Source organism: Streptomyces sp. NBC_01214, from assembly GCF_026340975.1.
In the GTDB taxonomy this organism is placed as follows: Bacteria; Actinomycetota; Actinomycetes; order Streptomycetales; family Streptomycetaceae; genus Streptomyces.
Genome location: NZ_JAPEOS010000002.1, coordinates 366,832 through 478,989, shown reverse-complemented (window position 1 = coordinate 478,989; position 112,158 = coordinate 366,832). Strand labels below are relative to the sequence as shown.

Here is a 112,158-nt window from a genome sequence, read left to right as displayed (position 1 = left end):
ACCCTCGAAGGGCCCGGCCTGGCCGCCGTCACGGGCTCGGACACCGCCTCCGTCGCCTAGCCGACGAGCGACCAACAGTCGAACTAATTTCGAACTCAAGGCCAAGGGTCCGCATTTCGGCGACCGAAAGACGGCCGAATGCCCGGTTCCGGAGATCTGGGGACCCGGCGAAGATTGTCGTGGCGAGTAACCGCCGGGTACAGTCACGCCACTGCTCTCCTCCGGTGAACCTTGAGTTCCCGGCCACCCAGGCCCCCACTGCCGAGGCGAAAGAGAAGTTGGTGAACGACCGCCCCACGTCGGGCCAGTACCCGGATGCCGGGTACGACGGCCTTTCCACCACCGCTTTCGCTGGTGACTCGGCCTACGTTTCCTATGAAACGCAGGGCCAGGGGGTCAACTACGCCGCCTACGGCTCCTACGACACCGGCGCGTACGGCACCACCGCATGGGCCTCGCAGGACGGTTACCTGTCCACGATCCCGACCCAGGGCGCACCCGAGGACACCACCGGGAGCTGGGACGCTAGCGCCTGGAACGCGCAGAGTGCGGACTACTCCGGCTACGCGCAGTACCAGCAGCCCTCCTTCGGCTACGACACCACCGGCGAGCAGACCGGACACTGGGCGATGCCGGGCTACGGCACCACCGGCACCGAGACCGGTGCCTACGACGCCACCGCATGGAACACCGTCGCCGAGACCCCGGCCCAGCCCGAGGCCGTCTACGCGTACGAGTACCAGCCCGCGCCGGAGCCCGAGCCCGCGCAGCAGGAGTACGCGTACGAGGCGACCACCGTCGGCTACGCCTACGAGGCCACCCAGGCCGTCGTCGTCGACTCCGGACACCAGAGCGGTTTCGAAACCGGCTTCGAAACCGGGACGGACACGTACAGCGAGACCGCCGTCTTCGAGGTGCTCTCGGACGAAACGCCGCAGGTCCCCGAGGTGCCCGAGGCACCCGAGGTGCCCGCGGTCCACGACCTCCCCACCCAGGCCATGCCCGTGACCTCGGCTCCGCGCTCCGCGCGCCGGACCGCTGCCAAGGGCAACGGCAAGGCCGGCGCCGCCACCAAGGCGAGCAGCAGTAGCAAGAACGGCAGCGGCACCGGCGGCAACAGCCGTCGCCGCAACCCGGCGAAGCGTTCCGCCTTGCTGACCGTGGCCGTCCCCTCCGCCTGCGTGATGGGCGTCGCGGGTGTCGCGGCCGCCTCCGTCGGCGGCCTCACCGGCACGGACCGGCCCGCCGAGGAACCCACCACGATGGCCGCGCCCGACCCGGCCTCGGTGAAACCCGTCGCGGCGAACACCAAGCTCGACACCCAGATGGTCGCGCTCAGCGCCGACGCGGGCGACTTCGCGGACCGCGCGAGCCGCACGCAGGAGCGCATCGACCTGCGCGAGCGCCAGGAAGAAGAAAAGAAGAAGAAGGCGGAGGAGGCCGCGGCCAAGGAAGCCGCCCGCCCCAAGTTCGCCATCCCGGTCCAGCAGCACGGCCTGAGCGCCAACTTCGGCCAGGCCGGAGGCATGTGGATGTCGGTGCACACCGGCATCGACTTCCCGGTCTCCTACGGGACGCCGGTCATGTCGGCCACCGACGGCACCGTGCGCACCCAGTACAACAGCGCCTACGGGAACATGGCGATAGTGACCGCGCCCGACGGCACCGAGACCTGGTACTGCCACCTCAGCTCCACCAAGATCCGTGGCGGCAAGGTCAAGGCCGGCGATGTCATCGCCTATTCCGGCAACTCCGGCAACTCCACCGGCCCGCACCTCCACTTCGAGGTCCGGCCCGGCGGCGGATCCGCGATCGACCCCCTGTCGTGGCTGCGCAGCCACGGCCTGGACCCGACGTAACCGCCCGACCTAACCGGCCGGCGGCAACCGGCCCGGTCTGATCTCCCGGCGGCGTGATCGCCGCGCGGCCGCCCTCCTCCTACAGCTTCTGCACCGGCGCGTAGCGCAGCAGCAGCCGCTTGGGCTTGTCGTCCCCGAAGTCGATGGTGGCCTGCGCGTCCGCGCCCGCTCCCTTGACCTCCATGACGGTGCCGAGCCCGAACTGGTCGTGCGTGACGCGGTCCCCGACCACCAGGGCGATGACCGGCTTGTCGGCGGCCCGCCGCGTCGCGAATCCGGACGGGCCCGACTTCGTACGCGACGAGGACAGGAACGCCTCCGGCGAGGTGCCGAAGGTCGCCTTCCCCGAACCGGACGACGACGACCCGTACCCCGAACTCCGCATCGGACCGGCGGGCTTCTGGGTCGCACCCGTCCGCTTCCACTGGAGGTACTCCGCCGGGATCTCCTCGAGGAACCGCGACGGCGGGTTGTACGAGGGCGTGCCCCACGCGCTGCGCATGCTGGAGCGGGTCAGGTACAGCCGCTCGCGCGCCCGCGTGATGCCGACGTACGCGAGGCGGCGCTCCTCCTCCAGTTCCTTGGTCTGGCCCAGCGCCCGCATGTGCGGGAAGACCCCGTCCTCCATGCCGGTCAGGAAGACCACCGGGAATTCGAGGCCCTTGGCGGTGTGCAGGGTCATCAGCGTGATGACGCCCGTGCCCTCGGTGTCCTCGTCCGGGATCTGGTCGGAGTCGGCGACGAGCGCGACCTGTTCCAGGAACTCGGCCAGGGTGCCGGACCCGGGAGCCGGGGCGCCGGTCTCGGCGGCCTCGGCAGCCGCTGCCTCCCGCGCCTGCTCGAACTCCAGCGCCACGGCCGCGAGCTCCTGGAGGTTCTCGATGCGCGTCTCGTCCTGCGGGTCGGTCGACGCCTGGAGTTCGGCGAGGTAGCCCGTCCGCTCCAGTACCGCTTCCAGGACCACCGCCGGGCCCGCGCCCGAGTCGACGATCGTGCGCAGCTCCTCCATCAGCACGTTGAACCGCTTCACGGCGTTGGTGGAGCGCGCGGCCATGCCGAAGGCCTCGTCCACGCGGCGCAGCGCCTGCGGGAAAGTGATCTTCTCGCGCATCGCGAGGGCGTCGATCATCGCCTCGGCGCGCTCGCCGATGCCGCGCTTGGGCACGTTCAGGATGCGCCGCAGCGGGACGTTGTCCTCCGGGTTCGCCAGGACGCGCAGGTACGCGAGGACGTCGCGGACCTCCTTGCGCTCGTAGAAGCGGACGCCGCCGACGACCTTGTAGGGCAGTCCGACCCGAATGAAGATCTCCTCGAACACGCGGGACTGCGCGTTGGTCCGGTAGAAGATCGCGACGTCGCCCGCCTTGGCGTCGCCCGCGTCCGTCAACCGGTCGATCTCGTCGGCGACGAACTGGGCCTCGTCGTGCTCGGTGTCCGCCACGTAGCCGGTGATGACGGCGCCGGTGCCGGCCTGGGTCCACAGGTTCTTGGCGCGGCGGTTCTCGTTGCGCTCGATGACCGCGTTGGCCGCGGAGAGGATCGTCTGCGTGGAGCGGTAGTTCTGCTCCAGCAGGATCGTCGTCGCGTCCTTGTAGTCCTCTTCGAACTGGAGGATGTTGCGGATGGTCGCACCGCGGAAGGCGTAGATCGACTGGTCGGCGTCACCCACCACGCACAGCTCGGCCGGGGGCAGGTCCGGGTAGCCGGTGCCGACCAGCTCGCGCACCAGCGTGTACTGGGCGTGGTTGGTGTCCTGGTACTCGTCGACGAGGACGTGCCGGAAGCGGCGCCGGTAGTGCTCGGCGACGTCCGGGAACGCCTGGAGCAGGTGGACCGTGGTCATGATGATGTCGTCGAAGTCGAGGGCGTTGGCCTCGCGCAGCCGCCCCTGGTACATCGCGTACGCCTGGGCCAGGGTCTTCTCGAAGCCGTCGGCGGCCTGATCGGCGAAGGCTTCCTCGTCGATCAGCTCGTTCTTCAGGTTCGAGACCTTGGCGTTGAAGGCCTTCGGCGGGAACTTCTTCGGGTCCAGGTCCAGGTCGCGGCAGACGAGCGCCATCAGGCGCTTCGAGTCGGCCGCGTCGTAGATCGAGAACGAGGACGTGAAGCCGAGCCGCTTGGACTCGCGGCGCAGGATGCGCACGCACGCGCTGTGGAAGGTGGAGACCCACATGGCATTCGCGCGCGGGCCGACCAGGCCCTCGACGCGCTCCTTCATCTCGCCGGCGGCCTTGTTGGTGAAGGTGATCGCCAGGATCTGGCCGGGGTGGACGTTCCGCGCGGACAGCAGGTGTCCGATGCGGTGGGTCAGCACCCGGGTCTTGCCGGAGCCGGCGCCGGCCACGATGAGCAGCGGGGAGCCCGCGTGCACCACGGCCGCGCACTGCTGCTCGTTGAGCCCGTCCAGGAGCGTCGCCGGGTCGATGACGGGCCTGGGGGCGCCGTCCCGGTAGTACGCGTCCCCGGTCATGGGTACGTCGAACCGCCCCCCGAAGAGATCGTCCGCGCCCGCTTCGGGGGCGGCGTGGTCCTCGGGCGGCGGCGGGACCTCGTCGGAGGGGGTGAGGTCCGCCAGGAAACTGTCGTCAAAGAGGCTGCTCATCGCATTCCGAGTCTAGGGGGCGGGACCGACAGGCCAGCACGAGTTCGAGCAGACCGGGGAAACGGAGCTCCAGGTCCTCGCGGCGCAGCGCGAGGAAGAGCTTGCGGCCCTGCGGGCGCTGGCAGATCACGCCGCTCTCGCGCAGCGTCTTGAGGTGGTGCGTGACGCTGGAGCGGGGCAGGTCGGGGACGACCTCGCCGCAGAACGCCTCCTCGCCGGAGGAGAGCTTGCGGACGATCTCCAGTCGGACGGGGTGTCCGAGCGCCGCCAGGACCTCGACCAGCTCGATGCGGTCGGCGGCGGGATGGGTCGGCTCGGCAGCGGCAGCAGGCATGACCCCACTGTACGCAGTTCTCGTACGGACATTGCCAATCCATTCGAAGATCTCGTACAGTCCACTCACTCAACCGTACGAAATCTTCGAACGGTCAATCTCGCGAGGACGGACCCGCCGTGCCCCAGCCCGCCACCACCCAGCCGACCACCACCCCGCTCGCCACCACCCCGCCCGCCACCACCCCGCTCGACGACGCCGCCCTGGCCGCCTCCCTCGACGGGGGCTTCACCAGCCACCACGCCAAGGTCAACGGCACCCGACTGCACTACGTGGAGGGCGGCAGCGGCACACCGCTCGTCCTCCTCGGCGGCTGGCCGCAGACCTGGTGGCAGTGGCACAAGGTGCTGCCGGCCCTGGCCCGCCGGTACCGGGTGATCGCCGTCGACCTGCGCGGCATGGGCGGCTCCGCCAAGCCCGCCGCCGGCTACGACAAGAAGACGATGGCCGCCGACGTCCACGCCCTCCTCGGACACCTCTCGATCGGGTCGGCGCACTTCGCCGGGCACGACATCGGCGCGATGGTCGCCTACGCCCACGCCGCCAACCACCCGGACGCCACCCGCCGGCTCGCCCTCCTCGACGTCTCGCACCCCGAGGAGGCGTGGTCGCAGATGCCCCTGCTGCCCCGCCCCGGGCTCCGCCACCTGTGGTGGTTCGCCTTCAACCAGGTGCCGGACCTGCCCGAACAGCTCCTCGCCGGCCGCTACCGCGTGCTGCTGGACTGGCTGTTCGCGGCCATGACCGCCGACCCCGCCTCCATCGACGAGCGCTCCCGCGCGGTGTACGCCCGCGCGTACGACTCCCCGGACGCGATCCGGGCCGGCAACGCCTGGTACCAGGCCTTCCGTCAGGACATCGACGACCTCGCCGGCTACTCCCCCGTGACCACCCCGCTGCTCGCGCTCGGCGGCGAGCACAGCAACTACGAACGCCTGCTCGCCGCGGTCCCGGCGCTCGGCACCGACACCCGCGTGGTCCGCGTCGACGGCAGCGGCCACTACCTCCCGGAGGAGCGGCCGGAGGTCGTCACGGACGAGCTGACCCGCTTCTTCGGCTGACCGGGCCGCCTCGTACGCTCGACGCCATGGACGTACTCATCAATGTCTTCGTCGGCCTGCACATCATCGGGATCGCCTCGCTCCTCGGCGGCTTCCTGACCCAGATGAAGGCGATGAGCGCGGGCACCGCCCGTTTCACGCCCGCCATGCTGCACGGCGCGCTCACCATGCTGGTCACCGGCGTGCTCCTGGTCGGCTTCAACCAGATGGCCGGGGACCCCGTCAACAACATCAAGGTCGGCGTGAAGCTCGCGATCCTCTTCGTGATCCTCTGCCTCGTCTACGTCAAGCGCGACGAGGAGCACGTGGACAAGGCTCTGTTCGGCGCGGTCGGCGGGCTGACCGTGATCAACATCTTCATCGCCGTTCTCTGGCACTGACCCACACCGGAACGATCCGCTCCGGTCCGCTGCGGCCAGCTCCAGTCATATCGGGCCACTTGCGATCATCTCGTCATCCGCCCGTTACCTCCGGGTCTAGCGTCCTCCTCCAGGCACCGACAGAGGAAGGACGTGAGGCCCTCGTGGCCAGTCATCGAAAGCCCAGGCAGCGCCCGCTCTCCGGCGGCCCGGTACGGACGACCGCCGCCACCATCGCCCTCGCGGGCGCTGCCACCGCCACCGCCTTCGAAGGCAGCGCCCAGGCCGACCCCCGGTCCACCCCCGCCCAGGTCAAATCGGAGGTGGACCGGCTCTACGAGGAGGCCGAGGCGGCGACCGAGCGGTACAACGGGGCGAAGGAACGGGCGGACGAGGCCGAACGCGCGCTGACCGGACTGCGCGAGGAGACCGCCCGCAAGACCGACCAGCTCAACACCGCCCGCAGCGCACTCGGAACGCTCGCCGCCTCCCAGTACCGCAGCGGCTCCCTGGGCACCACCGTCCAGCTCGCGCTGGCCTCCGACCCGCAGGAGTACCTCTCCCAGGCCGCCTTCATCTCCCGCGCCGGGGACCGCAACGCCGCCGGGATCACCACCGTGCGCCGCCGGCTCGACGAGGTCGGCAAGCTCCGCGAGCAGGCCGCCGGGCGGCTCGCCGACCTCCGCTCCCGGCAGGACGAACTCGCCGGGCACAAGGCCGAGATCGAGGAGAAGCTCACCGCCGCCAAGAACCTGCTGGCCCGGCTCACCGCCGAGGAGCGGGCCGCCTACGAAGCCCGGTCGGCCGGCGGACCGGCCGCCGCCCCCGCCGCCGCCTCCGCCTCCGCCCCGTCCAAGGGCGCCGCGCCCCCGCCCCCGTCCGACGGTTCGCGCGCGGCCCGCGCCGTGGCCTTCGCGCACGGAGCGATCGGCAAGCCGTACGTCTGGGGCGCGACGGGCCCGGGCTCCTTCGACTGCTCCGGCCTGACCCAGGCGGCCTGGCGCTCGGCCGGGGTCTCCCTGCCCCGCACCACCTACACCCAGATCAACGCCGGCCGGCGCGTGTCCCGCGACCAGCTGGCCCCGGGCGACCTGGTGTTCTTCTACTCCGGGGTCACCCACGTCGGCCTCTACGTCGGCAACGGCCAGATGATCCACGCCCCGCGCCCCGGATCGACGGTCCGGCTCGCGCCGATCGACTCGATGCCCTGGGCCGGCGCCTCCCGCCCCGCGTAGGTCGGTCGGACGGACCCGCTCATCCCCGGGCGCAGTAGCCGCAGGTGCCGCGCCGGCGGAGGTAGTAGGCGAGGGTGGCTGCGCCCAACGCGGCTCCCCAGACCACCCAGAGCATCGCGGGGTAGTTGGTCCCCCAGCCGAAGGGCTGGTCCCCGCCCCGGATCATCTGGAGGCCGCCGGGTACGAGGACCACGGACACCAGCAGGGCCGGGACGATCGCGGTGGCGAGCGCGACCGGCCTGCCCGCCTTGAACGGCACCCACCGCGGCCAGACCTCGCCCCAGCGCGCGACCAGTCCGTGGGTCAGCACGCCGCCGACGGTCGAGGCGATCGCGAGGCCCAGCCCGATCCCGAGCATGCCCGGGGTGTCCTGCATGTCCTTCAGGAACGCGTCGGTGATGCCCATCGGGTAGCCGAAGAACCAGGCCACCCGGGTCACGTCGTACGGGATGCTCGACAGCACGGCGATCAGTACGGCCCGGCGCCCCCAGCGGGCCGCCGCCTGCGGCGCGGTCCAGGCCGCGGCCCTTCCGCCGCGCCCGCAGTGCGCGCACAGTCCGCGGGTGCGCCGCTGGTACGCCAGTACGGCCAGCGTCCAGAGCACACCGCCCACGAACAGGATCAGCAGGTTGTCCCGGTGCCAGTAGAGGATGTCGCCGATGCCGTCCTGCGGGCCGGGCACCCCGGTGAAGGCGAACACCACCAGGAGCGGCGCGAAGGCGACCACGGCGATCAGCGTGTAGTCCTGCAGGACCACCGTGAGCGCGAGGGCCTGCGCCCAGCCGAAGCCGAGCAGGAACCGTCGGGCGGCGGCGCCGCTCGCCGGGCGGCGTGCCATGAGCACCCCGCAGACCGCCCCTGCGAGGCCGAGCGCCGCGATGACCGGGCTCACGACGGCGGCCGGGCTCGGTTCGAGGACGGATCCGGCCGACCGGTCCTCGTCGACCGGCGCGAACGGGTACGCGGCGCCGCCCAGCGTCCAGTACAGCCCGGCCAGACCGTAGGCGAGGGACCAGGCGGCCGCCGCGTACGGGGTCCAGTGGGGCCAACCCGACCACCACCGGCGCCGCACCGCCGCCCGGACCTGCTCGTTCCCGCTGCTCACCGCATGTGCCATGACCCTGGTCCCCCTTGGATTTCGTCCTGGGACCAGGCTCCCGGGCCGCGGGTACCGGGCACATCGGCCGACCGGCAGAGATCGGCGGCGGGGTCCGCGGGGCCGTCCGCCGATCGGCAGACGCAGGGCCCGGCGCGGGCTACGGGGCCTTGACCACGCCGCTCAGCCAGCCGAAGGTCTGCGGCAGCTGCTTGGACCACGATTCGAGGTTGTGCCCGCCGACGACCTTCTCCGCGTGCACCACGGTCGGGCTCTTGGCGATCGCCTTGAGGTCCGTGCCGGACAGGTAACCGTCCTGCTCGGCCCCCGACATCCACAGCGCCACCGCGGGCGGGGTGGGTGCGGCCTGGAGCCAGTTCTTCAGGTTGTGGGTCTTGCGCAGTTCGGGGTCCTTGGCGACCAGCGACGAGGGCTCCTGCCCCGGGTCGTTGTAGCCGGACAGGGAGACGGCCGCGCTGTAGCGGTCGGGGTGCGCGATCGCGAGCTTGGCGGCGCAGTAGGCGCCGGCCGAATAGCCGGCCACGCCCCAGGTGCGGGCCTCGTCCGAGGCCCGGAAGTTGTCGACGACCATCTTGCGGACGTCGACGCTGAACCAGCTGTCCGCGTTGACCTTGCCGGGGATGTTGGCGCAGCCGGTGTCGCCGTTGCCGAGCAGCATGGCGCGCGGCGAGACCAGGATGAACGGCTGCACCTTGCCGCTCTTCATCAGCGGCTCCAGCACCTCGTGCGCCTTGAGCCCCTGGAACCAGGACTTCCCCGTGCCCGGTATGCCCGGTATGAGCTCGATCACCGGGAACTTCTTGTCCTTGTAGGCCGGGTCGTCGTACTGCGGCGGCAGCCACACCATGACGTCGCCCTTGACCCCGGAGATCTTGCCGTCGAGCTCGGTCTTCTGGACCCGCCCGCCGACCCCCTCCACCGGCTGGAACTGCTGCTTGACCTTCGGCGCCTCTTCGACCTTCTTGCCGCCGAGCCCGTCCGGGCCGAGGTCGGGGGCGGCCGTGACGTACTTGCCGGTGCCGAACAGGTCGCTCCACGAGGCATAGAAGTGTTCGGCGCGATTGACCGCGACGAACACCACGGCGATGGCTGTGACCTGGGCGAACACCACCATCAGCGCGCGCAGGAGCGTGCGCACGGCGGCCGGGCCGCGCACCTTGCTCCACACGGCCAGCGGAAGGACGACGGCGATCGCCGTCAGGGCGATCACCGTCGCGAAGAAGGGTGTACCGGTCAAGCTCATCACGCCACCCTAGAGGGCACCGTGCGCGCTCCCGGTTGCCAGGTCGGCCTGCGGCGTGGGTCACACCGCAGGTCGGACGCAGGTCAGACGTCTGCCCCGGGGCTCAGACCAGGCGGCGGGCCGTCGCCCAGCGGGTCAGCTCGTGCCGGTTGGAGAGCTGGAGCTTGCGCAGGACGGCCGAGACGTGCGACTCGACCGTCTTCACCGAGATGAACAGCTGCTTGGCGATCTCCTTGTACGCGTACCCGCGCGCGATCAGCCGCAGCACCTCGCGCTCGCGCTGCGTGAGCCGGTCCAGGTCCTCGTCGACCGGCGGCGCGTCCGTCGAGGCGAACGCGTCGAGCACGAAGCCCGCCAGCCGCGGCGAGAACACCGCGTCCCCGTCCTGCACGCGGAAGACCGAGTCCACCAGGTCGCTGCCGGTGATGGTCTTGGTGACGTACCCGCGCGCACCGCCCCGGATGACCCCGATGACGTCCTCGGCCGCGTCGGACACCGACAGCGCCAGGAATCTGACGGGGTTCTCGCCCGCCGCCATCAGCGGGGCACAGCGCCGCAGCACTTCGACGCCACCGCCGCCGGGCAGGTGCACGTCGAGCAGGACCACCTCGGGCCGGGTGGCGGTGATGACGGTGACGGCCTGGTCGACGTCGGCCGCCTCGCCGACGACCTCGACGCCCGTCCGGTCGGTCTCGCCGATCTCGGCCTGCACCCCCGTGCGGAACATCCTGTGGTCGTCGACGAGCACCACCCGGACGCGCCTGGTCTCCCCCACGCCTGCGTTCTCCCCGGCCTCGGTCATCCTGTGTTCGCCGCCCTCTCCATCTCCAGCTCGACTTCCGTGCCGCCGTCGGGCGCGGACCGCAGCCGTGCGGTCCCGCCGTTGCGCTGCATCCGGCCGATGATCGATTCTCGTACGCCCATGCGGTCGCCGGGTACCGCGTCGATGTCGAAGCCCGGCCCCCGGTCCCGTACGGACACGAACACCGTCTGCCCCTCCACCTCCGCGTACACCTGTACGGGCCCGCCCTCGCCACCGTACTTGGCGGCGTTGACCATCGCCTCGCGCGCGGCCTGGATCTGTGCCGCCAGCCGCTCGTCGAGCGGGCAGTCACCGACGACCACGACCTCGATCGGGACGCCGTGGTGGTCCTCCACCTCGGCGGCGGTCTTCTTCACCGCCTCCGCGAGGGTGGCCGGCTCCTCCGCCTCGTCCTTGCCGGTGCCCTCGGGCTTGTAGAGCCAGTTCCGCAGCTCGCGCTCCTGGGCCCGCGCGAGCCGGCGCACCTCGGAGACGTCCTCCGCGTTGCGCTGGATCAGGGTGAGGGTGTGCAGCACCGAGTCGTGCACGTGGGCGGCGACCTCGGCGCGCTCCTGGGCGCGGATGCGCATCAGACGTTCCTCGGACAGGTCCTGGGTCATCCGGATCAGCCAGGGTCCGGCGAGCAGGGCCACGCCGACGAGGACGGCGAGGGTGGCGGTGAGGACGTTGCCGAGCTGTGCGGCGGAGCCCCGTACGACGATGAAGACGGTCAGGCCCACCCCCACCAGGGCGACACCGGCGAGGGCCCGCGCGACCTGGAAGAGGCGTCCGCGCCGTTCGGCGGCCGTGGACCAGTGGGCGCGGCGGGCGTTGTCGGCCTGCCGCCACACGAGCACGACCCCGGCCCCGACCAGCAGCGTCGGCCACACGTACCGGCCGGACGCGCCGCCGAGCTGGACCTTGGAGATGAAGATGCCCGCACCGATGAACAGGGCGATCAGTGCGGTGATCTGCCCCCGGTCGGGCTTGCGCAGCCGGCGGGTGCCGTCGGGGAGGTTCTCGAAGAAGGAGCGGTGTCCGGTCCGGCCGCCGACGCCGAGCGGTACGAAGACCCAGAACGCGGCGTACAGCAGCACGCCCAGCCCGTCGCCCCACATGAACAGCAGGAGGAACGCCAGGCGGACCCAGCCCACCGGAAGCCCGAGGTGCCCGGCGAGACCGCGCGCGACACCGCCCAGCATCCGGCCGTCGGCGCTGCGGTAGAGCTTGCGCTGCGGCACCTCGTCGGTGTCCGGTGCGTGCGGGGTTCGGGGAGCGGCGGCTACGGGCATGTCACCAAGGGTCACACGCCCGGCGGGGGCCGGTCATCAGGGCATTCCCCCACTCGTACCGGGGGGATATCAGGGTTGCACCAGGGTAGGGCCCGGTGCCGTCCGCCCCTGCGGCCCGTCACCATGGACCCATGACCGAAGTACACGACGCCCCGCCGGCCGGGCCCGGGGCCCCGCGGGCCGCCGACGCCCGGCCGCTCCTGCGCCGCAGCAAGCGCGACAAGGTCCTCGCGGGCGTGTGCGGCGGCCTCGGTCGGTACTTCGACCTGGACCCGGTGGTCTTCCGCATCGTCCTCGGTGTCCTCGCGGTCACCGGCGGCGTCGGTCTGATCTTCTACGGCTTCGCGTGGCTGCTGCTCCCCCTGGACGGCGAGGAGGACAGCGAGGCGAAGAAGCTGCTGACCGGCCGGGTCGAGGGGGCCACGCTGGCGGCGGTGTTCGCCGCACTGGTGGGCTGCGCGCTGTTCCTGTCGATGCTGGACAACGGCGGGCTGGCGGCCTTCTCGGTGCTGGTCGTCCTGGCACTGGGCGGGGCCTCGTACTGGTCGCAGCGCAGGCGGCACACCGGCGGGCCCGAGGCGCAGGCGCCCGACCCGGCCGGCAGCCCCTCCCGGGCCGCACACTCGCCGGCCCCGCCGGAGACGCAGGCTCCGCCCACCCCCGGCGGCCCGTCCTGGTGGCGGGACCCGCTGGTCAAGGACGGTACGACCGGCCCGGTCGGCGGGACGGGGTACCTGTGGGGGCCCGACGACTCGGCGGACCCGGTGGCGACCGGCCGCACCCCGGCGGCCGCGAAGGCGCCCGCCGCCCCGGCCCGCCCGCGCGGCGGCATCGGCGGCCGGGTCTTCGTGCTGGCGCTGTTCGCCGGCATCGCGGGGACCGCCGCCACCTGGGAGGGCAACCCGCTCGGCGAGGCCCTGCAGACCGGACTCGCCGCCGCACTGGTCGTCCTCGGTCTGGGCCTCGCGGTCAGCTCCCTGCTGGGACGCACCGGCTTCGGCACGGTCGTACTGGCCGTGTGCACCGCGGGCCTGCTCGCGGGCGCGGCCGTACTGCCCCGGGAGATCGGCACGGACTGGCAGGAGGTCGAGTGGCGTCCGGCCGCGGTGGCCGACGTGAAGCCCGTGTACGAGGCGGGCACCGGGCTCGCCACGCTGGACCTGAGCCGCCTGGACGTGCCGAAGGGCACCGAGGTGGCCGTCGAGGCCTCCATCGACGCGGGCCGGCTCAAGGTCGTCCTGCCGAGGGAGGTCACCGCGCTGGCCGACGTCACCATCCGGCGGATGGGCGACATCCAGTTGCCCGGCGACTACGCGGGCCGCATCGAGCGGGCCGGGCCCGGGGAGCAGAACCGTACGGAAACCCTCGCGCCGGCCGCCGGCACCGAGGCCGGCGGGACGATCGAACTGCACCTCGGTGCGGACTTCGGACAGGTGGAGGTGACCCGTGCGGCGTCATGAGTTCCAGCCGGGACGGCTGATCGCGGGACTGGTCCTGGTGGTGGCGGGCGTGCTCTACCTGCTCGACAGCACCGGCGGGGCGGACCTGCCCTGGTTCGCGGTCATCCCGATCACCATGGGCGGGCTCACCCTCGCCGCGCTGGTCGGGCTGGTGACCTATGCCGTACGCCGGGACAAGCGCGACCGGATCACCGAGTCCAGCGACAGGTAGGGCGCCCCGGCGAGGATCAGCGGGGTCCACGCCATCATGTAGATCAGGTCGTTGCCGTAGTAGTACGGGGTCACCGCCCACGACACCGTGAGCCACAGGCTGAGCGCGATCAGCGCCCCTCCGACGGCCGCGACGCGGGTCAGCAGGCCGGCCAGGGCCCCGAGGCCCACCAGGATCTCCCCGATGGCCAGGGCGACGGCGAAGCCGACGGGCGAGTTCAGCGACAGGTCCACGAGGCCGGGGATCGCGGAGGTGTCGCGGATCCCGCGCATCATGTCGCCGATGGAGCCGTCTCCGGAGGCGGAGAGGAACGCAGGGTCGGTCAGTTTGTCGATCCCCGCGTACACGAAGGTCACGCCGAGGAAGAGCCGCAGGGGCAGCAGCGCGTGCCGGGAGGCCAGCTCGCGCAGCCCCACGACGTCGCGCGGGGCGTCGGTTTCAAGAACATCGGTTCGGTTCACGCGACATGTGTACCCCGATCACTCGGCAACATCGATGGTGCAGCGGTTGGATTCCACCCCTGCGGCCGTGACCACCTGAATCTCGACGCGCCCCGGCTCCACCTCCGCCGGGACCGGCACGGTCAGCACGGCGTCGGAAGGATTGGTGAATCCGCCCGCCACCGGGACCAGCGGCACGTGCACGTGCACCGCCCCGACCCGTACGACCAGACGGGCCAGCATCTCCGGCGTCTGCGCCCCGGGCGGCACGAAGCCCACGCCCCGGATCTCGATGTCGTCCCCGGGGCGGACGGCCGCGTCCAGATCCCCGGGCTCGCGTCTGCGCACCACCGACAGCACCAGTGGGCGGCTGCCCTCCGCGTACTTCGCCGCCAGGTACACGGCGGCCGACAGGGCCACCAGCAGGGCCAGCGCCCAGGGCAGCTGTGGCAGCCGGGCCGGGAAGCGCGCCAGCGAGGCCGTCGCGTAGGCGAGCACCGCCGTCGAGACGAGCACGTACTGCGCGTCCGGGAAGCTCCCGCGGCCCGCGTCGTCCGTCAGCAGGTCCACCCCGCGCGGCCGGTCGGCCGGCAGCTTCTGCAGCCGCTGGCCCATGATCCGTACGGAGACCACGCGACGCACCAGCACCGCGACGGCCGAGGTCAGCGAGACCACCGCCAGCAGCGGCAGCGCCCGGTCCAGCGCGAGGCCGGCGTACAGCGCCTGCCGTTCGGGTCCGGGCGCCGAGGCGGCCAGCCGCAGCGCGGGCAGCAGCGTGGCGAAGGCCGTCAGCACCACCCAGGCGGTGGGCACCGCCTTCGAGGTGGACAGCCGGTTGTCCTCGCCGACCAGCGGGGCCAGCAGCCCGCCGCGCACGGACTGGGCGCGGGCCCCGACCGTGAGCAGTCCGGCCAGCACCAGGGCCGCCAGCAGCCCGGCGGTGCGCGCCGTGGACCAGCCGGTGCCGAGCGCGGCGGCGACCTGCACCAGCAGCAGGACCCCGGCGGCGATCCAGACGGCGAGGACGGCCCGCCGCGAGAACAGGTACAACCAGGAGTTCCCGGCCTCCCGGCCCCGGTCGGCGACGGTGCGGGCCGACAGGGTCAGCTCGTCGGAGACCCACTGGCGGGAGGCGCCGAGCGAGTGGGCCACGGCGGCCGGCACGCCCTGCCCGGAGGCGAATTCGTCGCGCTTCTCCAGGAACGCCGCTACCGCGCGACGGTGGCCCTCGCGGGCGCACTCGTCGCAGGCGCAGGCGGTGGTATGGGTACCTCGGGACATCTCTTGGACAGCCACGTACGTGCCGCCTCTCTGAACTACGGTGCAATGCCAGCGAATTGTGCACCACTGCGGCAGTGCTCCGGATTGCGCACGATGTCAGAGCAGGTGATTAACGGTTCATGATGTTGACGCCACCAGCTCCCTGAGCGGCTGGTAGCTCACCCAGGCGGCCAGATCGGACCCGAACCGTTCACGGGTCGAGGTCGCGGCGCGGTGGTCGATGGGCACCGGCTTGCCGGCGGCCCGGGCGATCAGCTGCACCTGCGCGGCCCGTTCCGCCTCGATGAACCACCAGACCGCGGCGTCCACCGAGTCCCCCACCGTCAGCAGCCCCCGGTTGCGCAGGACCAGTGCCTTGTACGGGCCGAGCGCGAGCGCGGTCCGCTCCGGTTCGTCGGCCCCGGAGTACTCGTCGAGGAGCGCGTGGTCCTCGTAGAAGGCGCAGGCCTCCTCGGTGATCGGGGCCAGCAGCTCGCCCAGGGCCGCCAGCGCCCGCCCGTACGGGCCCTGCGCGCGGACCACGGCGGCCACCTCGGGCCGCTTGCGGTGGACCGCCGCGTGCACGGCGAAGGCCAGCTGGTTGACCCGGCGCCCGCCCCGGACCACCCGCCCGTCCCCGTCGACCAGCAGGAGGTCGTCGGCGGTGAGCGCGGTGAAGGCCCGACCGAAGGGGTTCACCCAGTAGCAGTCGTCGAACTCCGGGTCCCGCGCGGTGATCTGCCCCGCCACCCCGTCCTCGTACCCCAGGCGCCCCAGCAGCCGCAGCGCTTCGGCGAGCCGCTCCTTGCGGTGGGCGCGCGCCGCGTCGACGGTGTCGTGCACGGGCGGCATCTCGAAGCCCAGCCGCTCCACGGGCACGGGTACGGGCTGGTCCGGCATGGGCGCTCCTTCGAACGGCTCGGTTCGCCGCGCAAGGTACCGGGGGCCCTGCCAAGTGGCCAGAGGAACGGCGAAGCCGCCGCCCGCGGGTGCGGGGCGGCGGCTTCACGGCGTTCTGGGTGGGACTACTCCCACTCGATGGTGCCCGGGGGCTTGCTCGTGCAGTCGAGGACCACCCGGTTCACCTCCGGCACCTCGTTGGTGATGCGGGTCGAGATCCGGGCGAGCACCTCGTACGGCATGCGCGTCCAGTCCGCGGTCATCGCGTCCTCGGAGGAGACGGGGCGCAGCACGATCGGGTGGCCGTAGGTGCGGCCGTCACCCTGGACGCCGACGCTGCGGACGTCCGCGAGCAGGACGACCGGGCACTGCCAGATCTCGCGGTCGAGGCCGGCCGCGGTCAGCTCGTGGCGGGCGATGGCGTCGGCCTCGCGGAGCAGGTCCAGGCGCTCCTTGGTGACCTCTCCGACGATGCGGATGCCGAGGCCGGGGCCCGGAAAGGGCTGGCGCTGGACGATCTCGTCGGGCAGGCCGAGTTCCTGGCCGACCATCCGGACCTCGTCCTTGAACAGCTGGCGCAGCGGCTCGACGAGCTCGAACTCGATGTCGTCGGGGAGCCCGCCCACGTTGTGGTGGGACTTGATGTTGGCGGTGCCGGTGCCGCCGCCGGACTCGACGACGTCCGGGTACAGGGTGCCCTGCACGAGGAAGGCGACCGCGGGGCCGTCCTCCTGGAGGATCTCCAGCTGGGCCTGCTCGAAGACGCGGATGAACTCACGGCCGATGATCTTGCGCTTGGTCTCCGGGTCGGAAACTCCGGCCAGCGCGTTCAGGAAGCGCTCCTGCGCGTCGACGACCTTCAGCTGCACGCCGGTCGCGGCGACGAAGTCCTTCTCGACCTGCTCGGTCTCGCCCTTGCGCATCAGGCCGTGGTCGACGTAGACGCAGGTCAGCTGCGAGCCGATGGCCTTCTGCACGAGGGCCGCGGCGACGGCGGAGTCCACGCCGCCGGAGAGGCCGCAGATGGCGCGCTTGTCGCCGACCTGCTCGCGGATCGCCGCGATCTGCTCCTCGACGATGTTGCCGGTGGTCCAGGTGGGGGCGAGGCCCGCGCCGCGGTAGAGGAAGTGCTCCAGGATCTGCTGGCCGTGCGTGGAGTGCATCACCTCGGGGTGGTACTGCACGCCGTAGAGCTTCTTCTCGTCGTTCTCGAAGGCCGCGACCGGGACGACGTTCGTCGACGCGGTGACGGTGAAGCCCTCGGGGGCGGCGGAGCAGGCGTCGCCGTGGGACATCCACACCGACTGGTTCTCGGGGGTGCCCTCGAAGAGGGTGGAGCCGGCCTTGGAGACGGCCAGCGGGGTGCGGCCGTACTCGCGGGCGCCGGTGTTGTCGACGGTGCCACCGAGGGTGACCGCCATCAGCTGGAAGCCGTAGCACATGCCGAAGACGGGGACGCCGGCCTCGAAGATCGCACGGTCGAGCTGCGGGGCGCCCTCCTCGTACACGGAGGACGGACCGCCGGAGAGGATGATCGCCTTGGGGTTCTTGGCCAGCATCTCGTCGACCGGCATCGAGCTGGGCACGATCTCGCTGTAGACCCGTGCTTCGCGGACGCGGCGGGCGATGAGCTGGGCGTACTGGGCGCCGAAGTCGACGACGAGAACCGTGTCCGGGGCGCTGTCGTGGGCGGCGGAGGGTGCTTCTGGCACGGGGCGGCCTTCCGGCGGAAGAGGTGGCTGTTTTGTCGATTCTAACGGTGGACGTCACCCCCTCTTCGTCTCACCATCCGAATCCCGGCGCCCCCACTGCCCGACGTGCCCGGCTGATCACCCGCTGTGCGTCCGCCCCGAAGGCGGCGGATTCGCGAAGGGCCTGCCAGACCCGGAGGTGGGTGGCGACGCTGTCGGTGCCGTCCAGCCAGAGCTCCGCGTGCCAGGTCTCCACGACCACCTGCCGGTCGTCGTAGATCCAGAACCCGAGTCCTGGGGGGATCTGTAGGACCGCTTCTAGGGGAACGGTCCCCAGTTCCACGGTGTCGAAGCCGATCGCACCGTGCAGACGGTCGAGCTGCGCGCCGAGTACCGAGGGCGAACAGATCCGAGCATGCAGGACCGCTTCCCACAGCAGGATCCGGTAGCGCTTCGCGGAGTCGTACAGTCCCTCCTGCCGCCAGGACTGGGCGCTGCGGCACACGGGGCGGACCGGCCACCACCTCTTCCGGCGCGTCACGCACGCCTCTGAGCCGTCTCAGCATCCGAACGCGATTGGCCCAGAAGGTGACGGAAGGTAGTATCCGCGCCATGCGCAAGCAGCTGAGCTTCGTCTTTACCTATGGCACCGGTCGGTCCGGTCGCCATGGGTCCTCGTGATGCTCGCTTGAGCCACTGACTTCCCGGAAGCGCCCCGGTCCGACAGGACCGGGGCGCTTCCGCGTTTCCGCTCCTGTCGGCACGACACGACCCACAGGAGAGAACACCATGAGCGTCACCACCACCCCCGAGCAGCTGATCGCCGACTCCCGTACGCGCATCGACGCCCTCGACGACCGGATCATCGGCCTGATCCAGGAGCGGATGGCCGTCTCGACCGTCATCCAGGACGCCCGGATCGCCTCGGGCGGCCGCCGGGTGCACCTGTCCCGCGAGATGGAGGTGCTCTCGCACTGGAGCGATGCGCTCGGGAAGCCCGGCACCACCCTCGCCATGACCCTGCTGGAGCTGTGCCGGGGCCGCGTGTGACCGGTGCCGATCGACCTCCGAGGGCGAATTTCGTTCATGCCATGACGGCATGAGCGCAGGTCGGGGAGGACGGACCCGCCCGGTACACCTTCCGGCTGCGCGTGTCGTCTGGCGCCCGCAGGGCCCTGCTCGGGGAGTGGGACCGGTGCCGGTGGGGGTGGAACCAGTGCGTTGCGGAATCCAGGGCGGCACACAAAGCCAAAGCGAAGTGTGGACCTGCGGGTCTCGACCGGTCCCTACCCGGCTACCGCTGATCGCGGAAGACCCGACGGACCGCCGGTCCGCCGGTCCGCCAGGCAGCGTGAGGTAGAAATCCCTTTCGTTCACGAAAGGGAGGATGTCAACCGTCCGGACCGTGACCCGCCCCCATGGACCTTCGTTGGTGAGGGTGTCCGCGTCAGCCAGCCGCGGAACCGCAACACCACGCGTGGATCCGCTGGAGCGATGAGACGCACGCCCCGTGGAGCGTGCGTCGTGGGACCTCGCTCCTTCGCGTGACCGGACGGCAGGGGACAGCAGCCCGGTCACCCCGTAGAGGACGGCCGGCCCGGGGGACGCCCCGGGCCGGCCGTTCTGCGTCGTCGCGCGTTACGCGTGCCCGCCCGCCTTGCGGCGGAACGCCAGGAACAGCCCGCCACCGACGACCAGGAGCGCCGCGCTGCCGAGCGCGATCACCTGGGCGGAGCTACCGGTGGAGGCGAGGCCGCCGTTCGCCGTGACACCCGTACCGGTGGCCGAGGCGCTCGGCGCAGCGGTCGCGGTGGGCGTCGCGGAGCCGGTCGGAGCCGGCGTGGCCGAGGTGGTGGCGGTCGGGGTCGGGGCCGGTCCGCTGCCCTTCGCGTTGATCACGAAGGCCGCCTTGTTGTTGGCGTGGTTCGGGTCCCAGCGCTGGCCCGTGGTGCCCTCCGGCGTCCACTCGCCGACCGTGATCGAGCCCTCGGCGCCCGCCACGACCTTCTCGATCTTCAGTTGGAACGGGTAGGCGAACGTCTCCTTCTCCCCCACCACATGGCCGGTGGAGCAGAAGTAGCGCGGCGCGCCCAGGGTCTGGTCGCGGTGGGTGCCGTCGGCGTTGACCCCCGTGCAGCCGGCCGGGACCTTCGTGACCTTCGCGCCCGCCGGGATGAAGATGTCGGTACGGGCGACTTCCTTGCCGGAACGCAGGTAGGCGACCCACGCGGGGCCGTCGTTGCGGAAGCCGAAGTCGGCGGTGACCGTCTCGCCGACCCCGCCCTTGAGGGACACGCCCGTGGCCACCAGGTCGGCGGTGTTCCGCGTCGCGAAGTCGAACTTCTGGATGTTGTTCCGGGGCTCGAGGTCAGCCGCCGGCTGGGCGGACCGGGCCGAGGCCTTGGGGGCCTGCTTCGCCGCTGCCAGCTTGTTGCCGGCTGCGGGCCCGCGGTTCTTCGCCGCCTTCTGCTGGTCGCCGGCCGCGGGCGCGCCGTCCTTCGCCGCCTTCGCTGCCTTCGGCTGGTCGCCGGCCGCGTACACCGCGTAGGTCAGGCCGTCGATGAAGGCGTGCGGGGCGGCCTTGAGGGTCAGCGGGCCGTCGACGCCGTAGAGCGCGCCCGGCTCGTACTCGCCTTCCAGCAGGCACTGCACCGTGCTCCAGCCCGCGTTCCGCGGCTGGTCCGCGCGGGTGTCGTCGGAGTAGGAGCAGTTGTCGTACTGCTCGACCAGGTCGATGCCGTGCGTGGTGCGCATTTCGAGGACGACGCCGTTGACGGGGTCGGTGCCCTCGTTGGCGAAGATGATCGACAGGTTCTGCTTGTCGCCCGGCTTCTGCTCCGCCTTCAGCCGGGCTCGCTCCAGCACCAGGTCGGGGCCGCCGACCCGCACCTTGGTGGTGACGGACGTGAAGGTGGCGCCTTCCGCCTTGCCGGTGAGCGTCAGGTCGGCGGTCGCGCCGACCTTGCTGTCCTTGGTCGCGCTGAGGTCCAGGTCCACGACGGTGCTCTCGCCCGTCCACAGCGCCCAGCGCGTGCAGGTCACGGCCGCGGCCGTGAGCTTGCAGTCCGCGCCCTTCTCCTCGGCGAGCTTCACGTCGGCGACGCCCTTGAGGCCGCTCAGGTCGATCGTGAAGGTGCTCTGGCGGTCGAACGTCTTGGTGGAGTCGTTGACGATCCGGAACTTCACCGAGGTCTTCTGCGGCTCACCGCTCTGCCCGGGGTGCGGGCGCAGACCGATCCCGGCCGGTCCGGCCAGGGTGAAGACGGGGTCCGCGGCGTGTGCGGGAACGGCGGCCGGCCCCAGGGCCACGAGGGCGCCGGCAGCCAGCAACGAGATGCGCTTTCTCATGCAGCCGTTGACCGTCGAACATCTGTCGCAGTTGCATGCTTCATCGTGTGATCGACACCACAGCCCGGCATGGCGGATTCCGGTACAACCATCAAGGCTGAACATCTGTCACGTATGTACCACGGTGGGTACCGCGCTCGGAGGGGGAGCGCGGTACCCACCGTTGTCACTGCACCGGTCCCGGTCCCGCATCCCTCACGGGCGGCGTGGCGGAACCTCCGGGACCGCCATGAACGGCAGCCGCAGTACACCGAAGGCCTCCTTCGGTACCGCCGGACGGACCGGCTCCACCGCGTCCAGGCGCGCGTACGCGGCCCCTTGTTCGGGCCGCGGGTCCCGCTCGCCGTTGTTCGGCCAGTAGGACATCGCCCGTTCCGCTTGCGCGGTGATCGTCAGCGACGGGTTCACCCCGAGGTTCGCGGAGACCGCCGAGCCGTCCACCACGGAGATGCCCGGGTGCCCGTAGAGCCGGTGGTACGGGTCCACCACGCCCTCCTCGGGCGAGGCGCCGATCGGGCAGCCGCCCAGGAAGTGCGCGGTCAGCGGGGTCCCCATCAGCTCGCCGATGTTGCTGCCCGGGAAGCCGTTGATCTCCTCGGCCAGCAGGGTCGCGGCCTGCGTGGCCTCCGCGATCTGGACCGGGTTCGGGGCGCCGTGGCCCTGGCGGGCCGTGAGCAGGCCCTTCCCGATCCCGCCGGGCTTGCGGTACGTGGTCAGCGAGTTGTCCAACGACTGCATGACGAGGCCGATGATGGTCCGCTCCGACCAGCGCCGGTTGGACAACGAACGCGCCAGCTGCAGCGGGTGCCGCACGGTCCGGCCGAACCAGGCGCGGACCCGGTGCTTGCTGTGGGGCACCTGGAGGACGGTCATGAACCCCATGGCGTTGGAGCCCCTGCCGTAGCGGACGGGCTCGATGTGGGTGTCGGCGTTGGGGTGCACCGAGGAGGTGATCGCCACGCCCCGGGTGAAGTCGGCCCGGCGGTCGCCCCCGTGCCGCTTGCGGTAGCGGCGGTCGTCGGTCTGCGCGCCGACCAGGCCCTCGGAGTTGGTCCGGGTCAGCTCCCCGAGCCGGTGCGAGAGGCGCGGGAGCTCGCCGCGGTCCTTCATCGTGTGCAGCAGGGTCTGCGTGCCGTAGGTGCCCGCCGCGACGACGACGTACCGGGCGCGCAGCACCTTCGCCCGGCCCCGGCGACGGCCGTCGGTGGGGACGGTGCGGACGCGGTAGCCGCCCTCGGGGTGGTCGGCGAGCGCGGTGACGGTGGTCATCGGGTGGATGACGGCGCCGGCGCGCTCGGCGAGGTGCAGGTAGTTCTCGTTCAGGGTGTTCTTCGCGCCGTGCCGGCAGCCGGTCATGCACTCGCCGCATTCCGTACAGGCCTTGCGGGCGGGGCCGGCGCCGCCGAAGTACGGGTCGGGGACCTCGTCCCCGGGCCGGACCTTCGGCTGCTCCGCTCCCGCCTGACCGTCCTTCCCGTCGCCGAAGAAGACGCCGACCGGGGCCATGTGGAAGGTGTCCGCGACGCCCATCTTCTCCGCGGCCGCCTTGAGGTGGACGTCGGAGGGGGTCATGGTCGGGTTGAGGCGCACCCCGAGCATCCGCTTGGCCTGCTCGTAGTAGGGGGCGAGCTCGCCCCGCCAGTCGGTGATGGAGGCCCACTGCCGGTCCTCGAAGAAGGCGGTGGGCGGCACGTACAGCGTGTTGGCGTAGTTGAGCGAGCCGCCGCCGACACCGGCGCCCGCGAGCACCATCACGTTGCCGAGGAGGTGGATCCGCTGGATCCCGTACAGCCCGAGGGCCGGGGCCCACAGGTAGTTGCGCAGGTCCCAGCTGTTCTTCGGCAGGCTCTCGCGGGTGAAGCGGCGTCCGGCCTCCAGGACGCCGACCCGGTAGCCCTTCTCGGTCAGGCGCAGCGCCGAGACCGATCCGCCGAAACCCGATCCGATGACGATGACGTCGTAGTCGTACGACCCAGACCCAGACGCAGACGCAGACGCAGACCCAGGCTCAGACTCAGACTCAGACTCAGACTCAGACACGGTGCTGCCCCTTAGCGGAGTCGGAGGGCCTTCATGACCTTGAGGCTGCGGGTCATGAACGCCGCGTACTTCTCGTCGTCCATGCCCAGCGAGGGCGCCATCGGGAGCAGCCGCTGGTGGGCGACGGTCTGGGCCTCGGTGTACTTGAGGATGCCCTCGGAGCCGTGGCGGCGGCCGAGGCCGGAGTCCTTCATGCCGCCCATGGGTGCCTGGGCGCTGCCGTAGGCGGGGGCGTAGCCCTCGTTGATGTTGACGGTGCCGGTGCGCAGGCGGGCGGCGACGGCGTGGCCGCGGCGGGAGTCCTTGGTCCAGACGCTGGAGTTCAGGCCGTACGCGGTGGCGTTGGCCTCGGCGATCGCCCGGTCCTCGTCGGTGAAGCGGTAGATCGAGACGACGGGGCCGAAGGTCTCCTCGCCGCACACCGCCATGGGGGCCTCGACGCCGTCGAGGATGGTGGGCTCGTAGAAGAGGGGGCCGATGTCGGGGCGGGCGGTGCCGCCGGCGACGAGGGTGGCGCCCTTGGCCACGGCTTCGTCCACGTGCCGCTGTACGGTCTCCAGCTGGCGCTCGCCGACGAGGGAGCCCATGTCGGCGCCGTATGCGAGGGAGGCGCCGAGCCGCATGGCCTTCGTACGGGCGGCGAACCGCTCGACGAAGGCGTCGGCGATCGAGGCGTGGACGTAGAGCCGCTCGATGGAGATGCAGAGCTGTCCGGCGGAGGAGAAACAGGCGCGGACGGCGCCCGCGGCGGCCTTCTCGATGTCGGCGTCGTGCAGCACGAGCATGGCGTTCTTGCCGCCGAGTTCGAGGGAGACCCCGACGAGGCGGTCGGCCGCGCCCCGGGCGACCTCGCGGCCGGTGCGGGTGGAGCCGGTGAAGGAGACGTAGTCCGCGTGCCGGACCACCTCGGGGCCGACGACGGGGCCCTCCCCGAGGACGATCTGGAAGACCTCGGCGGGCAGGCCGGCCTCGATCAGCAGGTCGCGGGCCCACAGGGCGGTCAGCGCGGTCTCGGTGTCGGGCTTCATGACGAGCGCGTTGCCCGCCACGAAGGCGGGCAGGGCGTCGCCGACCGACAGTTCGAGCGGGTAGTTCCAGGGGGCGATCTGGCCGACGACCCCGCGCGGCTGGCGCAGCTCGGTGACCTTGGTGAGGGTGGGCATGGCCCCGGTGTGGCCCTTGGGGCGCAGGTACCCGGGGGCCTTGCGCCCGTAGTGGCGGGCCGAGACGGCGACCGCCTGGACCTCCTCGTGCGCGTGCAGGCGGGCCTTGCCGGTCTCCAGCTGGATCAGGTCGAGGACTTCGGCCTGCCGGTCGAGAACCAGGTCGTGGAAGCGCAGCAGGACCGCCGCCCGCTTGGCGACGGGGACCGCCGCCCAGGCGGGCTGGGCGGCGCGGGCCCGCTCGAAGGCCTCGGCCACGTCCTCGGGGGTGGCCTCCGGGAGCTCCGCCAGCCGGTCCCCGGTGAAGGGGGTGTGGTTGGCGGTGCGGCCGGATCCGATCACCCCGCGGGTCAGTCGGACGACCAGGTCGGGGGTCACCACGTCGGCGGCGGTGCGGGCACCGGCCGGGGCCGGGGCGACCGGGTTGGTGGGCTCCGGTGCGGTCCGGAGGGGGGCGGCGGGGGCCTGCGAGTCCGTCATGCCGGTGAGCGTATTGCGCCGGACAGCCTTTGGGTACCCGCCGGTAACCGGATTTTGCCTTTTCCGCCAGTGATCGCTGGCAGGATGACGGGATCGGGGCCGATCAGGGCTTCCCGGCGGGTGGCTCCCAGCCGCTGAGCACGAGGTCGAACTGCTGCTCGGTCGTGGCCCAGCTCTCGACCGGGCTCGACATGTAGATGGCGTACTCCGTGCCGTCCGGGGCCACGTACATCTGCTCCTTGGCCCTGCGCGGGCCGGGGTGGTTCTGCTTCTCCGTCCAGGTGAAGTCCCAGAGCGCGGCCCGGGTGCTGTCCCGGAAGGTGTTCTGGTTCAGCCGCACCTTCTTGTAGTCCGTCCGCTTCGCCACCTGCTTCTCCAGATCGAGGAGGTGCGCGTATGGGTCCTGGTAGTCCGGGGTGGAATCGGAGGCGATCCGGATGAAGTGCTTCCCGTCGTCCGGGGTGTAGTCGATCTGGTCGCCGTTCGCCTTGCGCGTCCAGCCCTCCGGAACGAACAGCGTGAAACCGGCGATGGGGTCAACGACCTTGGTCCAGCCCGCCGGCGGGCCCGCCGGGGGCGCCGCCGAGGTGACCACCTTGTCCGGGGCGTCGTCCTGCCCCGTGTCCCCGGTGTACTTGAGCACCCCGAACACACCGCCGCCGCCGAGCAGCGCCGCCACCAGGGCCACGATCACGGCCCGCCCCCGCCAGCCCCGGGCCGGGTCGGCGGTGGTCGTGGTGGTGGCGGTGGCGGTGGCCGCGGGCACCGCAGGCTCCTCCAGCGCGGCCGTCGCCCCGGGTTCCGCCGGCGGAACCGGCACTTCGAACCGTTCCTGCGCCGGGCCCAGTTCCTCCGGGGTCACCGCGCGCGTGGGCACGTACGCCTGCGCGGCCTTCGGCTCGCGGCCCTCCATCGCCTCCAGCAGCATCCGCTCGGCCTCCTCGGCCGAGGGACGCTCCGTCGGGTCCTTGCGCAGCAGGGCCGTGATGATCGGACCCAGCGCCCCGGCCTGGCGCAGCGCCGGCGGCTCGTCGTTGACCACGGCCTGCAGGCTGGAGATGGGCGACGTACGGCGGAACGGCGAACGGGCCTCCACCGCCGTGTAGAGGGTGGCGCCCAACGACCACAGGTCGGAGGACGGGTCGGGGATGCCGCCGGTGACGCGCTCGGGCGCCAGGTAGTCGATGGAGCCGACGATCTCGCCGGTGCGCGTGATGGACGAGTCGCCCTCGATCGCGGCGATCCCGAAGTCCGTGAGCAGCACCCGGCCGTCCTTGGCGAGCAGCACGTTGCCCGGCTTCACGTCACGGTGCAGCACCCCGACCGCGTGCGCGGCGCGCAGCGCGCCCAGCACGTGCAGGCCGATCCGGGCCGCCTCGCGGGGCTCGATCCGCCCGGCCGCCTTGGCCGCGTCCGCAAGGGAAGGACCGTCGATGTACTCCATGACGATCCACGGCCGGTCGTCGTGCTCCAGGACGTCGTGGACGGTGACGACCGCCGGATGCTGGATCCGGGCCGCGGCCCGGGCCTCCTTCTGCGTCCGGGCGTGCATGACGTCCCGGTCGGCCTGGGCGACGTACAGACCCGCCGTCAGTTCCTTGACGGCGACGGTCCTGTGGAGCAGCTCGTCATGCGCGCGCCACACCTTGCCCATGCCGCCCCGGCCGATCGGCTCGACGAGCCGGTACCGGCCCGCCAACACGGCGCCCCCACCTGTCTGCTGTTCCACGAAATCCCGCCGCTCTCTGCACTTCAGGCCAGATTACGGAGCCCGGAGGGGCTGCCGGAACCGCCCGGGCGCCGAAAGACGGCACTGTGACGCAATCGCCGTACTGATCAGTCGTCAGTATCCGTTCAACCGCCCGCCTTGTAACTCGCCGTGGCCTTCTCGAAGACCTCGGTGACCTTGGACTGCTCGTCCTCCGGACCGGTGACCAGGACGACGTGGTAGCTACCGCCGAGCGCCACGACGAAGTTGCGGGCGAAGACGTTGCGGCCGGTCCCGTCGATCCACGTGTACCGCCCCGTCGCGCGCAGTTGCTGGCCCACCTTGGTGGTCTTCACATCGCCGACGGTCGACCAGGTCGACGTCCGGTACGGGGTCAGCTCCGGCTCCTTGTCCTTCTGGTACGCCGCCGGATCCGGATTTCCCTGGACCTTGTCGCGGCCGGGAACGACGGTCAGCACGAACTGCCCGTCGGTGTACCGGACCTGACCGGACTCATTGATTCCGCGCCGCTCCCAGCCGTCGGGCACGGCGAGCTCGAAGTGCTCCGGGTCCTGCTGGGTGGTGTAACCGGCCGGGGCGGGGGCCGGGGCGGCCGGTGATTCGGCGGGCGCCGTCGTCTGCGGAGCGGACTTGGACTCGGGCGTGCCCGAAGGGACCTGGGAGGGGCTCGGCTTCGCCGGCGCCTGCGCGCTACTGCCCCGGGCGTCACCCGCGGGCTCCTGGTCGGCGGCCCGGGGCAGGAACAGCATCGCGTACGCCACCCCGCCGGCGAGGAGGGTCAGGATCCCGACGAGCAGGCTCCGGCCGAGGGCGCGCGGCTTGCGGGGGCCCGCCGGGTTGCGGTGGCGCCCGTGGACCTCGCCGCGGCGGCGCACGACGGGCAGCCGCGCCGGGTCCGGCTCCGGCATCGGAAGCGCCCCGAACCCGGCGTCCGGCTCGGGCGCGGACCGGACGAGCGACCGCAGCCAGCCGCGGAGCTCCTCGAAGTCGGGCCGCTCGGTGGGGTCCTGGCGCAGCAGCGACTCCACGATCGGGCGCAGCGCCCCGCACTCCTCCGCGAAGGCGGGCGGCTCCGCGCAGACCATCTCGACCAGCTCGGTGACGCTGTCCTCCGGGTACGGGGCGTGCCCCTGCACCGCGCGGTAGAGCAGTGCGCCGAGCGCCCAGAGGTCGGTGGCGGGCCCGACGGGGGCCGCGAGCTGCCAGTGCCCGTGCACGGGGCCGGCCTGCTCGGGGGCCCACCGCTCGGTGACGGCCCCGACGACGGCCATCCGGGTCTGCCGCGCGCGCTCGGCGTCCAGGCCGGTCCGCGGCCCGGACCAGCCGTTGCCGGCGGGCCGTGGCCGGTCGGGGGCGACCGGAGCAGGGACCTCGGCCTGCCGGTAGCCCTGGGGCAGGGCGAAGGGGGTGGGCAGGGCGGAGAGCTCGGAGTGTGCCGGCGGTGCCTGCTCCGAATCGGGATCCGGCTGGCGTAAGGGACTTGGCAGGGGCTCGGGTGCGGACTCGGGTGCGGGCAGGGGCTCGGGGGCGGGCTCCGGTTCCGGCTCCCGCTCCGGTTCCGGGGCGGCCGCGGGCAGCTCCGCCCGACGGGGGGTCGCGCCGTGCCAGGGCGCGACGGCGCCGGTCTCCGGGCCGCCGTACGGGTACGAGTACCCCTGCGGGAGGGTCGACCCCTCGGGGCGGCGCTCCGGCGGCGCACCGGCCTCGATCTCGGCCGCAGCCCCGGCCGCAGCCCCGGCCCTGCGCTCCTCGATGACCCGGGCGGCGGCCGCCCGCGCCCCGGCCCGGTAGGCGGCGATGGCCCCGGCCCGCGCGGCGGCCTGCGGGTCGGGGCGGTCCTGCGGACGGCCGGGGGTGATGTGATCGGTGTACCGCGGCCCGGTGTCGTACCCGGGGGCCACGAGCGGCGCGTACGCGACGTCCACCGGGCCGGAGGCGGTCGGAGTCGGATCCGGACCCGGGACCGGATCAGGAGCTGGGGCAGGGGCAGGGGGCGGAGTCGGAGTCGGGACGACGGGGGCGGGTGCGGGAATCGGAACGGAGGGGGTGGCGGTGGCGGTACCCCACCCGGCTCCTCCGTCGCCGGTGTCCTCGGCGCTCGGGACGGGGTCGTACCCGCACAGGGCCTCCTCCGCGGCGCCGGCCGCGAGGCCCGTCAGCACGACGCGCCCGTCCTCGCACACCAACACGGTCCGGACGGTGATGTTCCGGTGCGTCCAGCCGTGCGCGTGCAGCACCCGCAGCGCGGTCAGTACGTCCGACGCCACCTCGGCGGCCCGGTAGGGGCTCAGCGGTTCATCGGCGATCAGCGCGGCCAGCGGCCGGGCCGGGACCAGTTCGCTCACTATCCACAGCGACTCGCCCTCGGCGAACACGTCGAAGACCTGGTCCAGCCGCGGATGGTCCGGGATCGAAGCCGCGGCCTGCGCCGCCTCGATGGCGCGGCGCACGGCCGGCAGATCGGCGGGCGACCGGCGCGCCGCCGGGACGGCCCGCGGCCCGTCCAGCAGCTCCGCGTCCACGACCTCCGGCAACGGCACTTGTCGTACGAGGACTTCCTGTCCGCTGCGCGTGTCAAAGGCGCGGGTCTCTATCAGTTCGTACTCGTCGGACGGCGGCACGGGCAGGCGGTAGCGGCCGGCCAGGATCCGGCCCGCGTACTCCTCCACTTCGCCTCCCCCGAGTGCGGCGGGCTCCCCATGGCCCCTCCGACACGATACGTCGCCGGGGTCGCCCGCGTCCCGAGGTCAGCCGAGCGGCTGGAACGTCTCGAAGGCGACGTTGCGCATCTGCGTGCACTCGGGGCCGTCCCACTGGTCGGCGGCGCAGCTGATCATGATGGCGTAGCCGTGCGTCGCGTCCAGCTTGAAGCCGCGGTTGAGCACACGGACCTTCATGCCCTTCTGCTCCCGCTCGAACTCCCAGTCGGCGACGGTCGGATAGCCCCGGTAGTCCACCACGTCGATGCGGATCTGCCGATACCCCTTGCTGCCGCTGCGGACGCCGGCGACCGAATTGGTCCATGCGAGGCGCGCGTCGTCGCCCGGCGTGCCGGTGTAGTCGACCTGGATCCGCGGGAAGCCGCCGCTTTCACGGGCGTAGATGCCACCGGAGTTGTCGCCGGCTATGCCGATCTGCTTGAAGCCCTCGGGCATCGCCATCGAGAAGTGGAACCCGAACTCCTGGATCATGGCGTATCCCGCCGGGAGCGCACCGCCCGCGCCGCCGGACGTGGCGCCCTGGCCCTGACCCGCGGCCGCGCCCTGCTGCCCCTGGCCCGGCTGACCGCCGGTGGCGGCACCCGTACCGGCGCTGTCGTTACCGGCCGTCTCCCCCGTGTTCCCCGAGGGCTTCGGGGAGGTCTCGCCCGTCCCGCCGCTGCCGCTTCCGCCGCCGCTGCCGCTTCCGCCGCCGCTGCCGCCCGGGTCCTTCGGGGCCGAGGCCGCCGGAGTGGGCTTGCCGTTGCCGCCCTTGCTCTCGTCCTTGGTGTCCTTGTCGTCGCCGCTGAAGGCGTAGGCGATGAGCGAACCGACGACCGCCAGCACCACGACCACGGCCACTGCCGCGAGCACGATGGTGCGGCGCTGCATCACGTCGGTGAGCGGAGCCTTGACGGGGGACGCCTTGGACTTCGGCGGCTCCGCTGCGGAGACGGCCGTGGTGGCAGCCGCGGCCGTCGCCGCCTTGCGGGCGGCCTTCAGCGCGGTGCGGGCGCGTTCGCGCTGCTCACGGTCGCGCCGCTCGCGTTCCTTCTTCGCCGCCCGCTCGGCCGCCTTCTCCGCCTTGTCCGCGGCGGCCTTCTCCACGGCGTCCTTGGCGTCGGCCAGCGATATCTGCCGGGTCTCCTCGGCCGCCGGGGCCGCTACGGGGGCCGGCGCGGGCACGGGCGCCGCGAGGACGGCGTTCAGCATCGCCCGGGTGCGGGCCTCGTCGAGCCGGTGTATCGGGTCCTTGGCGAGCAGGCCGTAGATGACCTCGGCCAGCGGACCGGCGTTCTTCGGCGGGTCCACCGGCTCGGTCATCACCGCCGTGAGGGTGGCGAGCGCGGATCCCTTGTCGTACGGGGGCACTCCCTCGACGGAGGCGTACAGCAGACCGCCGAGCGACCACATGTCGGCGGGCGGGCCGGGCTTGTGGCCACGGGCGCGCTCGGGGGAGATGTAGGAGGGGGCGCCGACGAGCATGCCGGTGGAGGTGACGGAGGGGTCGCCCTCGACCTGCGCGATGCCGAAGTCGGTGAGGACGACACGGCCGTTGCCGGCGATGAGCACGTTCGACGGCTTCACGTCGCGGTGCAGGATGCCCTGGCCGTGCGCGGCGCGCAGCACGTCGAGCACCGCGAGGCCGACCTCGGCTGCGCGGTGCGGGGTGAGGGGGCCGTTCTCCCGTATGAACTCGGCGAGCGAGGAGCCCTCGATGAGCTCCATGACGATCCACGGCCGGCCGTCCTCGTCGACGACGTCGTAGACGGTGACGGCGCCGCCGCTGCGGATCCGGGCAATGGCCTTGGCTTCGCGGAGGGTACGGGTGATGAGGCGTCGCTTCTCGTCCTCGTCGACCCCGGTGCTGAAGCGGAGCTCCTTGACTGCGACGGTCCGGCCCAGGGTCTCGTCCTGGGCCCGCCAGACGGTACCCATCCCGCCCTTGCCGAGCACGGCCCCCAGCCGGTAGCGCCCGGCCAGCAACCGTCCCTCGTCCTGACCGCCCGCGGCAGCCTTGGCTGCGGCGGCCTTGACGGCGGCGGCCATGGCGTCGGCCTTCTCGACGACGGGATTCACTACGGGCTTCGCAGCCGGCTCGGCACCACCGGGCTTCACCCCGGACTTGCTCAGCACGGGCTTCGCCTCAGACGCGGCATCAGCCACCGCCCCGGCATCGGCGGCCGCAGCCTTCTCACCGCCGGGCTTCGCCGCAGCCGACCCCGCAGACTTGCTCAGCACCGGCTTCGCCTCAGACACAGCATCAGCCTGCTCCGCCCCGGCGGCCTTCGCCGCAGGCGCAGCGTCAGCCACCGGCCCGGCATCAGCAGCCGCGGCTCCGGCCGCAGCCTTCTCACCACCCGGCTTCGCCGCAGCCGACCCCGCGGACTTGCTCAGCACCGGCTTCGCCTCAGACGCAGCATCAGCCTGCTCCGTCCCGGCGGCCTTCGCCGCAGGCGCAGCGTCAGCCACCGGCCCGGCATCCGCAGCCGAAGCCGCGGCTCCGGCCGCAGCCTTCTCACCGCCGGGCTTCGCCGCAGGCGACCCCGCGGACTTGCTCAGCACCGGCTTCGCCTCAGACGCAGCATCAGCCTGCTCCGTCCCGGCGGCCTTCGCCGCAGGCGCAGCGTCAGCCACCGGCCCGGCATCCGCAGCCGAAGCCGCGGCTCCGGCCGCAGCCTTCTCACCGCCGGGCTTCGCCGCAGGCGACCCGGCAGGCGAAGCCGCGGCGCCAGCCCCGGACTTCTCACTGCTGGGCTTCGCCGCAGGCGACCCGGCAGGCGACTCGGTGTGCTCCGGCTTCGACATGCGTCCCCTCTGCGATCGTGCCGGTGCTCCGCCTGCCCCAGCGGCTGAGCGACCCGGCGGCCGGGGCCCGCTGTAACCCGCCCCGGCAGAACCCTCATTCTTCCTCACTCCGCAACGGACGGGCGCCCCGGGTCTACGGTTCCCCCCTCCGCATCCCGGAGTTACAACGGAACGATGTCGGGCGCCCCCAGCCGCGCCGCGTCCGCCGTCTGGTCGTCCGGCTGGCGCTGCGATTCCCGCTCCGCCTGGACCCGCTTCTCGTAGTGCTCCACTTCCTTCTCGATCTGCTGCTCGTCCCACCCCAGCACCGGCGCCATCAACTCCGCGCACTCCCGTGCCGACCGCGTCCCCCGGTCGAAGGTCTCGATCGAGATCCGAGTCCGCCGCGTCAGTACGTCGTCGAGGTGCCGGGCCCCCTCGTGCGAGGCCGCGTACACGATCTCCGCCCGCAGGTAGTCGTCCGCCCCGGTCACCGGCTCGCGCAGTCCGGGATCGGCGGCCATCAGGTCCAGCAGTTCCTCCGTCAGCGACCCGAAGCGGTTCAACAGGTGTTCCACCCGCACCACATGAAGCCCCGTCCGGGCCGCGATCCGCGCCCGCCCGTTCCACAGTGCCCGGTACCCCTCCGCCCCCACCAGCGGCACGTCCTCCGTGACGCACTCCGCCACCCGCTGGTCCAGGCCGTGCACGGCCTCGTCGACCGCGTCCTTCGCCATGACCCGGTACGTCGTGTACTTGCCCCCGGCGACCACCACCAGACCCGGTACCGGATGCGCCACGGTGTGCTCGCGCGACAGCTTGCTCGTCGCGTCCGACTCCCCGGCCAGCAACGGCCGCAGGCCCGCGTACACGCCCTGGACGTCGTCGCGCGTGAGCGGCACCGCCAGCACCGAGTTCACGTGCTCCAGCAGGTAGTCGATGTCCGCGCTCGACGCCGCCGGGTGCGCCTTGTCCAGGTCCCAGTCGGTGTCCGTGGTCCCCACGATCCAGTGCCGGCCCCACGGGATGACGAACAGGACGGACTTCTCGGTCCGCAGGATCAGTCCGGTGCTCGAATGGATCCGGTCCTTCGGTACGACCAGATGGATGCCCTTCGAAGCCCGCACGTGGAACTGGCCGCGCTCCCCGATCAGCGCCTGGGTGTCGTCCGTCCACACCCCCGTCGCGTTCACGACCTGCTTCGCGCGGATCTCGTACTCCCCGGCCGACCCCCGCCCGCCTTCCACATCACGCACCCGCGCGCCGACCACCCGTTCGCCCTCGCGCAGGAAGCCGACGACCCTCGCCCGATTGGCGCAGTGCGCCCCGTACGCGGCGGCCGTCCGCACGAGCGTGGCGACGTAGCGCGCGTCGTCCATCTGGGCGTCGTAGTACTGCAGGGCCCCCACCAGCGCGTCCTTGCGGAGCGCCGGCGCCACCCGCAGCGCGCGCCCCCGCGACAGGTGCCGGTGCACGGGCAGGCCGCGCCCGTGGCCGCTGGAGACCGACATCGCGTCGTACAGCGCGACGCCCGAACCGGCGTAGATCCGCTCCCAGCCCCTGCGCTGCAACGGGTACAGGAAGGGCACCGGCTTCACCAGGTGCGGGGCGAGGCGCTCCAGCAGCAGCCCGCGCTCCTTCAGGGCCTCGCGCACGAGGGCGAAGTCGAGCATCTCCAGGTACCGCAGGCCGCCGTGGATCAGCTTGCTGGAGCGGCTGGAGGTGCCCGAGGCCCAGTCCCGCGCCTCCACCAGGCCGGTCGACAGGCCGCGCGTCACGGCGTCGAGCGCGGTGCCGGCACCCACCACGCCCGCGCCCACGACCAGCACGTCCAGTTCCCGTTCGGCCATCCGGGTGAGGGCCTCGGCCCGCTGCGCCGGCCCCAGTGTCGCTGTCCTCACGGCTGCCTCCCGTTGGTGCGGATGAGATCCCGCTCACATGCCCCGTTCCACGATTCTGACCGCCCGCACCCACATCAGCCACCGCCTGTGGACAACACAACGGTGGCGTTCACTCCAGAATGCGACATATCTGTCATATATAAGCCTAGTCTGACATTGCGCCAGCTCCCCTGTCCCCCGGAGAACTTGCGCGGCAAGCCCCCTCATGTCAGGGAAGGGACGGCACCCCCATGCCCGCAGATCTCGCCGTCATCGGACTCGGCCATCTCGGCCTCCCCCTCGCCCAGGCGGCCGTCGCCGCCGGAATCGAGACGGTCGGCTACGACAGCGGTCCGGTCACGGACTCCACCCTCACCGCCGCCGAGGTCCGCCGCATGTCGGCGGCCGGCTTCCGGGTCACCACCAACCCCGCCGAGCTCGGCCGGGTCCGCACGGCCGTCATCTGCGCCCCCACCCAGCTCGGCGCCGATCGCGCACTGGACCTCTCCGCCGTCGGCGAGGCCGGCCGCGCGCTCGCCGCCCGGCTGCGTCCCCACACCACCGTGATCCTCGAATCCGCAGCCCACCCGGGGGTCACCGAGGACTACCTGCGCCCGATCCTCGAAGCCGGCTCCCGGCTGCGGGCGGGCCGCGACTTCCACCTGGCCTACTCCCCCAGCCGCCACGACCCGGGCAACCGCACCCACGGCATCTCCAACACCCCCAAGGTGATCGGCGGCCTCACCCCCGCCTGCACGGAGTCCGCGCACGCGTTCTACGCCCGCCTCACCGAGAAGGTGGTCCGCGCCCGCGGCCTGCGCGAGGCCGAGACCGTACAGCTCCTCGAAACGAACTACCGCCACGTCAACATCGCCCTCATGAACGAGATGGCGGTGCTCTGCCACGACCTCGGCGTCGACCTGTGGGACGTCATCCGCTGCGCCGAGACCAAGCCGTACGGATTCCAGGCCTTCCGCCCCGGCCCGGGGGTCGGCGGCCACGGCGTCCCCCTCGACCCGAACTACCTCCCCCACACCACGCGCACCCCCGGCCACCCGCTGCGCATGGTCGGCCTGGCGCAGGAGATCAACAACCGGATGCCGCAGTACGTCATCCAGCGCTCGGCCACCCTGCTGAACGAGCACGGCAAATCCGCCCGCGGAGCCCGCGTCCTGCTCCTCGGCGTCACCTACAAGCCCGACCTGGCCGACCAGGAGGGTTCCCCGGCCCGCGAGATCGCCAGCCGCCTCCTCGACCTGGGCGCGCTGATCAGCTACCACGACCCGTACATCACGGGCTGGCGGGTCAGGGACCAGCCGGTCCCCCGCGCCGAATCGCTCTACGAGGCCGCCGCGAACGCGGACCTGACCATCCTGCTCCAGCACCACCGCACCTACGACATGCAGGGCCTCGCCGTGAAGGCCCAGCTGCTCCTGGACACCCGCGGCGCCAGCCCGGTGGGCGCGGCTCACCGCCTCTGAGGCCCGGGCGACCCGTCGGGCCGAGCCGGGCGGGCCCGCACCTGTACCCGCACCCGCACCCCGGACACGCCGGAGGGCCGGCACCCCGAGCGGGGTGCCGGCCCTCCGGCGTACGGCGGGGCGATCAGCGGCTGTGCTGCGAGTCCGCGATCGTGACCTCGACCCGCTGGAACTCCTTGAGCTCGCTGTAGCCGGTGGTGGCCATCGAGCGGCGCAGCGCGCCGAAGATGTTCATCGAGCCGTCCGGGGTGTGCGAGGGACCGGTGAGGATCTCCTCGGTGGTGCCCACGGTGCCGAGGTCGACCTTCTTGCCGCGCGGCACGTCCTCGTGGACGGCCTCCATGCCCCAGTGGTTGCCCTTGCCGGGCGCGTCGGTGGCACGGGCCAGCGGGGAGCCCATCATCACGGCGTCCGCGCCACAGGCGACGGCCTTCGGGATGTCGCCGGACCAGCCCACGCCGCCGTCGGCGATGACGTGCACGTAGCGGCCGCCGGACTCGTCCATGTAGTCGCGGCGGGCCGCGGCCACGTCAGCGACGGCGGTCGCCATCGGGACCTGGATGCCGAGCACGTTGCGCGTGGTGTGCGCGGCGCCGCCGCCGAAGCCGACGAGGACACCGGCCGCGCCGGTGCGCATCAGGTGCAGGGCCGCCGTGTAGGTGGCGCAGCCGCCGACGATGACCGGGACGTCGAGCTCGTAGATGAACTGCTTCAGGTTCAGCGGCTCGGCGGCGCCCGACACGTGCTCGGCGGAGACGGTGGTGCCGCGGATCACGAAGATGTCCACGCCCGCCTCGACGACGGCCTTGGAGAACTCGGCCGTGCGCTGCGGGGAGAGCGCGGCGGCGGTGACGACGCCGGAGTCGCGGACCTCCTTGATCCGCTGCCGGATCAGGTCCGCCTGGATCGGCGCGGCGTAGATCTCCTGGAGGCGGCGGGTCGCGGCGGCCTCGTCGAGCTCCGTGATCTCGTCGAGCAGCGGCTGCGGGTCCTCGTACCGGGTCCACAGGCCTTCGAGGTTCAGCACGCCGAGGCCGCCGAGCTCGCCGATGCGGATGGCGGTCTGCGGGGAGACGACCGAGTCCATGGGGGCGGCCAGGAAGGGGAGCTCGAAGCGGTACGCGTCGATCTGCCAGGCGATCGAGACCTCCTTCGGATCCCGGGTACGCCGGCTCGGGACGATGGCGATGTCGTCGAACGCGTACGCCCTGCGGCCGCGCTTGCCGCGCCCGATCTCGATCTCAGTCACGTGTGGTGGCCTTTCCTCTGGGTCTGCCCGTCCAGTATCCCCGAACGCCGGGGGCCCGCGTTCCGGTGACCGCTGTACGGACGGCCGCGCGGGCACGGCGAAGGGGGCGGGCCCGATGGGCCCGCCCCCTCAGCTCATGCCGTTCAGCCCTTGCGGGAGTAGTTCGGCGCTTCGACCGTCATCTGGATGTCGTGCGGGTGGCTCTCCTTGAGGCCCGCCGAGGTGATCCGGACGAACCGGCCGCGGTCCTGCAGCTCGGGGACCGTGCGGCCGCCGACGTAGAACATCGACTGGCGCAGGCCGCCGACGAGCTGGTGCACGACCGCGGAGAGCGGACCGCGGTAGGGGACCTGGCCCTCGATGCCCTCGGGGATGAGCTTGTCGTCGCCGCCCACGCCCTCCTGGAAGTAGCGGTCCTTGGAGAAGGACTTCTGCTCGCCGCGGGACTGCATCGCACCGAGCGAACCCATGCCGCGGTACGACTTGAACTGCTTGCCGTTGATGAAGAGCAGCTCGCCCGGGGACTCCTCGCAGCCCGCGAGCAGCGAGCCGAGCATCACCGTGTCGGCGCCCGCGACCAGGGCCTTGGCGATGTCGCCGGAGTACTGCAGGCCGCCGTCGCCGATGACCGGGACGCCGGCCGCCTTGGCGGCGAGCGAGGCCTCGTAGATCGCGGTGACCTGCGGGACGCCGATGCCGGCGACGACGCGGGTGGTGCAGATGGAGCCGGGGCCGACGCCGACCTTGATGCCGTCGCAGCCGGCGTCGATCAGCGCCTGCGCGCCGTCGCGCGTGGCGACGTTGCCGCCGATGACGTCGACGGTGGAGTTCGACTTGATCTTGGCGACCATGTCGCCGACCAGGCGGGAGTGACCGTGGGCGGTGTCGACGACGATGAAGTCGGCGCCCGCCTCGATCAGGGCCTGGGCGCGCTCGTACGCGTCGCCGGCGACACCGACGGCCGCGCCGACGAGGAGCCGGCCTTCCTTGTCCTTGGCCGCGTTCGGGTACTTCTCGGCCTTGACGAAGTCCTTGACCGTGATGAGGCCCTTGAGGATGCCCGCCTCGTCGACCAGCGGAAGCTTCTCGATCTTGTGGCGGCGCAGCAGCTCCATGGCGTCCACGCCCGAGATGCCGACCTTGCCCGTGACCAGCGGCATCGGGGTCATGACCTCGCGCACCTGGCGGCTGCGGTCCGACTCGAAGGCCATGTCACGGTTGGTGACGATGCCGAGGAGCTTGCCGGCGGTGTCGGTGACCGGGACGCCGGAGATGCGGAACTTCGCGCAGAGCTGGTCGGCCTCGCGCAGGGTCGCGTCCGGGTGCACCGTGATCGGGTCGGTGACCATGCCGGACTCGGAGCGCTTGACCAGGTCGACCTGGTTGGCCTGGTCGGCGATGGAGAGGTTGCGGTGCAGCACGCCGACGCCGCCCTGACGGGCCATGGCGATGGCCATGCGGGACTCGGTGACCTTGTCCATGGCGGCGGACAGCAGCGGGACGTTGACGCGCACGTTGCGCGAGATGAGGGAAGAGGTGTCGATCGCGTCAGGTGACATGTCCGACGCGCCCGGCAGCAGCAGCACGTCGTCGTAGGTCAGTCCGAGCGTGGCGAATTTGTCGGGCACTCCGTCGGCGGTCATGACACCTTCCCAATGGTCTTGCTCAGCGCGGATGTCCATGCTAACGGGATCCCGACGCGTCTCATTCCACGACCAAGGTCAAGCAGAAGTTTCGTCGCTTCCTACGATTGCAGCCCGCGATCGAGGCCCACGCAGAGCTACGCCGAGCGGCCGGAGCGGACCGACGCGGGGCCGGACTGCGCGGTACGGAGCGGAACTGAGCCGTAAGGGCCCGCACGGATCGCGGCGGGCGGCAGGCGGCGAGACCGCACGGCCCGCACGGCCCGCACGGCCGCCTACTGCTCGGCGAGTGCCCGCAGCCGGCTGAGCGCGCGGTGCTGGGCCACGCGCACGGCCCCGGGGGACATTCCGAGCATCTGTCCGGTCTCCTCCGCGGTCAGCCCGACGGCCACCCGCAGGACGAGGAGCTCGCGCTGGTTCTCCGGAAGGTTGGCCAGCAGCTTCTTGGCCCAGGCGGCGTCGCTGCTGAGCAGCGCCCGTTCCTCCGGACCCAGCGAGTCGTCGGGCCGCTCCGGCATCTCGTCGGAGGGCACGGCCGTGCTGCCCGGGTGCCGCATGGCGGCCCGCTGCAGGTCGGCGACCTTGTGCGCGGCGATCGCGAAGACGAAGGCCTCGAAGGGCCGCCCGGTGTCCCGGTAGCGCGGCAGCGCCATCAGAACGGCGACGCAGACCTCCTGCGCCAGGTCCTCCACGAAGTGACGAGCGTCACCCGGCAATCGCGAGAGCCGGGTGCGGCAGTAGCGGATCGCGAGGGGGTGCACGAAGGCGAGCAGGTCGTGCGTGGCCTGCTCGTCGCCCTCCACCGCCCTGCGCACGAGCGCGCTGACGCCCCCGGCACTGCCGCCTTTGGCGGCGCCGGTCGGGCCTGTGGCCGCGGGTGACCCCAGGGCCTCGTCGTCGCGCATCAATCCATGGTGCCTTGGCGCCGGAGCATCCGCGCCGCCGTGGCCCTTGTTGTGCATCGAAGCGTTATGAGCAGGTGCGCCGGAACTCATCATCTGCGCCCTCCCCTCCCGCTCGGCCGAATAGTCCCCGAGAGACTCCACACCCTCAAGGATGCGGCATCGCGCACGAAGCGAGACGTCCCCCGGATTGTGCCCCGCCAACCCCCGGGTGCGCACCGGGTACGGCGGGGACAGGGATGCCCTCGACAAGACGAGCCGTCGAGGGCGGCGCGCCGCCCCGTCCGCGGGTGGCGGACGGGACCTCTCTCGACGATCCGCGGCCTGCGCCGGACCGGGCCGGGCCCGGCCACGACCGGGAGGTCAGCGGACCAGACCCCAGCGGAAGCCGAGTGCCACCGCGTGCGCCCGGTCCGATGCTCCGAGCTTCTTGAACAGCCGGCGGGCGTGCGTCTTGACCGTGTCCTCGGAGAGGAAGAGCTCGCGCCCGATCTCCGCGTTGGACCGGCCGTGGCTCATGCCCTCCAGCACCTGGATCTCGCGCGCGGTGAGCGTGGGCGCGGCGCCCATCTCGGCCGAGCGGAGCCGGCGCGGGGCCAGTCGCCAGGTCGGGTCGGCGAGGGCCTGGGTGACCGTGGCCCGCAGTTCGGCGCGCGAGGCGTCCTTGTGCAGGTATCCACGGGCGCCGGCAGCGACCGCGAGGGCCACGCCGTCCAGGTCCTCGGCGACCGTCAGCATGATGATGCGGGCGCCGGGGTCGGCCGAGAGCAGTCGACGGACCGTCTCCACACCGCCCAGCCCGGGCATCCGTACATCCATCAGAATCAGGTCGGAGCGGTCGGCGCCCCAGCGGCGGAGGACTTCCTCGCCGTTGGCAGCCGTCGTCACACGCTCGACGCCGGGCACGGTGGCAACCGCGCGACGGAGCGCCTCTCGGGCAAGCGGGGAGTCGTCGCAGACGAGGACGGATGTCATGACCGCCCTCCGCAGCTGCTGATGCGCGTCACCTTGAGCCTCCAGGCTGGTACGTATCGTCACCTGTGCGGTCGATGCCCCCGGACACCTGTCCGAGAACTTATTGGTTCAACCGCCTTCGCACTCTCAACGATGGTCACTCGAAAGAGTTACGGGTCGGACGGACACCTTCAGCACTCTACGTGAGGAAGCGATCACGGCGTAGGAGCCACGAGCCGCTTGTCCTCCATCTGGAGCTATGCCCTATTTGGCGGCTTTCCTTCCGTTTGGCACGTGTCTGAGGCTAGATTCCCAATGAGTCATATTTACATCTACTCCGACAGTAGGTGTGGAGACATGGACCGTATCCGCCTCAGTACCGGCACCAAGAGGGACTACCAATGGCAGATTTCTCCCGCCTCCCCGGACCGAACGCCGACCTCTGGGACTGGCAGCTGCTAGCCGCCTGCCGCGGGGTCGACAGCTCTCTCTTCTTCCACCCGGAAGGCGAGCGGGGCGCGGCCAGGAGCGCGCGCGAGGCCTCGGCTAAAGAGGTCTGCATGAGATGCCCGGTGCGTTCGGAATGCGCCGCGCACGCACTCGCCGTCCGAGAGCCCTACGGGGTGTGGGGCGGCCTCACCGAGGACGAGCGCGAGGAACTGATGGGCCGGGCCCGGCATCGCCTGATCCCCGCGTCGAGTGCGATCGGACCGATCGCGCCGGACTGAGGGTCGCCGAAACGTCAGAAGGAACGTTTCCTCGAATCGCCAGCACACCCGGGCGTGTCGCCGCCCGACCCGCGTTTCACCCGTTCGGCCGTACCCGGCCCTGCGACGTGTGCGCCCCCGGCCGCCGCCGGGGGCGGACGCGGGTCAGCGCGCGGCCGCCCGCTCCAGCTCGGCCAGGGTCGCGGCCACGGCCGGCACCCGGGCCAGGTCGGGCAGGGTCAGCGCCACGACCTCGCGCTCGACGGCCGGCTCCACCGCCACCGTGCTCACGCCCTTGGCCCGTACGGACTCCACCGCGAGCTCGGGCAGTACCGCCACGCCCAGCCCCGCCCCCACCAGGCCGACCACCGCCGGGTAGTCGTCGGTGGCGAAGTCGATGCGCGGGGTGAAGCCCGCCCCCTCGCACACGTCCACCAGGTGGCGGCGGCAGCGCGGACAGCCCGCGATCCAAGGTTCGTCCGCCAGCTCCGCCATGCCCACGCGCTCCGCCCCGGCCAGCCGGTGCCCCTCCGGAACCAGTCCGACGAGCCGGTCGGTCAGCAGCGGCCGCACCACGAGGTCGTCCCACTCCGCGGCGGAATGGTCCGCCCCGCCGTAACGGAAGGCCAGCGCCACGTCGCAGTCGCCCTCGCGCAGCATCTCCACCGAACGCGGCGGCTCCGCCTCGACCAGCGAGATCCGGGTCCCGGGGTGCTCGGCGCGCATCGCCGCGAGCGCGGTCGGCACCAGCGTGGAACTGCCGCTGGGGAAGGACACGAGCCGGACCCGGCCCGCGCGCAGCCCCGCGATGGCCGCCACCTCCTCCTCGGCGGCGGTCAGCCCGGCCAGGATCCCCGCGGCATGGCGGACCAGGGCCTCGCCCGCCTGGGTCAGGCGCATCTCGCGACCGGTGCGGATGAGCAGCGGGGTGCCGGCCGACTGCTCCAGCGCCTTCATCTGCTGGGAGACGGCGGGCTGGGTGCAGCCGAGCTCGCGGGCGGCGGCGGAGAAGGACCCGGTCCCGGCGACGGCGCGCAGAACCCGGAGATGGCGTGCTTCGATCACCCTTCGAGCATAAGCCCTACTTTGATTTCCACACCAATATCGCGGTGCCACTTTGGGTCGGCTCCGGTTAGCGTGGTCCCATGGGCTCCATGCAATTGATCTCTGTGAACCTCGGCCGCGCCACGGCCGTCGACTACACCGACGCGGAGGGCGGGATGACGGGCATCGGCAAGCGTCCGGTGCCCGGACCGGTCCGCGTCGTCGCCCCGGGCCCCAAGGCCACCGGCCTCGGCAGCGGCCTGGAGGGTGACGTCGTCTGCGACCGGCGCCACCACGGCGGCGACCACCAGGCCGTCTACGCGTACGCCCGCGAGGACCTGGACCTGTGGGAGCGCGAGCTGGATCGCGAGCTGCCCAGCGGGCTCTTCGGCGAGAACCTCACCACCTCCGGCATCGACCTGAACACCGCACGGATCGGCGAGCGCTGGCAGGTCGGCGCGGACCTCGTCCTCGAAGTGGCCTCGGCCCGCATCCCGTGCCGGACCTTCCAGGGGGCCATGGGCGAGGCGGGCTGGGTCAAGCGGTTCACCCAGGAGGCGCGGCCGGGTGCGTATCTGCGGGTGATCGAGGAGGGTTCGGTCTCCCCCGGCGACCCGATCCGGATCGTGCACCGGCCGGACCACGACGTGACGGTCCAGCTGTGGTTCCGCGCCTTCACCACCGAGCGGGAGCTGCTGCCGCTCACCCTGGCCGCGGGCGAGGCGATGGAGCCGAAGGCCCACGAGCGGGTTCGCCTGTACGTGGAGAAGTACGGGGCGGGGGCCGGGGCGAGGTAGCGCCGTCATTCCGGGAAGCTAGGTTGCGCCTATGACGACTGCGTTGATTACGGGATCCACGGCGGGCATCGGCGCCGCCTTCGCCCGGCGGCTGGCCGCCCAGGGGCACAATCTGGTGCTGGTGGCGCGCGATACGAAGCGGCTGGGCGAGCAGGCCACCGAGCTGCACGACCGGCACGGCATCGAGGCCGAAGTGCTGGCCGCCGACCTCTCCACGGAGGAGGGCATCGCGGCGGTCGAGCAGCGCCTCGGCGACCGTACCCACCCGGTGGACCTGCTGGTCAACAACGCGGGCTTCGGCAACAAGGGCCGCTACCTCGAGGTCTCCATGGCCGACGAGCTGACCATGCTGAAGGTGCACATCGAGGCGGTCCTGCGGCTGACCTCGGCGGCCACGGAATCGATGCGCTCGCGCGGCCGCGGCGGCGTGATCAACGTGGCCTCGGTGGCCGCCTTCGTACCGCGCGGCACGTACGGGGCGAGCAAGGCCTGGGTCGTGCAGTTCACCCAGGGCGCGGCGCGGGACCTGGGCGGCTCCGGGGTGCGGCTGATGGCGCTGTGCCCCGGCTTCGTCCGGACGGAGTTCCACCAGCGGGCCGGCATGGGCACGGACAACATCCCCGGCTGGATGTGGCTGGACGCCGACAAGCTGGTGGCCGCGGCCCTGGCCGACCTGGCCCGCGGGAAGACGGTGTCGATCCCGGACCCGCGGTACAAGGCGCTGATGGGCGTGGTGAAGCTGACGCCGCGCGGACTGCTGGGCGGGGTGTCCTCGCGCACGGGCCGCAAGTACGGCCCCCAGTAGCCCTGGAGGGCGCCCCGCTGAGCCCGACCACAGGCGGCCGATCGGGTGAAATCTCCCTAAACTGGACCTGTCCCATCCAGCGCGGGAGGCGACGCGATGACATTCGTACAAGTGATCGATTACGAGACCAGGCGGTTCGACGAGATGAACGCGCTCATCGACCGCTGGGCGGAGCAGAGCAGCGGCAGGCGCACCGCCACGCACACGATGATCGGCCAGGACCGCGAGGCCCGGAACCACTACGTGGACATGGTGGAGTTCGCTTCGTACGAGGAGGCCATGAAGAACTCCCACCTCCCCGAGACGGACCGGATGTTCCAGGAGATGGTGGCCCTCTGCGAAGGCATGCCGAAGTTCATGAACCTCGACGTGGTCCGCGACGAGCACCTCAACAAGCAGCTCGCCAACCGGGTGTTCGAAGAAGCGGCCATGGCGGGGAACATGAGCGTCCTCGACGAGTGCTTCGCGACGAACTACATCGACCACGACGCCAGCAAGGCGGAGTCCACCGTCATCGGACGCGACTCCATGCGGTCGGACATGGAAACGTGGCGCGCGGCCTTCGACATGACCTTCGAGCCGACGGCCCAGCTGGCCGAGGGCGACATGGTCACGACGGTGTGGAACTGGACCGGCATCCACAAGGGCCCGTTCATGGGAGTCGCGCCGACCGGGAAGACGTACTACATGTCCGGGAGCACCACGTTCCGATGCCTGGAGGGAGAGATCATCGAGGGTTGGTGGCACTACAACCCCGGAGCCCTGCAGCAGCAGATGGGCGGAACGGGTTCCCCGTACGGGACCTGAGGCCCCATCACGGGGAAGGCAACGGCAAGGCAACGGGAAGGCCCCGTTCCGCGACTGCGGAACGGGGCCTTCTCGGCGTGGTGCGCGCGATCAGTGGCTGTGGCCGTGACCGTGGCCGTGACCGGCGTCGCCCTCGTCCTCCGCCGGCTTCTCGACGACCAGGGTCTCGGTCGTGAGCAGCAGGGAGGCGATGGAGGCGGCGTTCTCCAGCGCGGAACGGGTGACCTTCACCGGGTCGATGACGCCGGCCTTGACCAGGTCGCCGTACTCGCCGGTGGCGGCGTTGAAGCCCTGGCCCTTGTCGAGCTCGGCGACCTTCGAGGTGATGACGTAACCCTCGAGACCGGCGTTCTCGGCGATCCAACGCAGCGGCTCGACGGCGGCGCGGCGCACGACCGCGACACCGGTGGCCTCGTCGCCCGACAGGCCGAGGTTGCCCTCCAGGACCTTCACGGCGTGGACGAGCGCGGAGCCACCGCCGGAGACGATGCCCTCCTCGACCGCGGCGCGGGTCGCCGAGATGGCGTCCTCGAGACGGTGCTTCTTCTCCTTGAGCTCCACCTCGGTGGCGGCGCCGACCTTGATGACGCAGACGCCACCGGCGAGCTTCGCCAGGCGCTCCTGCAGCTTCTCGCGGTCCCAGTCCGAGTCGGTCGACTCGATCTCGGCCTTGATCTGGTTGACGCGGCCGAGGACCTCGTCGTGGCTGCCGCCACCGTCGACGATGGTGGTGTCGTCCTTGGAGATGGTCACGCGGCGGGCGGAGCCCAGTACGTCGAGACCGGCCTGGTCGAGCTTGAGGCCGACCTCCTCGGCGATGACGGTGGCACCGGTGAGGGTGGCCATGTCCTGGAGCATCGCCTTGCGACGGTCACCGAAGCCGGGGGCCTTGACGGCCACCGCGTTGAAGGTGCCGCGGATCTTGTTGACGACGAGGGTGGAGAGCGCCTCGCCCTCGACGTCCTCGGCGATGATCAGCAGCGGCTTGGAGGCGCCGGCCTGGATGACCTTCTCCAGCAGCGGCAGCAGGTCCTGGATCGAGGAGATCTTGCCCTGGTTGATCAGGATGTACGGGTCGTCGAGGACGGCCTCCATACGCTCCTGGTCGGAGACCATGTACGGCGAGAGGTAGCCCTTGTCGAAGGCCATGCCCTCGGTGAACTCCAGCTCCAGGCCGAAGGTGTTGGACTCCTCGACGGTGATAACACCGTCCTTGCCGACCTTGTCCATCGCCTCGGCGATGAGCTCGCCGACCTGCTGGTCCTGCGCGGAGAGCGCGGCCACGGCGGCGATGTCGGACTTGTCCTCGATCGGGCGGGCGGTCGCGAGGAGCTCCTCGGACACGGCCTTGACCGCGGCGTCGATGCCCTTCTTCAGGGCGGCCGGGGAAGCACCCGCGGCGACGTTGCGCAGACCCTCGCGGACCAGCGCCTGGGCCAGCACGGTGGCGGTGGTGGTGCCGTCACCCGCGATGTCGTTGGTCTTGGTCGCCACCTCCTTCACGAGCTGCGCGCCCAGGTTCTCGTACGGGTCGTCCAGCTCGACCTCGCGGGCGATGGTGACACCGTCGTTGGTGATGGTGGGGGCGCCGAACTTCTTGTCGATGACGACGTTGCGGCCCTTGGGGCCGATCGTCACCTTGACCGTGTCGGCAAGCTTGTTGACGCCGCGCTCGAGGGCGCGACGGGCGTCCTCGTCGAACTTCAGGATCTTCGCCATGGGAGCGGTTCAGCCCTCTCGAAAACTCGGGTTTAACGAGCTGCGCCCCTCGCCGCCCGGCAATCAGCGGGGTGACCAGGGGCGCAGCTCAAGCAAACTTCTTGAAGCGAATTACTTCTCGACGATCGCGAGCACGTCGCGAGCCGAGAGGACGAGGTACTCCTCGCCGCTGTACTTCACTTCGGTACCGCCGTACTTGCTGTACAGCACGATGTCGCCGACGGTGACGTCCAGCGGGAGACGCTGGCCGTCCTCGAAGCGACCCGGGCCCACCGCGAGGACGACGCCCTCCTGGGGCTTCTCCTTCGCGGTGTCCGGGATGACCAGGCCGGAGGCCGTGGTCTGCTCGGCGTCGAGCGGCTGGACCACAATGCGGTCCTCAAGCGGCTTGATGGCAACCTTGGAGCTGGCGGTCGTCACGATCCGACCTCCCCCTTCGGAGATCCGGGGTTAACTGTCTGAGGTGGCGACCAGGTCGATCCGTCGTCGCGGGTGCCGGATCTGCCTGTCGCTGTGTTGGCACTCACCGGGGGTGAGTGCCAGGTGCGAGACTATTCCGGCGATTAGCACTCGGTCAAGCGGAGTGCCAATTCCCGACCCGGGCGTTGCGCGGACCGCCCCCGTACCGGGTCCCCTGCGGGGGGCTCGGCGGAGCGTTCCCTCGGCCGAGGTGGGGTCTCGCCTCGATCGCCGGCGGGGCTTCAAAGGGTGGGGCGGCGCCCCGCACGAGGATCTCCCCGGCCCACGCCAGACGGCCGCGGCCCTGCCGTACGACCCGGGTCGCGCGCTCGCCCTGCGGGAACCCTCCTCCGCGCCCCCACCCCACCCCACCGATTCAAGCCCGGCCGGCGATTGAGGCGCGGGGCGCATCTTCAGCCCCGCCGACGCCTGAGGCGCGGGCCCGCATTTTCAGCCCCGCCGGCGTTTGAGGCGCGGGTCCGGGCGGAGCCCGGCACGGGATCCGGCCGCGCCGCACACCGCCGAGCAGGCCCACCATCCAGCCTCGCCGGCGATTGAGGCGCGGGTCCGGGCGGAGCCCGGTGGGGGGCCGGGCGCGCGGCACGGATCGAGACGGTGCGGAACTTCCTGGAGGTCCCGATCGATGTCACTTCGCCGCGCTGAATCTGGCTGGTTTCCACCACCTCGCGGACGCGCCCGGCGGGGTACCGGTGTGCCTGAACAGGGCGGTCAAGGACACGTACTCGGGCGCCGACTTCCCGGCGGGCCCGCAGACGCTCGACGGCCGCCAGTCGCTCGCCTTCGTGCGGCAGCGGCACGGCCTGGAGAGCGGGGACCTGGACCGGACCAAGCGCCAGCAGGCCTTTCTCGCGGGTGCGACGAAGAAGCTGGACTCGGCCGCGACCTTCACCGACCCGGCGAAGCTGATGAAACCGATCGACGCCGCCCAACGGGACGTGGTCACGGACGAAGGCTGGGATCTCCTGGAGTTCGTAAAGCAGGCGAAGAACCTGTCCGGCGGGAAGGTGCAATTCACGACACTTCCCATCGAAGGTTTCGGAAGGAACCATGGGGAGGACATCAACGTCGTAGATGATATGAAGATAAAGCGCCTCATTGCCGACCAGATCGGACCCGAAGCTTCCGCTGACGCCGACGCATCGGGCGCCACGTCCTCACCCTCGACCTCCCTTTCACCCTCACCCTCGTCCTCGCCCGACGCGGCACCCCCGCCGCCCTCCCCGTCCGCCCCCAAGGAGGGCGGCGGCATCCCGTGCGTGGACTGAAACCCCTGACGTCGGCGGTCTCCCGCCGCCGCACCGAGGCGCTGCTCCTGGTCTTCGTCATCGCCATCGCCGTCTTCGGCCACGCCGCCGCGGGCCTCGCCATGAACGGCGAGCTACCGCCCAAGTTCGTCGACTTCACCCTGAGCATGACCCTGCTGTCCCTGGTGGGGCATCTGGGCGTACGCCGTTTCGCGGCCTACGCCGACCCGCTGATCTTCCCGCTCGCCATGCTGCTGACCGGCCTCGGACTGGTGCTGCTGCACCGCCTCGACCAGGGCTACATCGAGCGCTACAACTCGGACGCGAACGCCCCCGGCCAGCTGATGTGGACGGTGGTCGGCATCGCCGCCTGCCTGCTGGTGCTGGCGCTGCTGCGTGACCACCGGCTGCTGCAACGGTTCATCTACATCAACATGGCCGTCGCGCTGGTGCTGCTGATCGCGCCCGCCTTCTTCGGCGCGGACACCTACGGCGCGAAGCGCTGGATCAAACTCTTCGGCTTCTCGCTACAGCCCGGCGAGTTCGTGAAGATCATGATCGCGATCTTCTTCGCCGGGTACCTCGTCATCCACCGGGACTCGCTGGCCCTGACGGGCCGCAGGTTCCTGGGCATGCGGCTGCCCCCGATGCGCCAGCTCGGCCCGATCGTCACGGTGTGGATCGTCTCGATGCTGGTGCTGGTCTTCGAACGCGACCTCGGTACCTCGCTGATCTTCTTCGGGGTGTTCGTGGTGATGCTGTACGTCGCCACCGAACGCACCAGCTGGATCGTCTGCGGTGTGCTCATGGCCGCGGCCGGCGCCTTCGTGGTCGGCTCGACGGAGCCGCACGTCAAGGCACGCGTGGCCGCGTGGCTCAACCCGCTGTCGTTCTACTGGGAGAACCGGCCTGCCGGGGTCACCTCGGACCAGTCGGCACAGGCACTGTTCAGCTTCGGCACCGGCGGCATCTCCGGCACGGGCCTCGGCATGGGCCACCCCGAGCTGATCGCGTTCGCCGGGCGCAGCGACTTCATCCTGACCACGGTGGGCGAGGAGCTGGGCCTGGCCGGGGTCATGGCCGTGCTGATCCTCTACGCGCTCCTGGTGCAGCGGGGGCTGCGGATGGCACTCGGCGCGCGCGACCCCTTCGGCAAACTGCTCGCGGTGGGCCTGGCGGCGGCACTGGCCCTACAGGTCTTCGTGGTCGCGGGCGGCGTGACGGGCCTGATCCCCCTGACGGGCAAGGCCCTGCCCTTCCTGGCCAAGGGCGGCTCGTCCCTCCTGGCCAACTGGATCATGATCGCCCTGCTCCTGCGCATCAGCGACAGCGCGGAACGCCAACGCGAGGCGGACACCCACGGCCCGGTGGAAACGACGATCACGCCGGTGGTCCGGGTGTAGGGGCGGGGCGGCCGGCCGTGGCGGGCGGGAGGGAGGGAGGGAGGGAGGGAGCCACTCGGTCGGCATCAGGGATGTGCTGGGGGTTTCCCGTCAGTCCCATCGTCCTTCCGTGTCGGGCCGGTCCCTCAAGGGCGCTCCTCCTTCGTCGTCGCGTCGCTTCGCGATGGCCTCCGGCCACCCTTGACCGACCGCCCCGCCCCGGAGATACGAAGACTGCCGGGAAACCCCCGAAGGAACGGGCCGGGCGTTCCTTTTCAGGGACGCGGAGGCCGGAGATGCCCGGCCCGGTCGGGCGCGAAGAGCCACGACCGAGAGACGGGCCCGTCCAGACCCGGGCCGGGGTCGGTGGGCGCACCACATCGCTACGCGCCCCTCACTCCTCGGCGTCCGACGGCCGTCTTGGGTCGGGCATGGGCCGCCCACGGCCTCGGTCCGGCGCTCGCCCGCGCCCGACGGCCGTCCCGGGCTGATCACGGTCTTCGCGGGGTGGCCTCACTCGGCGGGCTCGACATTGGCGACGGAGGTGGTGAATTCGCACCCGGACGCGCTACGGATGTACGCCAGTTCCACCCAGTGTCGGTGCGGGCATCCGAGACGTTCTCATTGACCACGGCCATCAGCTCACCCTCGACACCAGACGCGATGTCGCGGACACGGCGGCGCAGGAGGCGGTGCGGCACGTATTCGTACCGCTCACTCATCTGGCACTCCTCGCAGTGTGCTGAGGAAGCGCTCCCAGCCGATCAGCGCCCGCCCGAGCAGATCGTCACTGGGCTCGCATATGGCAGCCACCCTCACCGGAAGCGTGTCGCCCGTATCGACGGTGAAGACATCACGGTGCTGCGGCATACAGATCACTCCTCACTCACGAGACCACCCTCAAGTGACCTCTCTAGAGATGTATCCACTACAGCCGACATCACCCCAATCCGTCAATAGATCTCTAGAGATGTCGCGTAAGCGGGCCCGATGCTGGTGCGTGCGGTGCCCCACCTCTGGCCCTAGGGTGTCTAGAGAGGAGAAGGAGTGATCGGTTCCATGACCAGCCAGGGCAGCGCCCGTCAGCCGAAATACCAGCGGATCGCCGATGCGCTCAGGTCGGCGATCCAGGCGGGCGAGTACGGTCCGGGCGACCGGCTGCCGGGTGAGAACGACCTCATGGCCACCTATGAAGTCGCGCGGATGACCGCGCGTCAGGCCCTCGGCGTACTGCAGAACGAAGGACTCGCGGAGGCCCGGAAGGGTGCCGGCGTCTTCGTCCGGGCGTTCAAGCCCCTGCGGCGGCGCGGTATCCAGCGGCTGGCGCAGGAGCAGTGGGGATCGGGGCGGTCCATCTGGTCCGCCGATTCCGAGGATCGAGAGCTGGTCGTCGACCAGATCGAGGTGCGTGCGAACGAAGCGGACGACCGCGTCTGCGACGCGCTCGACGTTCCGGCGGGGACTCAGGTGTGGGTGCGCAGCCGTCGCTTCGTGTTGGACGGCAAGCCCGTGCTGTTCGCGGTGTCGTACCTGCCGGCGGACATCGTCGGGGACTCCGCCATGACCCAGGTCGACACCGGTCCCGGCGGGACGTACGCGCGGCTGTCAGAGCTGGGGCATGAGCCCGTTCGTTTCCGGGAGGAAGTGCGGTCCCGGATGCCGTCGGCCGACGAGGCCGAGCGGCTCGCGCTTTCCATGGGGACGCCCGTCATCCAGGTCGTGCGTACCGCATTCGCCGGGGGTGGGCGGGTCGTCGAGGTCAACGAGATGACGCTGGACTCCGCTTCGTACGTGCTGGAGTACGACTTCGACGCCTAAAAGGGCGGGCAGTCGCTGTAGCCGACCGGCTCGGGGGGCGGGGTCTGGGGGCGCGGGGTCCGCAGGAGCGTGACGGCCTCCTCGACGCGGCCCAGCTCCACCAGAACCGGGCCGAGGGTCCACCGGTGGTCCAGGCGGTCCGTGTCCAGCAGGGCGACCGCTTCTTCCGGGCGTCCGGCGTCGATCAGCAGGTGGGCCAGGCCCTCCAGTGCGTACGGGGTCCTGCCCTCGGGGTGGGCGAGGGCCTGCGCCACCACTTCGTCGAGTCGGCCGCACGCGGCCAGGAGGGGACCGCGCAGCCGGTACAGCTCCCACTCCTCCCGGCCCCGCCGGGCCTTGAGCGCGTCGAGGTGGGCGAGGCCCTCCTCCGCGCGGCCCTCGGCGGCGAACAGCTTGCACAGCTGGTCCACGACCCAGTCCTCGGCACTGTCCAGCGCGCGCACGACGTCGATGGCCTCGGCGCCCCGCCCGTGCCTGGCCAGGAGTTCCGCGAGCAGGTACGACGTGTGCCAGCGGTCCTCGTCCATGTGCTCGCGGTAGGCGTCGACCGCGCCCGCCACGTCGCCGCGCTCCTCCAGCAGCTCCGCGAGCTGCCGGACGGCTTCCGGCGTGCCCGCGTAGGCGCGGAGCTCGTCGATCCGGTCGTGGCGGGCCAGCAGGTCGGCCAGCGGGTCACGGTTGTTGACGACGATGGGTCCGTACGAGCGCAGCACCGCGATCGCTTCGTCCGTGCGCCCCTGCTTCTCGCGCACGGATGCGAGCAGGTTCACCGCGTTGGACGGCTCCCTGTACGGCTGGCCGCATTCCGGACTGCCGCACCGCGGGCACGAGTTCCCGGGGGCCAGGCGGGCCTCCAGCAGCGCAGCGACCTCCTCGCCGCGTCCCAGCCCGACGCCCACCTCGACCAGGGCCTCGGCGATGAGCCAGTCGGTGACGTGCGGCAGGAGCAGTTCGTACGCCTCCTCGCCCTGCCCGTGCCGCGCCAGCAGCAGGGCCAGTTCGGGCAGGGCCGACCGCTCGCCGTTCGGGGCGAAGGGGCGCACGAGGGCGATGGCCTCCTCACCGCGACCCCCGGCGTCCAGCAGCCGCGCGGCTTCGGCGGTCGCCGTCCACCAGCCGGTGTCGACGTAGGGGGCCAGTACCTCCAGGGCCTCGGCCAGCGCGCCCCGGCCGGCCAGCAGGCGTGCCCAGGCGCGGGCGCAGAACCAGTCGCCGTCCTCCGTCAGGGCCAGCCCGCGCACCACTTCGGTGTGCCCGAGGGCGAGGAGCCGGTCGACGAGCTTCGGCGGCACGCACTCGTCGTGCATGGTGGTCCTGCGGTGGAGTACGGCGGCGTCCATGGCCGCACCCTAAAGGGTGATTGCCGGGCCCGCGCGAGCCATGTACCTGCCGGTCCGGGTACGCCCTCTTCGCAACGACGGACGTCGAGCACCGTTGAGGAGATCACCATGTACGCAGCTGTCCGGCGCTACGAAGGCGTGACCGACCCGGCCGAGGCCGGACGCATCGTCGACGAGGGGTTCGTGCCGATCATGCGTCAGGTCCCCGGGTTCGTGGCGTACTTCTGGGTCGATGCCGGGGGCGGGGTGATGGTGTCCACCAGCGTCTTCCGGGACCGTGCGGGCGCCGACGAGTCGGTCGAGAGGGCTGCGCTCTTCGTCCGCGACAACCTGGCCCGGTTCCTGCCCAACCCGCCCCAGGTCACCGCGGGGAAGGTCGTCGCCTCCGCCTAGGTTCCGAAGGACGCGAGGTCACGGACCGACGTACTCGTAGACACCGCCATGGGGGTGCCGCAGCACCGCTCGGTGACCGTTCGGGGTGGGCTGGATGGGCATCACGGTGACGGCTCCCCCCGCTTCGGCTTCCTCGACCGCGGCGTTCAGGTCGGGGACGGCGAGCGTCGCCGCCACGCCCGCGACCCGCTGCACCGCCTCGTCGGGTCCGGCGAACAGGAGGAAGGGGCCGACGCTCGCCAGGGTGACTCCGGCGAAGGCGAACCGCGCCGCCGTGCTTCCGGTCAACTTCTCGTAGAAGGGCACAGCCGCGTCCAGATCTTCGACACGCTGCCGTACGACCACTGAATCGATAGCCATGGTCGTCATCATCACACCTTCGGGACGCCGCCTCCGAGGGGTTTGCAACGGCCCCCGCACCACCGGAACCCCGCCCCGGAGCCGCCCCTACAGGTAGTCCTCCAGGCGGCCGATGCGGTAGCCCTGTTCCTGGATGCGCTGGAGCATGCGCGTCGTCATCTGGGTTTCCGTGGTGCCCTTGAGCTCACTGGGGCCGCGGAAGTGGGCGAGGACGATGTCGCCCGGCTTGAGGGCGGATCCCTCGGCGTACTGGAAGTTGTTGATCTGCATCGAGACCCGCCACAGCACCAGGGACGAGACTCCGCACTCCGAGGCCGCCCGGAGGGTGTCGTCGTTGTAGTTGCCGAAGGGCGGGCGGAAGAGCGGCGGGCGCTTGCCGAAGCGCTTCTCCAGGCGTTCCTGCTGGCCGCATATCTCCTTCTTCTGCGCCTCGAAGGAGAGGGTCCGCAGATTCGGGTGCGTCAGCGTGTGGTTGTTTATCGTGCTCGCCGAGCCGTTGTCGCGGATCTTCTCGAAGTGCCCGTAGTCCGACGAAGCCACGCTGTCCGTGAGGAACATGCTGATCGGCAGCTTGAGGTCGGCCGCCATCTTCAGGAATTCGGGGTCCTTCTCCGCGCCGTCGTCGAAGGTCAGGAAGACGACCTTGTCGTCCGCCGGGACGGGTATTCGGTCTATCACCGGGACCTTGCCCGGGCCCGGCTTCGGGAGCTGCGGCTTCTGGGCCGGCTTGGGCGCGTACTGGAGGGGGGCCGTCAGGCCCCACTTCTTGTACGCCTCGTCGGAGGCGCCCCCCGGCGCCGGGGACGGCGACGCCGTCGACGGCGTGGCGCCACCGGCCTCCGGCGTCGGCTGCGCCGTCTTGCCGGCCAGTCGCTCAGTGGGGGCCGCGCTGTCCCCGCACCCCGTCAGGGACAGCGCGAGCGCGCCGGCCGCCAGCGTTCCGGCTACCAACCGGCGCGCGTGCTTCACAGATAGTCCTCCAGGCGAGCCACGGCGTATCCCTTGTCCGTGACGGTCTTCATGACATGACGGATCATGTCAGGCATCGTGCCCTTCCAGTCCTCCTTGCCGCGGAAGTGCGTGAGGATGATGTCACCGGGGTGCAGGTCGCGGTCCCATTCCCGGTAGTCCATGCGGTTGGTGAACGCCTCCGCGTTCCACAGCGGGACCGCCTTGATGCCGCAGGACTTCGCCGCGCGCAGCGTGTCCTGGTTGTAGTTGCCGTACGGCGGCCGGAAGAGGGTCGGCCGCTTGCCGAACTGCTTCTGGATCGTGTCCTGCTGGCCGCAGATCTCCTCGCGCTGCTGCTCGTACGAGAGGCCCGGCATGTAGCGGTGGTTGAGCGTGTGGTTGTTCAGGGTGACGCCCGCGGCCTGCATCTGCTTGAAGTACGGGTAGTTGTCCCGTACGACGTAGTCGCTGAGGAAGGCCGTGTACGGGATCTTGAGCTCCTGCATCATCTTCAGGAACTCGGGGTCCTTCTCCGAGCCGTCGTCGATGGTCAGGAAGACGACCTTGTCCTCCGTCGGGACCGTGGTGAAGACGTTCGGGTACTCCTCCTGGTCCTCCACCTCGAATCCGTCGCGCGTGTGGATCTCGGGCTTCTGCTTCGGCGCCGGCGGGGCGACGAGCGGGGTCTTGCGCAGCCCCCACTTCTTCGCCGCGACGACGCGCGCCTGCTGGGCCGCCTTGGCCTTCTCGGCGGCGCTCAGCGCGCCCGCGGCTCCCGCCTCCGCGGCCTTCGCCTTCGCGGCCTTGTCCGGCCCGGAGTCCCCGGAGCCGCACGCCGTTCCCAGGGCGGCGACGAGCAGGGCCGCGACGGCCACCCCGAACCGGCCGCGCGGACCCGCCGCGTACCGGTGACCTTGTTGCGACTTATTTCCCTTTTGTCGTACTAGCTGCATAGCAGCGCATCTTGGCACCCGACACACGGACTCCCCGGAAGACACCGCGAACGCGGCCGGACCTTCCTTCGACTGGCCCACAGGGTCCACCGCAGGGCCCGCTCCCCCACCCCCTCCCCATCCTCCTCCGGTCCCGCCCGCGCCGCCCCCGGGCCGGACCGTCGCCGACAATGGACCCGTGACCCCCGAAGACTTCGCCGCCCTGCTCGCCCCCGAGGGCCGGGCCCTCCTCGACTCGCTCCGCGACTACGACCCCTCCCAGGAGCTGGCCGTCGCCACCCGGTTGCGCCGCGAGCACCCCGCCGCCCTGGTCTCCGCCGCGCTCGGGCAGGCGCGGCTGCGGCAGCGCGCCGTGGCGAAGTTCGGCGCCGAGGACGCGTTCCGGATGTACTTCACGCCCGGCGGTGGTGAGATGGCCACCCGCGCGTCCGTGGCCTCGTACCGGGCCGAGCGGCTCGCCGCCCTCGGCGTGCGGAGCCTTGCGGACCTGTGCTGCGGCATCGGCGGCGACGCCCTGGCCCTGGCCCGGCTCGGCATCCGGGTGCTCGCGGTGGACCACGACCCGCTCACGGTCGCCGTCGCGCGGGCCAATGCCGAGGCACTGGGGCTGGCGGACCTGATCGAGGTCCGGGAGGCGGACGTGACGGAGGTCGACACCGCCGGCTACGACGCCGTCTTCATCGACCCGGCCCGGCGCGGGGGGCGCGGCCGGATCTTCGACCCGGAGTCGTACTCGCCGCCGCTGTCGTGGGCGGTGGAGACGGCCCGTGCGGCGAAGTACGCCGCCATCAAGATCGCCCCCGGGATCCCGCACGAGGCCGTGCCCGCAGAGGCCGAGGCCGAGTGGATCTCTGACCAGGGGGACGTCAAGGAGGCCGTGCTCTGGTTCGGGACCGCGCCGGGCAGCGTGCGCGCCACCCTGCTCCCCGGGCCGCGCGGGCTGCACACCGCCGATCCGCTGCCCGATCCGCAGGCCGGGCCGGTCGGGCGCTGGCTCTACGAGCCCGACGGCGCCGTCATCCGGGCCCACCTCGTCGCCGAGGTCGCCGGGCAGCTGGACGGCCGGCTGATCGACCCGACCATCGCCTACATCACCGCCGACGAGCTGCGCGCGACGCCGTACGCGACGGCGTACGAGATCACCGACGTGTTGCCCTTCGGCCTGAAGAAGCTGAAGGCGCTGCTGCGCGAGCGCGGGGTCGGGATCCTGACCGTGAAGAAGCGCGGCTCGGCGATCGAGCCCGAGGAGCTGCGCAAGAAGGTCAAGCCGCAGGGGCCGAACTCCGCGACCGTCTTCCTGACCCGGGTGGCGGGGGCTCCCTCGATGCTCATCGGCGCCCCGGCCGTACCGCCTGCCGTACCGCCTGCGGCGACGCCCGGCCGGTGAGGTGCGGGTCCGGCGCTACGAGCCGGGCCGCGCGGATCAGACGGTCACCGGACCGGCAGTGCGCCTCCGGCGGCGGCCGGGCGGGCCGTACGGGTGCGGTGCTGATCGGGCGGTCACCGGCCCGGCCGGGCGGGGCGTACGGGGCGGGCAGCGACCCGCCGAGCGGGGCCGGGCCGGCCGTACGGGTTCAGCGGTGCCCCCCGCACGGCGGTACGGATCCGGGCCGCCGGAGGCGGTCAGGCTCCGTCGACCTCCACCGACTCGAACCGCCAGCGGTGCACCGCCCGCGTGATCAGGTCGGCCGCGGGTTCGGGCAGCTCGGGGAGGTCGGCCGCCACGCCCTCGGCGGCCTCCCACCAGGTGATCACGAGGACCCGGTCCTGCGGGGCCCGGAACACCTCGCGGCGCACCGGCTCCCGGGCGAGGACCTGGGCGCGGGCCCACTCCAGCAGTTCGTTGCCCCGGTCGTGTGCGGCCCGGGCCTCCCACATCAGCGCGACGGTGCTCACGAGTACAGGTTGTCCTTGCTCAGTTCGTGCACGTGGTCGTGATCGTGGGTGTGGCCGTGGCCGTGGCCGTGTTCGTGCGTGTGCGCGGTACCCGGCACGTGCGGGTCCGTCACCGGCAGCGAGGAGTCCGCCGACAGGTCCCAGTCCGACGCGGGACGGTTCCGCTTGACCATCTCCGCGCCCAGCGCCGCGACCATCGCGCCGTTGTCCGTGCACAGCTTCGGCCGCGGCACGCGCAGCACGATCCCCGCGGCGTCACACCGCTCCTGCGCCAGCGAGCGCAGTCGGGAGTTGGCCGCGACGCCGCCGCCGATCATCAGGTGGTCGACGCCCTCGTCCTTGCACGCCCGGATCGCCTTGCGCGTCAGCACGTCCACCACGGCCTCCTGGAAGGACGCCGCCACATCGCGCACCGGGACGTCCTCGCCCGCGTTCCGCTTCGCCTCGATCCAGCGGGCGACGGCCGTCTTGAGCCCGGAGAAGGAGAAGTCGTACGCGGCGTCGCGCGGCCCGGTCAGCCCGCGCGGGAAGTTGATCGCCTTCGGGTCGCCCTCGCGTGCGAGCCGGTCGATGACCGGACCGCCGGGGAAGCCCAGCTGGAGCACGCGCGCGATCTTGTCGAAGGCCTCGCCCGCCGCGTCGTCGATGGTCGCGCCGAGCGGCCGTACGTCGGAGGTGATGTCCGGGGCCAGCAGCAGCGAGGAGTGCCCGCCGGACACCAGCAGCGCCATCGTCGGCTCCGGCAGCGGCCCGTGCTCCAGCTGGTCCACGCAGATGTGGGAGGCGAGGTGGTTGACCCCGTACAGCGGCTTGCCGAGCGCGTACGCGTAGGCCTTGGCCGCCGAGACGCCCACGAGCAGCGCCCCGGCGAGGCCGGGACCCGCGGTGACGGCGATGCCGTCGAGGTCGCGGGCGCTGACCCCGGCCTCCTTCAGGGCGCGGTCGATGGTGGGGACCATCGCCTCCAGATGGGCCCGCGAGGCCACCTCGGGCACGACGCCGCCGAAGCGGGCGTGCTCGTCGACGCTCGACGCGATCGCGTCCGCGAGCAGGGTGGTGCCGCGGACGACGCCGACGCCGGTCTCGTCGCAGGAGGTCTCGATGCCGAGGACGAGCGGTTCGTCAGCCATTGCTCTCACTGCTCTCAGTTCGTGCTTGTGCGGGGTCGGTCAGTCGCATGACGAGCGCGTCGACGTTGCCGGGCTGGTAGTAGCCGCGCCGGAAGCCGATGGGCTCGAAGCCGAAGCGCTCGTAGAGCTTCTGGGCGCGGGTGTTGTCCACCCGCACCTCCAGCAGCACCTCGGCGCATTCGAACGCGGTGGCGGCGCGCAGCAGGTCGGTCAGGAGCCGGGCGCCGAGCCCGGTCCCCCACTGGTCGCGCGCGGCCGCGATGGTCTGTACGTCGGCCAGGTCGCCGGCGGCCGCCAGTCCGGCGTAGCCCACCAGCCGGCCCGCCGCGTCCTCGGCGACGACGTAGTGGCGCGTGGCCTGCGGGCCGCGGGCGTGGGCGAGTTCGGACCAGAACATCCCGGCGGACCAGGCGTCCTCGGGGAACAGCTCGTGCTCCAGTTCCAGCACGGGCCCGATGTCCCACCAGCGCATCTCGCGCACGGTGTGGGGGGTCGCCGGGGTCACTGCGGGGTGACCACCTTGTAGTTCTTGGGCACCTGGGCGTCGGGCCGGCGCAGGTAGAGGGGGGTCGGAGGCAGGAACTCCAGGCCTGCGGCCAGTCGTTCCGCGGCCAGCGAGGCCAGCGCCGCGGCCGACTGGTGCTCGGGGCCCCGGGCGTCCTGGAAGACCTCGGGGTACAGGAGCGCGCCCTGGCCGACCGCGGGCAGGCCCGCGACCTGCTCGGCGATGTCGGCCGGGCGGTCCACGGCGGGCTCGCCGACGCGCGTGCGCGGGTCTTCGTACCGGGCCCAGTAGACCTCCTTGCGCCGCGCGTCGGTGGCGACGGTGAAGGGGCCCTCGATGCCGGCTGCCCCGGCGGCGTACGCGAGGCCGTCGAGCGTGCACAGGCCGTGCACGGGCACGCCCAGCACGGCGGCGAAGGTGGAGGCGGTGACGAGGCCGACGCGCAGCCCGGTGTAGGGGCCGGGGCCGACACCGACGACGACGCCGGTGACGGCTTCGAGCGTGACCCCGGCCTCGGCGAGGACCTTGTCCACGGAGGGCAGCAGGAGCTCCCCGTGGCGGCGGGCGTCGACCTGGTTCGACTCGGCGACGACGGACTCACCGTCGTGCAGGGCGACGGTGACGGCGGGCGTGGCGGTATCTACGGCGAGCAAGAGCACGCGAACAGCCTACGACTCCGGCGGCCGCACCCCTCGCGGCCGGTCTGGGAGCAGGGCGGCTGCTACCTTTCGACGGGGTACCTGACGTGGTATCGGTCGGCGCGGAAAGGTGGAGCAAGGTGGCACGCAGCAGCTCGGGAATCGTGGCCGGGCTCACCGCCGCGGCAGTGGCCGTCGTCGGCTTCCTCGGCTACCAGGCTTCCGCCACGGCGCCCGCGCGTCCCCCGAAGGCCGCCGTGCAGGAACCGGCCCCCGCCGCGAGCCCGGCCGCCAAGCAGGACCCGGCGAAGCCGGCGGCCGTGCCCGAGGGTTCCGGCACCGGGGTGCGCGTCGTGTACTCGGTGGGCCAGAAGCGGGTGTGGCTGGTCGGCGACCCCGCGCAGCCGCCGAAGTCGTTCGCGGTGATGCCGAGCACGGTGCACCCGAAGCCGGGCAGCTACACGGTCGGGTCGCGCTCGGGTGCGGTCACCGGCTCGGACGGCGTGCCGATCGAGCACGTCGTGCGGTTCGCCACCGCGGAGGGCGTGGCGGTCGGTTTCAGCGCCCGTACGGACGGTGCGATGCCGGAGCCCGACCCGAACAAGAAGACCGGCGGCATCCGCATGAGCCGTGCCGACGGCGACGCGATGTGGGCCTTCGCGACGATCGCGTCGAAGGTCGTCGTCGTCCCCTGACGGATCCGACGGATCTGACGGACTCCCCCACGCTTCACCCGACCGGGTGACGGGGCACCGCTCGCACGGCGACAGGGCCTAGGCCGCTTCGGACTCCGGAGCGGCCTCTTCGCGTGCGGTGTCGGCGGGCCCGGCCGGGGCCGTGGCGTACTCCCGCGCGGGCGGTGTGGAGACGGCGGTGGCGGCCACGCCGGCGGCGAGGAGCGTCCACATGGAGACGGTGGACGGGCGGGGTTCGCGATGTGCTCCTGCTGGTGCCGACATGGCTGCCTCCTGGACCCGGGACACCGTACTTAGGCATACCTAAGAAACTCTCGGTACCATGTCACCACGAGGGCAGCCGACAGCGCAATATCTTGCCGACGAGTTGTCGGTACGTTTACTCCGAGAGGGCGCCGGCGAGGGCGTCCAGCCCGGCCCCTGCGCTCCAGCGCGAACCGACCCCGCGCACCTGGACCTCCCGCACGTCGTCCAGGACCTCCTCGTGACCGACCGCCCGCGCGATCACCACGTGCAGCCGGTCGTCGGAGAGCTCCTCCACCTTGCCGTCGCCCCACTCCACGACCACCACGGACTCGGGCAGCGAGACGTCGAGGTCCAGGTCCTCCATCTCGTCCAGCCCGCCGCCCAGGCGGTACGCGTCCACGTGCACCAGCGCCGGTCCGCCGGTCAGTGAGGGGTGCACCCGGGCGATCACGAAGGTCGGCGAGGTCACGGCCCCGCGCACGCCCAGGCCCTCGCCGAGGCCCCGGGTGAGCGTGGTCTTGCCCGCGCCCAGCTCGCCGGTCAGCAGGACGAGGTCGCCGGGGCGCAGCAGGGCGGCGATCCTGCGGCCCAATTCCTGCATCGCGTCCGGGGAGTCGATGGTGATCCGGGTCTCCGCGCCGGCCGCGGCCTCAGGTGCCGGTGCCTGGCTGCGCTGTGCTTCCAGCGGTACTTCTTCCATGCCCGCCAACGTTAGTCGCTGCGGGGAGGGCCGCCGCCCCGGTGCGCGCCAGCAGCTCGGTGAGCAGCCGCGTCACGGTCTCCGGGCGTTCCAGCATCATCAGGTGCCCGGTGGACTCCAGGACCACGAGGTCGGCGCCGGGGAGCGCCTCCTTGATGGCGACGCTGTGCGCGGGCGGGGTGATCATGTCCTTGTCCCCGGCCATGACCGTGACCGGCAGGTCCGCGAACAGCTGGAGCGCGGAGGTCTTGTCGTGGGTCTGGAAGGCCGGGTAGAACTCGGCGACCACGTCGATGGGCGTGGCCTCGATCAGCCGCTCCGCGAACCGCGCGACGCCCGGATCCACGTCCCGGGAACCGAACGAATACATCTTGATCATTCCGGCGAAGAGGTCCGCGGTGGCCCGCCGGCCCTTCTCCACCAGCTCCACCTGCGAGCCGAGCGCCTTGAGCACGCCCGGCAGGAGCCGGCGCACGGCCCCCATGCCGGCGGCCGGGAGCCCGTACGTCACCTCGTCGAGGCGACCGCTGGAGGTGCCGACCAGGGCCACGCCGACGACGCGGTCGCGGACGATCTCGGGGTACTGCTCGGCGAATCCCATGATGGTCATTCCGCCCATCGAGTGACCCACCAGGATCAGCAGCCCCTCGGGGGCGGTCGCATCGATGACGGCCTTCAGGTCCCGGCCGAGCTGGTCGATGCTCACCGCCTCGCCGTCCGCCTGGGCGAGACCGCGGGCGCTGCGGCCGTGGCTGCGCTGGTCCCAGTAGACCGCCCGGACCACGCCGCGCAGCGCGGCGCGCTGGAAGTGCCAGGAGTCCTGGCCGAGGCAGTAGCCGTGGCAGAAGACCACGGTGGCCTGGGGCTCGGCCTTGCGCCGCAGCCGCCGCCGCTTGCCGTCCTCGGGGAGCTCGTCGACCTCGTAGTAGAGCTCGGTGGCGTCCTCGGCCCGGCAGATTCCCTCGGCGCCGCGCAGGGACCCGTAGTCCCCGGCCGCGTCGAGTGCCAGGCGTGCCTTCATCCGCATGCCGCGCCCCACGGTGATCCGTTCGACCGCGACACCGGCCGCCGCGCCCGCGGCTATCACGCCGATGGCGGCGCCGGCCCAGCCGGCCTTGCGCCAGTTCTCGCTCACGCCGCCGCCCTCACTCCGCTCAGCCGCCCAGGTACACCCGGGGCACACGTGCACCGATACGGGTGACGATCTCATACGCGATCGTGTGCGCTGCCCGTGCCCAGTCCTCGGCGGTCGGTTCACCGCGTTCCGCGTCCCCGAAGATGACGGCCTCGTCACCGGCGCGGGCGTGGTCTCCTTCCAAGTCGACCACGAACTGGTCCATCGCGACGCGCCCGGCGACGTGGCGGATCTTGCCGCCGATGAGCACCGGGCCGAGGCCCGAGGCCTGCCGCGGGAGGCCGTCGGCGTAGCCGGCGGGGACCAGCGCGAGGGTCGTCTCGGCGTCGGTGACGTAGTGGTGGCCGTAGCTCACCCCGTGCCCGGCGGGGACCGTCTTGACCAGCGCCAGGGAGGCCTTGAGGGTCATCGCGGGCCGCAGGCCCAGCTGGGCCGGGGTGCCGAGCTCAGGGGCGGGAGAGACCCCGTAGACGGCCAGCCCGCAGCGCACCAGGTCGAAGTGGGACTCGGGCAGGGTCAAGGTGGCCGGCGAGTTGGCGATGTGCCGGACCTCGGGCTCGACGCCCGCCTTCTCGGCGTACGCGAGCATGTCGCGGAAGGCGGCCAGCTGGAGCTGGATCGAGGGGTGCCCGGGCTCGTCGGCGCAGGCGAAGTGCGACCAGACGCCGGTGACCTTGACGATCCCCTCGGCCTGGGCGGCGACGGCCGCCGCGACCAGCGCCTCCCAGTCGGCGGGCTGGCAGCCGTTGCGGCCGAGGCCGGTGTCGGCCTTGAGCTGGATGCGTGCGGTGCGGCCCGCCGCGCGGGCGGCACCGCACACCTCGTCGAGGGCCCACATTCCGCTGACGGAGACGTCGAGATCGGCCTCGACGGCCTCCCGCCAGGGCCCGCCCGGCGTCCAGAGCCAGCACATGAGGCGCCCCTGGATCCCGGCGGCGCGGAGCGCGAGGGCCTCGTCGGGCGTGGCGGCCCCGAGCCAGGTGGCACCGGCCTCCTGCGCGGCCTTGGCGCACTCCAGGGCCCCGTGCCCGTAGGCATTCGCCTTGACCACGGCCATCAACTCTGCCCCGGGCGCCCGCTCGCGCAGTGCGCGCACGTTCTCCCGTACGGCGTCAAGATCGATCTCGGCGTACACGCGCGTCGCTGTCTCGTTCATCGCCCCCAGTCTCTCAGAATCCCCACCGGGCCCTGCGGGGGCTAGGCCATCTCTTTCGGATCTTGCCGGGCCCGCGACGCCCGGCGGTCGGCGCGGCGGACCTGCGGCCGCTGCGCGGAGCCTCTCCCCGCCCCGCCCTTTCACCGTTTCCCGGGGCTCCGCCCCAGGCCCCGCTCCTCAAACGCCGGAGGGCCGGGTTCGCCGGCCCCACGCAGCGGCGGTGCAGGGCGGCATCAGGGGTGGCGGGTGTCCCGCCAGGCCTCCGGGAGGGCCTCGGCCACCTGCTGGGCCAGGAGCGGGCCCCCGACGCGGCGGGCCGCCAGGCCGTGCAGGTACGCGCCCACCGCCCCCGCGTCCGCCCCCGACAGCCCACCCGCCAACAGGGAGCCCGCCAGCCCGGACAGCACGTCCCCGCTGCCGGCGGTGGCCAGCCACGGGGTGCCGGTCGGATTCACCCGAACGGCTCCGCCGCCCGAGGCGACCAGCGTCGTCGAACCCTTCAGCAGCACCGCCGCCCCGTACCGCTGCGCCAACGCCCGTACCGCGTCCAGCCGGCCCGCCTCCACCGCCCGCCGCTCCACCCCCAGCAGCGCCGCCGCCTCACCCGCGTGCGGGGTCAGCAGGGTGGGGGCGCTCCGGGCCCGCAGCGCCCGCGCGTCCAGCCCGCGCAGTCCGTCCGCGTCGACCAGCACCGCCGTGTCGCCCGCCAGCAGTTGGGCGACCTCCCCGACGCGGCCCTCGCCCAGCCCCGGGCCGACCACCCACGCCTGTACCCGGCCGGGCCCGATCAGCGTCTCGGGGTAGTGGGCGAGCACCGCCTCCGCCGCCGGCCCCACGTACCGCACCGCGCCCGCACCGCCCCGCAGCGCTCCCGCCACGGCCAGCACCGCCGCGCCCGGGTACTGCACGGACCCGGCGACGATCCCGACCACGCCCCGCCGGTACTTGTCGCTCGTCGCCGTCGGCTCCGGCAGCAGCCCCGCCACGTCCGCGTGCTGGAGGGCCTCCACCTCCGGCGACGGCAGTTCCAGCCCGATGTCGACGAGGTGCACCGCGCCCGCCCGCGAGGCCCCGGGGTCGATCAGCAGGCCGGGCTTGTACGCACCGAAAGTCACCGTCACGTCGGCGCGCACGGCCGGACCCGCCACCTCTCCGGTGTCCGCGTCGACCCCGCTGGGCAGGTCCACCGCGACCACGGGGACCCCCGGCGGGATCCGCTCCACCAGCGCCGCGGCCGCCGGGCGCAGCCCGCCCCGCCCGCCGATCCCGAGCAGCCCGTCCAGTACGAGGTCCGCCCGCTGCGGGACGGCTCGCGCGAGGTGTCCCCCGGCGGCCCGCAGCGCGGCCAGCCCGCCCGGGTGCATCCGCTCGGGGTCCATCGGCACGGCCGTCACGGCGGCCCCGCGCCGGGCCAGCCGGGCGCCCGCGTACAGCGCGTCGCCGCCGTTGTCCCCGGGGCCGACGAGCAGGACGACCCGGGCCCCGTAGACCCCGCCGCGGGTCCGCCGCAGCAGTCCGGCGCACGCGGCGGCCAGGCCGGCGGCCGCCCGCTGCATCAGGGCGCCCTCGGGGAGCCGGGCCATCAGCTCCCGCTCGGCGGCCCGTACGGTCTCCACGCTGTAAGCAGTACGCATGGACTAACCCTCTGCGATCACCACGGCGGAGGCGACACCGGCGTCGTGGCTGAGCGAGATGTGCCAGGACTTCACGCCCAGCGCCAGCGCCCGCGCCTCGACCGTCCCGGACACCCGCAGCCGCGGCTGCCCGCTGTCCTCGACGTAGACCTCGGCGTCGGTCCACAGCATGCCGGCGGGCGCGCCGAGCGCCTTGGCGAGGGCCTCCTTGGCGGCGAACCGCGCGGCGAGCGAGGCGATCCCGCGCCGCTCGCCGCTCGGCAGCGTCAACTCGGCGTCGACGAACAACCGTCCGGCCAGGTTCGGCGTGCGTTCCAGCGCCGCCCCGAACCGCTCGATCTCCGCTACGTCGATCCCGACGCCGATAATCACAACGACAACTCCACTGGCCGACTACTACTCCACGGTCACCGACTTGGCGAGATTACGCGGCTGGTCCACCTCGTTGCCGCGCGCCGTCGCCAGTTCGCACGCGAACACCTGCAACGGCACCGTCGCCACCAGCGGCTGGAGCAGCGTCGGCGTCGCGGGGATCCGGATCAGGTGGTCGGCGTACGGGACGACCGCCTCGTCGCCCTCCTCCGCGATCACGATGGTCCGCGCCCCGCGGGCCCGGATCTCCTGGATGTTCGACACGATCTTGTCGTGGAGCACCGAGCGGCCGCGCGGCGACGGGACGACCACCACGACCGGCAGGTCCTTCTCGATGAGCGCGATCGGGCCGTGCTTGAGCTCGCCCGCCGCGAAGCCCTCGGCGTGCATGTACGCCAGCTCCTTGAGCTTGAGCGCGCCCTCCAGTGCCACCGGGTACCCGACGTGCCGTCCCAGGAACAGCACGGTGTTCTTGTCGGCGAGCGAGCGCGCGAGCGCCCGGACCGGCTCCATGGTCTCCAGGACGGTGTCCACCGCCGCCGCGATGTCCGACAGCTCCCGGATCACGGCCTCGATCTCGTCGCCCCACTTCGTGCCCCGGACCTGTCCGAGGTAGAGCGCGACCAGGTAGCAGGCCACCAGCTGCGTCAGGAAGGCCTTGGTCGAGGCGACGGCCACCTCGGGACCGGCGTGCGTGTAGAGGACCGCATCCGATTCGCGCGGGATCGTCGACCCGTTCGTATTGCAGACGGCCAGGACCTTGGCCCCCTGCTCGCGCGCGTGCCGCAGCGCCATCAGGGTGTCCATGGTCTCGCCGGACTGCGAGATCGCGACCACCAGCGTCCGCTGGTCCAGGATCGGGTCGCGGTAGCGGAACTCGCTCGCCAGCTCCGTCTCGCACGGGATGCGGGTCCAGTGCTCGATGGCCAGCTTCGCGATCATGCCCGCGTGGTACGCCGTACCGCACGCCACGATCACGACCTTGTCGACCTCCCTGAGCACCGAGACGGGGATGCGCACCTCGTCCAGGGTCAGCGAGCCGCTCGCGTCGATCCTGCCCAGGAGGGTGTCGGCGACGGCCTTCGGCTGCTCGGCGATCTCCTTGAGCATGAAGTAGTCATAACCCCCCTTCTCGGCCGCCGAGGCGTCCCAGTCCACGTGGTACGCCCGCACGGTCGCGACCGAACCGTCGAAGTTGGTCACCGAGACGCCCTCGCGGCGGAGCTCGACGACCTGGTCCTGCCCCAGCTCGATCGCGGACCGCGTGTGGGCGATGAACGCGGCCACGTCCGAGGCGAGGAAGTTCTCGCCTTCTCCAACGCCCACCACCAGGGGCGAGTTCCGGCGCGCGCCGACCACCACGTCCGGCTCGTCGGCGTGCACGGCGACCAGGGTGAAGGCTCCCTCCAGGCGCCGGCACACCTGCCGCATGGCCTCCGCGAGATCGCCGGTGGCCGAGAACTGCTCCGCCAGCAGGTGCGCCACGACCTCGGTGTCCGTCTCGGACTCCAGCCGGTGACCGCGCTCGGCCAGCTCGGCCCGGAGCGCGGCGAAGTTCTCGATGATGCCGTTGTGCACGACGGCCACGCGCCCCGAGTTGTCGAGGTGCGGGTGGGCGTTGGCGTCGGTGGGCCCGCCGTGGGTCGCCCACCGGGTGTGCCCGAGCCCCGTGGATCCGGTCGGCAGCGGGTGCCCGACCAGCTCCTTCTCCAGATTGACGAGCTTCCCGGCCTTCTTGACGGCCGCCAGGCTGCCGTCCGCGAGTACGGCGACCCCGGCCGAGTCGTAGCCGCGGTACTCCAGCCGCTTGAGTCCGGCGATGACCACATCGAGCGCCGACTGCGCTCCCACGTAACCCACAATTCCGCACATAGGCCGCAGCGTACGCCGTAGTTGGCCGTCTGCCCCGTAGCGGAACAAGACGAAAAACCCGCCCCGGCGCGTGCGCCGGGGCGGGTTTGACGGTCTGTTCGACGGCCGGACTCAGCCGAGCTTCTTGACCTGGGCGTCGATCACGGTCTTGGGCTGCTCCGCCGTCACGCCGAAGGCGTAGAAGGTGGCCAGCGCGTTGCCCTTGCGCACGATGACGAAGTGGTTGGCGGACTTCTCGCCGTCGTCCAGGTCCATGGTCAGGGTGAAGGCGGCGGCCTCGTCCCCGGCGGTGACGGCGGCACCCGGCTTGACGTCGAGGTACTTCACCTTCTCGCCGCCCTCGGTGACCGTGTAGCCGCCGGAGCAGGCCGCGGCAGCCGTCTTGAGGGCGGCGAACGCCTCCTCGGCGCCCTTCGCGTCGTACGAGCCGACGCTGACCAGCGTCTGGGTGGCGCCGAGCGCCTCCAGGCCCGCCTTCAGCTTGTCCTCGGGCGAGGCGTCGGCGGCCGCCTCCTTCGGCTTGGCCTTGGTCGTCGTACGGCCGATGCCGGTCGCGGTGCCCACCTTCTGGCCCGACTGGGCCTGCATCAGCGGCTTGCACTCGGCCTTGTCGACCGTGGCCCCGGCCGATTCGGTGGCGGCCTTCGCCGCGCCCTCGGCGGAGACGATCTGGTCCGGCAGATCGGCCTGGGTGACGACCAGGGCCGTGGCCTCGGCGTCCGTCTTGCCCTTGACCGCCGCGGCGGCGGGAGCGGACGATGCGGCCCCGGACGGCTTGGTGTCCGCCTTGGTGTCGGCCTTGTCCGAGCCGCAGGCGGTGGCCAGCAGGGTCAGGGACACCGCGGACGCGGTCAGGACGGTACGACGGACAAGAGCGGTGCGCACGAGAAGACTCCCCCATGGATACGACGACGACAGCACAGCCGGAACCGCGCCCCGGAAGCGGGGCGTGGACGTGACTGCGGTGATCAACAATGTACGGGGCCGTGGATCACTGCGTCGCCACGGGCGGCGATCACGGCCGATCGTGACCCGGACGAGACCCCAGGAATTTCCAATCGAAACCACCCGGCGTACAACCGTTGCCGGACGGGCCGGGCCACGTCGGGTTTCGGCCGCTGCTGCTGCACACGTGACCGACCACACCACCCACAACCGCCCCGGAGCCCCGACAATGGCGGTGTGATCACTTCGCCGCCACGAAGCAACACGCCGGACAACGCAACGGAGCGCACCGGCCGGGACGGGCACCCCACGCGCCCCGCACACCGCCGGGGCCCCGAGGCCTCGCCCTACGTCGACCTCACCCGCGCCGAGTGGAGCGCCCTGCGCGAGCGGACCCCGCTACCGCTGACCGCCGACGAGGTGGAGCGGCTGCGCGGCCTCGGTGACGTCATCGACCTCGACGAGGTCCGCGACGTCTACCTGCCGCTGTCCCGGCTCCTGAACCTCTACGTCGGCGCCACCAGCAACCTGCGCGGCACCCTCAACACCTTCCTCGGCGACGCGGGCAACGGGCACGGCGCCCAGCAGGGCACCCCCTTCGTCATAGGGGTCGCCGGTTCGGTCGCCGTCGGCAAGTCCACCGTGGCGCGCCTGCTCCAGGCCCTGCTGGCCCGCTGGCCCGAGCACCCGCGCGTGGAGCTGGTCACCACCGACGGCTTCCTGTACTCGATGAAGGAGCTCCAGCGGCGGGGGCTGACCTCCCGCAAGGGGTTCCCGGAGTCCTACGACCGCCGCGCGCTCACCCGCTTCGTCGCCGACATCAAGGCCGGCAAGGACGAGGTGCGCGCCCCGGTCTACTCGCACCTGATCTACGACATCGTCCCCGGCGAGGAACTCGTCGTCCGCCGCCCGGACATCCTCATCGTCGAGGGCCTCAACGTGCTCCAGCCGGCCCTCCCCGGCACGGACGGCCGCACCCGCGTCGCCCTCGCCGACTACTTCGACTTCAGCGTGTACGTGGACGCGCGCCCCGAGGACATCGAGCGCTGGTACCTGAACCGCTTCCGCAAGCTGCGCGCGACCGCGTTCCAGAACCCCTTCTCCTACTTCCGCAAGTACACGCAGGTCTCCGAGGAGGAGGCCCTGGAGTACGCGCAGACGATGTGGCGCACGATCAACCGGCCCAACCTGCTGGAGAACGTGGCGCCCACCCGCGGCCGGGCCACCCTCGTCGTCCGCAAGGGACCGGATCACAAGGTGCAGAAGTTGAGCCTCCGCAAGCTCTAGCGCGCAGTCGCTAGGGTGCGAAAATGCTGCATCTGCGGATGATCACCCCACATCACCTCACCGAGCGGGTGGTAGCGCTGATCGACCGGACGGTCGGGACCGCCCATCTGGTCGTACTGACCGACGCCGCCCGCGACCCCGAGGGCGATCTCGTCCTGTGCGACGTCGCCCGCGAGGCGGCCGACGAACTGCTCCAGGAGATGCGCTCGCTCGGCATCGGCGAGACCGGTTCGATCGCCGTCGAGCACATCGACCTGTCGATCTCCACACGCGCCGACGACGCCGAGGAGGAGGCACCGGGCGAGGCGGCCGACGCGGTGATCTGGGAGCAGCTCGCCGAGTCGACGCACGAGGAGTCCACCCTCACCATCACCTACAGCGCCTTCATGATCGTGGCGACGATGATCGCGGCCTGCGGTGTGGTCCTGGACAACGCGATCCTGATCGTGGGCGCCATGGCGGTCGGCCCGGAGTTCGGGCCGCTCGCCGGCATCTGCACGGGCCTGGTCCAGCGCGAGCCCCGGCTCGCCGGGCGCTCGCTCTTCGCCCTGTTCATCGGCTTCACGGCGGCGATCGTGGCGACGACGGTCTTCAGCCTGGGGATGACCGCGCTCGGTCTGTTCGACGAGGCGATGCTGGAGAACCCCCGGCCGAACACCAGCTTCATCTGGCAGCCCGACCCGTTCTCCTTCGTCGTGGCGCTCCTCGCGGGTGTGGCCGGCATGCTGTCGCTGACCTCGGCGAAGGCCGGTGCGCTGGTGGGCGTGGCGATCTCCGTCACCACCGTCCCGGCGGGCGCGAACGCGGCGGTGGCCCTCAGCTACGGCGACTTCTCCCAGATGTGGGGCTCGGCCGTGCAGCTGGCGCTGAACCTGGGCGGCATCATCCTCGCCGGAACGGCCACCCTCATCTGCTGGAAACTGCTGTGGCGCACCCAGCAGGGCCGGATGGTCCGGAAGCCGGGTGCGCCACGCAGGCCGGGCGGAGCCCGGTAGGCCGTTGCTAGCCCAGTGCGGACTTCACGACGTCCGCGAGGCGGCCGGCGACCGAGCGGGCCTGCTCGATGTCGGCGGCCTCGACCATCACGCGGACGAGCGGCTCCGTACCGGAGGGGCGCAGCAGCACCCGCCCGGTGGTGCCCAGCTCGCGCTCGGCGTCGGCGACCGCCGCGGCCAGCTCGGCGGAGGTGGTGACGCGGGACTTGTCCACGTCGGGAACGTTGATGAGCACCTGCGGCAGCCGCTGCATGACGCCCGCCAGTTCGGCGAGGGATTTGCCGGTGGCCGCGACGCGCGCCGCCAGCAGCAGGCCGGTCAGCGTGCCGTCGCCGGTCGTCGCGTGGTCGAGGATGATCACGTGGCCGGACTGCTCGCCGCCGAGCGCGTAGCCGTGCTCCTTCATCGACTCCAGCACGTAGCGGTCGCCGACCCCGGTCTGCACGACCTGGATGCCCTCGGCCTCCATGGCCAGCTTGAAGCCCAGGTTGGACATCACGGTGCCGACCACGGTGTTCTCGCGGAGCTGACCGGCCTCGCGCATGGCCAGGGCCAGCACGGCGAGGATCTGGTCGCCGTCGATCTCCTCGCCGGAGCCGTCCACGGCCAGGCAGCGGTCGGCGTCGCCGTCGTGCGCGATGCCGAAGTCGGCGCCGTGCTCGACCACGGCCGCCTTGAGCAGGCCGAGGTGCGTGGAGCCGCAGCCGTCGTTGATGTTGAGGCCGTTGGGCTCGGCGCCGATCGTGACGATCTCCGCGCCGGCCCGGGCGAACGCCTCGGGCGAGACGTACGCGGCCGCGCCGTGGGCCTCGTCGAGGACGATCTTCAGCCCGTCGAGGCGGTTCGGGAGGACGCCGATGAGGTGGGAGACGTACTTCTCGAAGCCCTCGGTGTAGTCCGAGACGCGGCCGACGCCGGAACCGGTGGGCCGGTCCCAGGGGGCGCCGGTGCGGTGCTGCTCGTAGGTCGACTCGATGCGGTCCTCCAGCTCGTCGGCGAGCTTGTGGCCGCCGCGCGCGAAGAACTTGATGCCGTTGTCGGGCATGGCGTTGTGGCTGGCGGAGAGCATCACGCCGAGGTCGGCGCCCAGCGCACCGGTGAGATACGCCACCGCCGGGGTGGGCAGCACACCGACGCGCAGGACGTCCACGCCCGCGCTCGCGAGGCCGGCCACGACCGCGGCCTCCAGGAATTCGCCGGAGGCACGGGGGTCCCGGCCGACCACCGCGGTCGCCCGGTGGCCCTCAAAGGTGCCCGCCTCGGCCAGTACGTGGGCAGCCGCCACGGAGAGGCCGAGCGCGAGCTCCGCCGTCAGATCCGCGTTGGCGACGCCGCGTACACCGTCCGTCCCGAAGAGTCGTCCCACTGTTGTCCTCCCGAGTTTGCGCTTCGCATTATGACCGCTTGTGACAGATATTTGCCGCTTGTGGCGGTAAACGAACCGCCCCGGCAGCACAGAGAGTGCTGCCGGGGCGGTTTCGTTGCAGAACAGCAGGCGCAGATTAACGCTTGCTGTACTGCGGAGCCTTACGGGCCTTCTTGAGACCGGCCTTCTTGCGCTCGACCGCACGGTCGTCGCGGGAGAGGAAGCCGGCCTTCTTCAGCGCCGGGCGGTTGTTGTCCACGTCCGCCTCGTTCAGCGCACGGGCCACACCGAGGCGCAGGGCGCCGGCCTGGCCGGACACGCCGCCACCCGCGATGCGGGCGATGACGTCGTAGCGGCCGTCAAGCTCGAGGAGCTTGAAGGGCTCGTTGACTTCCTGCTGGTGCACCTTGTTGGGGAAGTAGTCCTCAAGGGTGCGACCGTTGATCTTCCACTTGCCGGTGCCCGGAACGATCCGGACGCGGGCGATGGCGTTCTTGCGACGGCCCAGGCCGGCGGCCGGCTGGGGGTCGCCGAAGCGACCGGCAAGGGACTCGGAGGTGTAGTCGCCCTCGACGACGACCTCAGACTCGCTGGTGTACTCCTCGACGTTGCCCTCGAACTCTTCGACGGTCGTCTCGGCGGTGGTCTCGGCCACGATGCTCCTCAGAATTTTCTACGTCTTAGGGGGTGGCCGGAACTACTGCGCGACCTGGGTGATCTCGAACGGCACCGGCTGCTGGGCAGCGTGGGGGTGCTGGTCGCCCGAGTAGACCTTCAGCTTCGAGAGCATCTGACGGCCCAGGGTGTTCTTGGGGAGCATGCCCTTGATGGCCTTCTCGACGGCCTTCTCCGGGTTGTTCGCCAGGAGGTCGTCGTAGCGCACCGAGCGGAGACCGCCCGGGTAGCCGGAGTGGCGGTACGCCATCTTCTGCGACGCCTTGTTACCGGACAGGTGCACCTTGTCGGCGTTGATGATGACGACGAAGTCACCCATGTCCATGTGGGGGGCGTAGGTCGGCTTGTGCTTGCCCTTCAGGAGGGCAGCGGCCTGGGTCGCCAGACGGCCGAGGACAACGTCCTGGGCGTCGATGACGAGCCACTGGCGCGAGATGTCGCCGGGCTTGGGGCTGAACGTACGCACGCGTATGCCTTCGCTTCTTCAGTGGTGGTATCCCAAGGGCGCAAGCCCCACGGGAAGGTCCTGACAGGGTCACCACGGACGATCACGACAGCCCTCGTTCACAGCGGGGACGCACCCGCGTGAAACTGCTGGTCATCGGTCCGGTGGACCGGCGCAAGGCCCTTTCACGTGAGAATGAGAAAGCCAATACGCATAACAAACCAGCAGGATACCCAAGCAGACCCGTACGGGTCAAAACGCGGTCCGCGATGCCGATTCTGCTGGCGTCGCGGCGCACTCCGGTTCGGTCCTGGGTGGGGACCCCGCAGTTGTTACGGGCTCCAGAGTAACCCGTTCCGGGCGCAGTGCACGACGCGCCAGCACGAACGCGAGCCCGCACAGGGTGGCGCAGTCCTTGAAGGCGCGCCGCTTGGCCTCCAGCTCGGACGGCCACGGAACGCCCGCCACCTGCGGCCCCAGCACCGCCCAGAACCAGGGCGAACGCGCCGCCGCATCCGGCCGCACCACCGAGGCCATCAGCAGCGGCAGGACCACCAACAGGTAGTGGTCGAAGGACGGCCGCGACACCAAGAATGCGGCGAGCATCACCATGCAGGCCGTCTCCACCAGGCGCAGCTCACCCCCGTCGGCATCCTCCCGCCGCCACCGCACCCAGGCCGCCCACAGGCCCGCCCCGGCTCCCGCGAAGGCCACCAGCACCGCCAGCGGCGCCGGCACGCCCAGCCGCGGCAGCACGGCGATCGGCGAGGCGTCCCACGGCAGCGCGTACGAGTCCTGCCCCTGGAGCAGGAAGGGCAGGGTCTTGGTGAAGAACAGCGACGGGCTCGGCATCACCAGCGCGCCGGCCAGCGAGAACCCCAGCGGCACCAGCACGGCCGCGGCCAGCGCCCGCCACCGCCGGGCGACCAGGAAGAGCAGTCCGAGGGGCACGAGCATCGGCTTGCACGCGATCGCGAGCCCCACCACCAGCCCGGCCGACCCCCACGAGCGCCGCTGCGCGAGCAACAGCGCCACCGGCAGGGCGGCCGCCGAGATGGCGGTCCAGTTGCCGATCAGCACGAGGTTGACGTACGGCTTGTAGACGAGGGCGAACACCGCGAGGCCGCCGACCGCGAAGCGCGAGCGCAGCGGCACCGCGAATATCCGCAGCGCGGCCAGCCAGCCAACGCCCAGCAGCCCCGACATCCCGAGCGGCAGCAGCCACCGCAGCACCTCGCGGGGCAGCAGCGCCTCGGGAACCGCCATGAGCACGGCACTGGGCAGGTAGAGGAAGCGCTTGTCCTCGTACGGGGACCCGCCCTCCAGCAGCGTCTGCGCGGCCTTGACCACGAACGCGTTGTCGGAGCCCCAGTTCGCCCGCAGGCTCGTGGAGACGGCGATCCCGAGCAGCACCGCGAGGGAGACCACCTGCCAGGACCGGGCGGCCGGCTGGAGCAGCCAGCCGATCAGCCTGCCCCCGGCTCCCCCGTCCCCCCGGCCCCGGTCCCCGGCACCCCCGCCCCCCGGGCCCTGGTTCTCCCACTTCATCAGCCAGATGCTAGGCCGCAGCCCCACGACGCCTGCCCCTCACTCGACCGAGGGGGCCACGGTCGGTCGCCCCCCCCCTAGCGCTTGCGTTCGACTCTACGTTCGTCCCAGACGGGTTCCTGAGTCTCCCGCACAACACCGTCCGAACCGAAGACCAAGTAACGGTCAAATGTGCGCGCGAACCACCGGTCGTGCGTGACGCACAGCACAGTGCCGTCGTACGCCTCCAGTCCGTCCTGCAGCGCCTCCGCCGACTCCAGGTCCAGGTTGTCCGTCGGCTCGTCCAACAGCAGCGCCGTGGTGCCCGCCAGCTCCAGCAGCAGGATCTGGAAGCGCGCCTGCTGCCCGCCCGAGAGCTTCTCGAACGGCTGGTCGCCCTGGCGCTCCAGCTCGTACCGGCGCAGGGCCCCCATCGCCTGCCCCAGCGGCTTCGCCGCCTCCGTCCACAGGATGTCGACGAGGGTCCGTCCGAAGAGCTCCGGGTGGGCGTGGGTCTGCGCGAAATGGCCGGGAACCACCCGCGCGCCCAGCTTCCAGTCACCGGTGTGCTTGACGTCCTCACCGGCCAGCAGACGCAGGAAGTGCGATTTGCCCGAGCCGTTCGAGCCGAGGACCGCGACCCGCTCCCCGTAGAAGACCTCCAGGGAGAAGGGCTTCATCAGGCCGGTCAGCTCCAGGTTCTCCACGGTCAGGGCGCGCACGCCCGTGCGCCCGCCCTTGAGCCGCATCTTGATGTCCTGCTCGCGCGGCGGCTCCGGCGGCGGGCCGGCCTCCTCGAACTTCTTGAAGCGGGTCTGCATCGCGTGGTACCGCGAGGCCATGTCGGGGCTGCTCGCGGCCTGGTTGCGCAGTCGCAGCACCAGCGCCTTCAGCCGCGCGTGCTCCTCGTCCCAGCGCCGCTTGAGCTCCTCGAAGCGCGCGAAGCGCTCCTTGCGGGCGTCGTGGTACGTGGCGAAGCCGGCGCCGTGCACCCAGACGTCGGAGCCCGTCGGGCTCGCCTCCAGGCTGATGATCTTCTCGGCGGCCTGGGTCAGCAGCTCCCGGTCGTGGGAGACGAAGAGCACCGTCTTGCGGGTGGCCTTCAGCTGCTCCTCCAGCCAGCGCTTGCCGGGGACGTCCAGATAGTTGTCCGGCTCGTCGAGCAGCAGCACCTCGTCGGGCCCGCGCAACAGCGCCTCCAGCACGAGGCGCTTTTGCTCACCGCCCGAGAGCGTGCGGACCTCGCGGAACTGCGCGGAGTCGTACGGAATCGCCAGCGCGGCCATGGTGCAGACGTCCCACAGCGTCTCCGCCTCGTACCCCTGGACGTCCGCCCAGTCGCTCAGCGCCTGGGCGTAGGCCATCTGCGCGGCCTCGTCGTCCACCGTCAGGATCAGCTGCTCGGCGCGGTCCACCGCCTTGGCGGCCTCCCGGATGCGCGGCTGGGACACCGAGACCAGCAGGTCCCGTACGGTCGTCTCGTCCCGCACCGAGCCCACGAACTGCGACATCACGCCGAGGCCGCCGGAGACGGTGATCCCGCCGCCGTGCGGCTGGAGCTCGCCGGAGATCATCTTCAGCAGGGTGGTCTTGCCGGCCCCGTTCGCCCCGACGAGCGCGACGACCGACCCCTCCCCCACGCGGAAGGAGACGTCAGGGAGCAGTACCCGCCCGTCGGGAAGGTAGTACTCCAGGTGGCTGGCTTCGAGATGTCCCATGCCGGGCATTGTCCCGGTCCGGCGCCGATCCGCCCAAACGGATTAGCCGGACGCCCGAGGGCCGGTCAGCAGCAGCCGGCGCCCGGCAGGGTCCGCACGTTGCGCGCTTCCTTGCTGCGGGCGGCCAGCAGCTCGTCCGCCGGGTAGCCGACCTCCTCCAGGGTCAGGCCGTGCGGCTTGACCACGTGCACCGAGGAGTCCCGTACGGCGGCCGCCAGCACCTTGCCGGGCCAGTCGGTGGGCCGGTGCCCGTCGCCGACGTGCAGCAGGGCGCCCACCAGCGAGCGGACCATGTTGTGGCAGAAGGCGTCGGCGCGGACGGTCGCGGTGATGATCCCGTCCTCGGCGCGCTCCCAGCTGAGCTGCTGGAGGGTACGGATGGTCGTGGCGCCCTCGCGCTTCTTGCAGTAAGCGGCGAAGTCGTGCTCGCCCAGCAGCGGGGCGGCGGCCTCGTTCATGGCGTCCACGTCGAGCGGCCACTGGTGCCAGAGCACGTGCCCGCGGCGCAGCGGGTCGACGCCGCCCTGGTGGTCGCCGACGCGGTAGGCGTAGCGGCGCCAGATGGCCGAGAAGCGCGCGTTGAAGCCCTCGGGGGCCTCGGCGACCTTCCACACCCGTACGTCGTGCGGCAGCCGGCCCGCGAGGCGGCGCAGCAGCTTGTCGTGGTGCTCGGCCCACACCTCCTCGGCGAGGTCGAACTGGGCGACCTGCCCGCGGGCGTGCACGCCCGCGTCGGTCCGCCCGGCCACGGTCAGCTCGACCGGCTCGGACAGCCGCATCACGGTCCGTAGGGCCGACTCCAGTTCGCCCTGGACGGTCCGCAGCACGCGCTGCTTCGCCCAGCCGGAGAAGTCCTTGCCGTCGTAGCTCAGGTCCAACCGCACCCGGACGTGCCCGGGCTCCACCTCGTCACTCACGTGACCGATCCTCTCAGAATCACCCATATGCAGAACGGGCCCGCCCCGGAAGGGGGCGGGCCCGTTCAGAGCCGTTCAAGCAAGCGTGATCCCGGGGGATCAGGCCTCCTTGGTCTCCTCGGCGGGGGTCTCGACGGCCTCCGCCTCCTTGACCGCGCGCTTGGTGGCGGCCTCGGCCTCACCAGTGGCCTGCTGGGCGACCGTAAGGGCCTCGACCAGCTCGATCACGGCCATCGGGGCGTTGTCGCCACGACGGTTGCCGATCTTGGTGATGCGCGTGTAACCACCGGGGCGGTTCTCGTAGCGCGGGGCGATCTCGGTGAACAGCGTGTGCACGATGCTCTTGTCCGTGATCGTCTGCAGCACCAGGCGACGGTTGTGGATGTCGCCCTTCTTGGCCTTGGTGACCAGACGCTCGGCGTAGGGACGCAGGCGGCGGGCCTTGGCCTCGGTGGTGGTGATGCGGCCGTGCTCGAAGAGCGACTTCGCGAGGTTCGCGAGGAGGTGCTTCTCGTGCGCGGCGGAACCGCCCAGGCGGGCACCCTTTGCGGGACGCGGCATGGTGTTACTCCTTCATATCTGCACCGGCCGTGTCAGGTACCGGTGTCAGTTCCCCCGAGGCGGATGCCGCGGGAAAGTCTTGGGTCCAAGCCCGGCCGGCGACCCGGGCCGAAGGCCCCGGCCGCCGGCGGCGGGATGGATCAGTACTGCTCGGTCTCGACGAAACCGGCGTCCGCGTCGTCGTCGGCGCCGAAGGCGTCGGCGGCGGCGGTCGGGTCGAACCCGGGCGGGCTGTCCTTGAGGGCCAGGCCCATGCCGGCCAGCTTCGCCTTGACCTCGTCGATCGACTTCGCACCGAAGTTGCGGATGTCGAGCAGGTCGGCCTCGGAGCGGGCGACGAGCTCACCCACGGAGTGGATGCCCTCGCGCTTGAGGCAGTTGTACGAGCGGACCGTGAGCTCGAGCTCCTCGATCGGCAGCGCCAGGTCGGCGGCCAGGGCGGCGTCCGTGGGGGACGGGCCCATGTCGATGCCCTCGGCGTCGATGTTGAGCTCGCGCGCCAGACCGAACAGCTCGACCAGGGTCTTACCGGCGGACGCCATGGCGTCACGCGGGCGCATGGCCTGCTTGGTCTCGACGTCGACGATCAGCTTGTCGAAGTCGGTGCGCTGCTCGACTCGGGTCGCCTCGACCTTGTAGGTGACCTTGAGGACCGGGCTGTAGATGGAGTCGACCGGGATGCGGCCGATCTCCTGGCCCAGCTGCTTGTTCTGGACGGCGGAGACGTAGCCGCGACCGCGCTCGACGGTCAGCTCCATCTCCAGCTTGCCCTTGCCGTTGAGCGTGGCGAGGACCAGGTCCGGGTTGTGCACCTCGACACCGGCCGGGGGCGCGATGTCAGCAGCGGTGACCAGGCCGGGACCCTGCTTGCGCAGGTACATCACGACCGGCTCGTCGTGCTCCGAGGAGACGACCAGCTGCTTGATGTTGAGGATGATGTCGGTGACGTCTTCCTTGACGCCCGGCACGGTGGTGAACTCGTGCAGGACGCCGTCCACGCGGATGCTGGTGACAGCGGCACCCGGGATGGAGGACAGGAGGGTACGGCGCAGGGAGTTGCCGAGGGTGTAACCGAAGCCCGGCTCGAGCGGCTCGATCACGAACCGCGAGCGGTACTCGTCGACGACCTCTTCGGTCAGCGAAGGACGCTGAGCGATAAGCATGTCTGTGTTCCTTCATTCGTGGACGCCCACTATTTGACGCCCGACGGGATGCCGTACCAGGGGTACGGCTACTGCAAGGGTACGGGCGGCACGTCCCCCGAAGGGGTCGTACCGCCCGGACACTCAAGAACGCACAGGTGCGTCCGCTGCGTCAGACGCGGCGGCGCTTCGGCGGGCGGCAGCCGTTGTGCGGGGTGGGGGTGACGTCCTGGATAGAGCCGACCTCGAGGCCGGTGGCCTGCAGGGAGCGGATCGCGGTCTCGCGGCCGGAGCCCGGACCCTTCACGAAGACGTCAACCTTGCGCATGCCGTGCTCCTGCGCGCGACGGGCGGCCGACTCGGCGGCCATCTGCGCGGCGAAGGGGGTGGACTTGCGCGAGCCCTTGAAGCCGACGTGGCCGGCGGAGGCCCAGGAGATCACGTTGCCGGACGGGTCCGTGATCGAAACGATGGTGTTGTTGAACGTGCTCTTGATGTGGGCGTGCCCGTGAGCGACGTTCTTCTTTTCCTTGCGGCGCACCTTCTTGGCAGCGCCCTGACGACCCTTGGGGGGCATCTAAATCTCCTACGGGAGGTGGTCGGTCCTACAGCGCAAGACCGCTGAACAGGACTACTTCTTGCCCGGCTTCTTCTTACCGGCGATCGCGCGACGCGGGCCCTTGCGGGTACGCGCGTTGGTGCTGGTGCGCTGACCGTGCACCGGGAGGCCGCGGCGGTGGCGGATGCCCTGGTAGCACTGGATCTCGATCTTGCGGCGGATGTCGCCCTGGATCTCGCGGCGGAGGTCACCCTCGGTACGGAGGTTGGCGTCCACGTACTCGCGGATCTTGACGAGGTCCTCTTCGGCCAGGTCACGAACGCGGGTGTTCGGGTTCACGCCGGTGGAGGCGAGGATCTCCTTGGACCGGGTGCGCCCGATACCGAAGACGTAGGTGAGTGCGATCTCCACGCGCTTTTCGCGCGGGATGTCAACACCGGAAACGCGTGCCATTCAATGGCTCCTGTGTGTTCGGGGGTCTTCAGCAGAACCGACCCCGACCGCCGACCACCCCGAAGTGGGTGATGGTACGCCCGGGTCCCCGGCCCCCGCCGGAGGTGCCGCCGGCCCCGTGAAGGGCTGGGCGGGTTCTGCGTATGTACGTTTTCTTACGTCGCGCGAAGAACTGCGGAAGGCAGGTCGGTCGGCGTGCGTCAGCCCTGGCGCTGCTTGTGGCGCAGGTTGTCGCAGATGACCATGACCCGGCCGTGACGGCGGATCACCTTGCACTTGTCGCAGATCTTCTTGACGCTCGGCTTGACCTTCATGTTGGTGAGGTTCTCCGGGTCAGTGCCACCACCCGCACCGGGACGGATGCCCAGGCAGGAGTGAGAGCAAGATCTACTTGTATCGGTAGACGATCCGGCCACGCGTCAGGTCGTACGGAGACAGCTCCACAACGACCCGGTCATCGGGGAGGATGCGGATGTAGTGCATGCGCATCTTGCCGCTGATGTGCGCGAGGACCTTGTGACCGTTCTGGAGTTCCACCTTGAACATCGCGTTCGGGAGGGACTCGATCACGGTGCCCTCGATTTCGATGGCACCTTGCTTCTTGGCCACGCTTCGCCTTTCGAATCGGCTACCTTGATCAGCTCCGTGCGCCATGCAGGCATGGAAGTGCACGAGAGCCGACGAGTCAGTCTACGTCAGGGCACCCAGAAAGACGAATCCGGAAAGTTTGCCCCAGAGTCTAGATCATTAACCGAGGGGGTCCGGAGCCGTGGTGACCCCGTACTCCGCCAGCTTCGCCTTTCCACAGTCCGGGCTGGTCAGGACGATGGGACCGGCCTCCGTCAGCGCGATGGAGTGCTCCCAGTGCGAGGACCAGGTGCCGTCCGTCGTGATGACCGTCCAGTCGTCCGAAAGGACCTCCGTCTGGGCGGTTCCCAGGGAGACCATGGGCTCGATCGCCAGGCAGAGGCCCGGAACCAGCTTGATCCCCTTGCCCCGCTTGCGCGAGACGTAGTTCAGCAGGTGGGGGTCCATGTGCATCTCGGACCCGATGCCGTGACCGCCGTAGTCCTCGATGATCCCGAACTTGCCGAGGCTGTGCTCACCGGTGGAGGGGCGGGGCTGGCGCTTGATGTACGTCTCGATCGCCTTGGAGATGTCGACGAGGCGGTTGCCGAGCTTCATGGCGGCGATCCCGGCCCACATGGACTCCTCGGTCACCCGGGACAGCTCCACGAGCTCAGGGGCGTGCCCGGTGCCCACGAAGGCCGTGTACGCGGCGTCGCCGTGCCAGCCGTCCACGATCGCGCCCGCGTCGATCGAGATGATGTCGCCGTCCTTGAGGACGGTCTTGTCGTCGGGGATGCCGTGGACGACGACCTCGTTCACCGAGGTGCAGATGGTCGCGGGGAAGCCGCCGTAGCCGAGGAAGTTCGACTTGGCCCCGGCGTCCGCGATGACCTTGCGGGCCACCATGTCCAGATCCCGCGTCGTGGCACCCGGCACGGCCGCCTCACGGGTCGCAGCGTGGATCGCCGCGACGACCAGCCCTGCCTCGCGCATCTTCGCGATCTGCTCGGGGGTCTTGATCTGGACCATGGGAAATGCCTTCCACCTTCGGATCTGCGTTGTTCAGGTCTTCTCAACAGTACGGCCGCGATGCCCTGGGGACACCGCGGCCGTACCTGCACACAAAGGGTGACTACTTCTTGAGGGCGTCCATCGCGCGCTTCGTGACGTCCGCGACCTCACCGAGGGCCGGGATGGTCACCAGCAGGCCCTGGGCCTTGTAGTAGTCGATGATCGGCTCGGTCTGCGTGTGGTAGACCTCCAGCCGGTTGCGGACCGTGGCCTCGGAGTCGTCGCCGCGCTGGTACAGCTCGCCGCCGCAGGTGTCGCAGACGCCCTCGGCCTTCGGCGGGGCGTACGTCACGTGGAAGACGTGCGCGGACTCGTTGCGGCAGATCCGCCGACCGGCGATCCGCTTGACGACCTCGTCCTCCTCGACCTCCAGGTCGAGGACGGCGTCGAGCTTCATGCCCGCCGCCTGGAGCATCACGTCGAGCGCCTCGGCCTGCGAGACGTTGCGCGGGAACCCGTCGAGCAGGAAGCCGTTCACGGCGTCCGACTGCTCCATACGGTCCTTCGCCATGCCGATGGTCACTTCGTCGGGCACGAGGTCGCCGGCGTCCATGTACGCCTTCGCCTGCTTGCCCAGCTCGGTGCCCTGGCTGATGTTGGCCCGGAACAGGTCACCCGTGGAGATGTGCGGAATCGACAGGTTCTTGGCAAGGAACGCGGCCTGCGTTCCCTTGCCCGCACCGGGCGGTCCAACGAGGACGATTCGCATCAGCGGAGGAACCCTTCGTAATTACGCTGCTGGAGCTGGCTCTCGATCTGCTTCACGGTTTCCAGACCCACACCCACGATGATCAGGATGCTCGTCCCGCCGAACGGGAAGTTCTGGTTCGCTCCGAAGCCGGCCAACGCCATCGTCGGCACAAGAGCGATGAGACCCAGGTACAGCGACCCCGGCCAGGTGATCCGGTTGAGTACGTAGCTGAGGTACTCGGCGGTGGGCCGACCGGCGCGGATGCCCGGGATGAACCCACCATACTTCTTCATGTTGTCTGCAACTTCCTCGGGGTTGAACGAGATCGCCACGTAGAAGAACGCGAAGAAGACGATCAGGAGGAAGTAGGCCGCGATGTAGTACGGGTGGTCGCCCTTGACGAAGTGCTTCTGGATCCAGACGGCCCAGCCGGCCTGGGACCCGCTGAACTGCACGACCAGCGCGGGGATGTAGAGCAGCGACGAGGCGAAGATGACGGGGATGATGCCCGCCTGGTTCACCTTGAGCGGGATGTAGGTCGAGGTACCGCCGTACGCACGGCGGCCGATCATGCGCTTCGCGTACTGGACCGGGATCCGGCGTTGCGCCTGCTCGACGAAGACCACCAGGCCGACCATCGCGAGGCCGACGAGCATGACCACGCCGAACTCGACCCAGCCGTCAGCGATCTTGCCCTGGAGCTTGATCTGCCACAGCGCGCCGATGAAGCCGGCGGCGATCGAGATGAACATGAGGATCGACATGCCGTTGCCGATGCCGCGGTCGGTGATGAGCTCACCGAGCCACATGACGACGCAGGTGCCGGCGGTCATGGTGACCACCATGACGACCGTGGTGAAGATCGAGCGGTCGGGAACGATCTCGCTGGCGGCCTGGCAGCCCTGGAACAGGGCACCGGTGCGGGCCGTGGCGACGAGGCCCGTACCCTGCAGGATCGCGAGCGCGACCGTCAGATAGCGCGTGTACTGAGTGATCTTCGCCGTGCCGGACTGGCCCTCTTTCTTGAGGGTCTCCAGCTTCGGGATGACCACGGTCAGCAGCTGCAGGATGATGCTCGCCGTGATGTAGGGCATGATGCCGAGCGCGAAGATCGTGATCTGCAGCAGCGCACCGCCGCTGAACATGTTGACCAGGCCGAACAGCCCATTGCTGCTGCCTGCCTGCTCCACACAGATCTGAACGTTCTTGTAGCTCACCCCGGGGACCGGTACGTGGGACCCGAGCCGGAACAGCACGATGATGCCGAGCGTGAAGAGCAGCTTCTTGCGCAGGTCGGGCGTCTTGAACGCCCGGGCGAACGCGGTGAGCACGGTGCCTCCTGCGACCCCCGCGCTACTGCGTCAGAGGTGACGGTCTGAGGGATCGACGAATACGACAAAGCAAAGGTGCACGCCACCTTACCGGCGAGTGTGCCTTCCGTGGAACGACCGACCGGGGATGCCCCATATGTGAGGCATCCCCGGTCGGGTTTCGAGCTATTCAGCCACTGAAATCGTCTTAGACGAGCTCGGTGACGGTGCCGCCGGCAGCGGCAATCTTCTCCTTGGCGGAGGCGGAGACGGCGTCAACCGAAACCTGCAGCGCCACGGAGATCTCGCCCTGGCCCAGGACCTTGACGAGGCTGTTCTTGCGAACCGCGCCCTTGGCGACCAGGTCGGCCACCGTGACTTCTCCACCCTCGGGGTAGAGCGCGCCGAGCTTGTCCAGGTTCACGACCTGGAACTCGGTGCGGAACGGGTTCTTGAAGCCCTTGAGCTTCGGCAGGCGCATGTGGAGGGGCATCTGCCCACCCTCGAAGCGCTGCGGGATCTGGTAACGGGCCTTCTGGCCCTTCGTACCACGACCGGCCGTCTTACCCTTCGACGCCTCACCACGACCGACACGGGTCTTCGCGGTCTTGGCGCCGGGGGCGGGACGGAGGTTGTGGGCCTTCAGCGGGCTGTTCTCAGCCATGATTAGTCAACCTCCTCAACCGTCACGAGGTGGCGGACGGTGTGCACCATTCCGCGGAACTCGGGGCGGTCCTCCTTGACGACGACGTCGTTCAGGCGCTTGAGCCCGAGCGAACGCAGCGTGTCGCGGTGGTTCTGCTTGCTGCCGATGTACGACTTCGTCTGCGTGATCTTGAGGCGAGCCATTACGCACCCGCCCCAGCACGTGCACGAAGCAGAGCCGCGGGGGCGACGTCCTCGAGGGGCAGACCACGGCGAGCCGCGATCTCCTCGGGACGCTGCAGGCCCTTGAGGGCCTCCACGGTCGCGTGCACGATGTTGATCGCGTTGTCGGAGCCCAGGGACTTCGACAGGATGTCGTGAACGCCGGCGCACTCCAGAACGGCGCGCACCGGGCCACCGGCGATAACACCGGTACCGGGGGAAGCAGGCTTCAGCAGGACGACGCCCGCAGCCTTCTCGCCCTGGATCGGGTGAGGGATGGTGCCCTGGATGCGCGGAACCTTGAAGAAGTTCTTCTTCGCTTCCTCGACACCCTTGGCGATGGCCGCGGGAACTTCCTTGGCCTTGCCGTAACCGACACCTACAGTGCCGTCACCGTCGCCCACCACGACCAGCGCGGTGAAGCTGAAGCGGCGACCACCCTTGACAACCTTGGCGACGCGGTTGATCGCGACAACGCGCTCAACGTAAGCGGTCTTCTCGGCGGCAGGGCCACCGTCGCGACCCTTCCGGTCCCGCCGCTCGCCGCCACCGGCACCGCTTCCGCGGCGCTGGGGTCCAGCCATTGGATTACCTCTCTCTGTTACGTCCGTGAGTCCCGGAACCGGGGCTTAGAACTTCAGCCCGGCTTCGCGGGCGGCGTCAGCCAGAGCGGCAATGCGCCCGGCGTATCGGTTGCCACCGCGGTCGAACACGACGGTCTCGACACCCGCAGCCTTGGCACGCTCGGCGACGAGCGCGCCGACAGCCTGAGCCTGCGAGCTCTTGTCGCCTTCGCCACCGCGGATCGAAGCATCCAGGGTCGACGCCGACGCCAGGGTGTGGCCCTGGAGGTCGTCGATGACCTGAGCAACGATGTTGCGGTTCGAACGCGTCACGACGAGGCGCGGACGCTCCGCCGTACCCGAGACGTTCTTGCGGATGCGGATGTGGCGGCGAGCCTTGGCAGCGCGCTTGTACGCGTCGCCCTTGGCGATCTTCACACCGTATGCCATGGCTACTTACCAGCCTTTCCGACCTTGCGGCGGATGACCTCGCCGGCGTACTTGACACCCTTGGCCTTGTACGGGTCGGGCTTCCGCAGCTTGCGGATGTTGGCGGCGACCTCGCCGACCTTCTGCTTGTCGATGCCCTCGACCGTGAACTTGGTCGGCGACTCGACCTTGAAGGAGATGCCCTCGGGCGCCTCCACCAGGATCGGGTGGCTGTAACCCAGCTGGAACTCCAGGTTGGAGCCCTTCGCCAGGACACGGTAACCGACACCGCTGATCTCGAGAGCCTTGACGTATCCCGTGGTCACACCGGTGATCATGTTCGCCACCAGCGTGCGGGACAGGCCGTGCAGGGCCTTGTTCTGACGCTCGTCGTTCGGACGGGTGACGTTCAGAACGCCGTCCTCGCCCTTAACAACGGCGATGGGAGCCTTGACGGTGTGGGAGAGGGAACCCTTGGGGCCCTTCACCGCGACCGTGCTGCCATCGATGGTGACGTCCACACCGGCGGGAACCTGGATGGGGAGCTTGCCGATTCGCGACATTGCTTTTCCTCCGTTCCCGACTACCAGACGTAGGCGAGGACTTCCCCACCTACGCCCTTCTTGCCTGCCTGCTGGCCGGTGAGCAGACCGTGCGACGTGGAGATGATCGCCACGCCCAGGCCGCCGAGCACCTTCGGCAGGTTGGTGGACTTCGCGTACACGCGCAGACCGGGCTTCGAGATCCGCTTGATGCCCGCGATGGAGCGCTCACGGTTCGGCCCGAACTTCAGCTCGAGGACGAGGTTCTTGCCGACCTCGGCGTCCTCGACCTTCCAGCCGGTGATGAAACCCTCCTGCTTGAGGATCTCTGCGATGTGCGACTTGATCTTGCTGTGCGGCATCACGACGGTGTCGTGGTACGCCGAGTTAGCGTTACGCAGACGGGTCAGCATGTCTGCGATCGGGTCAGTCATGGTCATGAAGTGGCCTTCGGCCTCTCTCGCCGGGGTTTCCTGTATGCGCCATCCCTCTCCCCACTCAGTGGCGGGACGGGTGCGGTGCGGGGACCTACGGCGTAGTAAGTCGATAGGGCGGCGGACGCCCAACCCCACAAGCCTACGGCATGCGGGGCTGGACACCCACCGACCAGATGCTTACCGAGAGTCTCTGGAACTTCCCAAGTCCTTACGGACGGAAGGGAATTACCAGGAGCTCTTGGTCACGCCCGGCAGCTCGCCACGGTGAGCCATCTCACGAAGGCAGACGCGGCACAGGCCGAACTTGCGGTACACGGAGTGGGGGCGACCGCAGCGCTGGCAGCGGGTGTACGCACGCACACCGAACTTGGGCTTACGGGCAGCCTTCGCGATGAGAGCCTTCTTCGCCATCTCGCTTACGCCTCCTTGAAGGGGAAGCCGAGGTGACGAAGGAGGGCACGGCCCTCGTCGTCGTTGGTCGCCGTGGTGACCACGGTGATGTCCATACCCCGGGTACGGTCGATCTTGTCCTGGTCGATCTCGTGGAACATGACCTGCTCCGTGAGACCGAAGGTGTAGTTACCACGGCCGTCGAACTGCTTCGGCGACAGACCACGGAAGTCACGGATACGCGGCAGCGCGAGCGACAGCGTACGGTCCAGGAACTCCCACATGCGGTCACCACGGAGGGTGACGTGGCAGCCGATCGGCTGACCCTCGCGCAGCTTGAACTGCGCGATGGACTTGCGGGCCTTCGTGACGGCCGGCTTCTGACCGGTGATCGTCGTCAGGTCCTTGATGGCGCCGTCGATCAGCTTGGAGTCGCGGGCGGCGTCGCCCACACCCATGTTGACCACGATCTTCACGAGGCCGGGGATCTGCATGACGTTCTCGTAGGAGAACTCCTCACGCAGCTTGCCCGCGATGTCCTCGCGGTACTTCGTCTTGAGACGCGGAGTGGTAGCCATCAGATGTCCTCACCCGTCCGCTTGGCAACGCGGATCTTGTTGCCCTCGTCGTCGAAGCGGTAGCCGACGCGGGTGACGACCTTCTTGCCGTCCTTCTCCACAACCAGCTGAACGTTGCTGACGTGGACCGGGGCCTCGGTGATCACAATGCCACCGGCCTGGTTCTGCGCAGCCTTGGTGTGCTTCTTGACCCGGTTGACACCCTCGACGAGGACACGGTTGTCGGCGGGGAAGGCAACGATGACCTTGCCCTGCTTGCCCTTGTCCTTACCGGTGATGACCTGGACCAGGTCGCCCTTCTTGATCTTCATGCTTACAGCACCTCCGGCGCGAGCGAGATGATCTTCATGAACTTCTTCTCGCGCAGCTCACGGCCCACCGGGCCGAAGATACGGGTGCCGCGAGGGTCGCCGTCGTTCTTCAGAATGACGGCGGCGTTCTCGTCAAAGCGGATGTACGAGCCGTCCTGGCGGCGACGCTCCTTGACGGTGCGAACGATGACCGCCTTGACGACGTCACCCTTCTTCACGTTGCCACCGGGGATCGCGTCCTTGACGGTGGCGACGATGACGTCACCGATGCCCGCGTAGCGGCGACCGGAACCACCGAGAACACGGATGCAAAGGATTTCCTTGGCACCAGTGTTGTCGGCGATACGCAGTCGCGACTCCTGCTGGATCACGTGTATCTCCTGTTTGTCTGCCGGTTCCCGGCGGGGGCTTCACTCCGGAGAGCGTCGCCCCCACCGAGCCTGGCGGAACGAACCTAAGGGAAACCCCTCAGGTGCTTACTTGGCCTTCTCGAGGATCTCGACGATGCGCCAGCGCTTGCTCGCCGACAGCGGACGCGTCTCCATGATGAGGACGCGGTCGCCGACGCCAGCAGCGTTCTGCTCGTCGTGCGCCTTGAGCTTGTTCGTACGGCGGATGACCTTGCCGTACAGGGCGTGCTTCACGCGGTCCTCGACAGCGACGACGACGGTCTTGTCCATCTTGTCGCTGACGACGAGACCCTCGCGGGTCTTGCGGAAACCGCGCTCGTTCGTCTCAGTCACGTTCTTCTCGCTCATCAGGCGCTCTCCACCGTCTCGATACCGAGCTCACGCTCGTGCATCAGGGTGTAGATGCGAGCGATGTCCTTACGGACGGACTTGAGCCGGCCGTTGTTCTCCAGCTGACCCGTGGCCGCCTGGAAGCGGAGCTTGAACAGCTCCTCCTTGGCCTCGCGCAGCTTGCCAACGAGCTCCTCGTTGCCGAGCTCACGCAGCTCGGACGCCTTGGTTCCCGTCGCCATCACGACTCACCTGCCTCGCGCCGAACAATCCGGCACTTCATCGGAAGCTTGTGAGCAGCGCGGGTGAGCGCCTCACGAGCAATCTTCTCGTTCGGGTAGGACAGCTCGAACATGACCCGACCCGGGTGCACGTTGGCGATCCACCACTCGGGAGAACCCTTACCGGAACCCATGCGGGTTTCGGCCGGCTTCTTCGTCAGCGGGCGGTCCGGGTAGATGTTGATCCAGACCTTGCCGCCACGCTTGATGTGGCGGGTCATCGCAATACGAGCCGCCTCGATCTGGCGGTTCGTCACGTAAGCCGGGGTCAGCGCCTGGATGCCGTACTCGCCGAACGTGACCTCAGTACCGCCCTTGGCCATACCGCTGCGCTTCGGGTGGTGCTGCTTGCGGTGCTTGACCCTACGAGGGATCAGCATGTCGGTCAGGCCTCCGTTCCGGTGCTCTCGGCCGGAGCGGCGGCGGGAGCGTCGGCCTTGGGGGCCTCGACACCAGCAGCCTGCTGCGGCTTGCGGCCACCACGGCCGCCGCGCTCGCCACCACGGCCACCACGGCCGGCGGGACGGTCGCCAGCGCCCTGCGCGCCACGGGCCGGGCGGTTACCCGCACGGGCCGCAGCGTTCTCGGCGCGAACCTCGGCGATGTTCTTGACGTCGCCCTTGTAGATCCAGACCTTCACACCGATGCGGCCGAAGGTGGTCTTGGCCTCGAAGAAGCCGTAGTCCACGTTCGCGCGGAGGGTGTGCAGCGGCACACGGCCTTCGCGGTAGAACTCGGAGCGGGACATCTCGGCGCCGCCGAGACGGCCGCCACACTGGATCTTGATGCCCTTGGCGCCGGCCTTCATCGTGCCCTGCATGCTCTTACGCATGGCGCGACGGAAGGAGACGCGGGAGGAGAGCTGCTCGGCCACGGCCTGGGCAACCAGCTGAGCGTCAAGCTCGGGGTTCTTGACCTCGAGGATGTTCAGCTGGACCTGCTTGCCCGTGAGCTTCTCGAGGTCACCGCGGATGCGGTCGGCCTCGGCGCCACGGCGGCCGATGACGATGCCCGGACGAGCGGTGTGGATGTCCACACGCACGCGGTCACGGGTGCGCTCGATCTCAACCTTCGAGATGCCGGCGCGCTCCATGCCGGACGTCATCATCCGACGGATGGCGACGTCTTCCTTGACGTAGTCCTTGTACAGCTTGTCGGCGTACCAACGCGACTTGAAGTCGGTGGTGATGCCGAGCCGGAACCCGTGCGGGTTTACCTTCTGGCCCATTACCGGGAACCTTCCTTGCTGCTGACGACCACGGTGATGTGGCTGGTCCGCTTGCGGATCCGGTAGGCACGGCCCTGCGCACGCGGACGGAACCGCTTCAGGGTCGGGCCCTCGTCCACGTACGCCTCGCTGATGACCAGCGTGGAGGCGTCCGGGTGGTTGTAGTTGTGTGCGGCGTTGGCGATGGCGCTGTCAAGCACCTTGCCAACCGGCACGCTCGCGGCCTGCGGGGCGAAACGCAGGACCGCCTGAGCCTCCGTGGCATCCATGCCACGGATAAGGTCCACCACTCGGCGGGCCTTCATGGGCGTGACGCGGATGTACCGCGCCTGGGCCCTGGCTTCCATGGTTGTCCCTTCGGTGTAAGTCATAGTCATAACCACCCCGCCTTTAGCGGCGCTTCGACTTCCGGTCGTCCTTGACGTGGCCGCGGAAGGTGCGAGTCGGCGAGAACTCGCCGAGCTTGTGGCCGACCATCGACTCGGTGACGAACACCGGGACGTGGGTCTTGCCGTTGTGCACCGCGATGGTGTGACCCAGCATGCTGGGGATGATCATCGAGCGACGGGACCAGGTCTTGATGACGTTCTTGGTGCCGGCTTCGTTCTGGACGTCCACCTTCTTTACGAGGTGGTCGTCGACGAAGGGCCCCTTCTTGAGACTGCGCGGCATCTAAACCCGCTCCTAGCGCTTCTTGTTCGTCTTGCGGCGGCGGACGATGTACTTGCTCGAAGCCTTCTTCGGCGAGCGAGTACGACCCTCCTTCTGACCCCACGGGGAGACCGGGTGGCGACCACCACTGGTCTTGCCCTCACCACCACCGTGCGGGTGGTCAACCGGGTTCATCGCGACACCGCGGACGGACGGGCGAACGCCCTTCCAGCGCATGCGGCCGGCCTTGCCCCAGTTGATGTTCGACTGCTCGGCGTTGCCGACCTCGCCGACCGTGGCGCGGCAGCGCGCGTCGACGAGACGGATCTCACCGGACGGCATACGAAGGTGGGCCATCGTGCCCTCCTTCGCCAGCAGCTGCACGGAGGCACCCGCGGAACGGGCGAACTTGGCGCCACCACCGGGACGGAGCTCGATCGCGTGGATCGTGGTACCGACCGGGATGTTGCGGAGGGCCAGGTTGTTACCGGGCTTGATGTCGGCCGTGGGGCCGTTCTCAATCCGGTCGCCCTGCTTCAGAGCCTTCGGCGCGATGATGTAGCGCTTCTCGCCGTCCGCGTAGTGCAGGAGCGCGATGCGCGCGGTGCGGTTGGGGTCGTACTCGATGTGCGCGACCTTGGCCGGCACGCCGTCCTTGTCGTGACGACGGAAGTCGATCACGCGGTAGGCGCGCTTGTGTCCACCACCCTGGTGGCGAACGGTGATCCGACCGGTGTTGTTACGGCCGCCCTTGCTGTGCAGGGGGCGAACCAGCGACTTCTCCGGCGTGGACCGCGTGATCTCGACAAAGTCGGCGACGCTGGAGCCACGACGGCCCGGGGTCGTCGGCTTGTACTTGCGGATACCCATTTCTCAGTCCTCGTCCGATTCCGGACGACTAGACCTCCGTTAGGAGGCCTGGCCGCCGAAGATGTCGATACGGTTGCCCTCGGCAAGGGTCACGATGGCGCGCTTGGTGTTCGCACGCTTGCCGAAACCGGTCTTGGTGCGCTTGCGCTTACCCTGACGGTTGATCGTGTTGACCCCGGTGACCTTGACCGAGAAGACCGCTTCCACGGCCTGCTTGATCTGGGTCTTGTTGGCGCCGGGCGCGACGATGAACGTGTACTTGTTCTCGTCCAGCAGCGCGTAGCTCTTCTCCGAGACAACCGGCTTGATCAGCAGGTCGCGCGGGTCAGTGAAGGTCTTGCTGGTAACGGTCGCCTCAGACATCAGGCGTCGCTCCCTTCGGTCTCATCGGCCTTGGGGCCAGACACGAAGGACTCGAAAGCGGCCTGAGTGAAGACCACGTCGTCAGAGACGATCACGTCGTACGTGTTCAGCTGGCCCGGCTCCAGGATGTGAACCTGGGGCAGGTTGCGGGCGGACAGCCACGCGGCCTCGTCGGCGCGCTCGACGACCAGGAGCAGGTTCTTGCGCTCCGAGATCTTGCCGAACAGCGTCTTGGCGGCCTTCGTGGAGGCGGCACCCTCGACCACGCCGGTGACGACGTGGATGCGGGAGTGACGCGCACGGTCCGAGAGGGCACCGCGGAGGGCGGCGGCCTTCATCTTCTTCGGGGTCCGCTGGGAGTAGTCACGCGGCTGCGGGCCGTGGACAACGCCACCGCCGACGAACTGCGGCGCGCGGGTCGAACCCTGGCGCGCACGGCCGGTGCCCTTCTGGCGGTACGGCTTGCGGCCACCACCACGGACTTCGCCGCGACGCTTGGTCTTGTGCGTGCCCTGACGGGCAGCAGCCAGCTGAGCGACAACGACCTGGTGGATCAGCGGAACGCTGGTCTTCGCGTCGAAGATCTCCGAGGGGAGCTCGACGGTACCGGCCTTGTCGCCTGCCGGCGAAAGGATGTCAATGGTGCTCATTACCTCAAGCCCCCTTGGCCGCGGTACGGACCAGGACGAGGCCGCCGTTCGGACCGGGGACCGCGCCCTTGATGAGCAGCAGACCCTTCTCCGCGTCAACCGCGTGGATGGTCAGGTTCTGGGTGGTGACACGCTCGTTACCCATGCGACCGGCCATGCGCATGCCCTTGAAGACACGCCCAGGGGTGGCGCAGCCACCGATCGAACCGGGGGAGCGGTGCTTGCGCTGCACACCGTGACCGGCGCCGAGGCCCCGGAAGTTGTGCCGCTTCATGACACCGGCGAAGCCCTTGCCCTTGCTGTTGCCCGTGACGTCAACCTTGACGCCGGACTCGAACACCTCAGCAGTGATCTCCTGGCCGAGCGTGTACTCGCTGGCGTCGGAGGTGCGGAGCTCCACCAGGTGGCGGCGGGGGGTCACGTCGGCCTTGGCGAAGTGGCCCTTGAGGGGCTTGTTCACCTTGCGCGGGTCGATCTCGCCGAAGGCGATCTGGACCGACTCGTAGCCGTCGATGTCGTTCGTACGGACCTGGGTAACGACGCAGGGTCCGGCCTTGACCACGGTCACCGGGACGACACGGTTGTTCTCGTCCCAGACCTGGGTCATGCCGAGCTTCTCGCCCAGGACGCCCTTGATCTGCTTTGCCATCTTCTCGACGCCTCTCAGAGCTTGATCTCGATGTCAACGCCGGCCGGAAGGTCCAGGCGCATCAGCGAGTCAACGGTCTTGGGAGTCGGGTCGAGGATGTCGATCAGGCGCTTGTGCGTGCGCATCTCGAAGTGCTCGCGCGAGTCCTTGTACTTGTGCGGCGACTTGATGACGCAGTACACGTTCTTCTCAGTGGGCAGCGGCACCGGGCCCGCGACCGACGCACCAGTGCGCGTCACCGTCTCGACGATCTTCTTCGCCGAGGAATCGATGACCTCGTGGTCGTAGGCCTTGAGCCGGATGCGGATCTTCTGTCCCGCCATGGCTACTCCGTAGTCCTGTCTGTATGTGGAACGCTCTGGCTCCCGGTCGGCTGCGGAACGGATCCCGCGGCCTCTCCTCCGACCCACGCGGTCGGGCGTGTCGCACTCCCTCTACAGAAAATTCCCATACGGAAATTCCCTCATCCAAGGGGGTGCGGTCCCGATGACCGCGATTCGGGGGAGAAACACCCACCGAGTGCCTGGTGGGCACCGTGCTGACACTTCCCAGAAGATTCCCGTACGTCCGCCCCCATTGCTGCCCCGAGAGGCAGATTAAGGACGACGAGTACTGTGGGACTCGCTTCCGGTCCTCCCGGCGGGAGGCGCGCAGCATCGGCACTCAGCCGAGCAACTTGAGTAGTCTGCCATACGAGGCACGTACCTGGCTAATCGGGCCGAAGAGAATACCCCGCCACGCTGAGTGGTCAAACTGCGCCGCGCCCTTGGCGCAGCGGGCCCCTCCCCCGGCCGCGTCAGGTCCGCGAGACCGTCCCGCACCCCTCCTTCTCGGGCTGTTCCAGGACCTGGCTGCGGTCGTACGGGTCCTTGGGCGTCCCCGTCGGCTCGGGGCCGTCGGTCGGTGCGTCCCGGAACATCGGGTGCAGGTACCCGTCGTGGACGAAGCACTCCGAATTCGCGATGTCGTACAGGTAGGGCCCGATCTGCATCATCCCCGCCTCGACCCGCCACTTGCGGGGATCGGCGAAGGTGAACTCCATCTGCCTGCGCACGATGGTGCGGCTGACCTCCTCGGCGCCGCTCTTCGCCTGGACCAGCGGGTAGACGAAGGTGTAGTCGGTCATGACGTCGATCTGGCCCGGGCTCGCGCCGGGCTCGACCGTCATCCGGCCGCGCACCTTCACCACGTCGCCGGCGAGGCGCACCTGTGCCGGGTCGGCGCGGGTGAACACCTGGAGCGGGTCCGCGTCCCTGCCCGGGCGGGCCAGGGCCCCTTCCAGCCGGTCCACCATCTCCCGCTGGCCGGGGTCGATCATCTGCAACGCCGCGGCGGGGCGCTCGCCGCGCAGCGTCGCCGGGTCCAGGTTGGCGAGCACCAGGAACTGCTTCGTCCGCTCCAGCCCCTGGGCGACCAGCTCGCGGCTGACTCCGTTGACAGCGGTGGCCTCGGGCATCTCGATGCCGGCGGCGCCGTCCGCCCACTGGAGGGCCGGGGAGCCCCGGAAGGGCTCCGCCAGGGTCGGCGCATCCGGGTGCACGGCGCCCGGGGCCGCGGTCGGCCGGGCCGTCTCCGCGGGCAGCGGGGTCTTCGCGGCCTCCCGGGCGGCGGTCTTGCCCGTGACCCGGTCGATCACCAGCTCGGGCCGTACGGCGACCAGCGCGAGCCCGGCGATGAAGACGACGGCCAGGGTGACCTTGATCCCCCGCTTGGCCCGGCCCCGCCCGCCCCGCATCCCCCGCCCGGTCGGGGCGGTGCGCCAGGCCGGCGGCTCCTTCTGGTCGCGCAGCCGCGCGGTCACCATCCGGGCCCGCGCCGACGGCTCCCGCGGCGCCTCCCCGGTGCCCGCGGCGGCCTGCTCCAGGAACGCCGCCAGCTCCTCGTCGGATATGCCCGAGCCCCGCGCGTGCTCGTCTTTCCCGCCCATGTCCCACCCCGTGTGCATCCGTATGCGTCCGATACGGCCGAGGGGCCCCGCACCGTGCGGTGCGGGGCCCTCAGCCACCGGAGCGACTGGTCCCGTCGCCAGATCATGAAATCGTACTCGTGAACGATCACGGCGGCCGGCACGCCCGGCACGGACATGACCGTCAGGTCACGGGGTCAGACCTCGGTGAGCTGTCCGTCGGGCGTCGGCGCGGCGGTACGGCGCGGAACGGCGCCGCGCAGGGTCAGCAGCATCGCGGCGGCGGTGGCCAGCGAACCGACCGCGTAGGCCAGGCCCACGCGCAGCGCGATGTCCCCGGGGAGCAGCGTGATGCCGAGCAGCACCACGGTGCCGAACGCCCAGCAGGCCAGCTGCGCGCGGTGCTTGTGCAGCACCATCTGGGCCTGGCCGAGCACCATCGCCAGCATGTAGCAGGTCGTCCCGATGGCGAACCAGAGGAAGTCGAGGCGGCCGAGCTGGCCGGGCTCCGCATGGAAGAGGACCTCGATCAGCCAGGGTCCGATCAGCACGGCCGGCACACCGCCGACGGCGCCGAGGCCGAGCACCACCAGACCCGCCTTGCGGAGCATCCGGGCGAAGCCCTGGTGGTCTCCGCCGGCCACCACGCTGGACAGCCCGGAGAGCAGCGAGGCCTGTAGCGAGCCGAAGACGAACAGCGGTACCCGGGCCAGCACCAGGGCGCTGAGCAGACCCGAGATCAGTCCGGTGCGGGTCGGCTCCAGCAGCTGGGTGCTCATCACCGCCGCGTTGACGACCACCTGGGCCAACAACGTGGAGGCGGTCAGCGGACCGAGGCCGCGGACCAGCTCCCGGGTGGTGATCGGACCGCCGGGCCGCACCGCGCCCCGGGTCGGGGACAGCGTGGCCAGCAGGGCGACGAACGGCGCCACGACGAGGATCAGGCTGAAGGCGAGCGCCGAGTGCAGCCCGGCGACGGCGCAGACGAAGGCGAGCGCGATCCGCATCCCGCCGTCGATCGCGAGCTGGGAGCCGTACGCGGTGAACCGGCCGGTGCCCGCCAGGACGCCCCGGGTCAGGTAGCACAGGGCCATCCCGGTGAAGGCGCCACCGAGTACGGCGACCAGGGCGCGGTCGCCCTGGAACAGCCGGTCGGCGATCGGCCCGGCGAAGAGGACGAGCGCGCCGAGCACCACGGCGAGGACCCCTGCGGTCAGCAGCCCCGCCTTGCGGAGCACGGGCGCGGCCCCCTCGCCGCGCACCGCGCGGGCGGCGACGATCCGGGTGAGCTCCTGCTCGATCGGGAAGAACAGGCCGATCCCGACGGACATCACCAGGGTCCACAGCACCGAGACCCCGGCCATCTCGGCCGGGTCGGCCCCGGCGAGGCTCTGTCCGGCCACCGCGAGGTGGATGTAGGAGGCGGCGCCGAGTACGGCGGTGCCCCCCGCGACCATGGCGGTCCCGGGGGGCAGGGCTTTGAGCAGTTTCGCTATCGGGTTCATCCCGTGGCTTTCATCGGCCGCACGCTCAGCGCGTGGCGTGGCGGAGCATGGCGCTGACACCGGGTCGGCCGGCCTTCAGGGCGGCGCCGGGCAGCAGGGTCAGCGCGTGCAGCCGGGAGGAGAGGTGCAGCCGGGAGACCTTGGCGGCGCGCGGCCAGCCGTGCCGGTCGAGGCGGTCGGCGGTCTCCACGAAGAAGCGCTTGGCCTCCTCGAAGCGGTGGCCGGTGTAGGCCTTGGCCGAGGACTCGCTCTCGGCGTGCCGGCGGTAGCTGAAGCAGACCTCCGGCGTGGTGGCCAGGGACTCCCCCGCCACCAGCAGGTCCACGACCAGGGCGAGGTCCTGGATCACACCGAGGTCGGTGCGGAAGCCGAAGCGCTTGACCGCCTCGGTGCGCCAGCAGATCGACGGGAAGTACAGCCAGTTCCCGCGCAGCAGGCTGGTGGCCAGCTCCTCGCCGCCCAGCAGGGCACGACCCGGGCCCTTGGGCGCGTACAGCTTGCGCTTGGTCCGGTCGCCCAGGGTGTCGAAGGGCAGGCCGTCGGTGCCGATCACCTGGACGCCGGGCTGGATCATCGCGGCGGTCGGCTCGCGGTCGGCGGTCGCCCGCACGACCTGGAGGTAGTTCGGCTGCATGAGGTCGTCGCAGCCCATGAGCACCAGGTACTCGTACTCGGCGAGCTCGACGCAGCGGTTGAAGTTGCCGGTCACACCGAGGTTGCGTTCGTTGCGCAGGTAGCGGACCCGGGGATCGGCGAGCTGCTCGAACCACTCGGGGACGCCCGGCTCGCGGCCGTCGTCGACGACGGTGAGGCGCCAGTCGTCGCCGTCCTGGGCCAGGACGCTGCGGACGGCGTCCTGCATCAGCGCGACGTCGCCGTAGTACGGCAGGAGGATTTCGAAACGCGACATGCTCTCCGCCTAGGCCTTGGTCAGCTCGCGCGCGACCAGCTCGGCCGTGCGCTGCTGGAAGGCGGTGTACGCCGGGGTGCCGGGTGTGAACGTCTTGAGCTCGCCGGGCATCCGGCGGATCATCGCGAGCAGCAGCACGAGGCCGGCCCGGGTGAGGTAGACCATGGCCCTGAACGGCGAGGCGCTCGGCCGGCCGGTGGTCCGCTCGCGCATCGCCACCGGGATCTGGCGCACGGTGAAGCCGGAGCGGGCGGCGCCCACCATGGACTCGATGGTGTCCCCGAGGTACTCCACGGGGTACCAGCGGGCGAAGAACTCGATGAGCGGCCGGTTGCAGGCACGGAAGCCCGAGGTGGTGTCGGTGAGCTTGGTCCGGGTGATGCGCGACAGCACCACGGACAGCAGCGACATCGCCCACTTGCGCGGGCCGCGCACCGTGTAGTCGCCGTCGCCGGCGAACCGGGCGCCTATGACGAGGTCGGCGTCGCCGACGGCGAGGCGCTCCAGCAGCGCCGGCACGTACGCCGGGTCGTGCTGGCCGTCGGCGTCCACCTGGATCGCCACGTCGTAGCCGTGCTGCTGCGCGTAGCGGTAGCCGAGCCGCATCGCGCCGCCGACACCGAGGTTGAAGGGCAGCTGGGCGACGGCCGAGCCGGCCGCCCGGGCCACCTCGGCGGTGTTGTCCGCCGAGCCGTCGTCGACCACCAGGGTGTCCACGTACGGCAGTTGCTGCTGGATCTCCCGCAGGACGGAGGGCAGTCCGTCCTGCTCGTTCCAGGCGGGAAGAATGATCAGAACGCGACGACCGTCGTTCACGAGTTCACCTGTGCCTCGATGGCGCCGGATTCCTCCGCGCGCGGCGACGTACTGGGGTAACCGCCCTGCTGGACGAGGTGCGCGCGGATCAGCGCGACGTCCTCCGCCAGGGTGCGCGTCTCCGCCTCCAGCCGACTGGTCTCCCAGCTGAGGTGCAGGCTCACCAGCAGGACCAGCACGAACCCGATGAAGAACACCAGGCTCACGCCGGACGCGACGCCGAGGCTCCTGGCCACCGGGTCCAGCAGGTCCGGGACGAACCCGAGCGGGGCGGCCAGCAATCCGATGGCGAGCCATATCGCGGCGTACTTCTCCCGCAGTTGCTGGCGGCGCAGCAGCTCGAGGATGTACCCCAGCACCAGAAGACCGGTGATGGAGGTCAGAACGGAGAGTCGCACAGCGGACGGCGCCTTTCGCGCGAAGGGGCCAAACATCTTTATAGGAGAAGCATATGGCACGGCACATGACGCCAACGGGGCCCGAAAGGTTGCGTCCCGGGCCCCGTCGATGACGTGCGTGTGTGAGCGATCAGCCCCGCCGGATCACTTCGTGGAGGGGAGTCCCAGCAGATCAGCGAAGGCCGGGCGGGTGATCGCCTCGGCGAGCTGCGCCCGCCAATCGGCCAGCGGTTCCAGCCCGGCGGCCGACCATCCGTCGTGAGCAAGGACACTGAAGGCCGGTCGCACGGCGGGGCGGACGAACGCCTCGGAGGTCGTCGGCCGGATCCGTTCGGGGTCGAGCCCGCTCAGTCGGTACGCCTCGCGCGCCAGCCTCATCCAGGTGGTGCGGCCGCTCGCGGTGCCGTGGTAGACCCCGCCCGGGGCCTTGCCCGCCAGCGCGGCGAGGCCGAGGTCGACCAGGTGACGGGCCAGCGCGTAGGACCAAGTGGGCTGGCCGTGCTGGTCGTCGACCACGTCGAGGGTGTCCCGCTGGGCGGCCAGCTTCAGCATGGTGGCGACGAAGTTCGCCCCGTGCTCGCCGTACAGCCACGCGGTCCGCACGATGTAGCCGTCCTCCGGGAGCAGCTCGGCGACGGCCCGCTCGCCGACCAGCTTGGAGCGCCCGTAGGCGTTGACCGGACCGGTCTCGGCGTCTTCGGGGTACGGCTGCGCAGCATTGCCGGGCAGCACGTAGTCGGTGGAGACGTGCAGCAGGCGCGCACCGGCGTCGGCGCAGGCCGCGGCGAGGACGCGCACGCCGGTGCCGTTGACGGCGGTGGCGGCTTCCTCGGCGGTCTCGGCACCGTCCACGTCGGTCCAGGCCGCGCAGTTGACCACGACGGCGGCACCCTCGACGGCGGCCCGGACGGCTGCCGGGTCGGTGATGTCGAGGTCGGCGCGGCGCAGGCCCGCGGCTTCGATGCCGGCGTCCCGCAGGGCGGCCAGGACGTCCTGGCCGAGCATTCCGGCGGCGCCGGTGACGAGCCAGCGGCCGGCTCCCGGGTTGGCGGTCACTTCTGCAGGGCCGCCTTCGCCTTCAGCGGCTCCCACCAGGCGCGGTTCTCGCGGTACCAGTCGATGGTGGCCTTGATGCCGTCCTCGAAGGTGACCTGCGGGGCGTACCCCAGCTCGGCGCCGATCTTGCTGATGTCGATGGAGTAGCGGAGGTCGTGGCCCTTGCGGTCCTCGACCTGCTCGACCATGTCCCAGCCGAGGCCGGCGGCCTCCAGCAGGACACCGGTCAGCTCCTTGTTGGTGAGCTCGGTGCCGCCGCCGATGTTGTAGACCTCGCCGGCCCGACCCTTGCGCATGGCCAGGTCGATGCCGCGGCAGTGGTCGGAGACGTGCAGCCAGTCGCGGACGTTGCCGCCGTTGCCGTACAGCGGGACCTTCTTGCCGTCCATCAGGTTCGAGACGAACAGCGGGATGACCTTCTCCGGGAACTGGTAGTGCCCGTAGTTGTTGGAGCAGCGGGTGACCACCACGTCCATGCCGTGGGTGCGGTGGTAGGCCAGCGCCAGCAGGTCGGACGACGCCTTCGAGGCGGAGTACGGGGAGTTGGGCACCAGCGGCCACTCCTCCGTCCAGGAGCCCTCGCTGATCGAGCCGTAGACCTCGTCGGTGGAGATGTGGACGAAGCGGCCGACGCCGTGCTTGCGGGCGGAGTCGAGCAGCACCTGGGTGCCCACGACGTTGGTCATCACGAACGGGCCCGCGCCGGCGATCGAGCGGTCCACGTGGGACTCGGCCGCGAAGTGCACGACGACATCGTGACCGGGCATCACCTGGTCGACGGCGTCCGCGTCGCAGATGTCGCCCTTGACGAAGGCGTATCCGGGGTGGTCGGCGACCAGGGCGAGGTTGGCCTCGACGCCCGAGTACGTCAGCTTGTCGAAGACAGTGATCTGCGCCGTGGCATCTGCAGCAAGCTGCTGGCGGACGAATTCTGAACCGATGAAGCCGGCGCCGCCGGTCACGAGGATGCGCATAATACGAAGAGTCTAGCGGTCCGCCCAACGTCACATGCGCTGAGCACTGCTCCCCACGCCCTCTCGCATAGGGTTCTCCCATGCGTGGAATCCTCTTGGCCGGTGGCACCGGATCTCGACTCTGGCCGCTGACCCGGGCCGTCTCGAAGCAGCTGCTGCCCGTCTTCGACAAGCCGATGATCTACTACCCCCTCTCCACCCTCGTGATGGCGGGTATCAGCGAGATCCTGATCATCACCACCCCGGACGACCGCGACCAGTTCGAGCGACTGCTCGGCGACGGCTCGCAGTTCGGCCTGCGGCTGGAGTACGCCGTCCAGGAGCGCCCGGAGGGCATCGCCCAGGCGTTCGTCCTCGGTGCCGACTTCATCGGCGACGAGTCCGTCGCCCTGATCCTCGGCGACAACATCTTCCACGGCAGTGGCCTCGGCACCCGCCTCGCCCAGCACACGGACGCCAAGGGCGGCCGCGTGTTCGCGTACCCGGTCGCGGACCCCACCGCCTACGGCGTGGTCGAGTTCGACGAGAACGGCCAGGCCATCTCCATCGAGGAGAAGCCGGAGAAGCCCAAGTCCCGCTACGCGGTGCCGGGTCTGTACTTCTACGACAACCGGGTCGTCGAGATGGCCCGCGGCCTCAAGCCCAGCGCCCGCGGCGAGCTGGAGATCACCGCCGTCAACGACGCGTACCTCCAGGCCGGCGAGCTCAACGTGACCATCCTCGACCGCGGTACCGCGTGGCTGGACACCGGCACCTTCGTCTCGATGGTGCAGGCCTCCGAGTTCGTCCGCGTGATCGAGGAGCGCCAGGGCTTCAAAATAGGCTGCATCGAGGAGGCGGCCTGGCGGGCCGGCCTGATCGACTCCGCGCAGCTGCGCGCGCTCGCCGAGCCGCTGACCAAGAGCGGCTACGGCGACTACCTGCTGATGCTGCTCGCCGAGGAGGACGCCCGATGAAGTTCCGCGAACTCTCCATAGCCGGCGCCTTCGAGGTCACCCCTCAGCTGCACGGCGACCCGCGCGGCCTGTTCACCGAGTGGTACCGCTTCGACCGCCTCGCCGAGGTCGTCGGTCACCCGCTGAACCTGGCGCAGGCGAACCTCTCGGTCTCCTCCGCCGGCGTGGTCCGCGGCATCCACTTCGCCGACGTACCGCGCGGCCAGGCCAAGTACGTGACCTGCGTACGCGGCGCCGTGCTCGACGTCATCGTCGACCTGCGGGTCGGCTCCCCCACCTTCGGCCAGTGGGAGGGCGTCCGCCTCGACGACGTGGACCGCCGCGCGGTCTACATCCCCGAGGGCCTCGGCCACGGCTTCTGCGCGCTGAGCGACGACGCGACGCTGTCGTACCTCTGCTCGGAGACGTACAACCCGACCGGTGAGCACTCGGTGCACCCGCTCGACCCCGACCTGGGCATCGAGTGGCCGGCGGACGTCCCGCTGCTGTCCGCCCGCGACGAGGCCGCCCCCTCGCTGGCCGACGCCCTCGCGACCGGTCTGCTGCCCGACCACGCCGCGTGCGTCGAGTTCACCGAGTCCCTGCGCGTGAACTGACCCGCCGCCGTACGCACATGAGGGCCGCACCCCGGACGGGGTGCGGCCCTCGGTCGTACCCCGTCCGGCCGGCCCCGGACGGCGCCCGGCCGCGGCCCCGACATGCCAAAGGGCCCCGTCCCACCGCCGAGGCGATGGGCCGGGGCCCTTCAGTGCAACTTGGTGCCCGGTGAACGGGCTACCAGGTCAGAGCACGAAATTACTTCGTGATCTTGGTGACCTGGCCGGCGCCCACGGTACGACCACCCTCACGGATGGCGAACTTCAGGCCCTCCTCCATGGCGACCGGCTGGATCAGCGCGACCGTCATCTCGGTGTTGTCGCCCGGCATGACCATCTCCGTGCCGGCCGGCAGGGTGACGACACCCGTGACGTCCGTGGTACGGAAGTAGAACTGCGGACGGTAGTTGTTGAAGAACGGGGTGTGACGGCCACCCTCGTCCTTCGACAGGATGTAGGCCTGGGCCTCGAACTCGGTGTGCGGGGTGACCGAACCGGGCTTGATGATGACCTGGCCGCGCTCGACGTCCTCGCGCTTGATGCCACGGAGGAGCAGACCGACGTTCTCACCGGCCTGGCCCTCGTCGAGGAGCTTGCGGAACATCTCGATACCGGTGACCGTGGTGGTGGTCTTGGTCTCCTTGATACCGATGATGTCGACGGTCTCGTTGACCTTCAGGACACCACGCTCGATACGGCCGGTGACGACGGTACCGCGACCGGTGATCGTGAAGACGTCCTCGACGGGCATGAGGAACGGCTTCTCGGTGTCACGCGGCGGGGTCGGGATGGCCTCGTCGACGGCGGACATGAGGCCGAGGAGCTTCTCGCCCCACTCCTTGTCGCCCTCGAGCGCCTTCAGCGCGGAGACGCGGACGACCGGCAGGTCGTCGCCCGGGAACTCGTACTCGGAGAGGAGCTCACGGACCTCGAGCTCGACGAGCTCCAGGATCTCCTCGTCGTCCACCATGTCGGCCTTGTTCAGGGCGACGACGATGTAGGGGACGCCGACCTGGCGGGCCAGGAGCACGTGCTCCTTGGTCTGCGGCATCGGGCCGTCGGTGGCGGCGACCACGAGGATCGCGCCGTCCATCTGCGCGGCACCGGTGATCATGTTCTTGATGTAGTCAGCGTGACCCGGGCAGTCGACGTGGGCGTAGTGACGCGCCTCGGTCTGGTACTCGACGTGCGCGATCGAGATGGTGATACCGCGCTGGCGCTCCTCAGGAGCCTTGTCGATCTGGTCGAAGGCCGAGGCCTCGTTCAGGTCCGGGTACGCGTCGTGCAGCACCTTGGTAATGGCGGCCGTGAGGGTCGTCTTACCGTGGTCAATGTGACCGATGGTGCCGATGTTGACGTGCGGCTTAGTCCGCTCGAACTTCGCCTTCGCCACGGGGTCCTCCTGGAGAGTGGTTCTGTACGCCTTACTCATCGGCGCCAGGTGATCTTTGCTGGAAAGCCGGTCCCCCCGGGGCAACGGAAGTTAATTCCTGTTGCCCCAGAGGCTCCGGTGACAAGCCTAAAGCGTGTACTCGGAAGAGTTACTCGCCCTTGGCCTTCGCGATGATCTCCTCAGCGACGTTCCGGGGAACCTCGGCGTAGGAGTCGAACTGCATCGAGTAGCTGGCGCGACCCGAGGTCTTGCTGCGGAGGTCTCCGACGTAGCCGAACATCTCCGAAAGGGGCACGAGGCCCTTCACGACGCGAGCACCGTGACGCTCGTCCATGGACTGGATCTGGCCACGACGGGAGTTGATGTCACCGATGACGTCACCCATGTAGTCCTCGGGCGTGGTGACCTCTACGGCCATCATCGGCTCGAGGAGCACGGGGCTGGCCTTGCGCGCGGCCTCCTTGAAGGCCTGCGAGCCGGCGATCTTGAAGGCGAGCTCCGAGGAGTCGACCTCGTGGTAGCCACCGTCGAGAAGCGTGACGCGGACGCCCGTCATCTCGTAGCCGGCCAGGATGCCGAACTGCATGGCTTCCTGCGCACCGGCGTCGACCGAAGGGATGTACTCCTTCGGCACGCGGCCACCGGTGACCTTGTTCACGAACTCGTACGCCGGACCGTCGGTCTCGGTGATGGGCTCGATCGCGATCTGCACCTTGGCGAACTGACCGGTACCACCGGTCTGCTTCTTGTGCGTGTAGTCGTGACGCTCGACGGCCTTGCGGATCGTCTCGCGGTACGCGACCTGCGGCTTGCCGACGTTGGCCTCGACCTTGAACTCGCGCTTCATACGGTCGACCAGCACCTCGAGGTGCAGCTCGCCCATACCGCCGAGGATGGTCTGGCCCGTCTCCTCGTCCGAGTGAACGTGGAAGGAGGGGTCCTCCTCCGCGAGACGCTGGATGGCGACACCCAGCTTCTCCTGGTCACCCTTGGACTTGGGCTCGATGGCGACCTGAATGACCGGCGCCGGGAAGTCCATGGACTCCAGGATGACCGGGTTCTTGTCGTCACACAGCGTCTCACCGGTGGTGGTCTGCTTCAGGCCCATGACGGCGACGATGTCACCGGCGCCCACCGCGTCGATCTCTTCACGCTTGTTGGCGTGCATGCGGTAGATCTTGCCGATGCGCTCCTTCTTGCCCTTGACGGAGTTCAGCACCGCAGTGCCGGCCTCCAGGCGGCCCGAGTAAACCCGGACGAAGGTGAGCTTGCCGAGGTGCGGGTCGCTCATGATCTTGAACGCGAGCGCGGCGAGGGGCTCCTCGTCGGACGGCTTGCGCTTCACGACCGTGTCGGCGTCGCGGACGTCGTGGCCCTCGATGGCCTCGATGTCCAGCGGCGACGGCAGGTAGCGGACGACGGCGTCGAGCAGGGGCTGAACGCCCTTGTTCTTGAACGCCGTGCCACAGAACACCGCGGTGATCGTGGCCTGGCCCTTGCCCTTGCCGGAGCCGATGATGATGCGGCGGACGGCGGCGTGCAGCTGCTCGACGGAGGGCTCGGTGCCCTCGAGGAACAGCTCCATGATCTCGTCGTCGTTCTCGGCGACGGTCTCGACCAGCTTGCCGCGCCACTCTTCAGCAGCCTCGGTGTGCGTGGCCGGGATGTCGACGATGTCGTACATCTCGCCCTTGGTCGCCTCGGCGGACCAGACGAACGCCTTCATCGTGACGAGGTCGACGACACCCTGGAAGTCGGCCTCGGCACCGATGGGGAGCTGCATGACGATCGGAACCGCACCGAGGCGGTCCTTGATCATGTCGACGCAGCGGTGGAACTCGGCACCGGTACGGTCGAGCTTGTTGACGAAGCAGATGCGCGGCACGCCGTAGCGGTCCGCCTGACGCCAAACGGTCTCGGACTGCGGCTCCACACCGGCGACACCGTCGAACACGGTGACGGCACCGTCGAGGACGCGGAGCGAACGCTCCACCTCGACCGTGAAGTCAACGTGACCCGGGGTGTCGATGATGTTGATGGTGTGGTCGACGTCCTCGAGCGGCCAGTGGCAGGTCGTCGCGGCAGACGTGATCGTGATGCCGCGCTCCTGCTCCTGCTCCATCCAGTCCATCGTGGCAGCGCCGTCGTGGACTTCACCGATCTTGTAAGACACACCGGTGTAGAACAGGATGCGCTCGGTGGTGGTCGTCTTGCCCGCGTCGATGTGAGCCATGATGCCGATGTTGCGCACCTTGGCCAGGTCAAGCGAAGTGGTAGCCATACTGGCTCAGTCTTCTCTCGGTCTCGATGTGGGTTGGGACTACCAGCGGTAGTGCGCGAAGGCCTTGTTGGACTCGGCCATCTTGTGCGTGTCCTCGCGCTTCTTGACGGCAGCGCCAAGACCGTTGGAGGCGTCGAGCAGCTCGTTCATGAGGCGCTCGGTCATGGTCTTCTCACGGCGGGCGCGGGAGTAACCCACGAGCCAGCGGAGGGCCAGGGTCGACTGGCGACCCGGCTTGACCTCGACGGGGACCTGGTAGGTCGCGCCACCGACACGGCGGGACTTGACCTCGAGGGACGGCTTGACGTTCTCCAGCGCGCGCTTCAGCGTGATGACCGGGTCGTTGCCGGTCTTCTCGCGGAGGCCTTCCATGGCGCCGTAAACGATGCGCTCGGCGGTGGAGCGCTTGCCGTTCAGGAGGATCTTGTTGATGAGCGACGTCACCAGAGGAGATGCGTAGACCGGGTCGATGATGACCGGGCGCTTCGGGGCGGGGCCCTTACGAGGCATTCTTACTTCTCCTTCTTGGCGCCGTAGCGGCTGCGGGCCTGCTTGCGGTTCTTGACAGCCTGGGTGTCAAGCGCACCGCGGATGATCTTGTAACGAACACCCGGCAGGTCCTTCACACGGCCACCACGCACGAGCACGATCGAGTGCTCCTGCAGGTTGTGTCCCTCACCCGGAATGTAAGCGGTGACCTCGATGCCGGAGGTCAGACGCACACGCGCGACCTTACGGAGCGCCGAGTTCGGCTTCTTCGGGGTGGTCGTGAACACACGCGTGCAGACGCCGCGACGCTGGGGCGAAGCCTCAAGCGCGGGGGTCTTTGTCTTCTCGACCTTGTCCTGCCGGCCCTTACGGACCAGCTGCTGGATCGTAGGCACTACTTCTCCGGTTTCTGTGTGCCGTGTAGTGAAACTAACCTGGAACTCCCCCGACCCACGCGGTCGGGTGTGTCGAACACTGCACGCTTTCACCGAAGTGAGTCGGGCGCAGATTGCGGTGTGGTCTTCTCGGCTCTCCGCGGGGTCATGAGCACGCGCGGGAGCCCAGGGCACACCCCAGGCACAAGGTCAGAGCGTACCTACCTCACAGAGGTAGGTCAAAACAAATGCCCAGCACGAAATCCCGCCGCGCGCAAGTGGGGAGCGGCCCGATCGGCCCTCTGCCCTGTCCCCGCGCCCTAAACTGACGGCTTGACCGGCGCGGGACGCCCGCGAGTCGATCAGCAGGGAGCAGGACATTGGGGACCGTGGCACCCGAACCGACCACAGTCGACGCCCGTCCCCCGGCCCCGCGCAGACCCGTCCCGCGCAGACCGGCCATCCGCCGGATCACCCGTTCCCGCGGTCCCCTGCTGGCCTTCCTGATCACCTCGGGCGCCTTCTGCGCCGCCTGGGTGGCGCGCGGCACCTTCCCCTTCGGCCACACCGGCCGGGCCCTGAACGACCAGGCCAACCAGTACGTGCCCTTCCACCGGGCGCTGTGGGACCTGGTCCACGGACAGGCCGCCGGGGACGTCCTCTTCACCTGGCGCGGCGGCTTCGGTCAGCAGTTCCTCGCCGACTACCACACCTACCTCGGCAACCCCTTCTCGTGGCTGGCCGTCGTCGTCCCCCGCGCCCACGTCGACCTCGCCGTCTTCGCGATCACCCCGATCACCATGGGCACCGCCGCCGCCGTGATGACGGTGTACCTCGGCAAGCTGCACCCCGGCCCGTGGTGGCAGCGGGGCGTGCTCGGAGCGACGTACGGCCTGTGCGGCTGGGCGCTGAGCGACGCCTCATACATCCCCATGTGGCTCTGGGGCCTGGTCGCGCTCCCGATGCTCGGCATCGCCGTCGAGTGGTGCCTGGAGGAGCGCCGCTGGCCGGGCGTGGCCCTGCTGGTCGCGCTCGCCTGGTTCGGGAACTTCTACACGGCGATGATGGCCACGATGGCCGCCTGCGTCCTGTTGGCCATCCGCATGGCCACCCGCGACATGTCGGGCCGGCAGCGGCTGCGGGCACTGGGGCGGGCCGCGTCGGCCACCGGGACCGGGATCCTGCTGACGCTGCCGCTGCTCCTGCCGTCGTTCCTGGCCAGCGGGGCCGCGCAGCCGACCAAGGCCGCCGCCTTCGACCCCGTACGGATCGAGGTCTTCCTCGCGGGCATGCTCCCGGCCACGCACCTGTGGGGCGGCCGCCCGCGGCTCTACGTCGCCTCGCTCGGGCTGATCCTGGCCGGCGCCTTCGTCCTCAACACCGCCGTCGCCCGGCGGACCCGCCTGGTGTGGGCGGCGGCGACCCTGGTCGTGGTCGCCTCCTTCCAGTTCCCGCCCACGCAGTACCTGTGGCACGGGCTGGCGGTGCCGAACGGCAACCCGTACCGCGAGGCCTTCGTCTTCAGCGGGATGGTCGTGATCGTGGCCTGGCTGGCGCTGGCCAACCGGCCGCGCCCGCTGCACCTGGCCCTGGTGGCGGCCCTCCTGGTGGCGGCCACCTACGTACTGCGGCGCACCGACGACTTCGGCGGCTGGACCTGGCCGGCCGTGCTCGGCGGCGGTGCGGTCTCCCTGCTGGCCCTGGTCCTGCTGCGGCTCGGCGAGAAGCGCCGGTACCTGATCCCGGTGGCCGCCGCCCTGATGATCGGCGTCGTGTTCGCCGAGTCCACGGTCGCCGCCGCGAACGCGGACGCCCGCCGGTCCCGCGAGCGCTGGGCCAAGCCCGTCACCACCTCGAACCGGTCGATCGGCAACCACTTCGAAGCCGTCCGCGGTGTGGCGCACTGGCCCGCCTACCGGACCGACTCGGGCGCGCCCCAGAGCGCGTACAACGACGCCCTGGCGCTGCGCGCGGAGGGTCCGCAGTACTACAGCAGCTACCTCCCCGAGGCCACGTACGAGGCCCTGGAGCCCCTGGGATACGGCTTCAAGAACGACGGCCGGACCTTCTTCGGCGCCGACAACCCGGTGCTCGACGCGATCTTCTCGATCGGCGCGCGGGTCCGCCCGGGGACCGCCCCGGGCACGTGGACGGCCGCGAAGTTCCCGGCGCCCCCGCTGGTCACCGTCCGCACCGCGCCGTACTCCTCCCCCCACCCGGCGGACAGCGTGTACGCCCATCAGGAGGACGTCCTGGGCGCCACCGTCTACGAGGTCCCGCCGGTCACCCGCGGCGGGACCGCCACCGAGCAGACGTACACGGCCCGGTGCACCCCCGGCTCCGAGGCCTACTGGTACTCCCCCGCCGTCTACGGCACGGTCCGCACCGGCGGCGGCCCGCAGCGGCTGCTGGAGGACCGGATGACCGGCGTGACCCCGCTGGGCACCGTCCCCTCCTCGGGCCAGGTCGACGTCACGGTGCAGACGCGGACCAAGGGCGCGGACGCGGGCGCGTACCCGCTCGGGTGCCTGGACCGCACCGCGCTCGACGCCGCGGTCGGCCACCTCACCGCCACCGGCGCCACCGCGGTCCGCCCGGGCGGCCACAGCATCGGGGCCACGCTCCCCGCGCCCACCGGGGGCACGGCCGTCATCGCCACGACCGCCGTCCCGGGCTGGCGGTGTTCGGCCCCGCTGAAGCCCTTCCACGGCCTGCTGGCCGTGGACCTCCCGCCGGGCACGACCGAGGTCTCCTGCACCTTCACCCCGAAGGGCTTCACGGCCGGCCTCGCCGGCGCCGCCCTAGCCCTCCTGGCCCTCGCCGCAGTCCCGGCAACGACACGCCTCCGCCGCCGGCAGCGACTGCACGGGGGGAATCCCCTGGTTCCAGAGCGCTCGTAAGCCGTTGTTCAGTACATTGACCGCCTTGATCACCGGGGCGGGGGCGACGGCAGATGACCAGGGACGCGGACCCGACGGGCGGGGGCGGACTCGACGACCGGGTCCCGTTCCTGGCCCGGCTGGAAGAGGCGGACGGTGCGGCGTTACGGGCGCTCGGCCGCGAGGTGCTCTACCCACCCCGCGGCACCCTGCTCCACCAGGACGAGCCCACTGCCCACGTCCTGTTGGTGCTCCGGGGCTGGACCAAGGTCACTGTGGCCCACCCCAACGGCTACCAGGCCCTGCTCGCGCTGCGCGGGCCGGGCGACATCATCGGCGAGTCCGCCGCCCTGACCCGTCGCCCTCGCTCCGCGACCGTGACCGCCCTCGAACACGTCCGCGCCGTCGTCATCGAGCAGGAGCGCTTCCGCGTCTTCCTCGGTAGCTCCCCCGAGGTCTCCCTCCAACTGCTGGCCCTCGTCTCCGACCGCACACGTGCCGCCGACCGACGCAACCTCCAGTTCGCCTCGGTTCCGGTCCGCGAGCGACTCGCCGTGCTCCTGCTGGACCTGGCACAGATCCACGGTCGGCGCACGGAGGAAGGGGTGGAGGTCGCGGTCCCGCTCACGAAGCAGGAGTTGGCGGGCGCCGTGAGCGCCTCCCGCGAGATGGTCCAGCGCGAGCTGAAGGCCCTGCGGGACCGGGGCGTCATCAACACGGGCCGGCGCAGACTGGTGATCGTGCGGCCGGACGTGCTGCACCGCATCGCACGGGGTCGGCCTCAAACCAACTGAGACAGGGCACCGATCGTTCAGTGCCCACGGTTCAGTGCACACGGTCACACTGGGGTGCGTCATCCTCCCTCACGGCACCGTGGCCGACTGCCCGACGCTGCTCGCATGACACAGCCGCAACCCCTCTTCCGCCACCTGCTCCTGATCGACACCGAGCGGTACAGCGACCGCGACGACGTCCAGCAGGCCTACCTCCGCCGCATGCTCTTCGGGATCGTCGACCGCGTCCTGCTCTCGGCCGGTGTCGACCAGAGCCTGCGTCGGCGGGCGGACCGCGGCGATGCGGTCATGGAACTCATCGACCCCGCAGTCCCGCTGACCGACCTGCTGCGCACCCTGCTGCGGGACGCCCCGGCTGAACTGCGTGCTGTGAACCGGCTCGCCGCCGGCTCCGCGCAGATCCGCCTTCGCGCCGTCCTGGCCACCGGTTACGTCCACATCGACGAGTTCGACGGCTGGGTGGGGACGGACCTGAACAACGCCTGTCGGCTCCTGGACGGCGACCCGCTGCGCGCTGCCCTGCGCGAGCGCCCGGACGACTACGCTCTCTGCGTCTCGGAGTCCGTGCACGCCGGCATCGTCGCCCACGACCACCTCGGCATCCCGAAGGACGAGTTCCACCCGATCACCGTCCCCAGCAAGAACGGCCCGCTGCCCGCCTGGCTCCACGGCCCCCTCCCGACGGCCGAAGCCGCGTCCGCCTCGCCCGAGTCCGTCCCGCCGACACCCCGGCCCACCACCGCTCAGCCCCCGTCCCCCACCGGACTCGACTTCCGGGGCACGAACAACGGCGTAGTCGCGAACCGCGTCGAAGGCGGCATCACCTTCGGCAGGTCCGGTGAGCACCGGTGAGCACGGACACCGCCGAGAGCTCGGAAACCGCAGCGCCTGAACGGAAGTCGGAGACGTCCGAGCCGGAACCGCAAGCCCAGGAAGCCTGGGCCACCCTCCGCGACCTGTCGGCCCATGCACCGGCCTCGATGCGCTTCGACGGCACCAACTCCGGGGTGAGCGCGGCCCAGGTCATCGGTGACATCGTCACCGGCGACAAGACGGAGATCCACTACACCCTGGGCGGATGGGGCGCGGACCAGGTGGCGGGCGAAGTCCCGCCGGAATCCCTGGACCGCATGGCCGAGGGCTTCGTCACCGAGGGCACCCCCTTCGAGGCCCTGCTGGCACGACTGCGTCACGAACACGTCCTCGTCCTGGCAGGACACCCGGACACCGGACGCCGCACGGCCGCCCTGATGCTGCTGCGCCGGGTCACGGCCGGCGAGGTCCACGAGGTCGACCGGGACACCCGACCCGACGAGATCGTCCCCGGCGAGGGCCGCGGGCACCTCGTGTGCGACCTGTCCACCTCGCGCACCCAGCCGCTGCGCGAAGCCCAGCTCCTCTCTCTGCGTGATCGGCTGCGCAAGAAGAACGCGTACGCCGTCCTCACGACCGATCACAGCCCCTACATCGAGGACACCATCGGTCTCGCGGTGTGGACCCCGCCGGCCATGGAAGCCGTCCTGCGCCGCCTGGTGACGTCCGCGCTCGGGGAAGCGGACGCGGAGCGGCTGATGGCGCGACCCGCCGTCACGGACTTCCTCTCCCGCAGACACGGGCTGCGCGACGCCGTCCAATACGCCGCCGTCCTCGCGAGCGGCGATCCGCGCCATATCGAGCGCTTCTCCCTCGATGCTCTGGAACGCCAGGTGCAGGAGTGGTTCGCGGAAGGCGAGGCTCCGCGCCATCTGCGGGAGAAGGCCTTCCTCATCGCACTCGCCGCCTTCGATCGGGGCCCCTACGCCCTCACCGCCGAACTCAGCGACTCGCTCTACGGCCACCTGCTCAGCACCGGCGACCGCAAGCACAACGAGCCGATCCCGGTCTTCGGAACCCACATCGGCAAACGCATCCACCTGGCTCAGGCCGAGCTCTACCCGGCCGACGAAGAAACCGAATGGGGCCCGGTCCGCCAGCGGTACGCACGGTTCCGGGACAACCGGACCTCTCTGGTCCTCCTCAACGAGGTCTGGACGGGGCACCCCGCCGCCCG

General features: G+C 70.5%; 115 protein-coding genes and 2 pseudogenes (2 of these 117 cut by a window edge). 27 read left to right on the top strand and 90 right to left on the bottom strand.

The genetic code is table 11. From position 1 onward, the window contains the following. Together OG594_RS27080 and OG594_RS27075 are read left to right on the top strand one after the other, a co-directional pair. Window positions 1–60, top strand: partial view of a triacylglycerol lipase gene (locus tag OG594_RS27080; protein WP_266604049.1) — the 3' end only. It extends 726 nt beyond the left edge of the window; only the last 60 of its 786 coding nucleotides appear in the window; the start codon falls outside the window, past its left edge; the stop codon is at window positions 58–60. Between the two features lie 164 nt (window positions 61–224). Further along, the gene (locus tag OG594_RS27075; protein WP_266604047.1) at window positions 225–1,859 is read left to right on the top strand and encodes a M23 family metallopeptidase; all 1,635 of its coding nucleotides are present in this window, start codon (window positions 225–227) and stop codon (window positions 1,857–1,859) included. A gap of 79 nt (window positions 1,860–1,938) precedes the next feature. Here the strand turns inward: OG594_RS27075 and pcrA are convergent, their stop codons facing one another. After that, window positions 1,939–4,461: a DNA helicase PcrA gene (gene pcrA, locus OG594_RS27070; protein ID WP_266604045.1), complete on the bottom strand. Its 2,523-nt coding sequence runs from the start codon at window positions 4,459–4,461 to the stop codon at window positions 1,939–1,941. Further along, window positions 4,445–4,795 (bottom strand): helix-turn-helix transcriptional regulator, encoded by a 351-nt coding sequence (locus OG594_RS27065; RefSeq protein ID WP_030011006.1) that lies wholly within the window; start codon window positions 4,793–4,795, stop codon window positions 4,445–4,447. Before OG594_RS27065 ends, pcrA begins: the two co-directional genes overlap by 17 nt. A gap of 119 nt (window positions 4,796–4,914) precedes the next feature. On the opposite strand from OG594_RS27065, the gene OG594_RS27060 reads away from it, so the two are divergent. The 3 genes from OG594_RS27060 to OG594_RS27050 all read left to right on the top strand — a co-directional run bounded on the left by OG594_RS27060 (window position 4,915) and on the right by OG594_RS27050 (window position 7,450). Beyond that, entirely contained in the window at window positions 4,915–5,856 is a 942-nt protein-coding gene (locus tag OG594_RS27060) for an alpha/beta fold hydrolase (protein ID WP_266604043.1), read from the top strand. A gap of 26 nt (window positions 5,857–5,882) precedes the next feature. Then, entirely contained in the window at window positions 5,883–6,236 is a 354-nt protein-coding gene (locus OG594_RS27055; RefSeq protein WP_266604041.1) for a hypothetical protein, read from the top strand. Between the two features lie 143 nt (window positions 6,237–6,379). After that, window positions 6,380–7,450, top strand: a complete 1,071-nt coding sequence (locus OG594_RS27050; protein ID WP_266604039.1) for a C40 family peptidase — start codon at window positions 6,380–6,382, stop codon at window positions 7,448–7,450. Between the two features lie 19 nt (window positions 7,451–7,469). Here OG594_RS27050 and OG594_RS27045 read toward each other — a convergent pair whose 3' ends face one another. The 4 genes from OG594_RS27045 to OG594_RS27030 all read right to left on the bottom strand — a co-directional run bounded on the left by OG594_RS27045 (window position 7,470) and on the right by OG594_RS27030 (window position 11,904). Next, window positions 7,470–8,567, bottom strand: coding sequence for an NYN domain-containing protein (locus OG594_RS27045; RefSeq protein ID WP_266604037.1), 1,098 nt, complete (start codon window positions 8,565–8,567; stop codon window positions 7,470–7,472). 139 nt (window positions 8,568–8,706) lie between these two features. Continuing rightward, window positions 8,707–9,810 carry an esterase family protein gene (locus tag OG594_RS27040; RefSeq protein ID WP_266604035.1) on the bottom strand — a complete coding sequence of 368 codons (1,104 nt, stop codon included), beginning with the start codon at window positions 9,808–9,810 and terminating at the stop codon, window positions 8,707–8,709. 103 nt (window positions 9,811–9,913) lie between these two features. Continuing rightward, on the bottom strand, window positions 9,914–10,585 hold the full coding sequence (locus tag OG594_RS27035) for a response regulator transcription factor (RefSeq protein ID WP_323185333.1): 672 nt from the start codon (window positions 10,583–10,585) through the stop codon (window positions 9,914–9,916). Window positions 10,586–10,608: 23 nt separating this feature from the next. After that, on the bottom strand, window positions 10,609–11,904 hold the full coding sequence (locus OG594_RS27030; RefSeq protein WP_266604031.1) for an ATP-binding protein: 1,296 nt from the start codon (window positions 11,902–11,904) through the stop codon (window positions 10,609–10,611). A 131-nt stretch (window positions 11,905–12,035) separates the two neighbouring features. Here OG594_RS27030 and OG594_RS27025 point away from each other — a divergent pair, with 131 nt between their 5' ends. After that, window positions 12,036–13,364, top strand: a complete 1,329-nt coding sequence (locus OG594_RS27025; RefSeq protein ID WP_266604029.1) for a PspC domain-containing protein — start codon at window positions 12,036–12,038, stop codon at window positions 13,362–13,364. Beyond that, complete coding sequence (locus OG594_RS27020; RefSeq protein WP_266604027.1) at window positions 13,351–13,575, top strand: hypothetical protein; 225 nt, start codon at window positions 13,351–13,353, stop codon at window positions 13,573–13,575. The genes OG594_RS27025 and OG594_RS27020 overlap by 14 nt, the downstream gene beginning before the upstream one ends. On the opposite strand, the gene OG594_RS27015 is transcribed toward OG594_RS27020, so the two are convergent. From OG594_RS27015 to OG594_RS26995, 5 genes and pseudogenes are all read right to left on the bottom strand, one after another. Beyond that, a complete protein-coding gene (locus tag OG594_RS27015) occupies window positions 13,521–14,036 on the bottom strand; it encodes a TQO small subunit DoxD (protein ID WP_266604020.1) in 516 nt (171 codons plus the stop codon). The genes OG594_RS27020 and OG594_RS27015 overlap by 55 nt on opposite strands. A gap of 18 nt (window positions 14,037–14,054) precedes the next feature. After that, on the bottom strand, window positions 14,055–15,311 hold the full coding sequence (locus tag OG594_RS27010; protein WP_266604018.1) for a hypothetical protein: 1,257 nt from the start codon (window positions 15,309–15,311) through the stop codon (window positions 14,055–14,057). A gap of 102 nt (window positions 15,312–15,413) precedes the next feature. Beyond that, window positions 15,414–16,175, bottom strand: coding sequence for a class II aldolase/adducin family protein (locus OG594_RS27005; RefSeq protein WP_266604016.1), 762 nt, complete (start codon window positions 16,173–16,175; stop codon window positions 15,414–15,416). Between the two features lie 125 nt (window positions 16,176–16,300). Beyond that, complete coding sequence (gene guaA / locus OG594_RS27000; protein WP_266604014.1) at window positions 16,301–17,887, bottom strand: glutamine-hydrolyzing GMP synthase; 1,587 nt, start codon at window positions 17,885–17,887, stop codon at window positions 16,301–16,303. A 70-nt stretch (window positions 17,888–17,957) separates the two neighbouring features. Continuing rightward, window positions 17,958–18,347: pseudogene (locus OG594_RS26995) on the bottom strand (Scr1 family TA system antitoxin-like transcriptional regulator); the annotation flags it as partial. Window positions 18,348–18,655: 308 nt separating this feature from the next. On the opposite strand from OG594_RS26995, the gene OG594_RS26990 reads away from it, so the two are divergent. Next, entirely contained in the window at window positions 18,656–18,916 is a 261-nt protein-coding gene (locus OG594_RS26990) for a chorismate mutase (protein ID WP_266604012.1), read from the top strand. Window positions 18,917–19,504: 588 nt separating this feature from the next. Here OG594_RS26990 and OG594_RS26985 read toward each other — a convergent pair. The 7 genes from OG594_RS26985 to OG594_RS26955 form a co-directional block, all read right to left on the bottom strand. Next, window positions 19,505–21,214, bottom strand: coding sequence for an LPXTG cell wall anchor domain-containing protein (locus tag OG594_RS26985; RefSeq protein ID WP_266604010.1), 1,710 nt, complete (start codon window positions 21,212–21,214; stop codon window positions 19,505–19,507). Between the two features lie 195 nt (window positions 21,215–21,409). Then, complete coding sequence (locus OG594_RS26980; protein ID WP_266606588.1) at window positions 21,410–23,167, bottom strand: GMC oxidoreductase; 1,758 nt, start codon at window positions 23,165–23,167, stop codon at window positions 21,410–21,412. 98 nt (window positions 23,168–23,265) lie between these two features. Then, complete coding sequence (locus tag OG594_RS26975) at window positions 23,266–24,897, bottom strand: succinic semialdehyde dehydrogenase (RefSeq protein WP_266604008.1); 1,632 nt, start codon at window positions 24,895–24,897, stop codon at window positions 23,266–23,268. 103 nt (window positions 24,898–25,000) lie between these two features. Then, the gene (locus OG594_RS26970; RefSeq protein WP_266604006.1) at window positions 25,001–26,626 is read right to left on the bottom strand and encodes a serine/threonine-protein kinase; all 1,626 of its coding nucleotides are present in this window, start codon (window positions 26,624–26,626) and stop codon (window positions 25,001–25,003) included. Window positions 26,627–26,751: 125 nt separating this feature from the next. Beyond that, window positions 26,752–29,295 (bottom strand): protein kinase, encoded by a 2,544-nt coding sequence (locus tag OG594_RS26965; protein ID WP_266604004.1) that lies wholly within the window; start codon window positions 29,293–29,295, stop codon window positions 26,752–26,754. 78 nt (window positions 29,296–29,373) lie between these two features. Next, complete coding sequence (locus tag OG594_RS26960; RefSeq protein ID WP_323185332.1) at window positions 29,374–31,584, bottom strand: serine/threonine-protein kinase; 2,211 nt, start codon at window positions 31,582–31,584, stop codon at window positions 29,374–29,376. 710 nt (window positions 31,585–32,294) lie between these two features. Next, on the bottom strand, window positions 32,295–34,013 hold the full coding sequence (locus OG594_RS26955) for a glycerol-3-phosphate dehydrogenase/oxidase (protein WP_266604002.1): 1,719 nt from the start codon (window positions 34,011–34,013) through the stop codon (window positions 32,295–32,297). A 230-nt stretch (window positions 34,014–34,243) separates the two neighbouring features. On the opposite strand from OG594_RS26955, the gene OG594_RS26950 reads away from it, so the two are divergent. Then, a complete protein-coding gene (locus OG594_RS26950; protein ID WP_266604000.1) occupies window positions 34,244–35,473 on the top strand; it encodes a nucleotide sugar dehydrogenase in 1,230 nt (409 codons plus the stop codon). Between the two features lie 124 nt (window positions 35,474–35,597). On the opposite strand, the gene OG594_RS26945 is transcribed toward OG594_RS26950, so the two are convergent. The 4 genes from OG594_RS26945 to OG594_RS26930 form a co-directional block, all read right to left on the bottom strand. Then, window positions 35,598–36,722, bottom strand: coding sequence for a GuaB3 family IMP dehydrogenase-related protein (locus OG594_RS26945; protein WP_266603998.1), 1,125 nt, complete (start codon window positions 36,720–36,722; stop codon window positions 35,598–35,600). 143 nt (window positions 36,723–36,865) lie between these two features. After that, window positions 36,866–38,365, bottom strand: a complete 1,500-nt coding sequence (gene guaB / locus OG594_RS26940; RefSeq protein WP_266603996.1) for an IMP dehydrogenase — start codon at window positions 38,363–38,365, stop codon at window positions 36,866–36,868. Between the two features lie 275 nt (window positions 38,366–38,640). Continuing rightward, window positions 38,641–39,270 carry a sigma-70 family RNA polymerase sigma factor gene (locus tag OG594_RS26935; protein WP_030389108.1) on the bottom strand — a complete coding sequence of 210 codons (630 nt, stop codon included), beginning with the start codon at window positions 39,268–39,270 and terminating at the stop codon, window positions 38,641–38,643. A 360-nt stretch (window positions 39,271–39,630) separates the two neighbouring features. After that, complete coding sequence (locus OG594_RS26930) at window positions 39,631–40,242, bottom strand: response regulator transcription factor (protein WP_003948568.1); 612 nt, start codon at window positions 40,240–40,242, stop codon at window positions 39,631–39,633. Between the two features lie 380 nt (window positions 40,243–40,622). On the opposite strand from OG594_RS26930, the gene OG594_RS26925 reads away from it, so the two are divergent. Continuing rightward, the gene (locus OG594_RS26925; protein ID WP_266603993.1) at window positions 40,623–40,949 is read left to right on the top strand and encodes a WhiB family transcriptional regulator; all 327 of its coding nucleotides are present in this window, start codon (window positions 40,623–40,625) and stop codon (window positions 40,947–40,949) included. A gap of 144 nt (window positions 40,950–41,093) precedes the next feature. On the opposite strand, the gene OG594_RS26920 is transcribed toward OG594_RS26925, so the two are convergent. Then, window positions 41,094–41,993: a LysR family transcriptional regulator gene (locus tag OG594_RS26920; protein WP_266603991.1), complete on the bottom strand. Its 900-nt coding sequence runs from the start codon at window positions 41,991–41,993 to the stop codon at window positions 41,094–41,096. An 89-nt stretch (window positions 41,994–42,082) separates the two neighbouring features. Here OG594_RS26920 and OG594_RS26915 point away from each other — a divergent pair, with 89 nt between their 5' ends. The 3 genes from OG594_RS26915 (at window position 42,083) to OG594_RS26905 (ending at window position 44,381) form a co-directional block, all read left to right on the top strand. After that, window positions 42,083–42,769, top strand: a complete 687-nt coding sequence (locus OG594_RS26915; protein ID WP_266603989.1) for an MOSC domain-containing protein — start codon at window positions 42,083–42,085, stop codon at window positions 42,767–42,769. Between the two features lie 31 nt (window positions 42,770–42,800). Next, window positions 42,801–43,574: an SDR family oxidoreductase gene (locus OG594_RS26910; RefSeq protein ID WP_266603987.1), complete on the top strand. Its 774-nt coding sequence runs from the start codon at window positions 42,801–42,803 to the stop codon at window positions 43,572–43,574. A gap of 96 nt (window positions 43,575–43,670) precedes the next feature. Next, the gene (locus tag OG594_RS26905) at window positions 43,671–44,381 is read left to right on the top strand and encodes an ester cyclase (RefSeq protein ID WP_266603985.1); all 711 of its coding nucleotides are present in this window, start codon (window positions 43,671–43,673) and stop codon (window positions 44,379–44,381) included. Window positions 44,382–44,471: 90 nt separating this feature from the next. Here the strand turns inward: OG594_RS26905 and groL are convergent, their stop codons facing one another. After that, the gene (groL, locus tag OG594_RS26900) at window positions 44,472–46,100 is read right to left on the bottom strand and encodes a chaperonin GroEL (RefSeq protein ID WP_030011063.1); all 1,629 of its coding nucleotides are present in this window, start codon (window positions 46,098–46,100) and stop codon (window positions 44,472–44,474) included. 111 nt (window positions 46,101–46,211) lie between these two features. Then, window positions 46,212–46,520 carry a co-chaperone GroES gene (groES, locus tag OG594_RS26895; RefSeq protein ID WP_030011064.1) on the bottom strand — a complete coding sequence of 103 codons (309 nt, stop codon included), beginning with the start codon at window positions 46,518–46,520 and terminating at the stop codon, window positions 46,212–46,214. A gap of 620 nt (window positions 46,521–47,140) precedes the next feature. Here groES and OG594_RS26890 point away from each other — a divergent pair. Both OG594_RS26890 and OG594_RS26885 read left to right on the top strand, forming a co-directional pair. Continuing rightward, window positions 47,141–47,845 carry an LCP family protein gene (locus OG594_RS26890; protein WP_266603982.1) on the top strand — a complete coding sequence of 235 codons (705 nt, stop codon included), beginning with the start codon at window positions 47,141–47,143 and terminating at the stop codon, window positions 47,843–47,845. Further along, on the top strand, window positions 47,833–49,227 hold the full coding sequence (locus OG594_RS26885) for an FtsW/RodA/SpoVE family cell cycle protein (protein ID WP_266603980.1): 1,395 nt from the start codon (window positions 47,833–47,835) through the stop codon (window positions 49,225–49,227). Before OG594_RS26890 ends, OG594_RS26885 begins: the two co-directional genes overlap by 13 nt. 492 nt (window positions 49,228–49,719) lie before the next feature. Here the strand turns inward: OG594_RS26885 and OG594_RS26880 are convergent. Both OG594_RS26880 and OG594_RS26875 read right to left on the bottom strand, forming a co-directional pair. Further along, window positions 49,720–49,928 (bottom strand): annotated as a pseudogene (locus OG594_RS26880) (hypothetical protein). Then, on the bottom strand, window positions 49,921–50,076 hold the full coding sequence (locus OG594_RS26875) for a hypothetical protein (RefSeq protein ID WP_266603978.1): 156 nt from the start codon (window positions 50,074–50,076) through the stop codon (window positions 49,921–49,923). The pseudogene OG594_RS26880 and the gene OG594_RS26875 overlap by 8 nt, the downstream one beginning before the upstream one ends. Window positions 50,077–50,265: 189 nt before the next feature. On the opposite strand from OG594_RS26875, the gene OG594_RS26870 reads away from it, so the two are divergent. Further along, window positions 50,266–51,024: a GntR family transcriptional regulator gene (locus OG594_RS26870; RefSeq protein WP_266603976.1), complete on the top strand. Its 759-nt coding sequence runs from the start codon at window positions 50,266–50,268 to the stop codon at window positions 51,022–51,024. Here OG594_RS26870 and OG594_RS26865 read toward each other — a convergent pair. Continuing rightward, a complete protein-coding gene (locus OG594_RS26865) occupies window positions 51,021–52,364 on the bottom strand; it encodes a hypothetical protein (RefSeq protein ID WP_266603974.1) in 1,344 nt (447 codons plus the stop codon). The genes OG594_RS26870 and OG594_RS26865 overlap by 4 nt on opposite strands. A gap of 108 nt (window positions 52,365–52,472) precedes the next feature. Here OG594_RS26865 and OG594_RS26860 point away from each other — a divergent pair, with 108 nt between their 5' ends. Next, window positions 52,473–52,757, top strand: a complete 285-nt coding sequence (locus tag OG594_RS26860; protein WP_266603972.1) for a hypothetical protein — start codon at window positions 52,473–52,475, stop codon at window positions 52,755–52,757. Between the two features lie 18 nt (window positions 52,758–52,775). On the opposite strand, the gene OG594_RS26855 is transcribed toward OG594_RS26860, so the two are convergent. The 3 genes from OG594_RS26855 to OG594_RS26845 form a co-directional block, all read right to left on the bottom strand. Beyond that, window positions 52,776–53,117, bottom strand: coding sequence for a VOC family protein (locus OG594_RS26855; RefSeq protein WP_266603970.1), 342 nt, complete (start codon window positions 53,115–53,117; stop codon window positions 52,776–52,778). An 87-nt stretch (window positions 53,118–53,204) separates the two neighbouring features. Further along, window positions 53,205–54,086 (bottom strand): polysaccharide deacetylase family protein, encoded by an 882-nt coding sequence (locus OG594_RS26850; protein WP_266603968.1) that lies wholly within the window; start codon window positions 54,084–54,086, stop codon window positions 53,205–53,207. Next, window positions 54,083–54,943 (bottom strand): polysaccharide deacetylase family protein, encoded by an 861-nt coding sequence (locus tag OG594_RS26845; RefSeq protein ID WP_266603966.1) that lies wholly within the window; start codon window positions 54,941–54,943, stop codon window positions 54,083–54,085. The genes OG594_RS26850 and OG594_RS26845 overlap by 4 nt, the downstream gene beginning before the upstream one ends. Window positions 54,944–55,199: 256 nt before the next feature. On the opposite strand from OG594_RS26845, the gene OG594_RS26840 reads away from it, so the two are divergent. Next, a complete protein-coding gene (locus tag OG594_RS26840) occupies window positions 55,200–56,408 on the top strand; it encodes a methyltransferase domain-containing protein (protein ID WP_266603964.1) in 1,209 nt (402 codons plus the stop codon). 236 nt (window positions 56,409–56,644) lie between these two features. On the opposite strand, the gene OG594_RS26835 is transcribed toward OG594_RS26840, so the two are convergent. From OG594_RS26835 to tsaB, 4 genes are read right to left on the bottom strand one after another with little or no spacing between them, the layout of a single operon-like run. Continuing rightward, window positions 56,645–56,917: a hypothetical protein gene (locus tag OG594_RS26835; protein WP_266603962.1), complete on the bottom strand. Its 273-nt coding sequence runs from the start codon at window positions 56,915–56,917 to the stop codon at window positions 56,645–56,647. Continuing rightward, the gene (gene tsaD / locus OG594_RS26830) at window positions 56,914–58,047 is read right to left on the bottom strand and encodes a tRNA (adenosine(37)-N6)-threonylcarbamoyltransferase complex transferase subunit TsaD (protein ID WP_266603960.1); all 1,134 of its coding nucleotides are present in this window, start codon (window positions 58,045–58,047) and stop codon (window positions 56,914–56,916) included. Before tsaD ends, OG594_RS26835 begins: the two co-directional genes overlap by 4 nt. Next, complete coding sequence (gene rimI / locus OG594_RS26825) at window positions 58,040–58,519, bottom strand: ribosomal protein S18-alanine N-acetyltransferase (protein WP_030010562.1); 480 nt, start codon at window positions 58,517–58,519, stop codon at window positions 58,040–58,042. The genes tsaD and rimI overlap by 8 nt, the downstream gene beginning before the upstream one ends. Window positions 58,520–58,548: 29 nt before the next feature. Next, on the bottom strand, window positions 58,549–59,211 hold the full coding sequence (gene tsaB / locus OG594_RS26820; protein WP_189733320.1) for a tRNA (adenosine(37)-N6)-threonylcarbamoyltransferase complex dimerization subunit type 1 TsaB: 663 nt from the start codon (window positions 59,209–59,211) through the stop codon (window positions 58,549–58,551). Window positions 59,212–59,330: 119 nt separating this feature from the next. Here tsaB and OG594_RS26815 point away from each other — a divergent pair, with 119 nt between their 5' ends. Continuing rightward, complete coding sequence (locus OG594_RS26815; RefSeq protein WP_266603957.1) at window positions 59,331–59,885, top strand: hypothetical protein; 555 nt, start codon at window positions 59,331–59,333, stop codon at window positions 59,883–59,885. Window positions 59,886–59,963: 78 nt separating this feature from the next. On the opposite strand, the gene OG594_RS26810 is transcribed toward OG594_RS26815, so the two are convergent. The 8 genes from OG594_RS26810 to OG594_RS26775 form a co-directional block, all read right to left on the bottom strand. Then, the gene (locus OG594_RS26810; protein WP_266603955.1) at window positions 59,964–60,149 is read right to left on the bottom strand and encodes a hypothetical protein; all 186 of its coding nucleotides are present in this window, start codon (window positions 60,147–60,149) and stop codon (window positions 59,964–59,966) included. 115 nt (window positions 60,150–60,264) lie between these two features. Continuing rightward, window positions 60,265–60,831: a tRNA (adenosine(37)-N6)-threonylcarbamoyltransferase complex ATPase subunit type 1 TsaE gene (tsaE, locus tag OG594_RS26805; RefSeq protein ID WP_266603953.1), complete on the bottom strand. Its 567-nt coding sequence runs from the start codon at window positions 60,829–60,831 to the stop codon at window positions 60,265–60,267. Continuing rightward, window positions 60,782–61,966: an alpha/beta fold hydrolase gene (locus tag OG594_RS26800; RefSeq protein ID WP_266603951.1), complete on the bottom strand. Its 1,185-nt coding sequence runs from the start codon at window positions 61,964–61,966 to the stop codon at window positions 60,782–60,784. Before OG594_RS26800 ends, tsaE begins: the two co-directional genes overlap by 50 nt. 19 nt (window positions 61,967–61,985) lie before the next feature. Then, complete coding sequence (alr, locus tag OG594_RS26795) at window positions 61,986–63,122, bottom strand: alanine racemase (RefSeq protein WP_266603949.1); 1,137 nt, start codon at window positions 63,120–63,122, stop codon at window positions 61,986–61,988. 233 nt (window positions 63,123–63,355) lie between these two features. Further along, entirely contained in the window at window positions 63,356–64,756 is a 1,401-nt protein-coding gene (locus tag OG594_RS26790; protein WP_266603947.1) for an NAD(P)H-hydrate dehydratase, read from the bottom strand. Window positions 64,757–64,759: 3 nt separating this feature from the next. Continuing rightward, a complete protein-coding gene (locus OG594_RS26785; RefSeq protein WP_266603945.1) occupies window positions 64,760–65,128 on the bottom strand; it encodes a holo-ACP synthase in 369 nt (122 codons plus the stop codon). Between the two features lie 24 nt (window positions 65,129–65,152). Then, on the bottom strand, window positions 65,153–67,000 hold the full coding sequence (gene glmS, locus OG594_RS26780; RefSeq protein ID WP_266603943.1) for a glutamine--fructose-6-phosphate transaminase (isomerizing): 1,848 nt from the start codon (window positions 66,998–67,000) through the stop codon (window positions 65,153–65,155). 111 nt (window positions 67,001–67,111) lie between these two features. After that, window positions 67,112–67,885, bottom strand: coding sequence for a hypothetical protein (locus OG594_RS26775; protein WP_266603941.1), 774 nt, complete (start codon window positions 67,883–67,885; stop codon window positions 67,112–67,114). 297 nt (window positions 67,886–68,182) lie between these two features. On the opposite strand from OG594_RS26775, the gene coaA reads away from it, so the two are divergent. Continuing rightward, a complete protein-coding gene (coaA, locus tag OG594_RS26770) occupies window positions 68,183–69,232 on the top strand; it encodes a type I pantothenate kinase (protein ID WP_266603939.1) in 1,050 nt (349 codons plus the stop codon). A 23-nt stretch (window positions 69,233–69,255) separates the two neighbouring features. Further along, on the top strand, window positions 69,256–70,227 hold the full coding sequence (locus tag OG594_RS26765; RefSeq protein ID WP_266603937.1) for a DUF389 domain-containing protein: 972 nt from the start codon (window positions 69,256–69,258) through the stop codon (window positions 70,225–70,227). Between the two features lie 7 nt (window positions 70,228–70,234). Here the strand turns inward: OG594_RS26765 and glmM are convergent, their stop codons facing one another. The 43 genes from glmM to rfbB form a co-directional block, all read right to left on the bottom strand. Further along, on the bottom strand, window positions 70,235–71,593 hold the full coding sequence (gene glmM / locus OG594_RS26760; RefSeq protein ID WP_266603935.1) for a phosphoglucosamine mutase: 1,359 nt from the start codon (window positions 71,591–71,593) through the stop codon (window positions 70,235–70,237). A gap of 136 nt (window positions 71,594–71,729) precedes the next feature. Further along, window positions 71,730–72,248: a 30S ribosomal protein S9 gene (gene rpsI, locus OG594_RS26755; RefSeq protein WP_030008482.1), complete on the bottom strand. Its 519-nt coding sequence runs from the start codon at window positions 72,246–72,248 to the stop codon at window positions 71,730–71,732. 42 nt (window positions 72,249–72,290) lie between these two features. Beyond that, the gene (gene rplM, locus OG594_RS26750) at window positions 72,291–72,734 is read right to left on the bottom strand and encodes a 50S ribosomal protein L13 (RefSeq protein WP_266603932.1); all 444 of its coding nucleotides are present in this window, start codon (window positions 72,732–72,734) and stop codon (window positions 72,291–72,293) included. Window positions 72,735–72,965: 231 nt separating this feature from the next. Next, window positions 72,966–74,261, bottom strand: coding sequence for a glycosyltransferase family 87 protein (locus OG594_RS26745; protein ID WP_266603930.1), 1,296 nt, complete (start codon window positions 74,259–74,261; stop codon window positions 72,966–72,968). 77 nt (window positions 74,262–74,338) lie between these two features. Then, the gene (locus tag OG594_RS26740; RefSeq protein ID WP_266603928.1) at window positions 74,339–75,967 is read right to left on the bottom strand and encodes an ABC-F family ATP-binding cassette domain-containing protein; all 1,629 of its coding nucleotides are present in this window, start codon (window positions 75,965–75,967) and stop codon (window positions 74,339–74,341) included. Between the two features lie 56 nt (window positions 75,968–76,023). Beyond that, window positions 76,024–76,875: a tRNA pseudouridine(38-40) synthase TruA gene (truA, locus tag OG594_RS26735; protein ID WP_266603926.1), complete on the bottom strand. Its 852-nt coding sequence runs from the start codon at window positions 76,873–76,875 to the stop codon at window positions 76,024–76,026. A 99-nt stretch (window positions 76,876–76,974) separates the two neighbouring features. Next, on the bottom strand, window positions 76,975–77,436 hold the full coding sequence (rplQ, locus tag OG594_RS26730; protein WP_030008477.1) for a 50S ribosomal protein L17: 462 nt from the start codon (window positions 77,434–77,436) through the stop codon (window positions 76,975–76,977). A 140-nt stretch (window positions 77,437–77,576) separates the two neighbouring features. Next, window positions 77,577–78,599, bottom strand: a complete 1,023-nt coding sequence (locus OG594_RS26725) for a DNA-directed RNA polymerase subunit alpha (protein ID WP_007265920.1) — start codon at window positions 78,597–78,599, stop codon at window positions 77,577–77,579. A gap of 151 nt (window positions 78,600–78,750) precedes the next feature. Continuing rightward, entirely contained in the window at window positions 78,751–79,155 is a 405-nt protein-coding gene (gene rpsK, locus OG594_RS26720) for a 30S ribosomal protein S11 (protein WP_003956432.1), read from the bottom strand. Between the two features lie 54 nt (window positions 79,156–79,209). Then, window positions 79,210–79,590: a 30S ribosomal protein S13 gene (gene rpsM / locus OG594_RS26715; RefSeq protein ID WP_007265919.1), complete on the bottom strand. Its 381-nt coding sequence runs from the start codon at window positions 79,588–79,590 to the stop codon at window positions 79,210–79,212. A gap of 200 nt (window positions 79,591–79,790) precedes the next feature. Further along, window positions 79,791–79,904 carry a 50S ribosomal protein L36 gene (rpmJ, locus tag OG594_RS26710; protein WP_003956441.1) on the bottom strand — a complete coding sequence of 38 codons (114 nt, stop codon included), beginning with the start codon at window positions 79,902–79,904 and terminating at the stop codon, window positions 79,791–79,793. Between the two features lie 73 nt (window positions 79,905–79,977). Further along, entirely contained in the window at window positions 79,978–80,199 is a 222-nt protein-coding gene (infA, locus tag OG594_RS26705) for a translation initiation factor IF-1 (RefSeq protein ID WP_003956442.1), read from the bottom strand. Window positions 80,200–80,337: 138 nt separating this feature from the next. After that, the gene (gene map, locus OG594_RS26700) at window positions 80,338–81,189 is read right to left on the bottom strand and encodes a type I methionyl aminopeptidase (RefSeq protein ID WP_189733350.1); all 852 of its coding nucleotides are present in this window, start codon (window positions 81,187–81,189) and stop codon (window positions 80,338–80,340) included. A 103-nt stretch (window positions 81,190–81,292) separates the two neighbouring features. Further along, window positions 81,293–81,940, bottom strand: a complete 648-nt coding sequence (locus OG594_RS26695) for an adenylate kinase (protein ID WP_266603920.1) — start codon at window positions 81,938–81,940, stop codon at window positions 81,293–81,295. Beyond that, entirely contained in the window at window positions 81,940–83,253 is a 1,314-nt protein-coding gene (secY, locus tag OG594_RS26690) for a preprotein translocase subunit SecY (protein ID WP_266603918.1), read from the bottom strand. Before secY ends, OG594_RS26695 begins: the two co-directional genes overlap by 1 nt. Window positions 83,254–83,440: 187 nt before the next feature. Next, window positions 83,441–83,896, bottom strand: coding sequence for a 50S ribosomal protein L15 (rplO, locus tag OG594_RS26685; RefSeq protein ID WP_030008473.1), 456 nt, complete (start codon window positions 83,894–83,896; stop codon window positions 83,441–83,443). 2 nt (window positions 83,897–83,898) lie between these two features. Next, window positions 83,899–84,081 carry a 50S ribosomal protein L30 gene (rpmD, locus tag OG594_RS26680; protein ID WP_005313525.1) on the bottom strand — a complete coding sequence of 61 codons (183 nt, stop codon included), beginning with the start codon at window positions 84,079–84,081 and terminating at the stop codon, window positions 83,899–83,901. After that, the gene (gene rpsE, locus OG594_RS26675) at window positions 84,081–84,683 is read right to left on the bottom strand and encodes a 30S ribosomal protein S5 (RefSeq protein ID WP_030008472.1); all 603 of its coding nucleotides are present in this window, start codon (window positions 84,681–84,683) and stop codon (window positions 84,081–84,083) included. The genes rpmD and rpsE overlap by 1 nt, the downstream gene beginning before the upstream one ends. 45 nt (window positions 84,684–84,728) lie before the next feature. Further along, window positions 84,729–85,112 (bottom strand): 50S ribosomal protein L18, encoded by a 384-nt coding sequence (gene rplR, locus OG594_RS26670; RefSeq protein ID WP_030008471.1) that lies wholly within the window; start codon window positions 85,110–85,112, stop codon window positions 84,729–84,731. Between the two features lie 2 nt (window positions 85,113–85,114). After that, window positions 85,115–85,654, bottom strand: a complete 540-nt coding sequence (gene rplF, locus OG594_RS26665) for a 50S ribosomal protein L6 (RefSeq protein WP_030008470.1) — start codon at window positions 85,652–85,654, stop codon at window positions 85,115–85,117. A 20-nt stretch (window positions 85,655–85,674) separates the two neighbouring features. Beyond that, window positions 85,675–86,073: a 30S ribosomal protein S8 gene (gene rpsH / locus OG594_RS26660; protein WP_007265911.1), complete on the bottom strand. Its 399-nt coding sequence runs from the start codon at window positions 86,071–86,073 to the stop codon at window positions 85,675–85,677. Between the two features lie 222 nt (window positions 86,074–86,295). Then, a complete protein-coding gene (locus OG594_RS26655; protein ID WP_003956452.1) occupies window positions 86,296–86,481 on the bottom strand; it encodes a type Z 30S ribosomal protein S14 in 186 nt (61 codons plus the stop codon). Window positions 86,482–86,486: 5 nt separating this feature from the next. Next, window positions 86,487–87,038: a 50S ribosomal protein L5 gene (rplE, locus tag OG594_RS26650; protein WP_030388859.1), complete on the bottom strand. Its 552-nt coding sequence runs from the start codon at window positions 87,036–87,038 to the stop codon at window positions 86,487–86,489. Further along, the gene (rplX, locus tag OG594_RS26645) at window positions 87,038–87,349 is read right to left on the bottom strand and encodes a 50S ribosomal protein L24 (protein WP_030008468.1); all 312 of its coding nucleotides are present in this window, start codon (window positions 87,347–87,349) and stop codon (window positions 87,038–87,040) included. Before rplX ends, rplE begins: the two co-directional genes overlap by 1 nt. 2 nt (window positions 87,350–87,351) lie before the next feature. Then, window positions 87,352–87,720 carry a 50S ribosomal protein L14 gene (rplN, locus tag OG594_RS26640; protein WP_008739701.1) on the bottom strand — a complete coding sequence of 123 codons (369 nt, stop codon included), beginning with the start codon at window positions 87,718–87,720 and terminating at the stop codon, window positions 87,352–87,354. A gap of 105 nt (window positions 87,721–87,825) precedes the next feature. Next, complete coding sequence (gene rpsQ, locus OG594_RS26635; protein ID WP_030026328.1) at window positions 87,826–88,107, bottom strand: 30S ribosomal protein S17; 282 nt, start codon at window positions 88,105–88,107, stop codon at window positions 87,826–87,828. Then, window positions 88,107–88,331, bottom strand: a complete 225-nt coding sequence (gene rpmC / locus OG594_RS26630; protein WP_008739703.1) for a 50S ribosomal protein L29 — start codon at window positions 88,329–88,331, stop codon at window positions 88,107–88,109. The genes rpsQ and rpmC overlap by 1 nt, the downstream gene beginning before the upstream one ends. Further along, window positions 88,331–88,750 (bottom strand): 50S ribosomal protein L16, encoded by a 420-nt coding sequence (gene rplP, locus OG594_RS26625; protein ID WP_008739704.1) that lies wholly within the window; start codon window positions 88,748–88,750, stop codon window positions 88,331–88,333. Before rplP ends, rpmC begins: the two co-directional genes overlap by 1 nt. A gap of 5 nt (window positions 88,751–88,755) precedes the next feature. Continuing rightward, window positions 88,756–89,598 (bottom strand): 30S ribosomal protein S3, encoded by an 843-nt coding sequence (gene rpsC / locus OG594_RS26620; RefSeq protein WP_030230639.1) that lies wholly within the window; start codon window positions 89,596–89,598, stop codon window positions 88,756–88,758. After that, window positions 89,598–89,945, bottom strand: coding sequence for a 50S ribosomal protein L22 (gene rplV, locus OG594_RS26615; RefSeq protein ID WP_007265904.1), 348 nt, complete (start codon window positions 89,943–89,945; stop codon window positions 89,598–89,600). Before rplV ends, rpsC begins: the two co-directional genes overlap by 1 nt. A 43-nt stretch (window positions 89,946–89,988) precedes the next feature. Then, window positions 89,989–90,270, bottom strand: coding sequence for a 30S ribosomal protein S19 (gene rpsS, locus OG594_RS26610; protein WP_008739713.1), 282 nt, complete (start codon window positions 90,268–90,270; stop codon window positions 89,989–89,991). Window positions 90,271–90,282: 12 nt separating this feature from the next. Then, window positions 90,283–91,119, bottom strand: coding sequence for a 50S ribosomal protein L2 (gene rplB / locus OG594_RS26605; RefSeq protein WP_008739715.1), 837 nt, complete (start codon window positions 91,117–91,119; stop codon window positions 90,283–90,285). Between the two features lie 39 nt (window positions 91,120–91,158). Continuing rightward, a complete protein-coding gene (gene rplW / locus OG594_RS26600; RefSeq protein ID WP_007265901.1) occupies window positions 91,159–91,482 on the bottom strand; it encodes a 50S ribosomal protein L23 in 324 nt (107 codons plus the stop codon). Next, window positions 91,482–92,132, bottom strand: a complete 651-nt coding sequence (rplD, locus tag OG594_RS26595; RefSeq protein ID WP_030767300.1) for a 50S ribosomal protein L4 — start codon at window positions 92,130–92,132, stop codon at window positions 91,482–91,484. Before rplD ends, rplW begins: the two co-directional genes overlap by 1 nt. A gap of 4 nt (window positions 92,133–92,136) precedes the next feature. Next, entirely contained in the window at window positions 92,137–92,781 is a 645-nt protein-coding gene (rplC, locus tag OG594_RS26590; protein ID WP_007265899.1) for a 50S ribosomal protein L3, read from the bottom strand. A gap of 14 nt (window positions 92,782–92,795) precedes the next feature. Then, a complete protein-coding gene (gene rpsJ / locus OG594_RS26585; protein ID WP_003948644.1) occupies window positions 92,796–93,104 on the bottom strand; it encodes a 30S ribosomal protein S10 in 309 nt (102 codons plus the stop codon). 473 nt (window positions 93,105–93,577) lie between these two features. Next, window positions 93,578–94,708, bottom strand: a complete 1,131-nt coding sequence (locus OG594_RS26580; RefSeq protein WP_266603906.1) for a hypothetical protein — start codon at window positions 94,706–94,708, stop codon at window positions 93,578–93,580. A gap of 176 nt (window positions 94,709–94,884) precedes the next feature. Beyond that, on the bottom strand, window positions 94,885–96,192 hold the full coding sequence (locus OG594_RS26575; protein ID WP_266603904.1) for a lipopolysaccharide biosynthesis protein: 1,308 nt from the start codon (window positions 96,190–96,192) through the stop codon (window positions 94,885–94,887). Window positions 96,193–96,217: 25 nt separating this feature from the next. Beyond that, window positions 96,218–97,102, bottom strand: a complete 885-nt coding sequence (locus tag OG594_RS26570; RefSeq protein ID WP_266603902.1) for a glycosyltransferase — start codon at window positions 97,100–97,102, stop codon at window positions 96,218–96,220. A 9-nt stretch (window positions 97,103–97,111) separates the two neighbouring features. Then, window positions 97,112–97,918, bottom strand: a complete 807-nt coding sequence (locus OG594_RS26565) for a glycosyltransferase family 2 protein (protein ID WP_094744582.1) — start codon at window positions 97,916–97,918, stop codon at window positions 97,112–97,114. Then, entirely contained in the window at window positions 97,915–98,316 is a 402-nt protein-coding gene (locus OG594_RS26560) for a DUF2304 domain-containing protein (RefSeq protein ID WP_094744581.1), read from the bottom strand. Before OG594_RS26560 ends, OG594_RS26565 begins: the two co-directional genes overlap by 4 nt. A gap of 144 nt (window positions 98,317–98,460) precedes the next feature. Further along, entirely contained in the window at window positions 98,461–99,372 is a 912-nt protein-coding gene (gene rfbD, locus OG594_RS26555; RefSeq protein WP_266603898.1) for a dTDP-4-dehydrorhamnose reductase, read from the bottom strand. Beyond that, a complete protein-coding gene (gene rfbB, locus OG594_RS26550) occupies window positions 99,369–100,346 on the bottom strand; it encodes a dTDP-glucose 4,6-dehydratase (RefSeq protein ID WP_266603896.1) in 978 nt (325 codons plus the stop codon). Before rfbB ends, rfbD begins: the two co-directional genes overlap by 4 nt. Before the next feature lie 80 nt (window positions 100,347–100,426). Between rfbB and rfbA the strand changes: the two genes are divergently transcribed. Both rfbA and rfbC read left to right on the top strand, forming a co-directional pair. Next, window positions 100,427–101,302 carry a glucose-1-phosphate thymidylyltransferase RfbA gene (gene rfbA, locus OG594_RS26545; protein ID WP_266603894.1) on the top strand — a complete coding sequence of 292 codons (876 nt, stop codon included), beginning with the start codon at window positions 100,427–100,429 and terminating at the stop codon, window positions 101,300–101,302. Continuing rightward, window positions 101,299–101,898 carry a dTDP-4-dehydrorhamnose 3,5-epimerase gene (gene rfbC, locus OG594_RS26540; protein ID WP_030008456.1) on the top strand — a complete coding sequence of 200 codons (600 nt, stop codon included), beginning with the start codon at window positions 101,299–101,301 and terminating at the stop codon, window positions 101,896–101,898. Before rfbA ends, rfbC begins: the two co-directional genes overlap by 4 nt. Window positions 101,899–102,097: 199 nt before the next feature. Here the strand turns inward: rfbC and tuf are convergent, their stop codons facing one another. The 4 genes from tuf to rpsL form a co-directional block, all read right to left on the bottom strand. After that, complete coding sequence (gene tuf / locus OG594_RS26535) at window positions 102,098–103,291, bottom strand: elongation factor Tu (protein WP_030008455.1); 1,194 nt, start codon at window positions 103,289–103,291, stop codon at window positions 102,098–102,100. 148 nt (window positions 103,292–103,439) lie between these two features. Continuing rightward, entirely contained in the window at window positions 103,440–105,572 is a 2,133-nt protein-coding gene (gene fusA, locus OG594_RS26530; protein WP_266603891.1) for an elongation factor G, read from the bottom strand. 39 nt (window positions 105,573–105,611) lie between these two features. Then, window positions 105,612–106,082, bottom strand: coding sequence for a 30S ribosomal protein S7 (gene rpsG / locus OG594_RS26525; protein ID WP_007265894.1), 471 nt, complete (start codon window positions 106,080–106,082; stop codon window positions 105,612–105,614). Between the two features lie 2 nt (window positions 106,083–106,084). Next, window positions 106,085–106,456 (bottom strand): 30S ribosomal protein S12, encoded by a 372-nt coding sequence (gene rpsL, locus OG594_RS26520; protein ID WP_007265893.1) that lies wholly within the window; start codon window positions 106,454–106,456, stop codon window positions 106,085–106,087. 368 nt (window positions 106,457–106,824) lie between these two features. Here rpsL and OG594_RS26515 point away from each other — a divergent pair, with 368 nt between their 5' ends. The 4 genes from OG594_RS26515 to OG594_RS26500 form a co-directional block, all read left to right on the top strand. Next, complete coding sequence (locus OG594_RS26515) at window positions 106,825–109,335, top strand: YfhO family protein (protein WP_266603889.1); 2,511 nt, start codon at window positions 106,825–106,827, stop codon at window positions 109,333–109,335. A 53-nt stretch (window positions 109,336–109,388) separates the two neighbouring features. After that, window positions 109,389–110,108: a Crp/Fnr family transcriptional regulator gene (locus tag OG594_RS26510; RefSeq protein ID WP_266603887.1), complete on the top strand. Its 720-nt coding sequence runs from the start codon at window positions 109,389–109,391 to the stop codon at window positions 110,106–110,108. Between the two features lie 105 nt (window positions 110,109–110,213). Continuing rightward, window positions 110,214–110,960: a hypothetical protein gene (locus OG594_RS26505; RefSeq protein WP_266603885.1), complete on the top strand. Its 747-nt coding sequence runs from the start codon at window positions 110,214–110,216 to the stop codon at window positions 110,958–110,960. Beyond that, a protein-coding gene (locus tag OG594_RS26500) for a hypothetical protein (RefSeq protein WP_266603883.1) crosses the window boundary here: on the top strand, window positions 110,957–112,158 show its 5' portion. Its footprint extends 850 nt past the window's final position; 1,202 of the gene's 2,052 nt are visible here — the first part of the coding sequence; its start codon is at window positions 110,957–110,959; its stop codon lies off the right edge, out of view. The genes OG594_RS26505 and OG594_RS26500 overlap by 4 nt, the downstream gene beginning before the upstream one ends.

What these genes read in the sequence shown, in the direction of transcription:
- pcrA (WP_266604045.1), bottom strand. Translation starts at nt 4,461, where the DNA reads ATGAGCAGCCTCTTTGACGACAGTTTCCTGGCGGACCTCACCCCCTCC.
- OG594_RS27065 (WP_030011006.1), bottom strand. Translation starts at nt 4,795, where the DNA reads ATGCCTGCTGCCGCTGCCGAGCCGACCCATCCCGCCGCCGACCGCATC.
- OG594_RS27055 (WP_266604041.1), top strand. Translation starts at nt 5,883, where the DNA reads ATGGACGTACTCATCAATGTCTTCGTCGGCCTGCACATCATCGGGATC.
- OG594_RS27045 (WP_266604037.1), bottom strand. Translation starts at nt 8,567, where the DNA reads ATGGCACATGCGGTGAGCAGCGGGAACGAGCAGGTCCGGGCGGCGGTG.
- OG594_RS27040 (WP_266604035.1), bottom strand. Translation starts at nt 9,810, where the DNA reads ATGAGCTTGACCGGTACACCCTTCTTCGCGACGGTGATCGCCCTGACG.
- OG594_RS27030 (WP_266604031.1), bottom strand. Translation starts at nt 11,904, where the DNA reads ATGCCCGTAGCCGCCGCTCCCCGAACCCCGCACGCACCGGACACCGAC.
- OG594_RS27025 (WP_266604029.1), top strand. Translation starts at nt 12,036, where the DNA reads ATGACCGAAGTACACGACGCCCCGCCGGCCGGGCCCGGGGCCCCGCGG.
- OG594_RS27005 (WP_266604016.1), bottom strand. Translation starts at nt 16,175, where the DNA reads ATGCCGGACCAGCCCGTACCCGTGCCCGTGGAGCGGCTGGGCTTCGAG.
- OG594_RS26990 (WP_266604012.1), top strand. Translation starts at nt 18,656, where the DNA reads ATGAGCGTCACCACCACCCCCGAGCAGCTGATCGCCGACTCCCGTACG.
- OG594_RS26985 (WP_266604010.1), bottom strand. Translation starts at nt 21,214, where the DNA reads ATGAGAAAGCGCATCTCGTTGCTGGCTGCCGGCGCCCTCGTGGCCCTG.
- OG594_RS26975 (WP_266604008.1), bottom strand. Translation starts at nt 24,897, where the DNA reads ATGACGGACTCGCAGGCCCCCGCCGCCCCCCTCCGGACCGCACCGGAG.
- OG594_RS26950 (WP_266604000.1), top strand. Translation starts at nt 34,244, where the DNA reads ATGCCCGCAGATCTCGCCGTCATCGGACTCGGCCATCTCGGCCTCCCC.
- guaB (WP_266603996.1), bottom strand. Translation starts at nt 38,365, where the DNA reads ATGACCGCCGACGGAGTGCCCGACAAATTCGCCACGCTCGGACTGACC.
- OG594_RS26935 (WP_030389108.1), bottom strand. Translation starts at nt 39,270, where the DNA reads ATGCGCGACGACGAGGCCCTGGGGTCACCCGCGGCCACAGGCCCGACC.
- OG594_RS26930 (WP_003948568.1), bottom strand. Translation starts at nt 40,242, where the DNA reads ATGACATCCGTCCTCGTCTGCGACGACTCCCCGCTTGCCCGAGAGGCG.
- OG594_RS26925 (WP_266603993.1), top strand. Translation starts at nt 40,623, where the DNA reads ATGGCAGATTTCTCCCGCCTCCCCGGACCGAACGCCGACCTCTGGGAC.
- OG594_RS26915 (WP_266603989.1), top strand. Translation starts at nt 42,083, where the DNA reads ATGCAATTGATCTCTGTGAACCTCGGCCGCGCCACGGCCGTCGACTAC.
- OG594_RS26910 (WP_266603987.1), top strand. Translation starts at nt 42,801, where the DNA reads ATGACGACTGCGTTGATTACGGGATCCACGGCGGGCATCGGCGCCGCC.
- OG594_RS26905 (WP_266603985.1), top strand. Translation starts at nt 43,671, where the DNA reads ATGACATTCGTACAAGTGATCGATTACGAGACCAGGCGGTTCGACGAG.
- groL (WP_030011063.1), bottom strand. Translation starts at nt 46,100, where the DNA reads ATGGCGAAGATCCTGAAGTTCGACGAGGACGCCCGTCGCGCCCTCGAG.
- OG594_RS26875 (WP_266603978.1), bottom strand. Translation starts at nt 50,076, where the DNA reads ATGCCGCAGCACCGTGATGTCTTCACCGTCGATACGGGCGACACGCTT.
- OG594_RS26870 (WP_266603976.1), top strand. Translation starts at nt 50,266, where the DNA reads ATGACCAGCCAGGGCAGCGCCCGTCAGCCGAAATACCAGCGGATCGCC.
- OG594_RS26865 (WP_266603974.1), bottom strand. Translation starts at nt 52,364, where the DNA reads ATGGACGCCGCCGTACTCCACCGCAGGACCACCATGCACGACGAGTGC.
- OG594_RS26860 (WP_266603972.1), top strand. Translation starts at nt 52,473, where the DNA reads ATGTACGCAGCTGTCCGGCGCTACGAAGGCGTGACCGACCCGGCCGAG.
- OG594_RS26855 (WP_266603970.1), bottom strand. Translation starts at nt 53,117, where the DNA reads ATGGCTATCGATTCAGTGGTCGTACGGCAGCGTGTCGAAGATCTGGAC.
- tsaD (WP_266603960.1), bottom strand. Translation starts at nt 58,047, where the DNA reads ATGGCTGACGAACCGCTCGTCCTCGGCATCGAGACCTCCTGCGACGAG.
- rimI (WP_030010562.1), bottom strand. Translation starts at nt 58,519, where the DNA reads ATGCGCTGGTGGGACATCGGGCCCGTGCTGGAACTGGAGCACGAGCTG.
- OG594_RS26810 (WP_266603955.1), bottom strand. Translation starts at nt 60,149, where the DNA reads ATGTCGGCACCAGCAGGAGCACATCGCGAACCCCGCCCGTCCACCGTC.
- tsaE (WP_266603953.1), bottom strand. Translation starts at nt 60,831, where the DNA reads ATGGAAGAAGTACCGCTGGAAGCACAGCGCAGCCAGGCACCGGCACCT.
- alr (WP_266603949.1), bottom strand. Translation starts at nt 63,122, where the DNA reads ATGAACGAGACAGCGACGCGCGTGTACGCCGAGATCGATCTTGACGCC.
- OG594_RS26790 (WP_266603947.1), bottom strand. Translation starts at nt 64,756, where the DNA reads ATGCGTACTGCTTACAGCGTGGAGACCGTACGGGCCGCCGAGCGGGAG.
- glmS (WP_266603943.1), bottom strand. Translation starts at nt 67,000, where the DNA reads ATGTGCGGAATTGTGGGTTACGTGGGAGCGCAGTCGGCGCTCGATGTG.
- OG594_RS26765 (WP_266603937.1), top strand. Translation starts at nt 69,256, where the DNA reads ATGCTGCATCTGCGGATGATCACCCCACATCACCTCACCGAGCGGGTG.
- OG594_RS26745 (WP_266603930.1), bottom strand. Translation starts at nt 74,261, where the DNA reads ATGAAGTGGGAGAACCAGGGCCCGGGGGGCGGGGGTGCCGGGGACCGG.
- OG594_RS26740 (WP_266603928.1), bottom strand. Translation starts at nt 75,967, where the DNA reads ATGCCCGGCATGGGACATCTCGAAGCCAGCCACCTGGAGTACTACCTT.
- rplQ (WP_030008477.1), bottom strand. Translation starts at nt 77,436, where the DNA reads ATGCCGCGTCCCGCAAAGGGTGCCCGCCTGGGCGGTTCCGCCGCGCAC.
- OG594_RS26725 (WP_007265920.1), bottom strand. Translation starts at nt 78,599, where the DNA reads ATGCTTATCGCTCAGCGTCCTTCGCTGACCGAAGAGGTCGTCGACGAG.
- rpsK (WP_003956432.1), bottom strand. Translation starts at nt 79,155, where the DNA reads ATGCCCCCCAAGGGTCGTCAGGGCGCTGCCAAGAAGGTGCGCCGCAAG.
- rpsM (WP_007265919.1), bottom strand. Translation starts at nt 79,590, where the DNA reads ATGGCACGCGTTTCCGGTGTTGACATCCCGCGCGAAAAGCGCGTGGAG.
- rpmJ (WP_003956441.1), bottom strand. Translation starts at nt 79,904, where the DNA reads ATGAAGGTCAAGCCGAGCGTCAAGAAGATCTGCGACAAGTGCAAGGTG.
- map (WP_189733350.1), bottom strand. Translation starts at nt 81,189, where the DNA reads ATGGTCCAGATCAAGACCCCCGAGCAGATCGCGAAGATGCGCGAGGCA.
- OG594_RS26695 (WP_266603920.1), bottom strand. Translation starts at nt 81,940, where the DNA reads ATGCGAATCGTCCTCGTTGGACCGCCCGGTGCGGGCAAGGGAACGCAG.
- rplO (WP_030008473.1), bottom strand. Translation starts at nt 83,896, where the DNA reads ATGGCTGAGAACAGCCCGCTGAAGGCCCACAACCTCCGTCCCGCCCCC.
- rpmD (WP_005313525.1), bottom strand. Translation starts at nt 84,081, where the DNA reads ATGGCTCGCCTCAAGATCACGCAGACGAAGTCGTACATCGGCAGCAAG.
- rpsE (WP_030008472.1), bottom strand. Translation starts at nt 84,683, where the DNA reads ATGGCTGGACCCCAGCGCCGCGGAAGCGGTGCCGGTGGCGGCGAGCGG.
- rplR (WP_030008471.1), bottom strand. Translation starts at nt 85,112, where the DNA reads ATGGCATACGGTGTGAAGATCGCCAAGGGCGACGCGTACAAGCGCGCT.
- rplF (WP_030008470.1), bottom strand. Translation starts at nt 85,654, where the DNA reads ATGTCGCGAATCGGCAAGCTCCCCATCCAGGTTCCCGCCGGTGTGGAC.
- rpsH (WP_007265911.1), bottom strand. Translation starts at nt 86,073, where the DNA reads ATGACCATGACTGACCCGATCGCAGACATGCTGACCCGTCTGCGTAAC.
- OG594_RS26655 (WP_003956452.1), bottom strand. Translation starts at nt 86,481, where the DNA reads ATGGCGAAGAAGGCTCTCATCGCGAAGGCTGCCCGTAAGCCCAAGTTC.
- rplE (WP_030388859.1), bottom strand. Translation starts at nt 87,038, where the DNA reads ATGGCTACCACTCCGCGTCTCAAGACGAAGTACCGCGAGGACATCGCG.
- rplX (WP_030008468.1), bottom strand. Translation starts at nt 87,349, where the DNA reads ATGAAGATCAAGAAGGGCGACCTGGTCCAGGTCATCACCGGTAAGGAC.
- rpsQ (WP_030026328.1), bottom strand. Translation starts at nt 88,107, where the DNA reads ATGAGCGAGAAGAACGTGACTGAGACGAACGAGCGCGGTTTCCGCAAG.
- rpmC (WP_008739703.1), bottom strand. Translation starts at nt 88,331, where the DNA reads ATGGCGACGGGAACCAAGGCGTCCGAGCTGCGTGAGCTCGGCAACGAG.
- rplP (WP_008739704.1), bottom strand. Translation starts at nt 88,750, where the DNA reads ATGCTGATCCCTCGTAGGGTCAAGCACCGCAAGCAGCACCACCCGAAG.
- rpsC (WP_030230639.1), bottom strand. Translation starts at nt 89,598, where the DNA reads ATGGGCCAGAAGGTAAACCCGCACGGGTTCCGGCTCGGCATCACCACC.
- rplV (WP_007265904.1), bottom strand. Translation starts at nt 89,945, where the DNA reads ATGGAAGCCAGGGCCCAGGCGCGGTACATCCGCGTCACGCCCATGAAG.
- rpsS (WP_008739713.1), bottom strand. Translation starts at nt 90,270, where the DNA reads ATGCCGCGCAGTCTCAAGAAGGGGCCCTTCGTCGACGACCACCTCGTA.
- rplB (WP_008739715.1), bottom strand. Translation starts at nt 91,119, where the DNA reads ATGGGTATCCGCAAGTACAAGCCGACGACCCCGGGCCGTCGTGGCTCC.
- rplW (WP_007265901.1), bottom strand. Translation starts at nt 91,482, where the DNA reads ATGTCTGAGGCGACCGTTACCAGCAAGACCTTCACTGACCCGCGCGAC.
- rplD (WP_030767300.1), bottom strand. Translation starts at nt 92,132, where the DNA reads ATGAGCACCATTGACATCCTTTCGCCGGCAGGCGACAAGGCCGGTACC.
- rplC (WP_007265899.1), bottom strand. Translation starts at nt 92,781, where the DNA reads ATGGCAAAGCAGATCAAGGGCGTCCTGGGCGAGAAGCTCGGCATGACC.
- rpsJ (WP_003948644.1), bottom strand. Translation starts at nt 93,104, where the DNA reads ATGGCGGGACAGAAGATCCGCATCCGGCTCAAGGCCTACGACCACGAG.
- OG594_RS26580 (WP_266603906.1), bottom strand. Translation starts at nt 94,708, where the DNA reads ATGGGCGGGAAAGACGAGCACGCGCGGGGCTCGGGCATATCCGACGAG.
- OG594_RS26575 (WP_266603904.1), bottom strand. Translation starts at nt 96,192, where the DNA reads ATGAACCCGATAGCGAAACTGCTCAAAGCCCTGCCCCCCGGGACCGCC.
- OG594_RS26570 (WP_266603902.1), bottom strand. Translation starts at nt 97,102, where the DNA reads ATGTCGCGTTTCGAAATCCTCCTGCCGTACTACGGCGACGTCGCGCTG.
- rfbB (WP_266603896.1), bottom strand. Translation starts at nt 100,346, where the DNA reads ATGCGCATCCTCGTGACCGGCGGCGCCGGCTTCATCGGTTCAGAATTC.
- rfbA (WP_266603894.1), top strand. Translation starts at nt 100,427, where the DNA reads ATGCGTGGAATCCTCTTGGCCGGTGGCACCGGATCTCGACTCTGGCCG.
- rfbC (WP_030008456.1), top strand. Translation starts at nt 101,299, where the DNA reads ATGAAGTTCCGCGAACTCTCCATAGCCGGCGCCTTCGAGGTCACCCCT.
- fusA (WP_266603891.1), bottom strand. Translation starts at nt 105,572, where the DNA reads ATGGCTACCACTTCGCTTGACCTGGCCAAGGTGCGCAACATCGGCATC.
- rpsG (WP_007265894.1), bottom strand. Translation starts at nt 106,082, where the DNA reads ATGCCTCGTAAGGGCCCCGCCCCGAAGCGCCCGGTCATCATCGACCCG.
- OG594_RS26510 (WP_266603887.1), top strand. Translation starts at nt 109,389, where the DNA reads ATGACCAGGGACGCGGACCCGACGGGCGGGGGCGGACTCGACGACCGG.
- OG594_RS26505 (WP_266603885.1), top strand. Translation starts at nt 110,214, where the DNA reads ATGACACAGCCGCAACCCCTCTTCCGCCACCTGCTCCTGATCGACACC.